The sequence below is a fragment of the Novosphingobium sp. G106 genome (assembly GCF_019075875.1).
GTDB lineage: Bacteria > Pseudomonadota > Alphaproteobacteria > Sphingomonadales > Sphingomonadaceae > Novosphingobium.
Window position 1 is genome coordinate 4840001 of the sequence record NZ_JAHOOZ010000001.1, and the last position, 109195, is coordinate 4949195.

General features: G+C 65.7%; 113 protein-coding genes, 2 tRNA genes, 2 rRNA genes, 1 pseudogene and 1 riboswitch (2 of these 119 cut by a window edge). Of the genes and pseudogenes, 54 read left to right on the plus strand and 64 right to left on the minus strand.

The annotated features are described in order from the left end of the window. From KRR38_RS23350 to KRR38_RS23360, 3 genes are all read left to right on the plus strand, one after another. Positions 1 to 167, plus strand: a 23S ribosomal RNA gene (locus tag KRR38_RS23350); it begins 2624 nt to the left of the window's first position. Between the two features lie 128 nt (positions 168 to 295). Continuing rightward, positions 296 to 410 (plus strand): 5S ribosomal RNA (rrf, locus tag KRR38_RS23355). Positions 411 to 565: 155 nt separating this feature from the next. Further along, a tRNA-Met gene (locus KRR38_RS23360) sits at positions 566 to 642 on the plus strand. 123 nt (positions 643 to 765) lie between these two features. Here KRR38_RS23360 and KRR38_RS23365 read toward each other — a convergent pair. Then, positions 766 to 839, minus strand: a tRNA-Gly gene (locus tag KRR38_RS23365). Positions 840 to 934: 95 nt separating this feature from the next. Between KRR38_RS23365 and KRR38_RS23370 the strand changes: the two genes are divergently transcribed. Further along, on the plus strand, positions 935 to 1609 hold the full coding sequence (locus KRR38_RS23370; RefSeq protein WP_217405864.1) for a GntR family transcriptional regulator: 675 nt from the start codon (positions 935 to 937) through the stop codon (positions 1607 to 1609). Here the strand turns inward: KRR38_RS23370 and KRR38_RS23375 are convergent. Continuing rightward, entirely contained in the window at positions 1606 to 2529 is a 924-nt protein-coding gene (locus KRR38_RS23375; protein WP_217405865.1) for an SMP-30/gluconolactonase/LRE family protein, read from the minus strand. The genes KRR38_RS23370 and KRR38_RS23375 overlap by 4 nt on opposite strands. Before the next feature lie 75 nt (positions 2530 to 2604). On the opposite strand from KRR38_RS23375, the gene KRR38_RS23380 reads away from it, so the two are divergent. Then, on the plus strand, positions 2605 to 3162 hold the full coding sequence (locus tag KRR38_RS23380) for a nuclear transport factor 2 family protein (RefSeq protein ID WP_217405866.1): 558 nt from the start codon (positions 2605 to 2607) through the stop codon (positions 3160 to 3162). Next, on the plus strand, positions 3159 to 4808 hold the full coding sequence (locus KRR38_RS23385; protein WP_217405867.1) for an AMP-binding protein: 1650 nt from the start codon (positions 3159 to 3161) through the stop codon (positions 4806 to 4808). Before KRR38_RS23380 ends, KRR38_RS23385 begins: the two co-directional genes overlap by 4 nt. On the opposite strand, the gene KRR38_RS23390 is transcribed toward KRR38_RS23385, so the two are convergent. From KRR38_RS23390 to KRR38_RS23400, 3 genes are all read right to left on the minus strand, one after another. Further along, positions 4799 to 5671, minus strand: coding sequence for a MaoC/PaaZ C-terminal domain-containing protein (locus KRR38_RS23390; protein WP_217405868.1), 873 nt, complete (start codon positions 5669 to 5671; stop codon positions 4799 to 4801). The genes KRR38_RS23385 and KRR38_RS23390 overlap by 10 nt on opposite strands. Next, a complete protein-coding gene (locus KRR38_RS23395; RefSeq protein WP_217405869.1) occupies positions 5668 to 7218 on the minus strand; it encodes a class I adenylate-forming enzyme family protein in 1551 nt (516 codons plus the stop codon). The genes KRR38_RS23390 and KRR38_RS23395 overlap by 4 nt, the downstream gene beginning before the upstream one ends. Before the next feature lie 77 nt (positions 7219 to 7295). After that, positions 7296 to 8870: a CHAD domain-containing protein gene (locus KRR38_RS23400; RefSeq protein WP_217405870.1), complete on the minus strand. Its 1575-nt coding sequence runs from the start codon at positions 8868 to 8870 to the stop codon at positions 7296 to 7298. 200 nt (positions 8871 to 9070) lie between these two features. On the opposite strand from KRR38_RS23400, the gene KRR38_RS23405 reads away from it, so the two are divergent. Continuing rightward, positions 9071 to 10129: a tyrosine-protein phosphatase gene (locus tag KRR38_RS23405; RefSeq protein WP_217405871.1), complete on the plus strand. Its 1059-nt coding sequence runs from the start codon at positions 9071 to 9073 to the stop codon at positions 10127 to 10129. A 101-nt stretch (positions 10130 to 10230) separates the two neighbouring features. Continuing rightward, on the plus strand, positions 10231 to 11001 hold the full coding sequence (locus KRR38_RS23410; RefSeq protein WP_254514943.1) for a GNAT family N-acetyltransferase: 771 nt from the start codon (positions 10231 to 10233) through the stop codon (positions 10999 to 11001). On the opposite strand, the gene KRR38_RS23415 is transcribed toward KRR38_RS23410, so the two are convergent. The 3 genes from KRR38_RS23415 to KRR38_RS23425 form a co-directional block, all read right to left on the minus strand. Next, entirely contained in the window at positions 10971 to 11729 is a 759-nt protein-coding gene (locus KRR38_RS23415; RefSeq protein WP_217405873.1) for a 1-acyl-sn-glycerol-3-phosphate acyltransferase, read from the minus strand. The genes KRR38_RS23410 and KRR38_RS23415 overlap by 31 nt on opposite strands. Positions 11730 to 11793: 64 nt before the next feature. Then, positions 11794 to 12948: a glycosyltransferase gene (locus tag KRR38_RS23420; RefSeq protein ID WP_217405874.1), complete on the minus strand. Its 1155-nt coding sequence runs from the start codon at positions 12946 to 12948 to the stop codon at positions 11794 to 11796. 10 nt (positions 12949 to 12958) lie between these two features. Further along, positions 12959 to 13891, minus strand: a complete 933-nt coding sequence (locus KRR38_RS23425; RefSeq protein ID WP_217405875.1) for a hypothetical protein — start codon at positions 13889 to 13891, stop codon at positions 12959 to 12961. A 130-nt stretch (positions 13892 to 14021) separates the two neighbouring features. Here KRR38_RS23425 and KRR38_RS23430 point away from each other — a divergent pair, with 130 nt between their 5' ends. Beyond that, positions 14022 to 14822, plus strand: a complete 801-nt coding sequence (locus KRR38_RS23430) for a glycosyltransferase family 2 protein (RefSeq protein ID WP_217405876.1) — start codon at positions 14022 to 14024, stop codon at positions 14820 to 14822. Here the strand turns inward: KRR38_RS23430 and KRR38_RS23435 are convergent. Beyond that, entirely contained in the window at positions 14819 to 15184 is a 366-nt protein-coding gene (locus KRR38_RS23435) for a response regulator (protein WP_217405877.1), read from the minus strand. The two genes, KRR38_RS23430 and KRR38_RS23435, sit on opposite strands and share 4 nt — an antisense overlap. A 108-nt stretch (positions 15185 to 15292) precedes the next feature. On the opposite strand from KRR38_RS23435, the gene KRR38_RS23440 reads away from it, so the two are divergent. Further along, positions 15293 to 17293 (plus strand): PAS domain S-box protein, encoded by a 2001-nt coding sequence (locus tag KRR38_RS23440; protein ID WP_217405878.1) that lies wholly within the window; start codon positions 15293 to 15295, stop codon positions 17291 to 17293. Between the two features lie 7 nt (positions 17294 to 17300). Here KRR38_RS23440 and KRR38_RS23445 read toward each other — a convergent pair whose 3' ends face one another. Beyond that, entirely contained in the window at positions 17301 to 19244 is a 1944-nt protein-coding gene (locus KRR38_RS23445) for a TonB-dependent receptor (protein WP_254514944.1), read from the minus strand. Between the two features lie 185 nt (positions 19245 to 19429). Beyond that, a riboswitch (cobalamin riboswitch) is annotated at positions 19430 to 19665 on the minus strand. Between the two features lie 180 nt (positions 19666 to 19845). On the opposite strand from KRR38_RS23445, the gene KRR38_RS23450 reads away from it, so the two are divergent. The 3 genes from KRR38_RS23450 to KRR38_RS23460 are packed head-to-tail and all read left to right on the plus strand — an operon-like array spanning position 19846 to position 22381. Continuing rightward, positions 19846 to 21063, plus strand: coding sequence for a cytochrome P450 (locus KRR38_RS23450; RefSeq protein ID WP_217405879.1), 1218 nt, complete (start codon positions 19846 to 19848; stop codon positions 21061 to 21063). A gap of 51 nt (positions 21064 to 21114) precedes the next feature. After that, positions 21115 to 22062, plus strand: coding sequence for a phytanoyl-CoA dioxygenase family protein (locus KRR38_RS23455; protein WP_217405880.1), 948 nt, complete (start codon positions 21115 to 21117; stop codon positions 22060 to 22062). A 52-nt stretch (positions 22063 to 22114) separates the two neighbouring features. After that, entirely contained in the window at positions 22115 to 22381 is a 267-nt protein-coding gene (locus KRR38_RS23460) for a hypothetical protein (protein WP_217405881.1), read from the plus strand. Positions 22382 to 22440: 59 nt separating this feature from the next. Here KRR38_RS23460 and KRR38_RS23465 read toward each other — a convergent pair whose 3' ends face one another. From KRR38_RS23465 to KRR38_RS23480, 4 genes are all read right to left on the minus strand, one after another. After that, a complete protein-coding gene (locus tag KRR38_RS23465) occupies positions 22441 to 22638 on the minus strand; it encodes a hypothetical protein (protein WP_217405882.1) in 198 nt (65 codons plus the stop codon). A gap of 38 nt (positions 22639 to 22676) precedes the next feature. Next, entirely contained in the window at positions 22677 to 22934 is a 258-nt protein-coding gene (infA, locus tag KRR38_RS23470) for a translation initiation factor IF-1 (RefSeq protein WP_217405883.1), read from the minus strand. Positions 22935 to 23126: 192 nt separating this feature from the next. After that, complete coding sequence (locus KRR38_RS23475; RefSeq protein WP_217405884.1) at positions 23127 to 24491, minus strand: SRPBCC family protein; 1365 nt, start codon at positions 24489 to 24491, stop codon at positions 23127 to 23129. Positions 24492 to 24531: 40 nt separating this feature from the next. Further along, positions 24532 to 25425 carry an SMP-30/gluconolactonase/LRE family protein gene (locus tag KRR38_RS23480; RefSeq protein WP_217405885.1) on the minus strand — a complete coding sequence of 298 codons (894 nt, stop codon included), beginning with the start codon at positions 25423 to 25425 and terminating at the stop codon, positions 24532 to 24534. Between the two features lie 124 nt (positions 25426 to 25549). Between KRR38_RS23480 and KRR38_RS23485 the strand changes: the two genes are divergently transcribed. Continuing rightward, positions 25550 to 26137, plus strand: a complete 588-nt coding sequence (locus KRR38_RS23485) for a TetR/AcrR family transcriptional regulator (RefSeq protein ID WP_254514945.1) — start codon at positions 25550 to 25552, stop codon at positions 26135 to 26137. On the opposite strand, the gene KRR38_RS23490 is transcribed toward KRR38_RS23485, so the two are convergent. Next, a complete protein-coding gene (locus KRR38_RS23490) occupies positions 26134 to 26973 on the minus strand; it encodes an SDR family oxidoreductase (RefSeq protein WP_217405886.1) in 840 nt (279 codons plus the stop codon). The genes KRR38_RS23485 and KRR38_RS23490 overlap by 4 nt on opposite strands. 106 nt (positions 26974 to 27079) lie before the next feature. Here KRR38_RS23490 and KRR38_RS23495 point away from each other — a divergent pair, with 106 nt between their 5' ends. Then, positions 27080 to 28270: an aromatic ring-hydroxylating dioxygenase subunit alpha gene (locus tag KRR38_RS23495; RefSeq protein ID WP_217405887.1), complete on the plus strand. Its 1191-nt coding sequence runs from the start codon at positions 27080 to 27082 to the stop codon at positions 28268 to 28270. Here the strand turns inward: KRR38_RS23495 and KRR38_RS23500 are convergent. The 3 genes from KRR38_RS23500 to KRR38_RS23510 form a co-directional block, all read right to left on the minus strand. Further along, positions 28267 to 29079: a crotonase/enoyl-CoA hydratase family protein gene (locus tag KRR38_RS23500; protein WP_217405888.1), complete on the minus strand. Its 813-nt coding sequence runs from the start codon at positions 29077 to 29079 to the stop codon at positions 28267 to 28269. The two genes, KRR38_RS23495 and KRR38_RS23500, sit on opposite strands and share 4 nt — an antisense overlap. Continuing rightward, entirely contained in the window at positions 29069 to 29752 is a 684-nt protein-coding gene (locus KRR38_RS36390; protein ID WP_254514946.1) for a winged helix-turn-helix domain-containing protein, read from the minus strand. Before KRR38_RS36390 ends, KRR38_RS23500 begins: the two co-directional genes overlap by 11 nt. A 168-nt stretch (positions 29753 to 29920) precedes the next feature. Further along, entirely contained in the window at positions 29921 to 31120 is a 1200-nt protein-coding gene (locus tag KRR38_RS23510; protein ID WP_217405889.1) for an LL-diaminopimelate aminotransferase, read from the minus strand. Positions 31121 to 31469: 349 nt separating this feature from the next. Between KRR38_RS23510 and KRR38_RS23515 the strand changes: the two genes are divergently transcribed. The 7 genes from KRR38_RS23515 (at position 31470) to KRR38_RS23545 (ending at position 39352) form a co-directional block, all read left to right on the plus strand. Beyond that, a complete protein-coding gene (locus KRR38_RS23515) occupies positions 31470 to 33191 on the plus strand; it encodes a class I poly(R)-hydroxyalkanoic acid synthase (protein ID WP_217405890.1) in 1722 nt (573 codons plus the stop codon). 143 nt (positions 33192 to 33334) lie between these two features. Continuing rightward, positions 33335 to 34246, plus strand: coding sequence for a phasin family protein (gene phaP / locus KRR38_RS23520; protein ID WP_217405891.1), 912 nt, complete (start codon positions 33335 to 33337; stop codon positions 34244 to 34246). 149 nt (positions 34247 to 34395) lie between these two features. Next, entirely contained in the window at positions 34396 to 34794 is a 399-nt protein-coding gene (gene clpS / locus KRR38_RS23525) for an ATP-dependent Clp protease adapter ClpS (RefSeq protein ID WP_254514947.1), read from the plus strand. Between the two features lie 127 nt (positions 34795 to 34921). Next, a complete protein-coding gene (locus tag KRR38_RS23530; RefSeq protein ID WP_217405892.1) occupies positions 34922 to 36124 on the plus strand; it encodes an LptF/LptG family permease in 1203 nt (400 codons plus the stop codon). Positions 36125 to 36133: 9 nt separating this feature from the next. Continuing rightward, on the plus strand, positions 36134 to 37231 hold the full coding sequence (lptG, locus tag KRR38_RS23535; protein ID WP_217405893.1) for an LPS export ABC transporter permease LptG: 1098 nt from the start codon (positions 36134 to 36136) through the stop codon (positions 37229 to 37231). Positions 37232 to 37359: 128 nt separating this feature from the next. Then, entirely contained in the window at positions 37360 to 38163 is an 804-nt protein-coding gene (locus KRR38_RS23540; RefSeq protein WP_309141127.1) for a sterol desaturase family protein, read from the plus strand. Positions 38164 to 38200: 37 nt separating this feature from the next. Beyond that, positions 38201 to 39352: an N-acetyltransferase gene (locus KRR38_RS23545; RefSeq protein ID WP_217405894.1), complete on the plus strand. Its 1152-nt coding sequence runs from the start codon at positions 38201 to 38203 to the stop codon at positions 39350 to 39352. 3 nt (positions 39353 to 39355) lie between these two features. On the opposite strand, the gene KRR38_RS23550 is transcribed toward KRR38_RS23545, so the two are convergent. Beyond that, entirely contained in the window at positions 39356 to 39700 is a 345-nt protein-coding gene (locus KRR38_RS23550) for a hypothetical protein (RefSeq protein WP_217405895.1), read from the minus strand. Then, on the minus strand, positions 39697 to 40389 hold the full coding sequence (gene lipB, locus KRR38_RS23555) for a lipoyl(octanoyl) transferase LipB (protein ID WP_217405896.1): 693 nt from the start codon (positions 40387 to 40389) through the stop codon (positions 39697 to 39699). The genes KRR38_RS23550 and lipB overlap by 4 nt, the downstream gene beginning before the upstream one ends. A gap of 70 nt (positions 40390 to 40459) precedes the next feature. Here lipB and KRR38_RS23560 point away from each other — a divergent pair, with 70 nt between their 5' ends. After that, positions 40460 to 41269 carry a hypothetical protein gene (locus KRR38_RS23560; RefSeq protein WP_217405897.1) on the plus strand — a complete coding sequence of 270 codons (810 nt, stop codon included), beginning with the start codon at positions 40460 to 40462 and terminating at the stop codon, positions 41267 to 41269. A gap of 30 nt (positions 41270 to 41299) precedes the next feature. On the opposite strand, the gene KRR38_RS23565 is transcribed toward KRR38_RS23560, so the two are convergent. The 4 genes from KRR38_RS23565 to KRR38_RS23580 form a co-directional block, all read right to left on the minus strand. After that, positions 41300 to 41941 (minus strand): class I SAM-dependent methyltransferase, encoded by a 642-nt coding sequence (locus KRR38_RS23565; protein WP_217405898.1) that lies wholly within the window; start codon positions 41939 to 41941, stop codon positions 41300 to 41302. Positions 41942 to 42037: 96 nt separating this feature from the next. Continuing rightward, complete coding sequence (locus tag KRR38_RS23570; protein WP_217405899.1) at positions 42038 to 42382, minus strand: ArsC/Spx/MgsR family protein; 345 nt, start codon at positions 42380 to 42382, stop codon at positions 42038 to 42040. Next, positions 42379 to 42930 carry a (2Fe-2S)-binding protein gene (locus KRR38_RS23575; protein WP_217405900.1) on the minus strand — a complete coding sequence of 184 codons (552 nt, stop codon included), beginning with the start codon at positions 42928 to 42930 and terminating at the stop codon, positions 42379 to 42381. Before KRR38_RS23575 ends, KRR38_RS23570 begins: the two co-directional genes overlap by 4 nt. 32 nt (positions 42931 to 42962) lie before the next feature. Continuing rightward, positions 42963 to 44981, minus strand: a complete 2019-nt coding sequence (locus tag KRR38_RS23580) for a TonB-dependent receptor (RefSeq protein ID WP_217405901.1) — start codon at positions 44979 to 44981, stop codon at positions 42963 to 42965. A gap of 119 nt (positions 44982 to 45100) precedes the next feature. On the opposite strand from KRR38_RS23580, the gene KRR38_RS23585 reads away from it, so the two are divergent. After that, on the plus strand, positions 45101 to 46288 hold the full coding sequence (locus tag KRR38_RS23585) for a cytochrome P450 (protein ID WP_217405902.1): 1188 nt from the start codon (positions 45101 to 45103) through the stop codon (positions 46286 to 46288). Here the strand turns inward: KRR38_RS23585 and KRR38_RS23590 are convergent. Together KRR38_RS23590 and KRR38_RS23595 are read right to left on the minus strand one after the other, a co-directional pair. Continuing rightward, on the minus strand, positions 46285 to 47076 hold the full coding sequence (locus KRR38_RS23590) for an amidohydrolase family protein (RefSeq protein WP_217405903.1): 792 nt from the start codon (positions 47074 to 47076) through the stop codon (positions 46285 to 46287). The two genes, KRR38_RS23585 and KRR38_RS23590, sit on opposite strands and share 4 nt — an antisense overlap. Then, the gene (locus KRR38_RS23595) at positions 47073 to 47858 is read right to left on the minus strand and encodes an amidohydrolase family protein (protein WP_217405904.1); all 786 of its coding nucleotides are present in this window, start codon (positions 47856 to 47858) and stop codon (positions 47073 to 47075) included. Before KRR38_RS23595 ends, KRR38_RS23590 begins: the two co-directional genes overlap by 4 nt. 129 nt (positions 47859 to 47987) lie before the next feature. Between KRR38_RS23595 and KRR38_RS23600 the strand changes: the two genes are divergently transcribed. Then, a complete protein-coding gene (locus KRR38_RS23600; RefSeq protein WP_217405905.1) occupies positions 47988 to 49679 on the plus strand; it encodes a class I adenylate-forming enzyme family protein in 1692 nt (563 codons plus the stop codon). Positions 49680 to 49686: 7 nt separating this feature from the next. On the opposite strand, the gene KRR38_RS23605 is transcribed toward KRR38_RS23600, so the two are convergent. Continuing rightward, entirely contained in the window at positions 49687 to 50472 is a 786-nt protein-coding gene (locus KRR38_RS23605) for an SDR family NAD(P)-dependent oxidoreductase (RefSeq protein ID WP_217405906.1), read from the minus strand. A gap of 117 nt (positions 50473 to 50589) precedes the next feature. Between KRR38_RS23605 and KRR38_RS23610 the strand changes: the two genes are divergently transcribed. Then, positions 50590 to 51429 carry a sugar phosphate isomerase/epimerase gene (locus KRR38_RS23610; protein WP_217405907.1) on the plus strand — a complete coding sequence of 280 codons (840 nt, stop codon included), beginning with the start codon at positions 50590 to 50592 and terminating at the stop codon, positions 51427 to 51429. Between the two features lie 66 nt (positions 51430 to 51495). Next, a complete protein-coding gene (locus KRR38_RS23615) occupies positions 51496 to 52011 on the plus strand; it encodes a DUF1993 family protein (RefSeq protein WP_217405908.1) in 516 nt (171 codons plus the stop codon). 7 nt (positions 52012 to 52018) lie between these two features. Here the strand turns inward: KRR38_RS23615 and KRR38_RS23620 are convergent, their stop codons facing one another. The 13 genes from KRR38_RS23620 to KRR38_RS23680 all read right to left on the minus strand — a co-directional run bounded on the left by KRR38_RS23620 (position 52019) and on the right by KRR38_RS23680 (position 64072). After that, entirely contained in the window at positions 52019 to 53452 is a 1434-nt protein-coding gene (locus KRR38_RS23620) for an amidase (protein ID WP_217405909.1), read from the minus strand. Positions 53453 to 53550: 98 nt separating this feature from the next. After that, on the minus strand, positions 53551 to 54210 hold the full coding sequence (locus KRR38_RS23625) for an AAA family ATPase (protein WP_217405910.1): 660 nt from the start codon (positions 54208 to 54210) through the stop codon (positions 53551 to 53553). Further along, entirely contained in the window at positions 54207 to 55136 is a 930-nt protein-coding gene (locus KRR38_RS23630; RefSeq protein ID WP_217405911.1) for a hypothetical protein, read from the minus strand. Before KRR38_RS23630 ends, KRR38_RS23625 begins: the two co-directional genes overlap by 4 nt. After that, the gene (locus KRR38_RS23635) at positions 55133 to 55972 is read right to left on the minus strand and encodes an SDR family oxidoreductase (RefSeq protein WP_217405912.1); all 840 of its coding nucleotides are present in this window, start codon (positions 55970 to 55972) and stop codon (positions 55133 to 55135) included. The genes KRR38_RS23630 and KRR38_RS23635 overlap by 4 nt, the downstream gene beginning before the upstream one ends. A gap of 10 nt (positions 55973 to 55982) precedes the next feature. Continuing rightward, positions 55983 to 56849 carry an MBL fold metallo-hydrolase gene (locus KRR38_RS23640; protein ID WP_217405913.1) on the minus strand — a complete coding sequence of 289 codons (867 nt, stop codon included), beginning with the start codon at positions 56847 to 56849 and terminating at the stop codon, positions 55983 to 55985. Positions 56850 to 56962: 113 nt separating this feature from the next. Beyond that, the gene (locus tag KRR38_RS23645; RefSeq protein WP_254514949.1) at positions 56963 to 57370 is read right to left on the minus strand and encodes a carboxymuconolactone decarboxylase family protein; all 408 of its coding nucleotides are present in this window, start codon (positions 57368 to 57370) and stop codon (positions 56963 to 56965) included. Beyond that, positions 57367 to 58440, minus strand: coding sequence for a Gfo/Idh/MocA family protein (locus tag KRR38_RS23650; protein WP_217405914.1), 1074 nt, complete (start codon positions 58438 to 58440; stop codon positions 57367 to 57369). The genes KRR38_RS23645 and KRR38_RS23650 overlap by 4 nt, the downstream gene beginning before the upstream one ends. Positions 58441 to 58557: 117 nt before the next feature. Continuing rightward, a complete protein-coding gene (locus KRR38_RS23655; RefSeq protein ID WP_217405915.1) occupies positions 58558 to 59565 on the minus strand; it encodes an alcohol dehydrogenase catalytic domain-containing protein in 1008 nt (335 codons plus the stop codon). After that, positions 59562 to 60755, minus strand: a complete 1194-nt coding sequence (locus KRR38_RS23660; protein ID WP_217405916.1) for a sulfotransferase — start codon at positions 60753 to 60755, stop codon at positions 59562 to 59564. Before KRR38_RS23660 ends, KRR38_RS23655 begins: the two co-directional genes overlap by 4 nt. A 27-nt stretch (positions 60756 to 60782) precedes the next feature. Continuing rightward, on the minus strand, positions 60783 to 61568 hold the full coding sequence (locus KRR38_RS23665; RefSeq protein ID WP_217405917.1) for an SDR family NAD(P)-dependent oxidoreductase: 786 nt from the start codon (positions 61566 to 61568) through the stop codon (positions 60783 to 60785). Then, the gene (locus tag KRR38_RS23670; RefSeq protein ID WP_217405918.1) at positions 61565 to 62743 is read right to left on the minus strand and encodes a hypothetical protein; all 1179 of its coding nucleotides are present in this window, start codon (positions 62741 to 62743) and stop codon (positions 61565 to 61567) included. Before KRR38_RS23670 ends, KRR38_RS23665 begins: the two co-directional genes overlap by 4 nt. 52 nt (positions 62744 to 62795) lie before the next feature. Next, the gene (locus KRR38_RS23675) at positions 62796 to 63278 is read right to left on the minus strand and encodes a DUF1643 domain-containing protein (protein WP_217405919.1); all 483 of its coding nucleotides are present in this window, start codon (positions 63276 to 63278) and stop codon (positions 62796 to 62798) included. A 98-nt stretch (positions 63279 to 63376) separates the two neighbouring features. After that, entirely contained in the window at positions 63377 to 64072 is a 696-nt protein-coding gene (locus tag KRR38_RS23680) for a fumarylacetoacetate hydrolase family protein (RefSeq protein ID WP_217405920.1), read from the minus strand. An 82-nt stretch (positions 64073 to 64154) separates the two neighbouring features. Here KRR38_RS23680 and KRR38_RS23685 point away from each other — a divergent pair, with 82 nt between their 5' ends. Together KRR38_RS23685 and KRR38_RS23690 are read left to right on the plus strand one after the other, a co-directional pair. Further along, entirely contained in the window at positions 64155 to 64715 is a 561-nt protein-coding gene (locus tag KRR38_RS23685; protein WP_217407433.1) for a YqgE/AlgH family protein, read from the plus strand. A 90-nt stretch (positions 64716 to 64805) separates the two neighbouring features. Beyond that, positions 64806 to 65375 (plus strand): carboxymuconolactone decarboxylase family protein, encoded by a 570-nt coding sequence (locus KRR38_RS23690; RefSeq protein ID WP_217405921.1) that lies wholly within the window; start codon positions 64806 to 64808, stop codon positions 65373 to 65375. A 60-nt stretch (positions 65376 to 65435) separates the two neighbouring features. On the opposite strand, the gene KRR38_RS23695 is transcribed toward KRR38_RS23690, so the two are convergent. Beyond that, a complete protein-coding gene (locus KRR38_RS23695; RefSeq protein WP_217405922.1) occupies positions 65436 to 67913 on the minus strand; it encodes a PhoX family phosphatase in 2478 nt (825 codons plus the stop codon). 105 nt (positions 67914 to 68018) lie between these two features. Then, on the minus strand, positions 68019 to 68654 hold the full coding sequence (locus KRR38_RS23700) for a TetR/AcrR family transcriptional regulator (protein WP_217405923.1): 636 nt from the start codon (positions 68652 to 68654) through the stop codon (positions 68019 to 68021). A gap of 89 nt (positions 68655 to 68743) precedes the next feature. On the opposite strand from KRR38_RS23700, the gene KRR38_RS23705 reads away from it, so the two are divergent. The 3 genes from KRR38_RS23705 to KRR38_RS23715 are packed head-to-tail and all read left to right on the plus strand — an operon-like array spanning position 68744 to position 72981. After that, entirely contained in the window at positions 68744 to 70252 is a 1509-nt protein-coding gene (locus KRR38_RS23705) for an efflux transporter outer membrane subunit (protein WP_217405924.1), read from the plus strand. Then, positions 70245 to 71411 (plus strand): EmrA/EmrK family multidrug efflux transporter periplasmic adaptor subunit, encoded by a 1167-nt coding sequence (locus KRR38_RS23710; RefSeq protein WP_217405925.1) that lies wholly within the window; start codon positions 70245 to 70247, stop codon positions 71409 to 71411. The genes KRR38_RS23705 and KRR38_RS23710 overlap by 8 nt, the downstream gene beginning before the upstream one ends. 7 nt (positions 71412 to 71418) lie before the next feature. Beyond that, a complete protein-coding gene (locus KRR38_RS23715) occupies positions 71419 to 72981 on the plus strand; it encodes a DHA2 family efflux MFS transporter permease subunit (protein WP_217405926.1) in 1563 nt (520 codons plus the stop codon). Here KRR38_RS23715 and KRR38_RS23720 read toward each other — a convergent pair. Genes KRR38_RS23720 through KRR38_RS23730 form a run of 3 tightly spaced genes read right to left on the minus strand, consistent with a single transcriptional unit; the run spans position 72978 to position 75178 of the window. Next, on the minus strand, positions 72978 to 73745 hold the full coding sequence (locus tag KRR38_RS23720) for an enoyl-CoA hydratase/isomerase family protein (RefSeq protein ID WP_217405927.1): 768 nt from the start codon (positions 73743 to 73745) through the stop codon (positions 72978 to 72980). The two genes, KRR38_RS23715 and KRR38_RS23720, sit on opposite strands and share 4 nt — an antisense overlap. Beyond that, the gene (locus tag KRR38_RS23725; RefSeq protein WP_217405928.1) at positions 73742 to 74533 is read right to left on the minus strand and encodes an enoyl-CoA hydratase-related protein; all 792 of its coding nucleotides are present in this window, start codon (positions 74531 to 74533) and stop codon (positions 73742 to 73744) included. Before KRR38_RS23725 ends, KRR38_RS23720 begins: the two co-directional genes overlap by 4 nt. Positions 74534 to 74590: 57 nt before the next feature. After that, entirely contained in the window at positions 74591 to 75178 is a 588-nt protein-coding gene (locus tag KRR38_RS23730; protein ID WP_217405929.1) for an alpha-ketoglutarate-dependent dioxygenase AlkB, read from the minus strand. 18 nt (positions 75179 to 75196) lie between these two features. On the opposite strand from KRR38_RS23730, the pseudogene KRR38_RS23735 reads away from it, so the two are divergent. The 6 genes and pseudogenes from KRR38_RS23735 to KRR38_RS23760 all read left to right on the plus strand — a co-directional run bounded on the left by KRR38_RS23735 (position 75197) and on the right by KRR38_RS23760 (position 79069). Then, positions 75197 to 75612 (plus strand): annotated as a pseudogene (locus tag KRR38_RS23735) (secondary thiamine-phosphate synthase enzyme YjbQ). A 69-nt stretch (positions 75613 to 75681) separates the two neighbouring features. Further along, entirely contained in the window at positions 75682 to 76308 is a 627-nt protein-coding gene (locus tag KRR38_RS23740; protein ID WP_217405930.1) for a carboxymuconolactone decarboxylase family protein, read from the plus strand. Positions 76309 to 76347: 39 nt separating this feature from the next. Continuing rightward, positions 76348 to 76980: a carboxymuconolactone decarboxylase family protein gene (locus KRR38_RS23745; RefSeq protein WP_217405931.1), complete on the plus strand. Its 633-nt coding sequence runs from the start codon at positions 76348 to 76350 to the stop codon at positions 76978 to 76980. Between the two features lie 19 nt (positions 76981 to 76999). Then, complete coding sequence (locus tag KRR38_RS23750; RefSeq protein WP_217405932.1) at positions 77000 to 77836, plus strand: cytochrome b/b6 domain-containing protein; 837 nt, start codon at positions 77000 to 77002, stop codon at positions 77834 to 77836. Beyond that, complete coding sequence (locus KRR38_RS23755; protein WP_217405933.1) at positions 77833 to 78591, plus strand: molybdopterin-dependent oxidoreductase; 759 nt, start codon at positions 77833 to 77835, stop codon at positions 78589 to 78591. The genes KRR38_RS23750 and KRR38_RS23755 overlap by 4 nt, the downstream gene beginning before the upstream one ends. A gap of 61 nt (positions 78592 to 78652) precedes the next feature. Beyond that, positions 78653 to 79069, plus strand: a complete 417-nt coding sequence (locus KRR38_RS23760; RefSeq protein WP_217405934.1) for a GFA family protein — start codon at positions 78653 to 78655, stop codon at positions 79067 to 79069. Here the strand turns inward: KRR38_RS23760 and KRR38_RS23765 are convergent, their stop codons facing one another. Then, positions 79070 to 80710 (minus strand): winged helix-turn-helix domain-containing protein, encoded by a 1641-nt coding sequence (locus tag KRR38_RS23765; RefSeq protein ID WP_217405935.1) that lies wholly within the window; start codon positions 80708 to 80710, stop codon positions 79070 to 79072. A 132-nt stretch (positions 80711 to 80842) separates the two neighbouring features. On the opposite strand from KRR38_RS23765, the gene KRR38_RS23770 reads away from it, so the two are divergent. Then, positions 80843 to 81166, plus strand: a complete 324-nt coding sequence (locus KRR38_RS23770) for a UrcA family protein (protein WP_217405936.1) — start codon at positions 80843 to 80845, stop codon at positions 81164 to 81166. 4 nt (positions 81167 to 81170) lie between these two features. Here the strand turns inward: KRR38_RS23770 and KRR38_RS23775 are convergent, their stop codons facing one another. Then, positions 81171 to 81632, minus strand: coding sequence for a hypothetical protein (locus KRR38_RS23775; RefSeq protein ID WP_217405937.1), 462 nt, complete (start codon positions 81630 to 81632; stop codon positions 81171 to 81173). A 112-nt stretch (positions 81633 to 81744) separates the two neighbouring features. Between KRR38_RS23775 and KRR38_RS23780 the strand changes: the two genes are divergently transcribed. After that, positions 81745 to 81912: a hypothetical protein gene (locus tag KRR38_RS23780; RefSeq protein WP_217405938.1), complete on the plus strand. Its 168-nt coding sequence runs from the start codon at positions 81745 to 81747 to the stop codon at positions 81910 to 81912. A gap of 38 nt (positions 81913 to 81950) precedes the next feature. Here KRR38_RS23780 and wecC read toward each other — a convergent pair whose 3' ends face one another. Further along, entirely contained in the window at positions 81951 to 83252 is a 1302-nt protein-coding gene (wecC, locus tag KRR38_RS23785) for a UDP-N-acetyl-D-mannosamine dehydrogenase (RefSeq protein ID WP_217405939.1), read from the minus strand. After that, the gene (gene wecB, locus KRR38_RS23790; RefSeq protein ID WP_217405940.1) at positions 83230 to 84387 is read right to left on the minus strand and encodes a non-hydrolyzing UDP-N-acetylglucosamine 2-epimerase; all 1158 of its coding nucleotides are present in this window, start codon (positions 84385 to 84387) and stop codon (positions 83230 to 83232) included. The genes wecC and wecB overlap by 23 nt, the downstream gene beginning before the upstream one ends. A 255-nt stretch (positions 84388 to 84642) precedes the next feature. On the opposite strand from wecB, the gene KRR38_RS23795 reads away from it, so the two are divergent. The 3 genes from KRR38_RS23795 to KRR38_RS23805 all read left to right on the plus strand — a co-directional run bounded on the left by KRR38_RS23795 (position 84643) and on the right by KRR38_RS23805 (position 87552). Further along, positions 84643 to 85629 (plus strand): hypothetical protein, encoded by a 987-nt coding sequence (locus KRR38_RS23795; RefSeq protein ID WP_217405941.1) that lies wholly within the window; start codon positions 84643 to 84645, stop codon positions 85627 to 85629. A 25-nt stretch (positions 85630 to 85654) separates the two neighbouring features. Continuing rightward, complete coding sequence (locus KRR38_RS23800) at positions 85655 to 86068, plus strand: hypothetical protein (RefSeq protein WP_217405942.1); 414 nt, start codon at positions 85655 to 85657, stop codon at positions 86066 to 86068. 167 nt (positions 86069 to 86235) lie between these two features. After that, entirely contained in the window at positions 86236 to 87552 is a 1317-nt protein-coding gene (locus KRR38_RS23805) for a nucleotide sugar dehydrogenase (RefSeq protein ID WP_217407434.1), read from the plus strand. Between the two features lie 7 nt (positions 87553 to 87559). Here KRR38_RS23805 and KRR38_RS23810 read toward each other — a convergent pair whose 3' ends face one another. Both KRR38_RS23810 and KRR38_RS23815 read right to left on the minus strand, forming a co-directional pair. Further along, positions 87560 to 88066 carry a response regulator gene (locus KRR38_RS23810; protein WP_217405943.1) on the minus strand — a complete coding sequence of 169 codons (507 nt, stop codon included), beginning with the start codon at positions 88064 to 88066 and terminating at the stop codon, positions 87560 to 87562. 35 nt (positions 88067 to 88101) lie between these two features. Next, the gene (locus tag KRR38_RS23815) at positions 88102 to 89349 is read right to left on the minus strand and encodes a sensor histidine kinase (protein ID WP_217405944.1); all 1248 of its coding nucleotides are present in this window, start codon (positions 89347 to 89349) and stop codon (positions 88102 to 88104) included. A gap of 209 nt (positions 89350 to 89558) precedes the next feature. Between KRR38_RS23815 and dcd the strand changes: the two genes are divergently transcribed. Then, the gene (gene dcd / locus KRR38_RS23820) at positions 89559 to 90113 is read left to right on the plus strand and encodes a dCTP deaminase (protein ID WP_217407435.1); all 555 of its coding nucleotides are present in this window, start codon (positions 89559 to 89561) and stop codon (positions 90111 to 90113) included. A gap of 3 nt (positions 90114 to 90116) precedes the next feature. On the opposite strand, the gene KRR38_RS23825 is transcribed toward dcd, so the two are convergent. Then, positions 90117 to 90566 (minus strand): globin domain-containing protein, encoded by a 450-nt coding sequence (locus tag KRR38_RS23825; RefSeq protein WP_217405945.1) that lies wholly within the window; start codon positions 90564 to 90566, stop codon positions 90117 to 90119. Positions 90567 to 90650: 84 nt separating this feature from the next. Here KRR38_RS23825 and KRR38_RS23830 point away from each other — a divergent pair, with 84 nt between their 5' ends. The 8 genes from KRR38_RS23830 (at position 90651) to KRR38_RS23865 (ending at position 95703) form a co-directional block, all read left to right on the plus strand. Further along, positions 90651 to 91058, plus strand: a complete 408-nt coding sequence (locus KRR38_RS23830) for an Rrf2 family transcriptional regulator (RefSeq protein WP_217405946.1) — start codon at positions 90651 to 90653, stop codon at positions 91056 to 91058. A 77-nt stretch (positions 91059 to 91135) separates the two neighbouring features. Then, positions 91136 to 91801 (plus strand): PEPxxWA-CTERM sorting domain-containing protein, encoded by a 666-nt coding sequence (locus KRR38_RS23835; RefSeq protein ID WP_254514951.1) that lies wholly within the window; start codon positions 91136 to 91138, stop codon positions 91799 to 91801. A 95-nt stretch (positions 91802 to 91896) separates the two neighbouring features. Beyond that, the gene (locus tag KRR38_RS23840; protein ID WP_217405947.1) at positions 91897 to 92433 is read left to right on the plus strand and encodes a DoxX family protein; all 537 of its coding nucleotides are present in this window, start codon (positions 91897 to 91899) and stop codon (positions 92431 to 92433) included. Between the two features lie 72 nt (positions 92434 to 92505). Continuing rightward, positions 92506 to 93144, plus strand: coding sequence for a carboxymuconolactone decarboxylase family protein (locus KRR38_RS23845; protein WP_217405948.1), 639 nt, complete (start codon positions 92506 to 92508; stop codon positions 93142 to 93144). A 1-nt stretch (position 93145) separates the two neighbouring features. Then, entirely contained in the window at positions 93146 to 93640 is a 495-nt protein-coding gene (locus tag KRR38_RS23850) for a nuclear transport factor 2 family protein (protein ID WP_217405949.1), read from the plus strand. An 18-nt stretch (positions 93641 to 93658) separates the two neighbouring features. Beyond that, entirely contained in the window at positions 93659 to 94414 is a 756-nt protein-coding gene (locus KRR38_RS23855; RefSeq protein ID WP_254514952.1) for an SDR family NAD(P)-dependent oxidoreductase, read from the plus strand. Continuing rightward, positions 94411 to 94890, plus strand: a complete 480-nt coding sequence (locus KRR38_RS23860) for a nuclear transport factor 2 family protein (RefSeq protein WP_217405950.1) — start codon at positions 94411 to 94413, stop codon at positions 94888 to 94890. The genes KRR38_RS23855 and KRR38_RS23860 overlap by 4 nt, the downstream gene beginning before the upstream one ends. Positions 94891 to 94893: 3 nt before the next feature. Next, positions 94894 to 95703 carry an SDR family NAD(P)-dependent oxidoreductase gene (locus KRR38_RS23865; RefSeq protein WP_217405951.1) on the plus strand — a complete coding sequence of 270 codons (810 nt, stop codon included), beginning with the start codon at positions 94894 to 94896 and terminating at the stop codon, positions 95701 to 95703. Here the strand turns inward: KRR38_RS23865 and KRR38_RS23870 are convergent. Genes KRR38_RS23870 through KRR38_RS23880 form a run of 3 tightly spaced genes read right to left on the minus strand, consistent with a single transcriptional unit; the run spans position 95700 to position 99319 of the window. Continuing rightward, the gene (locus tag KRR38_RS23870) at positions 95700 to 96779 is read right to left on the minus strand and encodes a phosphotransferase (RefSeq protein WP_217405952.1); all 1080 of its coding nucleotides are present in this window, start codon (positions 96777 to 96779) and stop codon (positions 95700 to 95702) included. The two genes, KRR38_RS23865 and KRR38_RS23870, sit on opposite strands and share 4 nt — an antisense overlap. 56 nt (positions 96780 to 96835) lie before the next feature. Then, positions 96836 to 98335: a DHA2 family efflux MFS transporter permease subunit gene (locus tag KRR38_RS23875; RefSeq protein ID WP_217405953.1), complete on the minus strand. Its 1500-nt coding sequence runs from the start codon at positions 98333 to 98335 to the stop codon at positions 96836 to 96838. Positions 98336 to 98377: 42 nt separating this feature from the next. Next, a complete protein-coding gene (locus tag KRR38_RS23880; protein ID WP_217405954.1) occupies positions 98378 to 99319 on the minus strand; it encodes a LysR substrate-binding domain-containing protein in 942 nt (313 codons plus the stop codon). A gap of 229 nt (positions 99320 to 99548) precedes the next feature. Between KRR38_RS23880 and KRR38_RS23885 the strand changes: the two genes are divergently transcribed. Continuing rightward, positions 99549 to 99881 carry a UrcA family protein gene (locus tag KRR38_RS23885; RefSeq protein WP_217405955.1) on the plus strand — a complete coding sequence of 111 codons (333 nt, stop codon included), beginning with the start codon at positions 99549 to 99551 and terminating at the stop codon, positions 99879 to 99881. A gap of 96 nt (positions 99882 to 99977) precedes the next feature. On the opposite strand, the gene KRR38_RS23890 is transcribed toward KRR38_RS23885, so the two are convergent. Beyond that, the gene (locus KRR38_RS23890; protein ID WP_217405956.1) at positions 99978 to 101762 is read right to left on the minus strand and encodes a thiamine pyrophosphate-binding protein; all 1785 of its coding nucleotides are present in this window, start codon (positions 101760 to 101762) and stop codon (positions 99978 to 99980) included. Between the two features lie 65 nt (positions 101763 to 101827). Next, a complete protein-coding gene (locus KRR38_RS23895) occupies positions 101828 to 102469 on the minus strand; it encodes a nitroreductase family protein (RefSeq protein WP_217405957.1) in 642 nt (213 codons plus the stop codon). 109 nt (positions 102470 to 102578) lie between these two features. Here KRR38_RS23895 and KRR38_RS23900 point away from each other — a divergent pair, with 109 nt between their 5' ends. Then, on the plus strand, positions 102579 to 103070 hold the full coding sequence (locus KRR38_RS23900) for a methylated-DNA--[protein]-cysteine S-methyltransferase (RefSeq protein ID WP_217405958.1): 492 nt from the start codon (positions 102579 to 102581) through the stop codon (positions 103068 to 103070). Here KRR38_RS23900 and KRR38_RS23905 read toward each other — a convergent pair. The 7 genes in view from KRR38_RS23905 to KRR38_RS23935 are tightly spaced (at most 42 nt apart) and all read right to left on the minus strand, a layout consistent with a single transcriptional unit that may run on beyond the window. Continuing rightward, the gene (locus KRR38_RS23905; RefSeq protein WP_217405959.1) at positions 103067 to 103993 is read right to left on the minus strand and encodes a histone deacetylase family protein; all 927 of its coding nucleotides are present in this window, start codon (positions 103991 to 103993) and stop codon (positions 103067 to 103069) included. The genes KRR38_RS23900 and KRR38_RS23905 overlap by 4 nt on opposite strands. A gap of 42 nt (positions 103994 to 104035) precedes the next feature. Further along, complete coding sequence (locus KRR38_RS23910; RefSeq protein ID WP_217405960.1) at positions 104036 to 104911, minus strand: SDR family oxidoreductase; 876 nt, start codon at positions 104909 to 104911, stop codon at positions 104036 to 104038. 34 nt (positions 104912 to 104945) lie between these two features. Further along, the gene (locus KRR38_RS23915) at positions 104946 to 106181 is read right to left on the minus strand and encodes a hypothetical protein (protein WP_217405961.1); all 1236 of its coding nucleotides are present in this window, start codon (positions 106179 to 106181) and stop codon (positions 104946 to 104948) included. Positions 106182 to 106183: 2 nt separating this feature from the next. Then, positions 106184 to 106993: a sugar phosphate isomerase/epimerase gene (locus KRR38_RS23920; RefSeq protein WP_217405962.1), complete on the minus strand. Its 810-nt coding sequence runs from the start codon at positions 106991 to 106993 to the stop codon at positions 106184 to 106186. Then, complete coding sequence (locus KRR38_RS23925; RefSeq protein WP_217405963.1) at positions 106993 to 108171, minus strand: sulfotransferase; 1179 nt, start codon at positions 108169 to 108171, stop codon at positions 106993 to 106995. Before KRR38_RS23925 ends, KRR38_RS23920 begins: the two co-directional genes overlap by 1 nt. Then, positions 108168 to 109094: an LLM class flavin-dependent oxidoreductase gene (locus tag KRR38_RS23930; protein WP_217405964.1), complete on the minus strand. Its 927-nt coding sequence runs from the start codon at positions 109092 to 109094 to the stop codon at positions 108168 to 108170. The genes KRR38_RS23925 and KRR38_RS23930 overlap by 4 nt, the downstream gene beginning before the upstream one ends. A gap of 32 nt (positions 109095 to 109126) precedes the next feature. Continuing rightward, on the minus strand, positions 109127 to 109195 hold the final stretch of the coding sequence (locus tag KRR38_RS23935) for a hypothetical protein (RefSeq protein ID WP_217405965.1). 96 nt of this gene lie beyond the right edge of the window; 69 of the gene's 165 nt are visible here — the last part of the coding sequence; the start codon falls outside the window, past its right edge; its stop codon occupies positions 109127 to 109129.

Sequence of the window (109195 nt, forward strand, 5' to 3'; positions counted from 1 at the left end):
GGGTAGCTATGCATGGACGGGATAACCGCTGAAAGCATCTAAGCGGGAAGCCTCCCTCAAGATTAGGTATCATCGAGTCGTGGTAGACCACCACGTTGATAGGCTGGATGTGGAAGCGCGGTAACGCGTGGAGCTAACCAGTCCTAATAACTCTGTTCATGCTTGAGAGTCCCACCATCAATGTCAGTTCTGCCCAAGCTTCGGCTAAGGCGCTGCCACTGATGTGGACGATTGCAGCCAGAACAACGCCAAATACCAAATCGTCGATTAAAAACCGTGTCCGCCAGCTCTATTGCTTGGTGACCATAGCGTCAGTGACCCACCCGATCCCATCTCGAACTCGGCCGTGAAACCTGACTGCGCCGATGGTACTAACGCTCAAGCGTTGGAAGAGTAGGTCGTCGCCAGGCATTAAAGCCGGCGGGCACGGAACTAACCCATTCACATCGTCAGGGCCTTCGGCCCTAAGCTCGAAGGGCCCTGCCAATCATGGCGAGGCCCTTTTTTGCTTTTTGGAGACTGCTCACGCAGCCTCCCCGCGCTCTGACAAAGCGCAAACTGGTGACGCGGGGTGGAGCAGCCCGGTAGCTCGTCAGGCTCATAACCTGAAGGTCGTAGGTTCAAATCCTACCCCCGCAACCATACATAAACCCCGCCTCAGGCGGGGTTTTTTTGTTGTCGGACATAGCCGCAAACAGCGGGACGACCATCCACTGTCTCGGGCACAACTCCGCCGCTCGCAAGTGTCGGTTGTTTTGGAAGTGCTGGAGCGGGTGAAGGGAATCGAACCCTCGTATTCAGCTTGGGAAGCTGCTGCTCTACCATTGAGCTACACCCGCTCGGGCGATGCCGGCCAATGGCACGGATCATCGCGCTTGGTCAATCCGCCGCAATAGGGCTAGGTGACGGTCTGTGTCCTCATAGCGGAGCCACGATGAAGCAGTCAGAGCAGTCCCCTGTTGCCAGCCAGCGCGTCGCCGACGTTGTCGCCGAGCGTATCCTGACGGGACAGTTGAAGCCCGGCGACCGGATCAAGCAGGACGAACTGGCCAGCGAGCTCAACCTCAGCCGCATCCCGGTGCGCGATGCACTGCGTATCCTCGAAACGCGCGGGCTGGTGTCGTTGCGTGCCAATGCCGGCGCGCGCGTGGCAAGCCTCACGGTGCGCGACATGGAACTGTCCTACCAGATCCGCGAGATGCTCGAGCCGATGCTGCTCGCGGAAAGCATCCCCCACCTCACCGACCACGACTTCGCTGCGATGCGCGACATCAAGACCCGGCTCGAACGCGTCAGCGACGCCGACGATTACATGCCGCTGGCCAGGGACTTTCATTGGACCGCATTCCGCGGCCACCAGGCGCCGCTGCTCGCGCAGATCGTCGAGCGGCTTTGGGACACCACGCATCATTACCGCCGCGCCTATGCCGTGGTCGTGCTGCAGAATGCTGAACTGATGGACGTGATGCGCGCGGAGCGCGACCTCCTTTTCGGTGCCATAGTCCGCCGCGAAGCCGATCTCGCGCCGCGTATCCTCGCGGCGCATATCCGCCGCACACATATCGGCCTGCTCGAGCACTCCGAGGTATTGGCGGGGGTGGAGGACTAGAGGATGCGCGAGTAGAGCTGCCGTCCCGGCACTTCCAGTTCGGCTTTCAACACCGTTCCGCTACTCGACTCGGTGATGAAAAGCGTCTTGTTCTCCGGCCCGCCGAAGGCGCAGTTCGTCGTGTAGATCCCGCGCGGCGAATTGATCCGCAGGATCGGCTCGCCGCGCACCGCGCTGAAGATCCAGGCCGCGCCGAAGCCGTTGTGGCAGACGACGAGGTTGTCGTCCCTGTCGATCGCCAGTCCATCGGGCCCGCTGGTGCCGCCCGAGAGCTGAACGAAGACGCCGACCTTGCGCAGCGAGCCGTCGGGCATGATCGGGCATTTCCACACGGCGTTGGTCCGCGTGCAGGCGAGATAGAGCACCGTCTCGGCTTTGTTGAACACCAGGCCGTTGGGACTCGGCAGATTGTCGAGCATGCATTCGAGCTTGTCCGCGCCGGAGAGCTTGTAGAGCCGCCCGTTGGGATTCTGCAGCCCGGACAGGCCCATGTCGGTGAACCAGACGTCGCCATTCCTTGCAACGGTCAGGTCGTTGAGCCCGAGGAACGGTTCGAGCAGGTCGCGCGTGCAATAGGGTTCGACCGCGCCCTTGGCGGGATCGAACAGCATCAGCCCGTTCTGCCCGTCGGCGATCAATGCGCGGCCGTCGTCCATGAATTTCAGGCCGTTGGGATGGCCGTCGTACTCCATCTCCAGCGACACCGTGCCGCCGGGCTTGATGCGGAACAGGCGACCCCAGGGTATGTCGACCACCCAGAGGTTGCCCGCGGCGTCGAAGCAAGGGCCCTCGAGGAAGCTCGGGATGTCCTGTCCGGGAAACTGGACGTCGATCCAGTGGTTTGGCGTGCCCCGCTTGCGGTACTTCTCGGGGATTTCGGCGAAGACTTCGGCGGTGACGGCGGGCGGGGCGGCGAACATCCTTTTCCTCTCTTCTCGATCGGATACACGCGATAGGATACCGGACGGCATGGTGACAACGAGAGGATGAAGGCGATGAGCAGCGAAGAGCGTCTGGCTCAGCTCGAACGCAAGGTTCAATACCTGACCGACCGTCAGGAGATCTACGACTGCCTCGTGCGCACTTCGCGCGGCAACGACCGCTTCGACGTCGATTTGATCGTCGGATCGTACCATCCCGACGGCCTGCACGAGCTCGGCCAGAACCTCATCCCGGGCCCCGAATATGGCGACTATGCCAACAACGGCCACGCGGCGATGTGCGACATCAACATGCATACGGTCTGCATGCACAGTTGCGATATCGACGGCGACGTGGCCCACGCCGAAAGCTACGTGCTCGGCATGTTCGCCGACCGGGGCGGAGAGACCTCGCGGATGCTCGCGGGCCGCTATCTCGATCGCTTGGAGAAGCGCGACGGCGAATGGAAGATCGCGCTGCGCCGCACGACTGTGGAAGTCGTGATGGAGGGCAAGGCGGTGCTGCCCAATGGCGCGACACCGCCTGGCTCGGGCTACGTCAAGGGTAGCCGTGATCGCAGCGATCCGTCCTATCAGCGCCCGCTGGCACCCGAGGGTGGCGAGCGCTGGTGAACCCTTCCTATCCCGAAGCCTATGGGGGCTTCGACGCGGATAACGCCGCAACGGAAATTCTGTGTCCCGGCGACATGGCGCTCAATGCTGCGGTGCTGTGCTGCGATCGGCACTGCGGCGGCGAGCGCATCGCGCTCAATGCCGTGGCGCAGGACGGAAGCAGCCGGCGCCTCACTTTCGAGGAACTGAAGGATCGTTCCGAGCGGCTTGCCCGCGTGCTGCGCGAACAGGGCGTCATGTCGGGCGACGTCGTTGCCGGGCTTCTGCCGCGCGTGCCGGAGCTTCTGGTCACAGTGTTGGCGGTGTGGCGGCTCGGTGCGATCTATCAGCCGCTCTTCACTGCATTCGGCCCGAAAGCGATCGCACATCGCGTCGGCACGTCGGATGCACGGGTGATCGTCAGCGACGCGGCGAACCGGCCTAAGCTCGACGAGGTGCAGACCCGTGCACGGATCGTCACCGTGGCGGGCGATGAGCCCGTGCCGCCCGGCGATCTCGATTTCCATGCCGAGATCGCGCGGGCCGAACCGGGGCTGGCGCCGGTACCGCGCAGGTCCAGCGATCCGTTCCTCATCATGTTCACTTCGGGCACGACGGGGCCGGCCAAGCCGCTGCTCGTGCCGCTCCGCGCGATCGTGCCCTATGTGGTCTATGTCCGCGATGCCGTGGGGCTGCGCGCCGAGGACCGCTATTGGAACTTTGCTGATCCGGGCTGGGCCTATGGACTATACTACGCGGTGATCGCACCGCTCGCGATGGGGTACGAGACGCTGTTCTATGACGGGCCGTTCAGCGTCGAGTCCACGGTCGCGATCATTCGGGATCACGGCGTCACCAATCTCACAGGCGCGCCGACGGCCTATCGCCTGCTGATCGCCGCCGGACCCGAGGCGGTGTTACCGATCAAGGGGCGGCTGCGCGTGGTCAGCAGTGCCGGCGAGCCGCTCAATCCCGAAGTCATCCGTTGGTTCGACCAGCATCTGGGCGTGCCGATCCACGATCACTATGGCCAGACCGAGATGGGCATGGTGCTGTGCAACCACCACGCCCTGGCGCATCCCGTGCATCCGGGCGCCGCGGGCTTTTCGATGCCCGGCTTCCGCGTGGTCGTCGTCGACGATGACGGGGCCGATCTGGTTCCCGGCGTTCCCGGCCAGCTCGCGGTCGACCTCGGCGGGTCGCCGCTGTTCAGTTTCGCCGGTTACCTCGGCATGGCGACGCCGAGCCTTGGCAGGCGCCACTACTTCACCGGCGACACGGCCGAACTCAACGCCGACGGCAGCATCAGTTTCGTCGGACGCGCCGATGACGTCATTACCTCAGCGGGCTACCGCATCGGGCCTTTCGATGTCGAAAGCGCGCTGGTCGAGCATCCGGCCGTGGTCGAGGCCGCGGTGATCGGCAAGCCCGACGCCGAGCGGACCGAGATCGTCAAAGCCTTCGTCATCCTGCACCGCGGCGTCGCCCCGACCCCTGCGCTCGCCGACGAACTGTCCGCGCACGTCAAGCGGCGGCTTTCGGCCCATGCCTATCCGCGCGAGGTGGAATTCGTCGACAGCCTGCCCAAGACGCCGAGCGGCAAAATCCAGCGTTTCGTGCTGCGGGGCGAGGAAGTGGCGAAGCAGCGGGAAGCCGATCAGCGGTAGCGGAAGATCCCGCGGTCGATCACCACGCGCTCACCGTTGGCCAGTGTCTGGAACTGCGCCCCGCCTTCGGTCAGCCAGATCTGTGTGTCGAGCTGCTCGCCCGGGATGACCGGTTGCGAGAAGCGGCCTTCCATCGCGCCGAAACGCTCGACGTCGCCGTCGCACAGGCCCTTGAGCAGGGCGCGGCAGGCGAAGCCGTAAGTGCCGAGCCCGAAGAAGATCGGCCGTTCGAAGCCGTCCTTCTTGGCGATGGCGGGGTCGGTCCCGTGCGGGTTGCGGTCGCCCGACAGGCGGAAGATCAGCGCCTGACCGATCGGCAGGGGCAGCGAGACGGTGAGGTCCGGCGCGCGCTCCTGCTTCTCCCAGGACAGCGCGTCCTCGGGGCCGCGCGGGCCGCCGAAACCGCCCTGGCCGCGCACAAACAGGCCGGTGCGCGAGAAACCTAGCGGCTCGCCCGTATCGGCGAGGGTCGCGTGCGTGTCGGAGACGATGAGCGCGCCCGATCCCTTGTCGAAGATGCCGACGATGACCTGCTTGAGATCGGCCGTGCCTTCGGCCGGGATTGAGCGGTGCAGCCGCACGCTCTGTTCGCCCTGGACCAGCCCCTCGGGATAGCCGTCCCAGGGACGCGCCGGAAAACCCAGTTCCTTCAGCCAGTTGCTGCGGATCGACAGCTGCGACATGAATGTCGGGATGACTTCCTGACGCACGCCTTCGGTGTTCTCGGTGGTGAACTGCAGTTCGTCCAGCGGATCGCTGACGCCGGCGCCGACGCCGATCGCGTAGAGCAGCGTGCGGTCCGAATCCCAGGTGAAGGTGCCGGTGCCGACTTCCTTGCCGGCGAATTCAGCGAACCGGGTCACGCTGCGGGCCGGCCGAGCCGCGCGGCGACAAGCTCGGTCACCATACGGCGCGAGACCTTGTTGCTGTGAAGCAGCGGGACTTCTTCGCGGGTGATCTGAACATAGGCGCGCGGCACCTTGTAGGCCGACAACTGCTTGCGCAGCTTGGCTTCGATCTCGGCGAAATCGAGCTTCGCGTTCTCATCGCGGGGGACGACGGCGGCGACGAGGAGTTGGCCGCGCTCGCTGTCGGGCAGGCCGACGACATAGGCGTTGTGGATCCCCTCGACCGCCTGCATCTCCATCTCGACTTCCGCCGGAGCAACGTTCGAGCCGGCGGTCTTGATCATGTCGCCGTTGCGGCCGATGAAATGCACGCGCGTGCCTTCGATCAGGCACATGTCGCCGGTGTGGTAGTAGCCGTCGGGCGTGTAGTAGACCGACTGCTCGACCTTGTGCAGGCCGGTCGCCAGCGGATAGCCGCGGACCTGCATCTCGCCGATCTCGCCGTCGCCCACGGGCTGGTCGTTCTCGTCCGCGATGCGGATCTCGTAGCCGTCGGCGAAGTGATCCATCGGCGAGCAGACCGGGCGGCCCGGCGCGCGCACTTCATCGCCATAGGAATAGGGCCCGAGCGTCTCGCTCATGCCCAGGCCCCAGAACGGCGGCTTCTGGTTCTTCAGCATGGCCAGGTCTTCGTCGGCCAAGGTCGAGCCCATCGCGACGCGGCTGTTGCTCATCGTGCGTTCGGTGCAGGCGGTCAGGGCGCCGGCCTCCCAGTTGGGCAACAGCGACATCATCAATCCGCCAACCCAGAACATCGGCAGGTAGCAGGGATATTCCTTGCCGCGCTCGATCCCGATGATGCCGCGCAGGTAGTGCGCACGGAACATCCCGGGGCCGTGGTTATGCTTGACGCCCTTCGGCAGGGCCATCGAGCCGGAAGTGTAGATCTCGATCATCTGATCGGTGGGATGGACCTCGTTCTCCAACTCGCGCAGGAAGTCCTCGCCGACCGAGCCGCCGCCGGCGATCAGCTCGCCGAGGTCGCCAAAGCTCGCAGGCAGGTTCTCGCCCGTCGAGGCCAGCCAGCGCAGGTAGGGCGTCTTGGCTATACGCAGCTCGCGCCCGCTTTCGCGCAGTTCAGGCAGGGCTTCGCAGAGGCGCTCGACATAGTCGTTATTGAGGAACTTGCGCTGGAGGATCAGGCCCGAGACGTCCGACTGGCGCAGCACGCGGACGAGTTCGTTGGCGCGGATCATCGTGCTGATCGGAATAGCGACCGCGCCGGTGCGAGCGATCGCGGCCAGCATGGTCGCGAAGCCCGGTCCGTTGCCATAGATGAAGCCGACGCGCGTTCCCTTGCCGACGCCGCGCGCGATCAGGCCGCGGGCGATCTCGGCAGACCTGCGGTCGAGATCGGCGAAGCTCAGCGTTTCGTCGGGAAGGGTTTCGCCGGTCAGCTTGACGGCGGGCGCTTCGCCATAGGTCGCCGCGGCAGCGCGGATCAGCTGCGGAAAGGTGGTGGCTGCCTTGGGATCAGTCCAGACGTCGCTCTCTTTGCTCACCGATCATCCCTCTCGCCGCTGCGTGCGAATCGCTAGCGTTGTTTCTTCAAACTGCACTAGCCGGTCGAAGAAGGGCGTCAATCGGCGGAGGTGGGTTGCATAGGTGAATTTTGGTTCTGCAGGGCGAATTCTGCTTCCGCTGGTGCCGGTGATTTCCACCAGGCCGGCGCCTTTGCGACATCGTCGAGCGCCTTGGCCGCCGAGCGGATCAACTGTTTGCGGGTCGGGCCGTGATCACCGAGCAGTTCGCCGAGTTGAGCCGAGAGGCCGGCGCCGGTGATCGTTTCGAGGTCGGCGAACAGGCTGTCGCGCTGCTCGTGCGCGACCGCGAGGTCGTGGACCTGGCCGAGGCAGTCCTGCATTTCGCCGAGCGCCCTGGCGAAGGCTTTGCGTTCCTCGCGAACGTCTTCGCTGCGATAGAGCGCCGCGAAGAATTCGGCGGCATAGCGCAGCTTCTTCCCCTTGATCCGCAGCTCGTGCAGTGCCTCGTCGGTCCGTCGGTTGAGCGCCTTGCCTTTGACCAGCTTGCGGCGGCGTTCGCTGAGCGTCTCCTCGGCGAACTGGGCAAGCGGTTCGGGGCTGCGCGGCATGCCGCGCTCGAGCCATTCGGCGAACCGGACCAGCAGGTGCTGGAAGGCGGTGCCCGCAAGCGTGGCCTGTGCCGCGCGGATCGCTGTGGCGCGCTTGCCGCGCAGCCGCTTGAGCAAATCGTCGGCGTCGCCTGCATTTTCGGCTGCGGCCGCTTCGACCCGTTCGATCATGACATGCAGGTCGCGTGCCGGGCCCAGCGCGGCGGCTGCGGCTTTCCATTCGGCGCGGAAGACCCGACTGTGATCGTCGGCGACCTGTTCGCCGAACAGGCTGAAGGCTGCGCGCAGGCGGCGGATCGCGACGCGGGTCTGGTGTACCGCGTCCGGATCGCCGCTGGCGATCACCTCGCGGTAGTTGCCCAGCAACTGGCCGAGGCAGTTCCAGGCAATCCCCTGGAAGCCCTGGCCGACGTCCATTTTCTTCGACAGCGATACGTTGCTCGCGCGCACCGCGACAAAGGGCAGTTTGAGCGCCAGCTTGTGGCCGCGTTCACCCTTGCTTTCGGTCGACCAGGCGAGATCGGGACCAAGCGGCAGCTGCTGCGCCAATGCAAAGAGATCGGCGGCATTGCCCTTGACCAGTTCGAGCTCGAGTTCGGATATGGGTTGGCTGCGGCGACCGGCCTCGACCGTGCCGAAGTCGAACGCAACTTCGATCGTCGAGCCACCGAAGCGGATCCGCCGCGTCGAGCGCTCGATCCGGGTAACCGCCAGCGGCTTAAGCGGAGCGCCATCGAGCAGCCTTTCGATCGTGCTCCGGACATCGGCCGGGAAAGCCGCCGGATCTGGTACGTCACCTGTCACCGGCGCGTTCCATTCGCCACGGTGGAGGGCCGCGCCGCCCTTGGCCGAACTCTTGAAGGTTTGCTCGCCGTGCGCGCCGCCGCTGCGCAGTCGCAGCGTCGCATTGGCTTTGTAGAGTGATGCGTCGGCAGTGTCGAAATAGCGCGTGACCAGCGTCAGTTCGCGGTCTTCGCCGGCGAGCAGAGGGTGGCCGCGCAAGTGCAGCAGCATGGCCGGAGAAGCGGCGAGCTTCAGTTCGGTTTCCTGGCCCTTGGCCATCGGTGTATATCCAATCCCGCGACCCGGGCGTGGAGGAAAGGCATCCCGTTGGTCCGCAGCGGCTCTTAGGTGGCCGATGCGGCGCGCCACCAGTTCTAACAGAAAGTGTCATAAAAGAGTAATAATTACGGCTGAGTGGTCATCCAACCGTCTTGCGGATGCGCTAGCGTGGAAACAAACACTTTCCCGGGAGAACACCTATGACCCAGTTCCGCGGCCTGATCGGCCTCTCCGCACTCGCGCTGATTTCCTCGACCGCGCCCGCTTTCGCCCGCGCCGAGAACGCACAGGTGGAACGCACCGCGCCCGACAAAGTAACGGTAAGCTGGACCGCCAAGGGTCCGGTCGACTTGTTCTGGGCCGATCATCCGGTCAGTGATCCCGCAGCAGCCAAGCTGGTTTCGGCCAAGGATCGCGACGGCCATCAGGACGTGACGGTCGATGCCGCCGTGCGTCCCTACTTCCTGATCGTCGACAAGGCCGACGGCGCCGTGGTCGATGTCGCCGAGCGCGTCGTGCCGCTCGAGCAGGGATCGAACTTCCGCGATGTCGGCGGCTATCAGACGGCGGACGGCAAGCATGTCCGCTGGGGAATGATCTACCGCTCGGGCGCGACGGCGATGCTCACCCCGGGCGATCTCACCCGCATTCGCGGGCTGGGCCTGCGCGATCTGGTCGACCTGCGTTCGAGCGAGGAGCGCGTGCTGGCGCCGACCCGGATCGAGGGCGTGCCCTATGCAGCGGTCGGCTATTCGATGATGGACATCCTGAAGATGTCGGCGCAGGGGCCGACCGGAAATCTCTATGGCCAGTTGCCGACGATGCTGGTGCCGCAGATGCGCCTCGTGTTCGATGCGCTGAAGCGCCACGAGGGGCCGATCGCCTACAATTGCTCGGCCGGGCAGGACCGCACCGGTTTCGCCACGGCTATGGTGCTCACCGCCCTCGGCGTGCCGCGCGACACGATCGTCAAGGACTATCACCTCTCGACGACCTATCGCCACCCGCAATGGGAACTGCCGCCGATCAACATCTCGGCCTTCCCGGATAACCAAGTCGCGCAGTTCCTGGCACGAGGGCAGAGCGCCGGCGTGGTCCGCAAGCCGCAGCCGCTCTATGACGCCAATGGCAAGTCGTTGTTGCTCGGGGCCTTCGATGCGATCGATGCCAAGTACGGTTCGGTCGATGCCTATCTCGAGAAGGAAGTGGGCGTTACCGCTGCCGACATCGCGGCGCTGCGGGCAAATTACCTCGAATGACCGTCATGAAAGCATAATCGGACTGCAAAAGCCTTGTCACGATGCCTTGCTAGCCAGGACGAATGCAGCCGGGTTTGCAGTCAGTCGTAAGCCAGCGCCGCTTGTCCCTGCGATTGGTGCAGGACGAGCGGGAACTCACCGCGGTCCAGCGGCTCCGCTGGCAGGTGTTCTATGCCGAAAGGGGCGCCGGTTCCGAAGCCGACGCACCGCGCCCCGAACATCTCGATGCCGACGTTTACGATCCGCTGTGCGACCATCTGCTGGTGATCGACGAGGACGCGCTGGCGGGCGAGCAGGTCGTCGGCACCTATCGCCTGCTGCGCGAAAGCGTCGCGCGGCGCAGCTTCGGTTTCTATTCCGCCGGCGAGTTCGATCTGCAGCCGCTCACCCATGCGGGCGGTTCGGGCGAACTACTCGAACTCGGGCGCTCCTGCGTGCTGCCGCCCTACCGCACCAGCGGCACGATCTCGCTGCTGTGGCGCGGGATCGCCGACTATATCGCGCGCTATGAGATTTCGCTGATGTTCGGCTGTGCCTCCTTCGCCGGTACCGATCCCGAAGCGCACGCGGCGGCCTTGTCCTACCTACACCATCACCATCTCTCGCCGGCCGAGCAGCGGCCGGCTGTGCTGCCGGGCCATATCGACGAAGGGCGCGGCATCGCGCTCGAGCGACAGCCGCTGGGTTCCTATGACGAACGCCGCGCGCTGATGGGCCTGCCGCCGCTGGTCAAAGGCTACATGCGCGTCGGCGCCAAGTTCGGCGAGGGGGCCTATGTCGATCATGCCTTCAACACGATCGACGTCTGCGTGGTCATGCCGGTCGACCTGATCGCCGGCCGCTACGCCGCGCGCTTTAGCGTCGCCGCCTGAGCCTGCGCCAGCCGGTCGGCGATCAGCCGCCGGCTTTCCTCGGCGGCTTGCTTGCGGTTCTGCGCGGTGAAGCTTTCCTCGAACCAGACGTCGACAGTGACGCCTCCCGCTGCCGCCAGCGCCATTGCGTGGGTCAGCAGGGCGTCGTCGCCGATCCAGGCCACGCGGCGCCGTTCCTGCGGTGACAGCGGACTGCCGTCGGCGCGGGCATAGGCGAGGGTAACCGGCTGGATGCGCGGCCAGCGCGCGCCCGTGACGAAGAGACTACTGTGGAAGGGCAGCACGCCGTCGCCGTCGCCGGTCGTGCCCTCGGCGAAGAGGACGAGGCCTGATCCGGCCCGATACGCATTCATCTCCGTCGCCGTCCGATGCGCCGCCGCACGGCTTTCCCGCGCGATGAAAAGGCAGCCATAGCGACGAGCCAGCGGACCGATCACCGGCCAATTCGCAACTTCCGCCTTGGCCACGAAGCCCGCGTCGACCAGGCGTCCGAGCACGACGATGTCGGTCCAGGAGACGTGGTTGGCGACGATCAGCGCATTCGCGGGATCGGGCGGGGATCCGTGGCAGCGGATGCGAATGCCGAAGCCTGCAAGCAGGACGCGCCAGCCGGCGACCGGAAGAGTGCGTCTCAAGCGCGAGCCTGCGGGCATGCAGATCCAGGGGCAGGCCAACGCGAGCAGTATCGCCAGCGCGAGGATCGCCCGCATGCAACGGAACGCGGCCATGACACGACGAGGGATCATCGGGCCAGGCAAGCATCATTCGTGTGACAGCCTGACGACAACAGTCTTACGCGACCTGCCGCTCGCCCTCGACGATACGCTCGTAGTCGGCGAATAGCTGGGCGAAGTGATCGCGCATGGTCAGCGCCGGCTGGACGGGTCGCGGACCCGGGTCGGATAGCTGCGCCAAAATCGCTTCTGCCGCCGCCAGCGCATTGCCGGCGCGGTAGGTGAGCCCGGCGCCGCCGCGGGCATGGTCGGCCGCGCCGCCTTCGTCGGGGACGATCACCGGCACGCTGCAGGCGCGCGCTTCGGCGGGAGCCATGCCGAAGGTCTCGGACGTGCTCGCGTGGACCAGCGCGTCGGCGCTGGCGAGGATCGTCGCGAACTTCACCCGGTCGCGTTCGGGCGACACGAGCTGGATGTGCGGATTGCCGGCAATGTGCTTCGCCAGCCGCTTCTGCGCGCCGCCCTCGCCGAACAGGACGAGGCCGATCGGCATGGTCAGACTGGCGCGCATCACCGCATCGATCACCACGGGCCAGCGCTTCTCGGCGCAGAAGCGGCCGGCGCCGATCAACAGGTGCGCGTCCTCGGGCAGGTCGCAGATTTCGAGCAGGCGCCGGCGCATTGCGGGATCGCGGCGGTCCGGGCGGAACAGCGCCGTGTCGACGCCCATCGGATGGAGCGCAGTGCCGGCGACGCCGCCGCGCGCCAGCCGTCCCTGCAGCTCGCGATTGGCGCAGACGACGCGATCGTAGGCCTGGCCCAGCTCGCGCATGTGCTGCCAGAAGAAATCTACCTGGCGGTCGATCGTCTCGCGCCGCAGCCAGGGCTCGAGCCAGCGGTAGGCATAGACCGAGAAGGGATCGTGATGCATCACCAGCGACCGCGGCGCAGTGCCCGGCCAGCGCGCGACGTAGTGAGGGCTGCGCCAGGGCGAGGCGACTTCGACGAAATCGGGATCGAGCCTGTCGAGCGAGGCATGAAGCGCCGGCTCGTCGCCGAAATACCAGTACTTCCGATCGAACGGCAGGCGGGGCGAGGGGATCGTGACGATCCGTGCCATTGGGCCGTGCTCGATCACCGCATGGTCATCGCCGGGCGCGAGGATGATGATCTCGTGGCCAAGCTCAGGACCGATCCGCAATTTCTGCTCGATGTAGGTCCGCACACCGCCGCCCTGCGGAGAGTAGAACGCGCAGACGTCGACGATCCTCACATCGCGCTCCTCAACGCTGGCTCGAGGATTCGACGAGGTCGGCCACACCGAAACCGGCGCCGACGACGAGATGGAAGACGAGGACGAGCCCGCCCATCATCGCCAGCAGTGCTGCGACAGAGACGTGATGGCCGAGCAGGACCACGGCGATGCCCGCGAAGACGACGTCCTTGTTCGGCACCAGCGGCAGGCGCGAGACCAGCATGCGCAGCGTCGAGAGCACCAGCCAAAGCTCGACCGACACGTCCGGCAAGACCAGATACCAGAGCAGTGCGCCGAGCCCGACCTTGGCGAAGATGCGCACGAGGTGCAGCGCGGCAATGAAGCGCAGCTCGTTGCCGGCCAGCGAGAACAGTTTCTGGCGGAACAGCAGGATGACGAAGGAGCTGACCAGCACGACGCCGAGCGAGACGAAGGTCGACTGCATGCCGAGCCCGATCTTTCCCGAGAACACCAGCGGCCAAGCCACCGCGAGCATGGCCATGGTGGTGACGTTGCCGGTCAGCGCGGAGAGGATCGTGACGTCCTTGATCGCGCCGAATGGCGCGGCAGAGAGTTGGCGGCGTCCGCGCACCCAGGCGTAGAACTGCGCCTCGCCGAGATAGCCGAGAAGGAGCTCGTTGCTCACCATCTTCCGCATCAGAGCGCCGATGCCGCTGACCGGGATGTGCCAGAGCCGGCGATAGATGATCCATTCGCTGACCGGCCCGACGAGGTACCAGACGGCGAAGACCGCCCAGAACAGCGGGCTCGACGGGATCATCGCGACGATATGGGTGAAGTCCATACCGTCGAACTGCACAGCCACCGCCACCAGCAGCGCGAGCGAAACGAGTGCGCTGAACAGCGCGGCCTTGCGTGAATTCCGGATGCCGTCGGCAGCCTGCAACGTCGCTCCCGGATCTGCCGCCAGCTCGCCGGTAGCGAAGCTGTCCTTGTACATGGATGCCGGCCCTTCAGCTGCTTGCCGGTGCTCCTGCACGCGCTGTGTTACAGGGCTATGAGAGCACGATGACGCTTCTGTTGCCGGTGCGGTCACAAGCCCGTCATCCGTGCCGGTTACGTGTCGGGCGATGCTGAGAGATTGCGAAGACGCGCGCTGGTCGGTCGTCGTGCCGGTGTTCAACGAGCGGGATTTCCTGCCCCGTACCCTGCTTTCGCTGGCCCGGCAGACGGTTCCTTTCACGCTGATCGTCGTGGACAACGGGTCGACCGACGGCTGCATCGCAGCAGCGCGGGTGCTGGCGACCGAGCATGGGCTCGATGCCCTCTTCCTCGAAGAGCCGACGCCGGGGCAAGTCCATGCCCTGAAGCGCGGTATCGCGGCGGCGAGCGGCGAATTCGTCGCGATCTGCGACGCCGATACCTGGTATCCGCCGCATTACCTCGAGCGTGCCGGCCAGGTGTTCGGCGCGCGGGGGCAGCGCTGCGTTGCCGTTGCTGCGTGCAATCCTTCGGCCGACCGCGGCCTGGGCAAACGGCTGACTATCCTGCACCGCCTGATCGTCTCGCAGCTGCTGTACTGGCAGAACCACACGAGCGGCGCGTGTCAGACTTTCCGGCTGTCTGCACTGCGCGCTGCGGGCGGCTACGACGGCCGGCTCTGGCCCTATGTGCTCAAGGACCACGAGTTGATGAACCGGGTGCTGCGGCTGGGTACGCAGGCCTATGACCGGGCGTTGTGGTGCGTTCCTTCAGCGCGGCGGCATGACCGCTCGGGCGTGCGCTGGACGCTGGGCGAACGGTTGCTCTACCACGTCACGCCCTATCGATGGCAGCGGGCCCTGTTCCATCGCTTCCTTGCGCCGCGGTTTGCAGCCCGCGGGCTTCGCGACACGGCGCTGCGCGCACAGCCGTGGCGCAAGGCGGCCTAGTCGAGCAATTGCCGCGCCGCGCCGATGACCTGGGCGATGAGCGCGGGCTTTTCGATAAATACGCCGCCCTGGACGAGACGGCCGGGCGCGGGCGGGTTGGCGGAAACGTAGATCACCGGGATTGCGGGATCGGCTTCGCGCGCCTTGGAGGCGAGATCCCAGCCGGTCAGCGTGCCGCTCAATCTGATATCGGTGACCAGCAAGTCGATCCGCGCTTGGCCACGGAGCAGAGCGAGCGCGTCCTCAGCCGATGCTGCTTCCAGAACAGCGCAGTTCTCATCCTCGAAGCCCGTAGCGAGTTCCATCCGCACGAGCCATTCATCCTCGACAATCAGAACAGTGCGTGCCGAAAGTCCATTCACCCAAGCCCCCGCAGGTCCGTCCTGTAAATCCGATTCGAATTGAAACTAATCTGGCGTTCGATCGTTCCCGCTTCGAAGATCATTTTGTGCGAGGCCGTTGGGGGGATGATGGGACAGTTGCTGCAGAGCGATGCTCGATCGAACGGTGACGCTGCTGCAGCACAGGATTCCGATATTCCCGTACACCTCTTTCGCCTGCTGAACGCCGGGCGGCCCGCGCCGCAGAGTTCCTTCTTGCCGATCGCGCAAGATTTGCCGATCGCGGTATATATCACCGATTCAGACGGCTTCGTGGTCTATCACAATGCTGCTGCCACGGCGCTCTGGGGCCGTGACCCGGGGCCGGGCGAGGTGCGCTGGTGCGGTTCGAAGGCGTTGTTCAACCGCGACCATGTGCCGCTGGCGCACGCGGATTCGCCGATGGCGCAAGTCGGGTGCAACGGCTTCGGCGCAGCGAGCGAGATCATAGCCCAGCGGCAGGACGGCAAGCGCTATACCTTCGTGCCGCATTCGACGGCGTTGACCGACGCGGCGGGCTGCGTCGTCGGCGCGATTCACCTGATCCTCGACGTTAGCGACCGCGACCGCAGCGAGCAGGAAACGCAGCGGCTCGCCGCGATCGTCGAAAGCTCGGACGATGCGATCATCTCCAAGCAGCTCGACGGCACGATTACCAGCTGGAACCGGGCGGCCGAACGACTGTTCGGCTATACCGCCGACGAGATCATCGGCGAGTCTGTCATGATGCTGATCCCCGATGAGCGCCACAGCGAGGAAGCCGAGATCATCGGGCGGATCCGCCGCGGTGAACGGCTGGAGCATTTCGAGACCCAGCGCCGCCACAAGTCCGGCGCCCTGATCGATATCTCGCTTACGGTCTCACCGATCAAGCGCAGCAGCGACGGCACGATCGTCGGCGCCTCGAAGATCGCGCGCGATATTTCCCAGAAGAAGCATGCCGAGGATCTGCTGCAACAGCAGTCCGAGCGGCTCGAGACCTTGAACCGGGTTTCGCGGATCATTTCGCAGGATCTCGATCTCGACCGCATCGTCCAGGCCGTGACCGACGAAGCCACTGCGGTCAGCGGCGCGCAGTTCGGCGCCTTCTTCTACAACGTCATCGACGCCGCGGGCGAAACCTACTTCCTCTATTCGCTGTCGGGCGTCCCGCGAGAAGCCTTCGACAAGTTCGGCATGCCCCGCAACACGGCGGTCTTCGCGCCGACTTTCGGGGGCGAGGGCGTGGTGCGCTCGGCCGATATCCGCAAGGATCCGCGCTACGGAAAGAACAAGCCGCACTACGGCATGCCCGCCGGACATCTGCCGGTGGTCAGCTACCTCGCGGTGCCGGTGATCTCATCCTCGGGTGAGGTGATCGGCGGCCTGTTCTTCGGCCATGCGGAGCCCGACCGGTTTGCCCCCGAGACCGAAGCCTTGATCACTGCGATCGCCGGGCAGGCGGCGGTCGCGATCGACAACGCCCGGTTGCACAGCGCCGCGCAGAACGAGATCGCCCAGCGCAAGAAGGCCGAAGACGCCCGCGAGTTGCTGCTTCACGAGGTCAAACATCGGGTCAAGAACACCCTGGCGACGATCCAGGCACTCGCCACGCAAACGCTGAAAGGCGTTCCGGCCGCGGAAAAGGATGCCTTCATCAGCCGGCTCCACGCGCTCTCGGACGCGCACGACCTGCTGACGCTCAGCGACTGGCAGGACATCGGGATTACTTCGCTTGTCGGCAAGACGCTCAAGCCCTTCTCCCAAAAGGGCGAGGCGCGCGTGGCCTGCGACGGGCCAGATGTAGGGCTGTCGGCGAACAAGGCGCTGCTGCTGACCATGGTGCTCCACGAACTGGGCACCAATGCGGTCAAATATGGGGCGCTGTCGGTCGAGCAGGGGCGGGTTGCGATCGATTGGCAGATGGCCGTCGCCGAAAGGCCGACATTGCGGCTGGAATGGCGCGAGAGGGGTGGTCCGCCGACGGCGGCGCCCAATCATCGTGGCTTCGGCTCGCGGATGATTGCTTCCGCGCTCCACGGCAGCGACGGCCATGTCGAGTTCGACTACCGGCCCGAAGGCCTGCGTGTCGCCCTCGACATGGTCCTCTAGGGCTGTCTCAGAACTTCACGCGGACGCCGGCATAGGCGCCGGTGCCGGGCGTCGCATAGCTGAAGACTTCCTCGTAGTTCTCGTCGAACAGGTTCTCGACGCGGCCGAACAGCGTCACGTTGTCGGTCAGCCTGTATTCGGCGTTGAGATTGACCAGGGCATAGTCCTTGAGCGTCACGTTGACCGGCACGAAGCTCGGATCGGTGAAGGCGACATCCTGCTGCTTGCCGTTGTAGCGTACCGTGACCGTTCCCGAGAACCGCTCGTCCGCGCTCGACCAGGTGGCGTTGAAGCTGCCGATATGCTTGGCCCGGCGCACTTCGACCGCGCCGTTCTCCTTGGCGTCGAGATAGGTATAGGCGGCGTCGATCCGCAGCTGAGGGAATGGCCGGGCGGCGAAGGTCACTTCGACGCCTTGCTGCTTCGACTTGGTCGTGCGGTTGCTCGGCGTGGCGGTGAAGTTCGGCGGCGGGAAGGTGGTGAAGATCTCGTCCGTCAGCCGGTCGTTGAAATAGGTCGCGCCGAGCGTCGCCACGTCGCCCAGCTTCTGCTCGATCCCGGCTTCCCAGCCCTCCGACTTCTCGGGCTTGAGGTTGGGGTTGCCAATATATTGGCCATTGACGAAACCGAAGAGCTCGAAATAGCCGGGGTTCTTGATCCCGGTGCCATAGGCCGCGTGGACCCGCGTGCCGGTGGGGAAGGCATAGCTTCCTTGCACGCGCCAGGTCGTCGTGTCGGCGAAGCGGTTGTTCCAGTCCTGGCGGATCGAGGCGCCGAGCGAGGCCGTGTCGTTGACGGTCAGCTCGTACTGGCCGACGAGGCCGATGTTGGTGGTGCTGCGCCGGCCCGTGAACGGGTCGAAAGGCGAGCCTGTCGACGGCGTGTTGTTCTGGAATTCCTCGCGCTCTGCATCGAGCGCGGCGGTCAGCTTGTGGACGACGCCTTCATCGCCGAAGCGCAGGCTCGATTCATAGGATCCCTTGTAGCGCCGGCCGTTGCTGCCGGTGTCGCGCACCGGGCCGGTATAGCCCTTGCGCGTGACGTCGACGTACTGGCCCGACAACGCATTGGTCCAGCGCCCGTCGAGCGCGGTGAGTTCGGCGCGGAGCAGCGCGTAGATGCTCGACTTGGTCGCACGCACGCCCGGGCTGTCGATGATGAAGCCGAACAGCGGGCTGGCCGGATTATCGTCGGGCAGGTCGATGTCGTAGTCGGTCCAGCTGTAGCGGGCGACGCCGGTCAGCTTGAAGTTCGGCGCCGGCGACCAGGTCAGCTTGGTGTTGATGCCGGCCGTTTCCGAACCGACGTCCCGCTTGCCGTTCCGCGCGACGGGCGTGCCATCGGTGCGGTAATAGCCGCCCGAGACGACGTAATCGAGCGTGTCGTTCGCGCCGGCGTAGCGCGCCGCGCCGTCGAAGGTGCCGAAGGTGCCGCCCTCTGCGCGGGCGGTGAAACCGGGCGCTTCCCTGCCGGTCAGCGTGATGTAATGGATCACGCCGCCGATCGCGTCCGAGCCGTAGAGCGAGCTTTGCTGGCCGCGCAGCACTTCGATGCGCACGGCGGGATCGGCGATCATGCCGTTGAGGTCGAATTCGCCGTTGAACGGATCGGATGCCTCGATCCCGTCGATCAGCATCAGCGTGTGGTTGGCCTCACTGCCGCGCAGGCGGACCTGGGTGAGACCGCCGATTGCACGGCTGACCGCGACGCCGGGTACGTCGCGCAGCACGTCGGAAACGACGCGCGTCTGGCGGGCGTCGATCGCGGCGTCGTCGAGCACCGTGACCGAGGCGCCGAGCTTGTCGATCGGGATGCCTTCGCCCGAGCGCGAGGCAGTGACGACGATGGTCTCGCCGGCTTCGTTGGTGGCCGACTGGTCGGGATTGGTCGCCGCGAATGCGGGCGTGGCCGCGCTCAGTGCGAGCAGCGAGAGATACTTGGTCTTCATCATGGGCTTTGGCCCCCCTGTATGCGCGAGCGTGGCGGGGGACTGCCGGGGCGCAATCGCCATCGGCCGACGTGTCGGCTGCGGACTGGCGCTTTCATGCCCGCGACCAACGCACCGAAGCGGACCCCGCCGCTTGGTTCGTCGCTCAGACGGAGATACCGTGCCGTGGCCAATCCCTGGGCCAAGGCAAGAGCGACCAGTGCGCCGGCCGGTCTCCTGGCTTGCGGGTTACGGCACGATGCACGACCTTCCCAGGCGCTGCCGTTTCGGCTCGGCCCAGTGGCGGCTCCTTCCTCCAAGGAGCCCTGTGCATCGCGCTATCCGCTTACAGTTGCAGGGACAGCCTCGGCTTTGGCGGGTAAATCCCGCCTACCGTGTTCCCGGATTAAGCCCCTTGCGGGGCACCGGCGCGATCTTTTCGGCCTTGGGAAAACCGGCTGGCCGGGGCGCGGCTTAGGCGCAATGGGCGCCTATGCCAATCCCCGGCAGCTTCGGCGTTGCTCTCCGGGAGAGCAGAGCCACTGCCGCCGTGGCAATGTCCGGGCGCTTTACCTCCCGACATGCCTGCCGCATCCTTCTGGGCAAAACAGAGAGAGGGACTGTGATGCTGAAGGGCGCCGAGCTCGATCTGCCCTATCTGACGATGGAGGAGGACGCCTTCGCCGTCGATCCCTTCCCGCATTTCGATCGCGCACGGGCGCAGCATCCCTGGCTGGCACGTTGGACGCTGGGCTATGTCGTCACCGACTACAAGGCGATGCGCGACCTGTTCGCCCAGGAAGGGCGGATGCGGATGATGTATGACGATATCGTCGCGATCATGGACGCCAAGGGCACGCCCTGGGGTGATTTCCGGCAGCGGCACATGCTCTCGATGGAAGGGGCGACGCACAAGCGCGTGCGCGACGTGCTGGCGCCGTCGTTCACCCCGCGCCAGGCGAACCAGCATCGTCCGCTGATGCAGCAGACGATCAACGAACTGCTCGATGAATGGGCACCCCGGCGCGCCTTCGATTTCGAGGAGTTCGCTTCCTATTTCCCGATTACCGTGATGTGCCGGCTGATCGGCGCCTCGCCTTCGGTGATCCCGGGGCTGCGTTCGGCGATGGAGGCCATCGGGCTTTCCACGTCGATGGACAAGCGCTGGCTGCCGGCGATGCAGGAAGGCGTCGTCACGATGGAGCGCTTCACCGACGACCTTATCGCCCAGCGCCGGGCCAATCCGCGTGACGGCGAGGAGCCGGACCTGCTCGACCTGCTGCTCCGCACCACGGCTGACGGTGGCCTAACCGACCGCGAGCTCGGCGATATCCTGATCTTCCTCTTCGTCGCGGGCTACGACACCTCGAAGAACATGCTGACCTTGACGATGCGGCTGCTGATCGACCGGCCCGAAGTCTATCGCCGCTGCGCCGAAGATCATGCCTTTGCGCGCAGCGTCGTCGAGGAGAGCTTTCGCTACGGTTCCACCACTTCGAACCAGCGCGTGCTCAACGAGGACATCGCATACCGCGACATAGTGCTGGAGAAGGACGCGATCGTCTGGTTCCCGCTGAGCATCGCGACGCACGATCAGCGCTATGCCGACCGTGCCGACAGCTTCGATCCGGAGCGCGAGCAGAAGAGCCCGCATATCGGTTTCGGCCTCGGCGCGCATATCTGCCTTGGCCAGTACATCGCCCGCGCGCAGATCCACGAAGGTCTGCACCTGATCGCGCAGCGCTTGGTCAATCCGCGCTCGCCCGGGCCTGAGGGCTACCGGCCGTTCCCCGGCACCTGGGGGCTGCGCGGCCTGCCGATCGCATTCGATCTGCCCGATTGAATATAAACCAAGCGTTTGCTACATGTCTGTCGAAAGCATCGTGGAGAGGACATGATCGACGTCGCCGAGCTCACCGACAGCACCAATCTGATCGGGAATCCGCAAGCGCTGCGCCAGCGCTATCTCGATGACGGCGTGGTCTTCCTGCGCGGGGTGATCGATCCCGAACTGATGGCCTGGGGCCGCGAAAAGTACCGCGAGGCGCTGACCGCCGAGGGGCTGATCGATCCCGCGATCGAGGCGCCGGTCTGGACCGGCAAGAAGACCGATACCTGGCGCCCTTGCGACGCGATCGGTACGACTGTCTGGCACGAGGTAGTCAAGCAGCCGCTGCTCAACGAGGTCATGCGCGACATCTTTGCCGACGATCCCGTGTGGATACCCATCGCCGCGCACCGTTCGGGCCTGCCGACGGGGCCAGTTGAGGAAGGGCAGGATATCTTCGCCGGCCGTCACCAGGACGGGTTCTACAACGAGGGCATGCTGTTCACGATCTGCTGGATGCCGGTGCGCGACGTGGCGATGGACCGTGGCAGCTTCGCGGTGGCGCCGGGCACGCATCACCGCGGCAGCCTGCACGACACTTCGCTGCCGGGCAACGCGATCCCGCGCGAGGCGATCGCCGAAGACGCCTGGCGCTCCGCGAGCTTCCGTGTCGGCGACGTGCTGATCTTCAATTATCTGACCGCACATACCGCGCTGCCCAATCCCTCGGACGAAATCCGCATGTCGCTCGACGTCCGCGCGATCCCGGCCTCGGCGCCGCAGCCGGTGATCGGGTCGGTGGACAGGGTCGAAGGTAGGGACGTCACGATCCGTACGGAGGATGAAGGGCTCGTCACGGTCCATCTCAGCGAGGAGACGCTGATCCGCGACATGAACCCATGGCCGCGCATTCCGCTGGGTGAGGTGGAGAAGATCGCCTATCCGGGCGCGCATGTCATGGCGATGGCGCGGACCGATCGCAGCGTCACCGTGCTGCGGCGCAATTTCTATTGAGCAGCAAGTTTCGGTAAGATTCCGTTTACCATGTTTCCCTAGCTAAGTGCTTATGGAAATGCCCGAAACGATCGCCCAGCCCCCCGCAACGTCGACCCCGGCGGCCAAGCCGTCCGAGACGCCGCCGTGGCAGCAGGATCGGTCCGAGCCGCTGTCCGTGCTTACCGCGACTGCTCGGCTGGAGCGCCCGGCAGAGGTCGTGCACTGGGGGGTCGTTGCGCTAACCGTGCTTACGGCGATGGGAGTGCTGATCGGCAGCTATGGCGGCGGCAGGTCGCAGCCGCGCGAATTGCTGCCCGTCGTGGTCTACGCGCGCTAGATTCTTTTTTGGCCGCGATTTCCGAGCCGCCAGATGATTCCATCTGGCTCGAAATCGCTCTAGCTCAGCGCGCCGGCGAGCTTGGCGGCCTCGCGTTTTGCGGCTTCGTCACGCGTCTTCATTGCGGCGTCGGCCAGGGTCTGCCAGGCGATCTGCGCGGCGAGAAACTTTTCGCGCTCGTTGACGAGCTTCGCCGCGGCGGCCGCGGTGCCGCATTTTGCCGCCTGCTCGACGTAGAAGCTTACCGGCTGCGACATCCTGCGTTCTCCATCGGGGCCGCATCACGCGGCCGCATTCAGCGTCGGCGCTGGCCCGCCGGGCCGCCGGGACCGCCGATCTTCTCACGATAGACGATCCGGCCCTTGGTCAGATCGTAGGGGGTCATCTCGACGCGCACACGGTCGCCGACGATCGACTTGATGCGGAACTTGCGCATCTTGCCGGCGGTATAGGCGATGATGCGGTGGTCGTTCTCCAGCAGGACGCCGAAACGTCCGTCGGGAAGGATTTCGTCGATTTGCCCGTCAAGGGTGAGAAGTTCTTCTTTGGCCATTCGGTATAGGGTCTCGAATATGAGTGCTGCCGCGCGACCCGGTGCCGGCGGCGGAGCATGGAAGCGTGAAAAGGAACGGTAGGCGCACGGCCGAGTCCCGTCGCATGCGACGATTGCAAGGTCGAAATAGGGCGATCCGGCCAGATTACAATTGTTATTCGCGTTCCGTCGCACTCGTGAGAGTACGGAGCATCATTCCGGTTCGATCGGAACCGGCCCGCCGGTACCCATGTATTCCGCCAGGATACGGTGGAAATGGGCGACGGTCAGCTCCTCTATCGGATTGGGCCGGGCACCGACGAAGCCGCGCGATTTCATGCCCTGCTGGACGGCCTCCATGTTGCCGAAGTCCTGAGCCAGGATCAGGCGCCACTTCTCCTCGGTTGGATCGGGCTCGTGCACCCACTGGGTCTTCGGCTCCTGGCCTTCCGGGAAGCGCTCGAGCACGCAGACTTCGAACACGCAACTGCCTGGATCGTCGCCATGCGGCCGCGCGCGATAGCACAGCGCGGTGGTCAGGCTGGGCAGGACGATGGCGTTGGGAAAGATGTGCCAGTCGATGCCCAGCGTCGCCAGCCGCTCCGGCGCGACTTCGGGCCAGACCACGCCGCGTGCCGCGTCGTCGGCCTTGGCCGAAGCGAGCAGGTGGTGACCGACCTCCTCGATCGTGGAGCCTTCGGGCAGCTCGTCGACGAGGCGCTCGGCGGCCTTGACGAACGTCTCCGTCGTCGTCGCGCGCAGCGTGTCCCACAGCCCCTGGAGGTCCTCAGCGACGGCCACGCGCGGGTCGAGCCCGACTTTGGCGCGGGCCGAGGCGAGCCCGCCCATCTTCTCGCCGCCGCTGCTGCGCGGCGCGGTCGGCCCGTGCCAGGCGTGCTTGCCCTCGGCCCGGCACCACCAGTTCATCGGCTGCTCGGTGCGCGAAAGCTGAGGGTGCGATGCATGGACGTGATAGCTCTCGTTGAACGCGCCCAGCGCGGCTTTCCAGTTGCACGGAAAGTGCAGCCACTGGCGCCAGGCAAAGCGCATCCTGTCGAGCTCGAAGGCCGCGAACATCTCGTTCACCGGGCCGAGGAAGTCGCTCAGCGGCTCGGCATCGGGATCCATGTTGATCCAGACCCAGCCGCCGGCGGTGTCGACGCGGACTTTCTTGAGCGCGATGTTGTCGTCGGTCAGCGCCGTGCCCCAGTCCTCGCGGTCGAGCGCGAAGGTATTGCGACCCTCGATGTTCCACGACCAGCCGTGGAACGGGCAATAGAACTGGTTGGTGTGTCCGCACCCCTTGGTCAGGCGACGGCCGCGGTGCTGGCAGACGTTGTAATAGGCGGAAATCGTATCGGGTGCGGTGCGCACGACGATGATCGATTCGTCCATGATGTCGTAGGTGGCATAATCGCCGACCTTCGGGATTTCCTCGACCCTGCAGGTCGTCTGCCAGACCTTGCCCCAGAGCTTGTCGCTCTCGGCCCGCGCATAGTCGCGCGAGACGAAGCATTCGATCGGGATGACCACCGGTTTCTCGGTCACGGCGGCTGGCGGCGATGTCATCTCGTTCATGGGGTTCTCCCTCCCGGAGCTTGATCTATCCCGGCTTGAACTATCTTAGCTTGAACCGTGCCGGCGCGATGGGCAGGCCGGGCACTTCCGACCTGCCGCGATAGAGCACCGATCGCTGTTCGGTCGGCATGATGCCGTCCTTGAGCCCGTCTCCACCGTCGGCGGGCACGGCGGTCAGGTAATAGTCGCACATGTCGGCGCCGCCGAAGCGGATCTGGGTGATCGCGCCCGCCGGAGTCTCGACGGGGTCGAGCGGCGTGCCGTCGCGGCGGATGCGGGTCAGTGCGCTCGAGCGGAAACCGGTGATCCAGAGGTTGTCCTCGGCATCGAGCGCCATGCCGTCGCAGTCTTCCTTGTCGATCAGCTTGCGGCGGTTCGACAACTCGTGGTTGGCATTCACGTCGAAGACGAAGGGCGAGACGAAGGTGTTGTTGTAATAGAGCTCTTTGCCGTCGGCGCTGAGCATGATGCCGTTGGCGAAACCGACTTCGGCCGCGGCCACCAGCACCTCGCCGTCAGCCTTGATCCGATAGATGGTGGCGGGGCGCGTCTCTTTCCCTTGCGCGATCATCTCGATGTCGACCGTGCCGCAATAGATCCCGCCGGTGCCGTCGGGGATCATTTCATTGATGCCGTTGATCGGCGCGCCGGCGATCTCGCTGACCAGCCAACCCGACTGGCCGGTGTCGGGATTGTTCCACATGATCCCGCCCTGGCCCGAGGACAGCACGCAGCCGTCCTCGTTCATCATCACGCCGCCGGTCCACATCCGGTCCGGGTTAAGCGTCGCGACCCTGGTGCCGTCTGGCTTCACCCCGTGGATGCCGCCGGCGATCACGTCACTGTACCAGATCACGTCGCGGGCATAGTCGACAGCCAGCCCTTCGAGGTAGAGCCCCTTGGCGATCCCGACGAATTCCCCGACTTGCGGCATAACACTCTCCAGCCTCTTGTGATCTTGTTCGTCACAATGTTAGCCATGTCCTGGCGAGTCAAGTCGCCGGGCTTTACCCAGTCTGGCATGGGCGGTAGGCAGGCTCCAACAGGGAAATGACTTGATGGACGCGCAGACCACTACCACCCGCCGCATGGGGCCGGCCGGATCGGCTAACTGGTTGGCCATGCTCGACGGTGCGGAGGATATCCTGCGCGAGGAAGGCTATGCCGCGCTGACCTCGCGCGCGGTGGCCGAGCGGATCGGCGTCAAGCAGCGGCTGGTCTATTACTATTTCGCAACGATGGACGACCTGATCGTCGAGACGTTCCGCCGCCTTTCGGTGCGCGAGCTCGAGCGGATGCGGCAGATCGCCGCGACGCCGAGGCCGCTGCACGAGCTGTGGGACGTGCTGATCACGACCACCGACGCGCGGCTGATCACCGAATTCACCGCGCTCGCCAATCGCAGCGAGGGGCTGCGCGTCGAAGTGATCGCCTTCATCGAGCAATCGCGTGCCATCCAGGTCGAGGCCCTGACCGCTGCGCTGAAAGCCAAGGGTCGTGATACGGCGATCGCGCCCATCGGCCTGGTACTGCTGGCGACGAGCGCGGCGCTGTCGCTGACTCGCGAGGCGGAACTGGGCGTGACCGCGGGCCATGTCGAACTGGCCGGCGCGATCGGCGCCTTCCTGCGCGAGGTCGAGGACTAGTAGGCCTCTTCCTTCAGCGCCGCGGTCAGGCCGCCGTCGGCGAGGATGTCGGTACCGCTGATGAACGAGGCGCGCGGGCTCACGAGGAATTCCGCGAGGTCGGCGATCTCGAGCATCGTGCATTCGCGCTTCAGAGGGCTCTTTTCGAACATCGTCCGCTTGGTCTCGCTGCGCGCGAATTCGCGCGCGCCCATCGGCGTCGCGATCATGCCCGGCGATAGTGTCAGGATACGCGCGCCGCGGTCGCCCCAGGCGGTCACCTGACGGCGGGCGTACTGGTTGAGGCCCCATTTCGAATAGGGATAGGCGATGCCTGCGCTCACCTGGTCGCCCAGCGCTGCTTCGAGCTTCTGAGACATTTCCTCTGCCGATGCCGCGGCCAGGATCGCTTTCATTTCGGGCGTGGGCTGCGCATGGGCCGCGCCCAGCGAAGAGATCAGCACGGCGGCGCTGCCCTGGCTGGCCTGCGGCAGCAGCGCCTCGCAGACACGGGCGGCGCCCATCAGGTTGACGCGCATGATGTCGTGAAAGCCGCCGGTCGCGGGCGAGAGGCCGGCGACGTAGAGCAGCGCGCGGAAGCCGCCCAGTTCCTCGACGGCGCCGGCCATATCGGCGACCGAGGCGAGATTGGTCGAATCACAGGCGATCGCGGTTACGTCGCCGCCTTCGCTGCGGATCATGGCGGCGCGCTCCTCGGCGACCGTGCCGTTGATGTCGGCCAGCAGGATCCGGTGGCTGAGAGCAAGCCGCCGCGCCATCGCCATGCCGAGGCCGCCGGCGCCGATCACGACGGCCAGCGGATGATCCGGGCGGTTGCTGGTTCCGATCACGTGCATTGCCGATCCTCTTTCCGTCGCTCCTATTGCTCCAACACTCTTGTCGAATAAGTGCCAGCCATGCGAGCCTATTCGGACGATACGGGTCCATGAGAGGAGAGGACGCATGAACGTCCAGCAATCGATCCCGATGCTCCCCACCGAGGAAGCGGCCAAGCTGCGCGGGCGCGGGCCGGTTTCGTCGCGGCCCTACTATGATCCGGAGTGGTGGGAACTCGAGAAGCAGGCGATCTTCCTGCGCACCTGGCTCCATGTCGGCCACGTCTGCGAGATCCCCGAGCCGGGCAGCTTCATCCGCCGCGAGATCGAATTCGCCAATGCCTCGCTGCTGATCGTCCGCGGCAAGGATGGCGAGGTGCGGACCTTCCACAATGTCTGCACGCATCGCGGCACCCAGCTGACCGACGAGGCCGCGGGCAAGGCGTCGAAGTTTTCCTGCCGCTACCACATGTGGACCTTCGGCACCGACGGCGCGCTGCTATCGGCGCCCGACTTCGAGCGGTTCTATGTCGCCAAGGAAGACTGCGCGCTCAAGCAGGTCCAGACGCAGGTGCTCGCGGGGCTCATCTTCATCAACTTCGCGCCCCAGCCGAAGGAATCGGTCCGCGAGTTCTTCGGGCCGATCGCCGCGGAGATGGAAGGCCTGCCGATGGCGCGGGCGGTGGACTTCACCGAATGGACCTATGAGATCGAGGCCAACTGGAAGCTCAATTTCGACAACTTCCAGGAAAACTACCACCTGCGCTTCATCCATCCGCGCACCGGGGCGTCGACGATCGGGCCGGAGAACCCGTTCGGCTATCCGACCCACTACGGCTTCTCGGGCCCGCACCGCAGCCAGACTCTGTGGAAGAACCCCGATCCGCCGGAGATCCCGCCGACCCTGCTGATGGGCTATTCGCGCGGCGCGGCGCTCGCGGCGAAGGACGGGGCGAATTTCCCCAAGACCGATTTCAAGCTGTTCCCGGCCTTCCACATTGTCGGCCTGCCGCCGGCGCAGCAGTACACCCATACGATGATGCCGCTCGGCCCCAGCCGCACGCGCGGGACGATCCGCATGTACTGGACTTCCGAGGCCGAGAACGCTTCACGCGTCTTTGCGCGCGAGTTCGGCGCGATGTCGATCCGCGACGTGCTGTCGGAAGACCGCTGGGCGGTCGAGGCCGGGCAACGCGGCATCGCCCGCGGCACGATCGAGCAGGTCCATTTCCAGGACCACGAGATGCTCCTGCGTCACCTCTACGAGACGGTGCAGGAGAAGGTCGCGGAATATGTGGCCGAGCGGGGCGCAGCTTAGGGATCGACGAAGACCGCTGCCCGCTTCTCGGCCTGGCTCATCACGGCTTCGAGCTGGTTGCGGCTGCCGAGCAGGCGTGCCTGCTCGAAGCTTTCGGCGGCGAGGATGTCGTCGAGCGGCAAGTCGGCGCGGCGGTTGAACAGCGACTTGGCGGCGCGGATCGCGGTGGGGCTGCGGCGAGCGATGTCTCGCGCTATCGCCAGTGCCCGCGCCAGCGGATCGGCATCGACCAGCGTGGCGAAACCGAGCGCCAGCGCTTCTTCGCCTGAGAACTCGCGGTTGGTGTAAGTCAGTTCGCGTAGCACGTCGTCTCGTACACAGCCGCGCCACAGCGCGAAGCCGCCCATGTCGGGGACTATGCCCCACTTCATCTCCATCACCGCCAGCCGGGCATCGGGTGCGACTATGCGGACATCTGCGCCGCCGGCGATCTGCAGCGCACCGCCGAAGCAAACGCCGTGGACTGCCGCGATCACCGGCACGGGCAGTTTACGCCATTGCAGGGCTGCCTGCTGGAAGCCGTTGGCGTTGCCGTGGGTGCGCTGGGCCAGCGGCAGGGCATCGCCGCCAAGGATCGTCTCGAAGGTCGCAAGATCGAGACCCGCGCTGAATGCCTTGCCCTCGCCCGAGAGGACTACGCAGCGCAGGCCGGGCATGTCGAACAGCGCCCGGCCTGTGGCGAGCAGCGCCTCGAACATCGCAGGATCGAGCGCGTTCAGCTTGTCGCCGCGGGTCAGCGTCGCCCGCGCCACGCCATCTTCCTCAATAGTTAGGGCGACCCTATCATTGGCGGCGAATTCATGGTTCATGACTTACGGTCTCCGCTTCGGTAACGACAAGATCGGCCAGGCGGGGCTCACCCACCAGCATCGGAATGGCAGGCTGGTGCGACTCAGCGGGCCCAGCCAACATATAACCACCCGCATCGACCGTCCGCACGTAGCCTTCGAGCCCCGCACCGGCCAGCTTGGCGCGTAGCCGGAAGACATGGACCGCCAGGCTGTTGGTGTCGGGCACGTGATACAGCCGCCAGACTTCGCTCAGCAGCGCCTGTTTGGAGACGGCCATGCCGGGCCGGTCCGCCAGGCGCCAGAGCAGGGCGAATTCGCGCGGATGGAGCGCCAGCGGGCGCCCCGCGACGAAGCCGTCACGGGCGAAGAGGTCGAGCCGGAGCGGCCCGATCGTCCGGTACCGCGGCAGCATCTGTACGCGTTCGGCCACACGTTCGGCGCGCGCGGCGATCTCGCTCAGGACCGGCGCATCACAGAGCACGTCGCCGAAGCCCAGCCCGAGCAGCCGCGCGCGCCGGGCGCTGTCGCCGACGCCGAGCAGCAACACGCGATCATGCTGGGGTCGGGGATAGTCGTGACGCAGCCGGGTCCAGGCGTGCGGGTCCATCGCCGCGAGATGGGCCAGCGCGACGGAATCTCCCGATCCCGCCTCCGCCTCGGTCAATCGCCACCCGCAACGGCGCAGATCCAAGGCATGTGGGATTTCGGTTGCGCACAACCATTGAAACAGGCGCAATGCACGCCCCCATCGGCCTCATGTTCTTTGTGGACCCGATCCATGGCGAATCGCCGTCATGGATCGGTAAGAACACAGCAAGTCGGATGGCTTGCCAATACCGATGGGAGCGCGACTAGCCTATCAGGCGGCCGAGCTGTTCACGCCCATGCTGGACAGATAGCGCTTGATGTTGCGCGCTGCCTGGCGAAGCCGCTGCTCGTTTTCGACCATGGCGATGCGGACGAAGCCTTCGCCGTCCTCGCCATAGCCGACGCCCGGTGCCACCGCGACTTCGGCATGGGTTAGGAGCTGCTTGGAAAACTCCAACGATCCCATGTCCTTGAGTGCCGGCGGCAGGGGTGCCCAGGCGAACATCGAGGCCTTCGGGGAGGGGATTTCCCAGCCGGCGCGGCCGAAGCTTTCGACCAGCACGTCGCGGCGCTTCTGGTAGAGTTCGCGGTTCTTCTCGACGATGTCCTGCGGTCCGTTGAGGGCTGCGCAGGCCGCCGCCTGGATCGGAGTAAATGCTCCATAATCGAGGTAACTCTTCACTCGCTTCAGCGCGGCGATGAGTTTGCGGTTGCCGACGGCGAAGCCGACGCGCCAGCCGGCCATCGAGAAGGTCTTCGACATCGAGGTGAATTCCACCGCCACGTCCTTGGCGCCGGGCACCTGCAGGATCGATACGGTCGGGTTGCCGTCGTAATAGAGCTCCGAATAGGCGAGGTCGGACAGGACCCAGACCTTGTTCTCCTTCGCCCAGGCGACCAGCCGCTCGTAGAACGCCAGATCCACCGTCTCGGCCGTAGGGTTCGACGGGTAGTTGACGATGAGGATCGACGGGCGGGGCACGGTGAAGGCCATCGCCCGGTCGAGCGCGCGCCAGTATTCCTCGTCGGGCGTGGTCGGCACCGAGCGGATCGTCGCCCCGGCAATGATGAAGCCGAAGGTGTGGATCGGGTAGCTCGGGTTCGGGGCCAGCACGACGTCGCCGGGCGCGGTGATCGCCGTCGCCATCGAGGCGAGGCCTTCCTTCGATCCCATGGTCATGACGACCTCGGTATCGGGATCGAGCTCGACGCCGAAACGGCGGCCATAGTAATTGGCCTGCGCCTTGCGCACGCCGGGGATGCCCGCCGAGGCCGAATAGCCGTGCGCCGAGGGCTTCTGGGCGACTTCGCAGAGCTTGTCGATGATGTGCGAAGGCGGCGGCAGATCGGGATTGCCCATGCCGAGGTCGATGATGTCTCTACCTGCTGCGCGTGCTGCGGCTCGCATGTCATTCACTTCGGCGATGACATAGGGCGGCAGTCGCTTGATGCGGTAGAATTCGTCTTCCATGACCTCTTGCATTCCAATTTCTGCGGCGGAATTGCCGCGCGTCCCATGTAAGCGATAAACTGTCTCTGGCAAATGGCCGATGTCCGGCTATTCTGTGGGCGGGATCGGAGAGGACTCGAAATAGGCGCACTCGAGGGTGCAAGGCCGAAGGCAAAGGAGTCCGTGCGAATGCCAGACAAGTCGCAAAGCGAAGGCGGTGCGCCCGAGATTTTCGCCGAAATGCTGCGCGCGCAGGCCGAAGCCACGACTCAGGTTTTCGGGAGCCTGTTCGGTCAATTCCTGCCCCCCCACGCAAGCCGGCCCGGGCGGAAGCGGTTCGTCGCAGAACTGGGCAGAGGTCGCCCAGCGCATGCAGGCGATGTGGCTCGATTTCCAGAGGGACACCATTGCCGAGGCTGCGCGGCCAGCGAAGCACTATACCGATCCCGCCAAGCTGATCGGGCTGGTGGAGAGTTGGTATCGCCAGATGCCGCTCGCCCATCCCGAGACGCAGAAGCGGCTCTGGGGGGATGGCCTCGCGCTCTGGGAGACCGTGCTCGGCCAGTACGGCATAGGACCGAAAACCACCGATGCGCAGCCGGGTGACGAACCGAGGCTGCCACGCAGCGACCGTCGTTTCGCCGATGCCAGGTGGCGCGAACAGCCGTTCTTCGCTCTGATCCACCAGGCTTACCTGATGTTCGCCGAACAGGCCGAGGCCATGGCCGAAGGGATCGAGGGGCTGGAGCCGGCCAAGCAGGAGCAGCTGCGCTTCCTCACCCGCGCAATCCTCGACGCGCTGAGCCCGGCCAATTTCACCCTGACCAATCCCGTCGCGCTCGACCGTGCGATCGAGACCAAGGGCGAGAGCCTGGTCAAAGGGCTTGAACACCTGCTGGCCGATCTCGGCCGCGGGCAGCTGACCCATACCGATCCCGATGCGTTCAAGCTGGGCGAGAACATCGCGGTCACCCCGGGCAAGGTAGTGCACGAGGCCAAGCTCTACCAGCTGATCCAATACACCCCGACCACCGAGAACGTCCTGGCGACGCCGCTGGTGATCTTCCCGCCGTGGATCAACCGGTTCTACATCCTCGATCTCAACCCGGCGAAAAGCTTCGTGCGCTGGGCCGTGGCGCAGGGGATCACGGTGTTCATGGTGTCGTGGAAATCGGCCGACGAGACTTTCGCCGACGTCGTCTGGGACGATTACATCCACGCCCAGATCGAGGCGATCGACGTCGTGCGGACGCGATTGGACGTGCCCTCGGCCCACGCGATCGGCTACTGCGTCGCCGGGACGACGCTCGCCGCGACACTGGCCGTGCTGGCGCGGCGGGGCGAGGCCGACAAGGTCAAGAGCGCGACCTTCTTCACCGCCCAGGTCGACTTCGAGGAGCCGGGCGATCTCAAGCACTTCATCGACGACCAGCAGATCGAGGCGATCGCCCATCTGGCGCCCGACGGCTATCTCGACGGCCGTTACATGGCTGCGACTTTCAACCTGCTGCGCGGCAACGACCTGATCTGGAGCTACGTCACCAAGAACTACCTGATGGGCGAGGACTATCCGGCCTTCGACCTGCTCCACTGGAACGGCGATGTCACCAACCTGCCGGCCAAGTGGCACTGCGCCTACCTGCGCGATCTCTACCGCGACAACCGGCTGGTCGTGGCGGATTCGCTCAGCGCCGACGGCACGCCGATCGACCTTCGCCAGATCGCGACGCCCAGCTTCATCCAGGCCGGGCGCGAGGATCACATCGCCCCGCCTGAGAGCGTGTGGAAGTTGACGCATTACCTCAAAGGCCCCTGGACCTTCCTGCTTGCGGGCTCGGGGCACATCGCCGGCGTGGTCAATCCCGAGGGCTCGAAGAAATACGGCTACTGGACCAACGCCAAGCCCGGCGAGACGCTGGACGAGTTTGTTGCTGGCGCCGAGGAGCATGCCGGAAGCTGGTGGCCGCACTGGCTCGGCTGGCTGCGCGGGCAGGACGCCGCGGAGGTTAAGGCGACGGGCAAGCGCAACCCCGGCGGTCGCGGCGACAAGGTGATCGAAGACGCCCCGGGCCGCTACGTTATGGAACGCTGACTACGAGCTATCTGGCTCATTGCAGTTATGTTGCACTGCACAAAAACCCTTGACGTGGGCATTTCGTGTATTATTGTGCAGTGCAGCAATCGCGCTCGCACTTGCCGTGCGAATGGTCGCCCGAAGCTAGGGATTCCGCTGCAATGGCCGATTCAGACGTTACCAAAATCGACGACTCGGCCGAGAAGGCCTATGCTGCCGCCTCCGAGGCGATCGTGGCCAAGGAGCTTCCAGAGGCCGAAACTCCGGCGGAAACCGAAGTCGAGAGCGACGCCGGCGCCGAGCCGGTGGAATTTCCCGCCAAGCCGAAGCGCGCGCGCAAGCCTGCCGAGCCGGTAGCGGTCGCGCCCGTCGTCGAAGCGCTGCCGGCGGCCAAGCCCGCTTCCAAGCCGCGCGCCGCCAAGCCGATCAAGGCCCCAATCAAGGTAGGGACGCCGGCTCCCAAGCTGGCGGTCAAGCGCGGCGCGGCGAAGTCCGTGACTGCCGCTCCCGCCAAGTCGGCGCCGATCAAGCCGCGCAAGGCCTCGGTTCAGAAAATCAAGACCGCTCCCAAGACCGCTTCGCCCGTCAAGAAGGCCAGCCCGAGCGCTGCGCCGTCCACCCCCTTCTTCGCCAAAATCAAGGAAATCCCCATGGACGTGACCGCTTCGATCAAGGACACCGTCAACGGTGCCCAGGAAAAGGCCAAGGAAGCCTTCGCCAAGACCACTGCCGCCGCCACCGAGGCGACCGAGTTCGCCAAGGGCAATGTCGAAGCCTTCGTCGAATCGGGCAAGATCCTGGCTTCGGGCCTGCAGGAACTGGGCAACAAGTTCGTCGCCGACAGCAAGAGCGCATTCGAGACCGCGACGACCGACGTCAAGGCGCTGAGCGCCGTCAAGTCGCCGACCGAGTTCTTCAAGTTCCAGACCGACCTGCTGCGCCGCAACTTCGATACGGCCGTGGCCTATTCGACCAAGACCGGCGAAGCGATGGTCAAGCTCTCGGGCGACGTGATCAAGCCGCTCTCGGGCCGCGTCAGCCTCGCCCTGGACAAGGTCAAGGCAGCCGCCTGAATCGGCGCCTGATCGGACGCATCGCGCCGGGCCGATCTGCCTACGACGCACCAAATCGGACCGGACGGCGCAAGGCCGGCCGGTCCGATTTTGCGTTAACCGTGTTCGATGGGTTGTCGTTTCCCCCCGGCTTACGATATTCTCATCCTATGCATCACGATTACGGCTTCATTGATTCCCCGCTGCCCCGGCGCGTGCGCGCCGGCGATGACGACGACGCAGGTGGGGCCGGGACGGGCGGCGGAGACGGCCAGGACCAGCTCGGCGTCGCCACCAAGACCCGCACCAAGCCCAAGAAGCCGAGCCAGTTCAAGGTGTTGATGCTCAACGACGATTACACGCCGATGGAATTCGTCGTGATGGTCCTCAAGCGCTTCTTCAACATGGATCTCGAGCAGGCGACGCGCGTGATGCTTCACGTCCACCAGCGCGGCGTCGGCGTCTGCGGCATCTTCCCATACGAGATCGCCGAGACGAAGGTTAACCAGGTCATGGATTTCGCCCGGCAGAACCAGCACCCGTTGCAATGCACGCTGGAAAAGGCCTGACCGACCGCCCCATCGGCAACAAATTCGGCGATAGGGCTTTGGTTAAGGGCGAACAGGTCGATTCCGCTTCCGCCATGCGCCCGGCGGCGATAGGGGTTCAGGCCAAGCCGACGGAATCGCCTTTCACGTGAAATTCTTCACCGCCGTAGACCGTTACATCTTCCGGCTCGTGCTGATGCCGATGCTTGCGGTCTTCGTGATCGCGGCTTCGCTGCTGATTCTCGACAAGATGCTCAAGCTGTTCGACTTCGTCGCAGCCGAAGGCGGGCCGGTCAGCATCGTGTTCAAGATGCTCGCCAACATGATGCCCGAATATGCCAGCCTTGCGATCCCGCTGGGGCTGATGCTGGGCGTGCTCTTCGCCTTCCGCAAGCTCGCGACCTCGAGCGAGCTCGACGTGATGCGCGCGGTCGGGCTGTCCTACACCCGGCTGATGCGCGTGCCCTACATGATCGCGCTTGTGCTCGTCGGGGTGAATTTCCTCAACGTTGGCTATCTCCAGCCGTTGTCGCGCTACTATTATGAGCAGCTCAATTTCGAGCTCCGCTCGGGCGCGCTGGGCGCGGCGATCAAGGTCGGCGAGTTCACCACCTTGCAGGACAAGATGGCGCTGCGCGTCGAGCAGAGCCGCGACGAGGGCCGCCAGCTCATCGGCATCTTTGCGCGCATTGCCAATGCCAAGGGCCAGGTCATGTCGATCTCGGCGCGCGAGGGGCGGTTCCTCGCACTCAAGGGGCAGCCCGACACGATTATCCTGCGGCTCGTCCAGGGTCAGATTGTCCAGGAGGTGCCGAACGAGACCCCGCGCGTGCTCACCTTCACCCGGCATGACCTGCCGATAGACCTGCCGGCGATCGAGAAGTTCCGCGCCCGCGGCGATGCCGACCGCGAATACATCCTGCCCGAATTGCTGCGCATCGGCTGGAACGACAACCTGTCCGAGGACGTCCGCGTCAAGAGCCAGGCGAGCTTCAATTACCGCATGGTCGAAGTGGTCATGATGCTGCTCGTGCCTTTGCTCGGGCTGGCGCTGGCGATTCCGCCCAAGCGCTCGACCTCGGCGCTCGGCGTCTTCGTCTCGGTGGTGATGGTGACGGTCTATCACAAGATCAACGAATATGGGCAGCAGGTGGCCTCGCTCGGCCGGATCGATCCGACGCTGGCACTCTGGGGGCCCTTCGTGCTCTTCGCGCTGCTTATCTTCTGGATGTACTGGCGCGTCGCCTATGTCCCCGGCGGCCAGGCGATCGGCTGGCTCGAGACGGCCTCGTCGATGGTCGGCAAGCGTATCCGCGCGCTGATCAAGCGCCGCGCGCGGCAGCCGGCCTGAGGGGACTAGATGCAGCTCGAATTCTTTCCTTCGCGGACACTGACGCTCTACCTCGCCCGGCTATTCATCACCCGCGTCGTCGGCGTGCTGCTGATGCTCGTGCTCATCCTGCAGATGCTCGACCTGCTGACCGAGAGCGGCAAGATCCTCGCGTACCAGGGCAATGGCCAGGCACAGCTGTGGACCTATGTGACCCTGCGCGCGCCGCAACTGATCGCGCGCTTCCTGCCCTATTCGGTGCTGCTGGCGACGATCCTCACGCTGTTCACGCTGAACCAGAACAGCGAGGTGATCTCGATGAAGGCGGCGGGGCTTTCGGCGCACCAGGTGCTCGCGCCGCTGTTCCTGACCGCGATCGTCGTGGCCGTGGTCAGTTTCACTTTCAACGAGCGCGTCGTCACCCATGCCACCGGAAGGCTCAAGGTCTGGCAGGATGCCAGCTATGGTCCGCTACCCCAGGATTCGGGGGTGCGCAGTAACGTCTACCTGCGCGACGGCGACAATATCCTGATGGCTGCGACGGTGACCGGCACGGGCAATGCCATGGCGATGCAGGGGGTGAGCTGGTACCGGCGCGATGCCCAGGGCATGGTGACTGAGCAACTGCGCAGCCCGCATGCGACTTTCTCCAATCCGGGCTGGCGGCTTGAGTCGCCTGTGCGGTTCGACGTGAAGAGCACCGAGACGGAGCAATTGGACTCGCTGGTGATCGCCAAGGATGTCGAGCCCAACCAGGTCACGATCAGTTCGGTCGACGCGGACTCGCAAAGCATCTTCGAACTGACGCGCTCGATTGCCGATCTGCAGGCCGCGGGCCGCCGTACCACCGAACTCGAGGGCAAGTGGTGGCACAAGATCTCCGGTCCGCTGTCCTCGGTCCTGATGCCGCTGCTGGGGGCGATGGCGGCGTTCGGGTTGGCCCGGTCGGGCCAGGTTCTGATCCGCGCGATCATCGGCATGGCGCTGGGTTTTACCTATTTCGTCATCGACAACGCCGCCTTGGCCATGGGCAATTTCGGCGGTTATCCTCCGCTGGTGGCGGCTTGGGCGCCTTTTCTGCTCTTTGCGTTCATCGGCGAGACAGTGCTGATCCGTACAGAAGAATAGCATGCGCGCTGCGCTTTCCACGCCGCATTGCCGCCGCAAAGTTGCGCTTATGGCGCTGCCTCCCCAAGTCTGGTAAGGCGCCGCGCACAAGGGCGGTTTGCCAATGCCGGCCCATAGGAAGTCTATACGTGTCGCAGACCACTGCCAAAGTTTCCGGCGATGAAAGCCACCTGCCGTTCTGGAAGCGGTCGCACTACCTCGACCGCATGACGATGCGCGATCTGGTTACGGCCTATTTCCAGCACTACACGATCGTTGCCTACCTTGCGGTGACGGCGGCCTGCGTGGTCGGCTTCGCCTTCTTTCCGGCAAACCTGTGGCAGACCGGCCTCTCGGTCCTGGCCGCGCTGTTCGTCTATCCGCTGGTCTGGCACCTGCTGCACCAGTACGTCCTGCACGGGCAGTGGATGTACAAGCTGCCCTGGTTGTCGGCGACGTGGAAGCGGATCCACTACGATCACCACCAGGATCCCAACCACCTCGAAGTGCTGTTCGGCGCGCTGCATACGACCTTGCCGACGATCGCGATCGCGACGCTGCCGGTCGGCTGGCTGATCGGTGGCACGGGCGGGGCGCTGGCGGCTTTCGCGACGGGCATCCTGACCACCTGCTATTACGAGTTCATGCACTGCATCCAGCACCTCTCGTTCAAGCCGAAGTGGAAGTGGGTGCAGTTCATGAAGCAGCGCCACAACGAGCATCACTACTTCGACGAGGACGGCAACTACGGCATCACCAACTATGCCTGGGACCGCCTGCTCGGCACCTATTACGAGAAGAAGGATCGCCCGACGCGCAGCCCGACGGTGTTCAACCTCGGCTATGACGAGGAAGTGGCGAAAACCTATCCGTGGGTGAAGCAGCTTTCGGGCGGCATCGCCAGCGGTCACCCCCGGCGCCGGGCGATGGCGACGGACAACGCAGAAGCCTGACCTGGCATCGAACCGGGACGTTGGGGGATATTTCAGCATGAGCGACATCAGGGTCACCGCGGTGGCCACCAAGGCCGATCGCAAGGCCTTCATCGATCTGCCCTACCGCCTCAATGCGAGCGACCCGCACTGGGTGCCGCCGCTCAAGGCCGATGTCGACGAACTGTTGAACCCCAAGAAGAACCCGTTCTTCGAACATGCCGAAGTGCAGCTGTTTCTCGCGCGCCGCGCCGGCCAGGTGGTCGGGCGGATCTCGGCGCATATGGACAAGCTTGCCTGGACGCTGCCGCCCGAGCAGGGGATGGGGCCGGGCACGGGCAACTGGGGCATGTTCGACGCCGAGGACGAGGCGGTCGCTGCCGCGCTCATCGCGGCTGCCGAGGACTGGCTCCGCGCCAAGGGCATGACCCGCGTCCTTGCACCGCTCAGCCTGTCGATCTGGGACGAGCCAGGATTGCTGGTGAAGGGTTTCGACCACGATCCTGTGATCATGATGGGCCACAATTCGCCGCGTTATCAGGCCTGGTTCGAGGGACGCGGCTATACGCCGGCCAAGACGCTGCTGACCTACGACCTGCAGGTCGACAAGCCGTTCCCGCCGCTGATCGAGCGTATCGTCGCATCGGGCGAGAAGAACCCGCGCATCCGTATCCGCGAGGCTGACAAGTCACGCTTCAAGGAAGAGGCGGATCTGGTCTTCGACATCCTCAACGATGCCTGGTCGACCAACTGGGGTTTCGTGCCGATCACCGACAGCGAAGTGCGCTATGTCTCGAAGAAGATGGCGCCGGTGGTCTATCCCGATCTCTTGCGTATCGCCGAACTCGACGGCGAGCCGGTGGCCTTCATGCTGACCTTCCCGGACATGAACCGGGTGATCAAGCCGTTCAAAGGCAATCTTTTCCCGTTCAATTTCATCAAGCTGCTGGCCTGGGTAAGAAAGCCGAAGAGCCCGCGGATGCGGGTGCCGCTGATGGGCGTGCGCAAGCATCTGCAAAGCTCGCGCATGGCCAGCCAGCTCGCTTTTATGATGATCGAGTACATCAGGCGATCCGCGGTCAAGAACAACGGCGCTCAGACCGCGGAGATCGGTTGGATTCTCGACGACAACCAGGGCATGCGGTCGGTCGCCGACGCGATCGACAGCAAGGTCAACCGCGAATACGTGATCTACGAAAAGCCGCTCTGAGCCTTACTGGGCGGGCTTGGCCGTAGGCGTGGGGGCAGCCGCAGCTACCGGTGAGGGCGCTGCGGCGGGCGCTTCGGCGGCCTCGCTGGCCGCTTCACTGGCTTCGCCCGACGCGACGCCGTGGGTGCTCTTCTTCCCCGGCTGACCGCTCGATATCGCTTCCGGCGCGAGCGGCGGCTGCGAGCGGACCGTGTCGAGCGGCAGCATCGAGTCGCTGACGGATCCCTGCAGGATCTCCCCTTGCGCCGTACCCGCCTCGGCGGGCTTCTTCTCGCCCTTGCAGGCGGCAAGCGCGAGCGACGAGGCGGCAAGGGCGGCGAGCGCGGCAAGACGCGGGATCGAGTTCATGCAGCAGCCTCATTCTCGAACGACAGTGGGGGGCAGGGCTTGTCGAGCGCTGCGAGGAAAGTGCCGGCCTCGGCCAGCATGGCCCGGTCCCAGGTTGCCTGATCGACCGTCAGGCCGAGCCGGGCGAGGCTGGTGACGCCATATTCGGCGATGCCGCAGGGCACGATGCCGGCGAAGTGCGACAGATCCGGCGACAGGTTCACTGCGAAGCCGTGCATCGTCACCCATTTGCGGATGCGCACTCCGATCGCGCCGATCTTGGCCTCGCGCCCATCGATGTCGATCGTCCAGATGCCGATGCGGCCGTCGCGGCGGAAGCTCTCGACCCCGAAGCCTGCCAGAGTGGCGATGACCCAGCCTTCGAGCGCATGGACGAAGCCGCGCGCGTCGCGCGAGCGGCGCTTGAGATCGAGCAGGACATAGCCGATCCGCTGGCCCGGCCCATGGTAGGTATAACGCCCGCCGCGGCCGGCCGAGACCACCTCGAAGCGCGGATCGAGCAGTTCGGGTGCGGCGGCACTCGTGCCGGCGGTATAGACGGGGGGATGCTCCAGCAGCCAGATCAGCTCGCGTGCGGTGCCTTCGGCGATCGCCGCGTTGCGCGCTGTCATTTCGTCCAGCGCCGCGCGATAGGGCACGAGGGCGCTGTCGATGCGCAGTTCGATATCGCCGGGAAGCTCAGCAGTCATCGTGCGTTGCGTGGCGGCATTTGCTCCGGTTATCAAGGGGGCGCCTGCAAGCGATGGGCGCGAAAGGGAAATGATGAAGTTCGACGGCAATCTCGTCTGGAAGCAGGCCACCGCCACGATGGCGGTCCATCGCGACCTCGTGCTCGCTTTGGCGGGGGTGTTCTTCTTCCTGCCCAGCTTCGCGCTGATCATGCTGATCAAGCAGCCGCAGATGGCGCCAGGCGGCACGCCCGAGCAGATGATGAAAGTGCTCGAGCCCTTCTTCGCCAGTGCGGCGCCGTGGTTCCTCCTCGCCTCGATCATCCAGTCGGTGGGCCAGGTGACGCTGCTCCAGCTGTTCGGTAGCGCCGGGCGTTCCACCGTGGGTCAGGCGCTGCGTGCCGGGCTCAGCGCGCTGCCCACCTATATCGCGATGCAACTGATCACCGGCTTCCTGATGACGATGGTGCTGTTCCTCGTCGTCGGCATCGCCAGCCTGATCAGCCCGGTGCTGGGCGTCGCGCTCGGTATCTATGCGGCCTGCCAGGCCTTTGGTCGGTTCGTCGCCGGCGGCGCGGTGGTGGTGCTGGAGCGCGAGAAGAATCCGTTTGCCGCGTTGTTGGAAGCTGTGGCGCTGTCGCGCGGCAACGGTTTCCGCATCGGCAATTTCCTGTTCCTGCTGGCGACCGCGACCTTTTTCCTGCTGATGGTGCTGACCTTCCTCGTCGGCATTGCCGCCGCCCTGGCGCTAGGCGAAGGACGCACGGCGGACATCGTCGCAGGCTTCTTTTCAAGCGTGGCCACCGCTGTTGCGGTTTCCTATTTCGCCGCGATCATCGTCGCGATCTATCGCCAGTTGCGCGGGAATTCGCCGGAGCAGGCCGGCAGGCCTTTCGACTGAGCGCCCCAGCGCCAGGCCCGGCCGAACGACTCAGTCGTCCGCCGGTTCGTCCTTCCAGCCCCAGAACAGGAAGGCCGGCGGCACGTTCCAGAACTCCATGGCATTGTCGATGCGCTTGAAGTGGCGCTCCATGAAGGCGCGCGCCCGGGCGGTGAACTGGTAGACGAGGAAAGCCCCGCCCGGCCGCAGCACGCGCCAGGTGGCCGAGGCGATAGCCGGGCCGACGCCGTCGGGCAGCGTCGAGAAGGGCAGGCCCGAGAGCACGTAGTCGGCATGGTCGTGGCCGTGCGACAGGACGATATCCTCTACGTCGGCGGCCGAACCGTGCACGGCGACGAAGCGGCTGTCGGAGATCGTCCGGCGCAGATAGTCGATGAACAGCGGATTGGTGTCGATCACGATCAGCATGCCGTCGCGGCGCAGCCGGTCGAGCACCGGGCGGCAGAACGTGCCGACGCCGGGGCCATATTCGACGAAGAGCTTGCACTCGTCCCAGTTCACCGGCCCGAGCATCTTGGTGATCGTCCGGTCGGACGACGGCACGATCGAGCCCACCATCACCGGATTGCGCACGAAGCCTTCGAGGAAAACACCCCAGGGGCCGAACATCCGCTTGATCCGGCGCTTGAACTTCTGGGGCAACGCCTCTTCGGCAAGCTGTCTTGTCGTCATGCTGGCGTGGTGCCCTACGTGATTATTGGCAGTTTTGTGGCAGTGGCGAGCGGTATCCCGATTTGGCCGGGCATTGCAAGCGGAGCCGTTGCTTAGTCAGAGAATTTCCCGAACCTTGTCCTGGGGGCGGCACAGGCGCGCACCTTTGTCCGTCTCGACAAGCGGGCGTTCGATCAGCTTGGGCTCGGCCGCCATCGCGGCCAGAACCGCGGCGTCGCCGGCCTGCGGCAGGCCGCGCTCCTCGGCATCGGTGCCCTTGAGGCGCAGGCCCTGGGCGGGGGTGATGCCGGCATCGCGATAGAGCTGCGCGAGCTTGTCGGCGCTCGGCGGGTTCTTGAGATATTCGACGACGGTGACTTCGACGCCGGGCATGTCGTGCAGGATCTCGAGCGTCTTGCGCGAGGTGCCGCAGCCGGGGTTATGCCAGATGGTCGCTTTCATCGGTCGGTCTCCTTGTTCGGTGTAAGCGCAGGCACCGTGCGGTGCGCCGCTGCTGAAGTAATGCCGGAGACGGGCGCCGCGGTCAGTGCTTCCATCCCACGCGCTACGCGGCCGGCGCGCTGGATCGCGCGGATCAGCCGCGGATAGACGCCGCAGCGGCAGAGGTTGGTGATTGCGCCCTTGATGTCGGCATCGCTGGGATCGGCATTGCGCGCCAGCAGCGCGGCGGCGGCCATGACGATGCCCGGCGTGCAGAAGCCGCACTGGATTGCCTGCTCGGCCACCAGCGCCTGCTGCACGGGATGCGAGCGGTCGGCCGAAAGGCCTTCGATCGTGGTGACGACGCGCCCCTCGGCTTCGGCCAGCGACATCAGGCAGGACCGCGTCGCCTCGCCGTCGACCAGCACCGTGCAGGCGCCGCAGTCGCCGACGCCGCAGCCGTATTTCGTGCCTGTGAGGTTGGCGGCATCGCGCAGCGCCCAGAGCAGCGGCGTCTGCGGATCCATGCGGAACTCGACCGGACGCGTGTTGACGGTTAGCGCTGCCATAAGGTCCCCTTAGCGCCTCGAAACGGCGGTTGCTACCGTACGCGAACCTTTACCCCGGCCCAAAGCGTACGCGGCGCGCCGAGGTCGATCGAGCCGGCCTGGTTGCGCGTGACCACGTCCTCGTCGAACAGGTTCTCGCCGCGCAGGACTAGGCTGAAGGGGCCGGTCACCGGGATTTCGGCGAAGGCGTCGAGCGTGGTTGCGGCGGGCAGGGTGTCCACTTGCAGGTCGTCCTCGAACTGTGCGCCGACGTGGCGCAGCGTGGTGGAAAGCAGCCAGCCCGGCTTGGGTCGCCAGGCCAGCGTGACGCTGCCGGCGACCTTGGGCGTCTGCGCCGGGCGTTTGCCGTTCAGCTGCGCCTGCGTGCCGCTGGCTTCGACCTCGGCATCGGTCAGCGCTAGCGAGCCGTCGAGGCTGACCGTGCCGACATGGATCGAGGCACCGAACTCCAGCCCCTGCGCTCGGATCGCATCGACGTTCTGGCGCTGGCGGACGGTCGGCGTCAGCGTGACGTTGGCGATCGCGTTATCGACCTTGTTGTAGAACGCCGTGACCGAGAGATTGATCGCGGGCGAGGGGGCGAAGTCGATCCCGACATCGACGCCGCGCAGTTCCTCGTTCTGGAGCGCCGCATTGGCATTGGTCGTGATCGGGAAGACCACGAAGGGACGATAGAGCTCGTTCACCGTCGGCATGCGGATGCCGCTGTAGCCGGCCGCGCGCAGCGACAGCCCGCCGCCGGCGTTGAACACGGCGCCGCCGCGGAACGAGGCGGCCCAGCCATCGCGGTCGGGGAACACGTTGTTGGTGAGCACCGTGGTGCCGGCCGGGTTGGTCTCGCGCAGGAAGCCGTCGCGGATCATCCAGCGATCCGCGCGGACGCCGCCGGTCAGGACCAGATTTCCAAGCGTCCAGTCGTCTTCGAGGAACAGGCCGATGTCGGTGTTGCGCCCGCCCGCGCGGCGACGGCGGGTGACCGCGCCCGCCGCGTAGTTCTCTTCCTGAAGCTCTGCATCGCCCGTCCGCAGGTCGGCGCCCAGGCGCAGCACATGGGCCTCGCCCACCGGCGGGCGCAGCTCGATCTTGCCGCCGATCCCGGTCGACGGCGTCTTGCGCTGGTCGAGCGTCTTGGCGAAGCTGGTCGAGCTGATAACGATGTTGTTGAAGTCGCGCGTCTGCAGATAGGCCAGCGCGTCGAACTGCCAGTCGCCGCGTCCGACCAGCCGGACGCTGGCGTCCTGGCCGCTGACCCCGGTCGTCGCGCCATTGAAGCGAAGCACGCGGTTGTCCTCGAACAGCAGGCCGCGTGCCTGAAGCTCGATATCGTCGCCCAGCGGCGCGACCGCACGGACCGAGGTGGACCAGCTATCATAGCGCGCCTTGACGCTGGCCGGCACGCGCTGGGACGCCGGCGTCGTCCAGAACCCCTGGCCGCGGTCCCAGCGGCCCGAGACCACGGCGAAGCCCGAGCCAAGCTCGGGCGCGAGCGTACCCGACAGCTCGGTCTCGCCGCGGTCGTCGACGAGCGCCTGGCCGGAGAACAGGCCCAATTCCTCGGCATTGGCACTGGTCAGCTCGATCGTGCCGGCGACCGCGCCCGATCCGAAGGCGCCGGCGCCGCCGCCACGGGTCACGCGCACGCCGCTCAGCCGGTCGGGCGAGATCGCGGAGAACGGAATATAGCCGAACATCGGATCCGCCATCGGCACGCCGTCGAGCAGCATCAGCGCCCGGCTGGTGGCATTGCCGCCCAGCGCGCGCAGGGTGATGCCCTGGGCCGAGGGGTTCGAGGCCCGGCTGTCCGAACGGCGGAACTGCTGGAAACCCGCGACCGAGCTCAGCACGTCCTCGAGGCGGCCCGAGGCAGAAGAGTTGATCCGCTCCCGCCCGATCTCGGAAATGTCATAGGCCGGGGTCGCCGGGGTTTCCTCCAGCCCGCGGCCGGTGACGACGATGTCCGACGCCGGACTATCGGCCGTTTCGGCGCTGGCGACAGCCGGGAAAGCGAGCGTGGCGGCGGCGCTCAGCAGCGCGAGGCGGATAGGATTCATGCAGCTCCCATAGGCAAGGTTCGGGCCCGTGAGAATGGGGCCGATGCGCACGCGCATTGACATTTTCCGCTATGATTGGCAATGATACAGTATAGATCATAAGAGATTGGGAATGCTGAATGTCCGAAGCCGACGCCTGCCCTTTCTCCAATCGCGATGATCGCAAGTCCGCCGCGCTCGCCGAAGCCGAGGCGCGGCCCGATGCCGGGTTCGCGCCAATCGTCAATTTCGACTTCGCGCGCGATGTCATGCGCAGCCCGGCGATGGTCCAGGGCATGGAAGCCGACTATTTCAAGGACAAGGAACCGAGCAAGGTTCCGGTGATCTTCCTCGACGGTGAGCTGCACAAGAAGCGCCGCGCGCAGCTGGCGCGCTATTTCACGCCCAAGGCGATCAAGGACCGCCACCGCAAAGTGATGGACCAGACCACGGACGAGGTGATGGCACAGCTGCGCCGCACCGGCCGCGGCCAGCTCGACGTGATGAGCCTGCGCCTGGCCTGCGACGTCGCCGCCGAGATCGTCGGCCTGACCAATACCGATCCCGACGCGATGTCCAATCGGCTGCGCAAGAAGTTCACCGCCAGCGGCAAGCGCAAGCGTCCGGGTCTGGCGGGCAAGCTCGGCGCGCTCGAGGACGTGGTTCGCACCTTGTGGTTCTTCAAGCGCGACGTGGTTCCCGCGATCCGCCACCGCCAGAAGCACGATAGGGACGACGTGATCTCGTTCCTCGTGCGCGAGGGCTATTCGGACCAGGAGATCCTGGTCGAATGCATGACCTATGCGACCGCCGGGATGATCACCACGCGTGAATTCATCGTCATGTGCGCTTGGCACCTGCTCGAGAAAGAGGACCTGCGGCGCCAGTTCCTCGAAGGCGGCGAGGACGTCCAGTTCGCCATTCTCGACGAGGTTCTGCGTATCGATCCCGTCGCCGCCTATGTCTATCGCAAGGCCGAGGCGGACATGACCGCGACCGACGGCCGCGTGGTCAAGGCCGGCGAGCAGTTCCTCGTCGACATCCGCAACATCAACCTCGACGAGGAAGCGACCGGGGCCTGCCCCTTCGCGATCGATCCCGAGCGCTCCAAACGCCAGAAGATGCCGAGCAACTGGATGAGCTTCGCCGACGGCCCGCACCGCTGCCCAGGCGCGCAGGTCGCGATGCACGAGACGCGGGTGTTCCTCGATGCGCTGCTCCGCGTGCCGGGCATCCGCCTCGCGCGCAAGCCGACGATGGGCTGGATCGAGGAGATCAACGGCTACGAACTCCACGGCGCGATCGTGGAGTGCGATCCTTCGCGCTAGTTCAGCCCCAATAACCGGCGCGCAGTGCCGCCCAGGATCGCAGCTTTCTGCTCCTCGTCGAGCTCCGCCTGCTCGACCGCGTCGAGCGCGACCACGCGTGGGACGCGTGACATCGAGTAGTAATTGCTGCCGAAGACCAGCCGGCCGGCGCCGATGCGGCGCACCGCCCGCTCGACCCCGCGGCTGCCGAGCAGCGTCGAGGTAAGGTCGATATGGACGTTGTCGCAGACCTCGGCGACGGCGATCAGCTGGTCGAGGTTCTCGGGGCTGGTCATGGCATCGAGCGCGAAGAACGGCGTGCGCCGGAACCGTTCGGCCAGCCGTCGCAGCCGCCAGGGCGATTCGAAATCGCCATTGGCATAGCAATGCGCGAGCACCGCCATGCCGTGCGCTTCCATCGCTTCGACCACCGCGAACATCACCGGATGATCCATTGGCAGCCCCTGGAAGCGGTGATGCCAGGACAGGCCACGAAAACCCATTGCCGCCAGGCGTTCGACTTCGGCGACATTGGCCATGCCATGGCGCGGGTCGAGGGTGCCGAACACCGCCACGAAACGGTCAGGCGCCAGCGCGGCATAGGCATGGAGCCCGTCGTTGATCGCGCGGACATCGGCGATGCCCTGCGGCGCGGCATAGGAATGGCCGGGCATCAGCGCGCACTGGCCGATGCCGAAGCTGTCGAGGAAGGCGATGCGCGTGTCGCGGTCCTCTTCCACGGTCGCGCTGCGGCCCGCCGATCCGGGCACTTTGCCGAAATGCTGATGCAGATCGAAGTGCATGCTCATGCCGGCGTCTCCACGAAGGGAAAGAGCCCGGCGGCATTGCGATGGAGGATTGCGTTGCGGTCTTGCTCGCCGATCGTCGACCGTTCGATCACGCCCATCGTTTCGGCAAACCCGTCGCCCCCTCCGGTGCCGAAGAGCAGTCGGTCGGCCCCCATGCTCGCGACGAGGTGGTCGAGGTCGTAGCCTTCGGACATCGCCGACAGGTCGTAGAACACGCCGGGCGGTCCACCTTTGGCGTCGCGCACCTGCTGGATGCTTTCCCAGGATTCGAAGGCGCCGAGGATCACCAGCGGCGCTCCGCCGCACTGTCCGGCGAGGTTCCACAGTCGCCAGAGCCCTTCGTCGATCGAATAGGGCGCGCTGTGTACCATTGAGAGGAGGCCGAGTCCGTGGGCGTGGCGGATCAGTTCGGCGAGGCCTGCATCGTTGCCAAACAGGCCCTGCGCGCGGGGACTCCAGACGACTCCCACGGCACCGAGCGAGGCCAGCCGCTCGATCTCCCGCGCGGCCGCATCGGCGTATTTCGGCTCGGCGACACCGAAGGCACGGCTTCCGATTTCTCGCGCCGCTGCCACCAGCGCGTCGTTGACCGCGCGGTTATCCTCGATGCCGCCGGCCAGCGAATAGTAGACCGGCGGGGTCAGCAGCCGCAGCGCTCGCGGCTCCTGTTCTGCATCGTTCAGCCGGGCAGCGATCCGCGTGGCGATCGTCGGCGAATCGACCAGTTCGTATTCGTCCGAGACGCGCACCGCGCGAAAGTTGATATCGATCGGCGCGTCCATCGCTTCCCCGCCTTCTCCCATCCCGATCCGCGTTTATCACCTTGAGGCCGCCGGGAATCCCTGCAAGTTTCACCGGCAAGGCATGGGCCGTCAATCGCCCATCGGACAATAGGCGGGAGCACGGCCATCATGGCGGAAGAACTGGCGATCGTTCGGGGGATCCCGCTCGAGGAGGAGCCGGGACTCGGCGCGCTGACCCTGCCGGGTTTCCTGCGCCAGGTGGTGGATCGCTATGGCCCGCGTGAAGCGCTGGTCGAGCACCGCGAAGACGGCACGCCCGAGCGCTGGACCTACGACGATCTGTGGGACCGTTCGGTGGCCGTGGCGCGCGCGCTGATCGCTTGCGGCGTGGGCAAGGACGAACGCGTCGGCATTCTGATGACCAACCGGCTTGAATGGGTTTCGGCCTTCTTCGGGATCGGGCTCGCGGGCGGCACGGCGGTGGGCCTCTCGACCTTCTCGACCCCGGCTGAACTCGAATTCCTGATCAAGGCCTCGGGCGTGTCGGTCGTGATGTTCGAGGGGCGGGTCCTGGCCAAGGATTTCGCCGCAATCCTGACCGAGCTCGAACCGGCGATCACCAGCGCCGCGCCGGAGAAGCTGGCTGCGCCCAAGTTCCCGTTCCTACGGCGGCTGGCCATGGTCGATGCCGGTCGGACCGGCGGCGCGATCGAAAGCTGGGACGCGTTCCTGGCGAACGGTACTGCGGTCGCGCCTGAACTGGTCGATGCCCGCGCCGCGACGGTAAAGCCGTCGGACCCGGCGTTGCTGTTCTTCTCGTCAGGATCGACAGGCAAGCCCAAGGGCATTCTCAATTCGCACCGCGGGGTGAACATCCAGTCCTGGCGCTGGAATCGCATCTACGGATTCGATCACGAACTGCGCACCTGGTCGGCCAACGGCCTGTTCTGGTCGGGCAACTTCTCCATCGCGCTCGGGGGTACTTTCGCGGCCGGTGGCACGCTGGTGTTGCAGCGGACTTTCGATCCCGCAGGGGCATTGCGGCTGTTCGAGAGCGAGCGGGTCAGCCTGGTCTATTGCTGGCCGCACCAGTGGGCGCAGCTCGAGGCTCTGCCCGGCTGGGACGACGCCGACCTGTCGAGCTTCCATTATGTCGACGCCGAACTGAACCTGCGGCGCCCGCAGAAGAGCGTCACCACCAAATGGACCGAGCCGCGGTCGAGCTATGGTTCGACCGAAACCTTCACGATCTCCACCGTCTATCCCCTCGGCACGCCGCGCGCGGTCTGGGAAGGGACGAGCGGCGAAGTGCAGCCGGGCAACACGGTCAAGATCGTCGATCCGGAGACCGGAGAAACCCTGAAACGCGGCGAGACGGGCGAGATCGCCGTGAAGGGACCGACGCTGATGCTGGGCTACATCGGCGTGCCCAACGACGAGGCGCTCGATGCAGAGGGCTTCTACCGCGCCGGCGACGGCGGCTATCTCGACGATCGGGGCCGGCTGATCTTCCAGGGGCGGATCAACGACATCATCAAGACCGGTGGCGCCAACGTATCGCCGGTCGAGATCGACTGGGCGTTGGCCTCTTGCCCCGGGATCAGCGTCTGCAAGACCACAGGCGTGCCGCACGACACGCTGGGCGAAATGGTGGTGACGCTGGTCGCGCCCGAGCCCGGCCATCCGCTGACCGGCGAAGACGTGATCGCCTTCCTCAAGCCCAAGCTCGCGTCCTACAAGGTGCCGCGCAAGGTGATCTTCGTCAGCGGCGACGACCTCGGCCTGACCGGCACCGCCAAGATAAAGCCCGCCGAAGCGCGGGCGCTGGCCGCGCGCAAGATTGCCGAGGAAGTGGCCTGAGCCAGCCTCAATCCATCGTCACGCCGCCGTTGACGTAGAGATTCTGCCCGGTGACGAAGCGGCTGGCGTCCGAGGCGAGGTAGAGCATGGCGTAGGCGATGTCGGTCGGTTCGCCGATGATCCCCAGTGGCGCGGCGCCGCGGCGCAGGCGCAGGGCGTCCGCGCGCTTGGCCTCGTCGAGCGTGCCGTCGGGGTTGCGGTAGCTCCAGGTCGCCAGCGGGGTCTCGACGAAGCCCGGCGACACGGTGTTCGCGCGGACGCCGAAAGGCCCCATTTCGCGGGCGATGTTGCGGGTGACGGCGCTGACGCCCGACTTGGTCATGGCATAGACCGACAGGTTCGGCGGCGCGCTGACCGCGCCGGTCGACGAGATGTTGATGATCGAGCCCGATCCCTGTTCTTTCATCACCCGCGCGGCGGCCGTGCTGCCCCAGAACACGCTCTTGAGATTGATCGCGATGATGCGGTCGAGCAGTTCCTCGGTCACGTCGAGCATCGGGCAGGGGCCGGCGGTGCCGGCGACATTGGCCCAGACATCGATCCGGCCGAGTTCGAGCGCCTTCGCAGCGAGGGCATCGACATCGGCGCGGCGGCTGACGTCGGTGCGCAGCGGGACGGCGGCAGCGCCGATCATGCCGGCGGTCTCGGCCAGCCCCGCTTCATCGACGTCACCGAGCACCACGCGCGCGCCGGCTTCGGCGAAGGTCTGCGCCGTCTGCCGCCCGATGCCGGAAGCCGCGCCGGTCACCACCGCCACGCGGCCCGCCAGGCTGAAACCGTCCATCACTGCCATGTCGCTCTCCCAATCCTTGTCCGGCTGATGGGGCCAGATCGAATTCGGCTAGTCAAACGCTGTTCGGCGATGGAGGATCACTTCCATAATTACGGCAAAATGCCGGGAGGGATGACGATGACCGAACAGACGATCGGCCTGGCCTGGGGAACGGTCTATCAGGCGAACCTGATCGAGACGATCGAAGTGGCGGCGCGCCACGGCTTTCCGACGCTGCAGATCCCGCCCGACATCTACCACGAGTGCCTCGCCGCGGGTACCGACGCGAAGGCGCTGCGGCGGCGGTTGGCCGATGCCGGGGTCAGCGTCCGGGTGGTGGACGGCATCACCGGCGGCCTGCCGGGAATGCCGACCGAGCCGGTGATGTTCAAAGGCAAGGCCATGCTGCGGTTCGACATCGCCGCCTGCCTCGAAGTGGCCGAAGCTCTGGATGCGCCGATCATCAACGTCTCGCACTTCGGCGCGACGACCGCCCAGATCGAGGCTACTGCCGAAGCGGTTGCCTCGGCCTGTCGCCTTGCCGCGACGCGTGGCGTTACTGTGGTCCTGGAATTCGTGCCCGACAGTGGCAATCCGAGCATCGGCAATGCCCAGGCCATAGTGGCGGCCTGCGGCGAGAGGAATTGCAAGATCCACCTCGATACCTGGCACCTGACGCGAAGCGGCGGCACCGTAGCGGACATCCGCGCGCTGCCGCCCGGCTCGATCGGCGCCTTCCAGCTGTCCGACCGCATCGCACCGCCGCCCGGCACGGCCTATGTGCCGATGACCGGCCGCTCGCTTCCCGGCGAGGGCGAACTGCCCCTGGGCGAGATCGTCGCGGCGGCACTGGCCAACAGCCCGGACATCACGATCGAGGTCGAAGTGTTCAGCGAGGAACTGGCGGCGATGACCGCCGATGGAGCGGCGGCGCGGACGGCGCAAGCCGTGCGAGCCTGGCGAAAACAATCGCTCTAGGAGGTTGTCGAAGCCTTGTGGCGTAGCCACTTCCTGCGCGCACAACAGCACTCAGCGAGGAACCCCATGAGCTTCACTCTCTACGACGCCTCCGCCCCGATCTTCATCGCCTCGCTCCGCGACATGAGCGCCTGGCTGGACAAGGCGGCGGCCGAGAAGTCCGAAGCTGAATTGCTCGAAGCCCGCCTCGCGCCCGACATGCGCCCGCTGCCCTCGCAGTTCCAGTTCGCCTCGGACACGGCGAAGAACTGCATGGCCCGCCTCGCCGGGGTCGAGGCGCTGTCCATGCCCGACACCGAGACCACTTTCGCCGAACTCAAGGACCGCCTCGCGCGCACGGTCGCCTATGTCGAGAGCTTCGACCCCGCGGTGATCGCGGCGAGCGAAGAGCGCCCCATCGCGCTACGCTTCCCCAACGGCACCGGCTTCGACTTCAGCGGCCGTGCCTATCTGACGGGCTTCGCGCTGCCGAACTTCTTCTTCCACGTCACGACCGCCTATGCGCTGCTGCGCGCTGGCGGCGTGTCGCTGGGCAAGCCCGACTACCTCCAGCACCTCGGCATGCCGAACTTCACCGCCTAGTCTGGGCCTAGTCTACCGGGGGCCGGTTCTGCGCCCAGGGCCGTTCCTGTTCGAACATTCGGGCGGCGCGGAGGAGCAGGTGCTCCTCGCCCGGCCGCCCGATGATCTGCAGGCCCACGGGCATGCCCTGGTGGAAGCCGATCGGTACCGAGGCGCCGCAATAGCCGGCGACATTGGTGATGAAAGTATAGGCGGTGTACTGGAACGGCGTGACGTTCTCGACGCCGCAGCGAAAGGCCGTGCGCGCGATGACCGGGCAGAGCAGCAGGTCGTGGTCGCGGAAGAAGTCGTCGATGTGGGTGCGCTTGCGCCGGCGGACCTGGGGATCGATCGACAGCGCATAGTCGAGCATCGTCGGCCGGTCCGAGCGGTCGCGGATGTAGATCGCGACCTTGGACCAGGCTTCCTTGCCCTGGCTCATCGCCCAGGAGATCGGGTCGAGCATGCCGGGCATGAGTTGCTGCGACAGCGCCGCCATCTTCCACTTGGCATAGTCGCCGTCGAGCTCGAGCTCGTCGTGCGGGTCCTCGAAGCGAAAGGTGGGTTCGGAATAGGTAACGCCGAACTTGCGGAAGACCTGCGCCGCCTCATGGCAGAGGTCGACGATCGCTGGCTCATCGGGTTCGACACGGCCGAGATCGCTCGACCAGGCAACGCGCAGCCCGGCGATGCCCTTGTCGAGTTCGGCGAGGTAGTCGGGCGGTGCATCGCGGCGGGTGCGCGGATCGCGCTCGTCGCTGCAGGCCACCGCCTGCATCAGCATGGCCGCGTCGCGCACGTCGCGCGTCATCGGGCCGACGACGCTGGAGAGCAGGCCGAAGTCGCCCTTGATGTCGGGCACGCGGCCGCGGCTCGGCTGGAGGCCGAAAATGCCGCTGAACGAGGACGGGATGCGGATCGAGCCGCCGCCGTCGGTGCCCAGCGCCAGCGGGCCGAGGCCCGCGGCGGTCGCCACGCCGGCGCCGCCGCTCGATCCGCCTGAGGTCCGCGTCTTGTCCCAGGCGTTGAGGCATTCCTTGGCGACGAGGTTCACGCTGCGCCGGTTCAGCTCGAACTCGGGCAGGTTGGACTTGGCGAAGACAATCCCGCCAGCCCGTTTCAGCCGTTCGGCGGCGACCGATTCCACTTCGGGCACGTGATCCTTGAACAGCTGTGAGCCGTAAGTCGTGCGCTGGCCCTTGGTGGCGATCGAGTCCTTGAGGCTCACGGGCAGGCCGTGGAGCAGCGGCAGGCCTTCGACTCCGCGCGCATAGTTCTCGGTCGCCGCCTTGGCCTCGCTCAACAGGCGATCGGGGAAGACGGTGATGAAGGCGCTGAGGTCTTCGAGTCGCTCGACGCGGGCCAACAGGAACTGCGCGAATTCGAGCGGCGAGAGCTGCTTGCTCGCAAACATCTCGCGCAGGCGCCAGGCCGGCGTCCAGGCCAGTTCGGTATCGGTCATCGCGTCCTCTCCGCTTTGTTCTGGGCGGAGAGGTTAGCGGCCGGGGGCGATGCCGCAATTGCCGTTCGTCCCGGTTCGGCGTCCCACCGTCCGGAGCGTCAGAACGGCTTGGGATGCCGCTCGCGCAGCCGGGCGAAGGCGGTGCCCGGACCCTCGGCGAGCCGGGCCTCGATCCGCTGACAGACTTGCTCGGGCGTCATCGCGCTGGAGTCGAGCTCGAGGTCGTAGATCTCGTTGGCGTAGGCATGCTCATAGAACCACGGCGTCACCGCGCCGAGCTGTTCGGCGAAGGCCTGGACGATCTCGGGACCCGCCGCGGCCATGGCTTCCTGGATCGGCGGCGGGATGAAGCTGATCTCGCGGGTGGTGACGCGCTTTTCCAGCACGTCCCACGACGGCTTCAGGTTGACGAACAGCACCGGCACGCCCTCCATCCGCCAGACCGCGTCCTGAAGAACCGGCGGATCGACGAACATCAGGTGGTCGACCACCACGCTCTGCCCGGTGCGCGATGCCGCGGCGATCATCGCATGCATCGCCGAAAGCGCCTGCATGCAGACGGGGCCATAGGCGGTCGGCTGGTAGCCCTGCTCCTTCATCGCGCCGAACATCGTGTAGCGCGCGGGCAGGAGAGTGCCCGCCAGCAGGTCCATGCCGAACATCAGGTAAGGATCGGGCGAATGGCGCGCGAGAGTGGCGCAGGTCGTCGTCTTGCCCGCGCCCGAGGTGCCGTTGATGACGACGATCTGGCCGCTCACAGGCGCACCATCGCGCGGAACTGTTCGAGCGGCTGGAATTCCTGGATGTCGCCCCAACCTTTCATGCCGTTGCCGAAGTCGGCTTCGAGCAGCGACCAGACCACCTGCACACGTGGATAGAAGTTGACCATCAGATCGCTGCAGGTGCGCGCCTTGATGGCGATGCTGCGACCCTTCTCGTCAATCAGCGTCACGTCGAACAGGCGCGGAGTGACCTTGCCCATCTCGGTAATCAGCCGCTGTCCGCCGACCAGCGACGCCGTCTCGCCGTTCAACTTCAGGAATCCGCCGACCACGCGCATCTCGTCGCCTTCGCCCATGACCTGGGTGTGAAACGCATTGTCCGGGTCCGCGACCGCCCAGAAATATGAGCCGCGTTTAACCCCGTCCATCTGGCGCACCCCCCAGGAACTGTCGCGCAGGGCATAGCTGTCGACCTGCATCGTCTCGCCGCGCAGCTCGATCGTGCCGGTGACGCGGCCCATCTGCTCGAAATGCATGCGGTTGTCGGCCGACATGCCGGTTGCCTCGATCTCCATGCCGAGGAAGTGATGCGGTTCCTCGATCCCGTTCCAGACGAGGTCCATCCTGAAATCGGGCTGATCGTATTTCAGCGCGTACTTCCGCCGCGGCTCCAGCACGCGCACCTCGAACGAGGTGTGCGAGCGGAAGTCGAACTTCTCGCCGCCTTCGGGCATCGTCTGGAAGTGGTGCCAGTCGTAGTAGAGGCAGTCCCAGGTATGCGCGCCCGATCCGTCCCACAGGACCGGCCCACCCATCAGCAGGTTCATGTTGGGGCGGAAGAAGTAATAGACCATGCCGTGGATTTCCTTCTCCGGGATCGAGAAGGAGAACCAGCAGCTTTCGTTCCAGTAGGGATCGTCGGTCCGCGTCGGGGCGAAGCGGTCTAAGTCGACGTTGCTCATGCGCCGCCGCCCATGAAGGCCGGGCTGATCGCGCTGGTGAAGACGCCGCTGGCGAAGCCCTGGTCGGTGTAGAGGAACGATCCGGTGACAGTGGCGCAGAGCGAGCTGTTGAGCAGGATCAGCGGCCAGGCCTGTTCCTCGGCGGTGGCCATGCGGCCGAGCGAGGGGAAGGGCCAGGCGGCGATGAATTCGTCGGTCATGATCTCCTTCGACTGATCGACGAAAGCGGTCTTGGTCGGGCAGGGGCCGATCGCGTTCAGGCGGATGCGGCGGGTGTTGCCCAGCTCTACCGCCTTATTCTGCACCCAGACGACGAGCATTTCCTTCGAGCTGGTATAGCCGTCGCGCACGCGCTTGTCGGGATCGGCTTCGCACCAGGCATAGGCCTCGTCGGGGTCCGAGATCGCCAGCATCTCCAGGCTCTGCGCGACGTTGCCCTGCCACCCCATCGCCGCATCGGAAGAGATCAGCGCGATGCCGGCGCCGTCGCGCACCGAAGGCAGCAGCGTTTCGACGAACAGCCGCGTGCCGATGTAGTTCACGCGCATGCAGTAGAGCGCGCCCTTGATGTGCGGCGGCAGGCCGGCGCAGGGAAACACGAAGTCGATCGGCGCGACATCGGCGAGGCCCTTGGCGACGCTGCGCACTTGGTCGAAATCCGAGAGGTCGCACTGACGGAAGCTGGCGTTCGGCACCTTGGGCGGTTGGATATCGACGATGTGCACCTTGGCGCCAAGCTCTCCGAGGATCCGCGCAACCTGCTCGCCCATGCCCGAGGAGCCGCCGGTCACCACCACCGTCTTGCCGCTGTAACCGAGTCCGTCGAGATTGCTCATGATCCGTTCCTTATTGATGCCAGGATTCGAAGATGCGTTTGCCGTCCAGCTCGCGCAGATGGCCGACATGCGGCGCGGCGAAATGAGCGGGAATGACGAGGGCGCCGCTGGCGACGAAGGCGTCGATCAGCCGGTTGCGGGTGACGAGAGTCTGGCTGAAGTCGTCGCAGGTATTGGCGTCGATCTCGGGATGGATCAGCTCGATCGGATGATGGAACACGTCGCCGGTGAACCAGGCTTCCCGCCCGGCGGAAGCGAGATGCACCACTGAGTGGCCGAGCGTGTGGCCGTAAGCGGGCTGCGTTTCGAGGCTTGGCGAGATGCGATGATGTTCGCCGACCACGTCGACGAGGCCGGCTTCGATCACCGGCTGGACGCTGGCCGCAAAGATGCCGGCGTTTTCGGGAACGTGCTGGTAGCCGGGCAGATCCGGATTCCACCGGTCCAGCTCGCGCCGGGCGAGCAGGTAGCGGGCATTGGGGAAGGTCGGCACGAAGCGGCCGTCGCGCAGTGTCGTGTTCCAGCCGCAGTGGTCGCTGTGAAGATGGGTGCAGAACACGTGATCGACGTCCTCGGGCCGGATGCCGGTGGCGGCGAAGCGCTCGATGAACGGCGTGTCGAGGTTATCGAACAGCGCGAAATGCGGCAGGCTGCGGCCGTTGCCGACGCAGGGATCGATCACCACCACCCGCCCGTCGACCACGACGATCCAGCTTTGCACGACCATGTCCCAAGTGCCGTCGGCACTTCCCCACTGCGGGATCAACCAGTCGGCATTGCGCGCGACCAAATCCTCGCCGAACATCGTCAAGGGCATCGGTGCCGCCATTTCCTCGACCCGGTGGATCGTGGCATCGCCCAGCGTGAAGCGGTCCATCTCCCGTCCCTCGTCTATTTTCAAACTCCACCGGTGATATAGGCTCTCCCGGTCGGTGCAAGCCGGACTGACCGCGCTGCCGCCTCATGGCGCGTGAGGACAAGCGCCCGCGCTCACGGGATCGTCTTGCCCTCGGCCTCAAGCTCGGCGAAGGCCTCGAGCATCGCCGCCTTGGCCGTGTTGGCCGCCGGGAAGCCCGCATAGACCAGTGTCGAGTAGAAAATCTCCTCGAACTCCACGCGGGTCAGGCCGTTCGCGATGCCCATCTTGGTGTGGTACTTGATCTCGTCGACCTGGCCCTGGCCAATCAGCATGCCCAGCACGGCGAAGCTGCGCAGCTTGCGCGGCAGTTGCTCGTCGCGGGTCCAGATCTGGCCAAATGGGAATTCGAGCGTCCACTTTGCCTGGAGCGAGCCGAAGCCCTCGCCGCTGTCGCCGAATGCGCGGCAGCCATCGGCCATGTCCTGTCCGTAGATTTCGGCGAAGAGGGCCTGGCCCTTATCGATGTTTTCGTTGCTCATCGTACCACCTCGGTCACTGCGCCGCCGTTGGCAGATGAGGCGCGCATCGCGTCGAGGATCTGCATCGAGGCGAGGCCGTCGCGGAAGGTCGGGACGGGCACGGACGAGGGCATCGCGCGGCCCTCGACCCCCGCATACAGGGCCTCGCAGAACCGGGTGAACGGGCCGATCTCGAAGTGCGACAGGCGACGGCTGGAATTGGCGTCTTCGGCGTGCGGTGGCGGGGGCAGCTGGAGGTCGGCCGGCACTTCGAGTTCGCGCGTGCCCTGCCTGTCGGCTACCATGACCTTGCCGCCCTCGGTCCAGACCGTCCCCTTCGTGCCGGCGCAGCGCCACAGGGTCGCCGAAGGACCCCATGCGCCGGCGGTCTGCTGCATCGAGCCTTCGACGCCGTTTTTCATGCGAAAGCGCATCGAGTAGGAGTCTTCGGCGTCGGCCTTGCGATCCGAGACGAGGAACAGGTTGGCCGAAAGGTCCTCGAACTCGCCGAGCCAGGCGCGGATCTGGTCCATCATGTGCGATCCGCCGGCGCCGAGCCAGCCGCCGCCCGAGGCCTTGTCGAACCACCACTTGGGCAGCGGCGTTTCGGGATCGGCGCAGAACGGGATAAACTGGTCCATCGCCAGGAAGCGCGGTTCGCCGATCATGCCCTCGGCGATGGCGCGGCCGAACAGCGCGCGGTCGGGCAGCCAGCGGAACTCGTGCGCGACCATGTGGAACACGCCGGCCTTCTCCGCCGCATCGACCATCGCCTGCGCCTCGGCGCTGTCGAAAGCGAAGGGCTTCTCGCAGACGACGTGGCAGCCGTGGGCGATGGCTTTCAAGGTCAGCGCAGCGTGAGTGCTGGGCGGGGTGGCGATCGTCACGACCTTGGCGCCGGTCGCAGTGATCGCCTCGTCGAGATCGGTGAAGTAGCGCGCGATGCCGTTCTGCTCGGCGCGCTTGGCAAGCTTTTCGGGCGTATTGCCGACGAGGCCGACGACCTCGAAGCCGGTGGCGCGCAGGGCGGGGACGTGGATGCGGCAACCGAAGCCGGTGCCGACGACGAGAGCGGGTATGGGGGCGGTCATTTGGTTCTCTCCTAAGTCCCCCTCCCGCTCGCGGGAGGGGTTAGGGGTGGGCAACTCGACTGGGGCGACCTTTCGGCAGGCCTACCCCCGGCCCCTCCCGCAAGCGGGAGGGGGGAATTACATCACGACGTGGACCTTGGTTTCCTCGTTAGGCCCGCGCAGCCGTGTCATAGTCGCCGGCAGGTCGAGCAGCGGCACTTCGTTGGTCACGATGCCCTTGGGATCGACATGGCCCTTGTCCATCTGGTCGGCGATGTAGAGGAATTCCTTCATGCCATAGCCGACCGCGAACTGGATCGAAGCGCACTTGTAGCTCGCCATGCCGGGGATGATCGGATCGGGCGTGGTGCAGAAGCCCAGGCTGACGATCTTGCCGAACTGCGCGACGTGCATCACCGCCTTGGTCAGCATGCCCTCGGCACCGACGCCTTCGATAACGAGCTGCGGCGATCCGCCCAGCGCTTCGATCACTTCGCCGATCTCGTTGTCGCCGTAGGAGACGAAGGCATCGGCGCCCATCTCGAGGCAGAGGTCCTTGCGCCGGTCCGAGCGCGACATGGCGACGATCTTTCCGGCGCCGAGCCGCCGCGCCCAGTAGATCGCATAGAGCGCCACCGTGCCGCCGCCGAGCACCAGTACGCGGTCGCCCGGCCTGATCTGAGCGAGCTTCACGCCGTAGAGGCTGATCGCCAGCGGCTCGATCAGCGCGCCGTCGGTCATGGACAGGACAGAGGGCAGGCGGGTCGCTACGCTGACCGGCACCTTGGCGAGCTCGGCGAAGCCGACCATCGCCGTTCCCGGCATCGACTGGCAGAGCACGTTGTTCTCGATCGTCCGGCATGAAGAGCACTCGCCGCAAGCCACCGAGGGTAGCACGGCGATACGCTCACCCGGTTTGAAGGTCGTCACGTTCTTGCCGATCTCGATGATCTCGCCGGCATATTCGTGGCCGAACTGGGTGTTCTGGCCGAAGTCCCACATCGTCCCCTTGGTGAACGACAGGTCGGTGCCGCAGATGCCGCAGCGCGAGACCTTGATGATCACGTCGTCGGGGCCGGGTTCGGGATTCGGCAGTTCCTCGATGGTGACGGCCCCCCCGCCGCCCGGATAGATCGCTGCCTTCACTTCTTCTTCTCCACCAGGTCGTAGCGCTGGACATAGTCGCCGAACGGCTCGCGCGCCTGATCGGGCGTCATACCGTAGTCGGCGATGTCATAGCGGTGCGCGCCGCGTGACAGTTCGGGCTTCTCCTCGATCCGCTTCGCCATGGCGGCGCGGGTGTCGTCGGGGATGTCCATGTCGATGAAATCGTAGATCCGTTCGAGCACGGCCATCGGGTTCGCATGGAAATCGGCATGGACCACGTCGATCACCTGGCCCGGGTGCTTCGCGCGCACCGCGTCGCACTTGCGCACCGAATCGGCCCACTTGTTGACCTCGCGCACCAGCATGTTCTCGGCGCGCTGCTGGACGCGGCCGACCTCGTAGATCGGGTGCAGGTTCATCAGCAGCGAGACGAGGCTGGGCACGGCCTTGGCCGGATCGCGGTGCGTCTGGATGACCCTGGCGTCAGGATAGATTGCGAACAGCAGGTCGAGGTTGTCGATATGCCCGGGGTTCTTCAGCAACCAGCGCTTCTCGGGCTCGTTGCTGCCGATCAGCTGCACGCATTTGTAATAGTATTCGTAGGACGGCCGCTCGTCCTGGGTGCGCCACCAGGTGTCGTAGGTCGCCGAGGACCAGCCGCCGCAGGCGATGATGTTCGACTTGAAGCTGTGCCACAGGATCATGCAGCACTCATGGACTTCCTCGGCGGCGCGAAGGTGCGCGGCGCGGGCTTCGGGCGCGTTGTTGTAGTGCGTTTCGAGCTCACCGACCGAGCGGCGGAACTGCGGGTACTCGCTCCAGCGTTCGATCGGCGGGCGCGGCATCGGGCTGTCGATCAGCCAGGTCTGCAGGCCCTGGAAACGCGGGTCGACCGCCATCAGCCGGTGCAGCGCGGTGGTGCCCGTGCGCGGCACGCCAGTGATGACCACGGGCGCGACGATCGGCCGGGCATCGAAGCCGGGATTTTCCTTCATCGACTTGATGGCGCTCGCCCGGCTGCGCAACACGCCGACGACCTGGCCCCAGGCGCCGCGCTTGCCCTGCTCCGAAAAGCGCGGGTCATAGTCCATCGACTGGAGATAGACCTTCAGGCCGGCCAGGTAGTCGTCGGGCCCGAAATCGTCGCTGCCGACTTCCTTAGCAACCAGTTCGTGGAGCTGGTCGGCCGCGGTGCGGAACTGTTCGGGCGGGTCGTAACTGAAATCCATAAGTCAAAAGTCCCTGGTGAGGTCACCTCAGGCGTCAGGAATGCCTCCCAGCGCCGGTCCGCCGTTCACGCCGATCGTCTGGCCGGTGATGTAGGAGGCGGCGTCGCTGGCGAAGAACACGATCATGTTGGCCATCTCGTCGGGCGTGCCGGTGCGGCGCAGCGGGATCGCCTTGCCCATCTCATCCGGCTGGAGCCCCGCGACCTTCCAGGCGTCGAGCACGCGTGGGGAGGCGATCGCACCAGCCGCAACGCAGTTCACCCGGATGCCGTGCTTGCCCCACTCGGCGGCGGTGACCTTGGTGAACATCTGCAAGGCCGACTTGGCCGCCGAATAGTGCGCACCGCCGCGCACGCCGTTCTCGCCCGCGCCCGAGGAGATATTGATGATCGCGCCCGATTTCTGCGCGACCATGTGCTTGCCGGCCTCGCGCGTGGCGACATAGGCGGACTTCACGTTGAGATCGAAAATCAGATCCCAGCCCTTGGTCGGGATCGATTCCAGAGGTCCCATGCGCGTCCCGCCGGCGTTGTTGACGAGGATGTCGACGCGGCCGAATTCCGCGACCGTGCGCTCCACGAGCGCGATCACCGCGTCCTCGTTCTTGACGTCGGTCGGCACCGCAAGGCAGCGGTTGCCGCTCGCCTCGGTAATCCGCGCTGCGGCGGCTTCGAGTTCGTCGGCCGTGCGGCTGCAGATGACGACATTGGCGCCGAGCCGGGCGAGCTGGAACGCGGTGGCATAGCCGATGCCCGTTGCTCCGCCGGTGACGATGGCGACGCGGCCGGTGAAATCGAGTTGTTCGGTAATCACCAGCGGCGCCTCCGCTGACAAGCCCTCACCCGGATACGCAGTTCCTCGGCGCGTTCCTCGGGGCTGACCACGGGGGTATCCGAAGGCAGGTGATCGCGCAGTTGACTCAGCTTCACCCGCTTGATCGTCGGCGTCGGCTCGCTGTCGCAGTCGTACCAGCGGCCATAGATGCCGCCCTCGGTATAGCCGGCCGGGTCGAGCCAGTTGGGTACGCCGGGATCCTCCAGCGAAATCACCGCGCGGAACTTGCCGTCGGAGCTGAGCCTGGCCATCGCGCCATTGGTGCTCGACAGGCGGTAGACATAGTCGAGAGCGTTGAACAAAGGGTCGTTGAGCTGGATGTTCCAATAGGGCGCGCGCTCGGGGATCTCGGTCTCGATGATCAGTGCCTCGTCGGGAGCGAACTGGAAGTTCGCGGGCCAGTAGGTCTGCTTGACCAGTGCGCCGGGCATGCGGATCGGCTCGAACACGTTCCAGCCGACGCGGTCCATGACGCCGTTTTGCATGGCGAAATAGAGGTTGGTCTTGCGCTTGGGAAACTTCGCCATCTCGCCGATCTTGGCGAGGATCTGCTCGGGCGTGAGGCGCGGCTTGGGCGGAACCGGGCTCAAGCATTCGATCGAAAGTTCGGGGTCGGTCTCGTTCGCCCAGTCATAGCGGCGATAGCGCAGGTACATGGCGCCGGCCTTGGGATCGATCTGCGCCCACTTGCCGGTATAGCCGGCCGGGCGCTCGGCGCTGAACACCACCTCGAAGTCCTCACCCAGTTCGAGGCCGAGGTCGGTATCGTCGTAGTCGCTGTGCGCGTTGGGCCGCGGCATCTGGTCGACCGTGCCCGACATGACGCCCTGGATGGTGAAGGACAGGATCTTGCAGGTCCCGCGATTGCCGCTGACGCGGTAGATCAGATCGCCGCGGATTGGGGTGAACACGTAGATATCGTCGGGGTTGGGCTGGAGCGTATAGACCGGGTTCCACAGCGGGCCCCAGTCGGGGTGCTCGGGCGTGGCGTGGAAGTACATGAAATAGGAAAACGATAGGCTGGTCATCGTCTGGCGATAGAGATCGGCCCGGTAGGCCGGGTCCTCGGGCCGCCAGGTCTGCGCCAGGTTATCGACCGCGCCTTCGAGGTCGGCCAGATAGGGCAGTATCGCCGGTTCGATCTCGGCCGTCATAGCATCCTCTCCCAAGCGTCCCGTCCAGGACTCGCGATTAAGATAGTAAATGCTATCTTTGGTTTGGCAAGAGCGGATTCCATCGGCGAAGGCGTGTGCCGCGCGGCAAGTAGAGCGGGTGGCGCGGATGGCCTTCGCCGGTGACGCCCAGGACGTGTACTGGCCCCCCATGCGCGTTGCAGAGCGCCAGCGCCGCGCGGTCGCGGCCGGCGAAAGCACCGTGGTTGCCCCAGGCTAGAATGGTGCGGCTGGATAGGCCCAGGGCCAGCGCAATCGCCTCGTTATTGTCAGCTCCGACCGGATCTAAAGCGCACTTGAGGTCTGTCGGAAGCGTCGCGCGGAAGGCGAAGAGGTTCCAGACGACGAGCCCGGCCAAGCCGGCCTGACGCCCTCGCGCGCGAGCCTGCCGGATGGTCGGATCGTCCCGCGTTTCGTCGGCCTGCGAAGGGTTGAGCATGCCGATGCCGACCAGCTTGGCGTGTGGTGTCGGTAGGCGCCACAACAGGTAGCGCCAGGTGCCGCATGGGCTGAACACGGCACCGAAGCCGCTTGCCCGATCGTGGCGGAAATCGAGCGAGCGTTTCTCCGCCCAGCCGGCGATACGTGGCAGCGCCTCGCTGGCAGCAGGCGCGGCTATTCGGCTGCTCCGATGGTCAGCTCGACCGGGAGGAGACCGTCGATCGTGCCGACGAGCACGTCGCCCGCCGCGATCGGCCCAACCCCGGCCGGGGTGCCGGTGTAGATGAGGTCGCCCGGCGCGAGGTGGTAGAATTTCGAGAGGTCGGCGATCAGCTCGGGCACCGAGAAGATCATGTCCGATAGCACCGAGTCCTGCTTGACCGTGCCATTCTGCGTCAGCCGGATCGCTTGGTCGCCGACCGTGCCAAAGGCGGCAGCACGGGTGATCGGGGCCATGACCGCGGCGTTTTCGAAATCCTTGCCGAGGTCCCAGGGACGGCCCTTGTCCTTGGCCGCGTTCTGCAGGTCGCGCCGGGTCATGTCGAAGCCGCAGGCATAGCCGAACACGGCCGACAGCGCGTCGGCTGCGGCGATGCGAAAGGCCGGCGCGCCGATCGCGACGACCAGTTCCATCTCGTAGTGGCAGTTCGCCGTGCCCGGCGGATAGGCGATCGTCGCGCCCGAGGGGCAGATCGCCCAGGGTGACTTGGTGAAATAGAACGGCGCCTCGCGGTCGGGCTCGGCGCCCATCTCGCGCGCATGGTCGGCATAGTTGCGTCCCACGCAGAAGATGCGGCGGACGGGGAAGCCGGCGCTCTCGCCGAGCACGGGGACCGAGGGACTCGTGGGCAGGTCGAATAGCGTGGTCATGCGACCAGCAGTGGCGCGCGGCGGTCGCGCAGGCAAGAGCCGCTTGTCGCGCGCCGTGCAAGTGTCCATGATCCGGCCGACCATGACCGACGCGCAATATCTCTCCGGCCGACTGCTCCTCGCCATGCCGGGGATGTTCGATCCGCGTTTCGATCATTCGGTGATCGCCATGTGCATGCATGACGAGAACGGCGCCTTCGGCGTCGGCATCGGCCATGTCCGCGAGGGCGTGCGGCTCCATTCGTTGCTCGAAGAGCTCGAGATCGATCCGGGCGAGGCACCCGATTGCGCGGTGCTCAACGGCGGCCCGGTCGAGCCGACGCGCGGTTTCGTGCTGCATTCGCCCGACTGGGGCGGGCAAGGGACGGTCGAGGTGACGGGGCTCTGCGCGCTGTCGGCCTCGCTCGATATCCTGCGCGCCATCTCCAATGGACGCGGGCCGAGCCACTGGCTGATCGCGCTCGGCTATGCCGGCTGGGGGCCGGGCCAGCTCGACAACGAGATGCGCCACCACGGCTGGTACGCCGCCGACGCGCACGGCGAGGTGCTGTTCGAGACGGCCTATGCCGATCGTTGGACCGCTACGTGGAAGGCCGAGGGGATCGACCCGGCGCTGCTGGCGAACGTCACCGGAAGAGCCTGATTGTAGAACGGATCGCGCCGGGCGGTTGATGTTCGCACTTGGTCGTGAGCTTTGAAGACCTATGATCTCCTGCAGACAAGGGAGAGCCTCATGCCGCAGAATAGCTCACGTATTCCTGGGCCCCGCATCCCGCCGCTTCCGCCCGAAGAATTCACGCCCGAGCAGGCCGAGCTGGTCGGCGACTGGAAGAACCTGGTTTTCTCGCGCGTGCTCGTGCGGCGGCCCGACATGTACCGGATATTCCTGCCCTATATCGAGAAGGTCATCGCCGACACCAAGCTGCCGCCGCGCGACCGCCAGATCATCGTCCTGCGCACCTTGGCCGCGGCGAACGACACCTATGAGCTGCATCACCACAAGGTGATCTCGGTCAAGGCCGGGATGAGCGATGCGGAGATCGAGGCGGCTGCTTCGGGCAAGGGCCTGACCGGCTTCGACCGGACGCTGGCCGATGCGGCCGAGGAACTGCTGCGCGATCAGGTCATCGGCGATGCCACCTGGGCGGCGCTGGCCACGCGCTATTCCGAGGAGCAGCTGATGGAGGTCGTCTTCCTGTCGGGCTGCTACGTGACGATGGCGATGCTGACCAAGACCTTCGGCATGCCGCTCGAGGACGAGGCGGAAAACGCCCGGATCAACGCACTGCGCGAATATACCTGAGCGGCAAAAGAGAAAGGGCCCGCCGAAGCGAGCCCTTTCCTTAATTCCAGACTGCGACGGTCAGAGACCGACCACGCCGCCGTCGTTCTTCGTGATGGCGATCGTCGCCGAGCGCGGGCGGCCGGTGGCGTTGCCCGCCTGGCTCTGCGGCCAGTTGCTGGTGATGTTCGACGGATTGCCGTTCTCGCCCGGGTGCTGGATGTTGACGAAGACGGTGCGGCCGTCCGGCGTCGAATCGATACCGGTGATCTCGCATTCCTTCGGTCCGACCAGGAAGCGGCGCAGGTTGGCGCCTGGCGCGGCGCCGATGCGGGTGGCCTGGGTGGCCGTGCCGCCGCTGAGGCTGTTGGTGATCGTCTTGGTCGTGCCGTCGCCGACCGTGCCGGGCTGCCCGCAGAGCAGCATGCAGTTTGTCACGTCGGTATAGGCGCCGTCGTCGGTCTCGATCCACAGCAGCGGCTTCACCAGACCGCTGGCGTTCTGCGGGCGGCCGAACCACAGGCCGTCGGGCGAGGACAGGTCGTTGGTGTCGTCGAGGCCCGAAAGGTTGATGTTGGCGGGATCGAGATCCTTGCCCGAGCCGAACAGGTAGATGTCCCAGGCAAAGCCCGTCGCCTCGGTGGTGTCGCCGGTTTCCTTCAGACGGATGATGTGGCCGTTGGCATTGCCGTTGGTCGCACCGCCGGTGGTCTTGGGATCGGTATAGGCGCGGGGGTTGGCCGCATCGGTCGGGTTGGTGGTGATGTTGCGCGTGCTGTTGTTGGTCAGTGTCAGGTACATCTCGCCGGTGACCGGATTGACTGCGGTCCATTCGGGCCGGTCCATCTTGGTCGCGCCGAGTGCGTCGGCGGCGAGACGGGCATTGGCGAGCACGTCGGCCTGATCGGCGAAGGCATAAGTCGCATTGGCCGCGGTCAGTGGACCGCTGCCGAAGGTCAGCGGCAGCCACTGGCCCGAACCGTCGGCGTTGAATTTGGCGACATAGAGCGTGCCGGCGTCGAGGTACTTGTCGCCGATAGCCAGGCGGCTCGTTGCCGAGGCGTCGGCCGCGGCCCAGGGGGTGTTCGAGACGAACTTGTAGAGGTATTCGTTCGTCGCGTCGTCGCCCATGTACCAAGCGGGCTTGCGGCCATCGATGAACTTGCCCGGCCAGGCGCCCTCGTGGTTCATGCGGCCCAGCGCCGTGCGCTTACGCGGCGCCTGCGTCTTGTCGTAGGGATCGATCTCGACCACCCAGCCATACTGGTAGATCTCGTTGCGGAAGTCCCCGGTGCCGTCGGCCGGCTTGGCCGGATCGAGCGTGATGTTGAACTTGGCGATGCTGGTGTCGCCAGCGGGGGCGGTCGCCGTGGTCCAGTTGAAGCTGCCGCCGTTGGCCGAGCCCTTGCCGTAGCGGGCGAGAGAGACCGCATCCTTGGTTCCGGCGCGCGCGGTGACGTCGCTGGCGTCGCGGCGGAAATAGCCGACCCAGTTCTCTTCGCAGGTCAGGTAGGTCGACCACGGCGTATAGCCGTTGGCGCAGTTGTTGACCGTGCCGCGGCCCTTGGTGCCGTCGGTCGAGAAGGCGGTCTTGAGGAAGGCCGCGCCCTTGGCCGGGCCGCTGAAGGTCGTCGGGGTCAGCGGCGTGATGCGGCGGTTGAACGTCGAGTTCTGGACGTAGCCCCAGGCGCCGCCGGTGCCCTGCGCGAATTCGATCACGCTGATGCCGTGGCACTCGACCTCCTTGAGCACCTCGTCATAGGGGCGCACGCCGCCGGGCGAAGTGGCGCCTGCGGGGTGGAGATAGGCCTGGTTGATGTTCTCGTGATTGATGCACATCACGGCGCGGGTGTTCGATGTCGGATCCGGGCTGCCCGCGGCGTTGAGGCCGAAATAGTACATGCCGTCGTGGTGGTCGCCCGCGCGCTGCGAGAAGCCGGCGTCGCTGCCGTCGTTGGCATAGGCCGAGACGCCGGTCGCGATCGGATCGCCGGTGCGATAGACCACGGTCGCGGTATAGCCGGCGGGGACGCTGACGATGTCGGCCTGGCTCTTGGCCACGGCGGTGAAGCCCAGCACGGCCGGGCTCACGGTCAACGTGGTTTCGGCCGTGGTGGTCGCACCCTTGGCGTCGCGCGCGGTGAACTGGAACTTCAGATCGGTCGCCGCGCTGACGCTGGGCGCCAGGAAGGTGACCACGCTGCCGGTAGCGTTGGTGACAGTCAGCGTGACCGTCGGTCCTGAGGTCTGGGCCCAGACCACGCCGCCGCCGGTGCCGTCGTCGGTCGCGGTTCCGGTCAGGGTGACGAGGCGGCCCGACGACGTGGCACCGGAGGAGCCCGCGGTCACTACGGGTGCAGCGTTGGCTGTGTCGTCGTCGCCGCAAGCCGTCAGCATCGAGGTGCCGAAAAGCGCCATTGTCGCGGCGCCGATCCCGCCGAACAGCGTCTGGCGGCGCGAGTAACGCTCCGCGACGATTTCGTTCAGCGAGATGTTTGCAGAGCGGTTGGTATCGACGTCGCCGTCGCTGTATCCAAAGTTGATTGTGGTGTCCGTCATCGCCCGGTCCCCATGGTTTGTTGTTAGAGGGCGAGTCGTTAGCCGGGCTCGATGACAGCTGTGCTCCAGCTCGGTGTCCGAAAAATATCCGAAATATGACCGTTTTCAGACGACGTAGGCGCGGATGAAGGTGGTCATCGCATTGTCGACCTCGGCCTCGATCGTTTCGGGCGCGAGCGAGTCGATCAGGCCCATAAGCATTCGCTGATGTTCGCCGGCCATGCACAGCGCGATGAGCTGGCGCGCGGCGATCAGCGGGTCGGCGGGGCGCAGCGACTTCCGTTCCATCGCCCCGGCGAGGAATTCGGCGAGCAGTTGCTGTGTCTGCCGCGGCGCGCGCTCGTAGAAGATTTGGCCGATCTCGGGAAAGCGGTTGGTCTCGCCCACGACCAGCCTGTGCAGCGCGATCGCTTCGGGCGAGGTCACCTTGCGCAGAAATTCGATGCAGAAGCGCCGCAGCGCCGCCTCGACCCCGTCGCGAGGATTGAGGATCAGCGAAAGCTGCGCGCGGAAGGCCTGGGTCACGCGGTCGATCACCGCGGCGAAGAGCACTTCCTTCGACGCGAAATAGCTCCACAAGGTTCCCTTGGAACCTCCGAGCGTCGCGGCGATTGCTGACATCGTGGTTCCGGCATAGCCGTGCTCGAGGAAGGACGCCGCAGCGACGTCGAGGATCGCCTCGTGCCGCGACTGGCGACGCGCTTCGCGGCGGCTCGGAGCAGGAGGAGGCGTTTCGTGCATTTCATCGTACGATATAGTACGGTTTTTCTGTTGACAAGGCACAGGGCCGCGCCCATCTCTGCCGGCATACCAGACAGTACGGTTTCCTGATGCGCCAGCCGAGTCTCTCTCTTGCCCTGCGAACCGCCGTGCCGCTGGCCGCCTTGTTGGCTGCCGCCTGCGCGCCTGTGCCGAATCTCGGTCCCAAGCCGCTGCCGCGCGCGCCGGAAACCGTCGATTCGCGCCAGAGCCTGCCCGCCACGCCTGGCGCCGCTTGGCCGGGCGACCTCTGGTGGAAGGCGATCGGCGATCCCCAGCTCGACGCCCTGATCGAGGAAGGGCTGCGTAATTCGCCCGACGTCGCCGCCGCGGCCGCGCGGTTCCGCCGCGCCGCCGGCATGGCCCAGGAAGCCCGCGGCGCAACGCTGCCCTCGCTCGACGTCGGCGGTTCGGTGGTCGAGCAGAAGCAGTCGATCAACCTCGGCTATCCCGATCAGTTCAAGGATTTCCTGCCCAAGGGTTGGCACGATTTCGGCGAGGTTAGCGCCAGCCTCGGCTACGATCTCGACATCTGGGGCAAGAACCGTGCGGCGCTCGCTGCAGCGACCTCGGAACGGCGCGCAGCCGCGATCGACGCGCAGCAGGCGCGGCTGATGATCGCGACCGGCGTCGCTGCGGCCTATGTCGATCTCGCGCGGTTGTTCGCGCTGCACGATGTCCGTCAGGGCGAACTCGACGTGCGCATCGCGAACCAGAAGCTCATCGCGGATCGTCGGGCCAACGGGCTCGAGAACCGGGGCAACGAACGCCAGGCCGATTCCGAAGTGGCCAGCGCACGCGCCTCGCTCGGCTCCGTGAACGAGCAGATCGGGCTGCGTCGCAACCAGATCGCCGCGCTGATCGGCGCGGGGCCGGACCGCGGGCTTGCCATAACCGAGCCGGCGCTTCCGACCGTCGCGGCGCGCGGACTGCCCGAGAACGTGACCACCGACCTCGTCGGACGGCGACCTGACGTCGCCGCGGCGCGTGAGCGGGTCGAAGCGGCGGCGAGCCGGATCAAGGTCGCCCGCGCCGATTTCTTTCCGGCGATCCGGCTGAGCGCGCTGTTCGGCGTCCAGGCGCTGGGGCTCGGCTCGCTGTTCGAGGGCGATTCCACCTATGGCCATGTCGGCCCCGCGATCAGCCTGCCGATCTTCCACGGCGGTGCAATCCAGGGCCAGTACCGCGGCGCGCGCGGTTCCTATGACGAGGCTGTGGCCGATTACGACAAGACGGTCGTCACCGCCTATCAGGAGGTTGCCGATGCGGTGACCAGCCAGCGGTCGATCGCGCAGCAGCTGGCTGACGCCCGGACTGCGCTGGCTGCTTCGCAGGATGCCTTCGAGATCGCCCGCCAGCGCTATCAGGGCGGGCTTTCGAACTATCTCGATGTCCTGGAAGTTCAGGATCGGCTACTGGTCGTGAAGCTTGCGGTGGCAAGCCTCGACGCCGGCCAACGAAGCGTCGAGATCAACCTGATCCGTGCCTTGGGCGGCGGCTTCGAGCCTGCCAATCTTGCTGCGCCAAACCGCATTCCCACTCCCGACAGTCTTGATACCAAGGACGAACCGCATGGCTGAAGCCAACCCCGAGGACATCCAGCAGGCCGCTGCTGCGGAGGATGAGGCTGCGATCAGGCAGGCCAGCCAGGCGGCCAAGCGCCGGATCTGGCTGACGCGGCTTGCCATCGTCGTCGCGGTCGTCGCGCTCGGCTATGCGCTCTGGTATTTCCTCGTCGGCCGCAACCACATCAGCACCGACAACGCCTATGTGAACGCCGAGATCGCGCAGGTTACGCCGCTGATCTCGGGTCAGGCGATCGAGGTGCGGGTCAAGGACACGCAGGCGGTGAAGCGCGGCGACATCCTGGTCATGCTCGACCCGTCGAACCAGAAGATCGCCGTCGCCCAGGCCGAAGCCGAACTGGCCGAGGCGCGGCGCAAGTTCCGCCAGACCGTGGCGACAAATGCTTCGCTATCGGCCCAGGTCCAGGCCCGCGGCGCGGACATCGCCCAGGCCCAGGCCCAGGTGACCGCGGCGCAGGCGGAATTTGAGAAGGCGCGCATCGACCTCCAGCGCCGCCAGGCGCTCTCGGGCAACGGCGCGGTCTCGGGCGAGGAACTGAGCTCGGCGCGACAGGCCTTCGAGAGCACGCGGGCGCAGCTCGCGCGGGCGCAGGCCGGCATAGCCCAGGCCCAGGCGACGCGCACCGCGGCGCAGGGCGAATACGAGGCCAACGACGCGCTGGTGCGCGGTTCGCGCGAGGACAACGATCCAGCGGTGCAGGCGGCCCAGGCCAAGCTCGACGCGGCGCGGCTCGATCTCCAGCGCGCGGTGATCCGCGCGCCGATCGATGGCACGGTGACCAAGCGCCAGGTCCAGCTCGGCCAGCGCGTGGCCCAGGGCACACCGATCATGACGATCGTGCCGCTGAACCAGGTCTATATCGACGCCAACTTCAAGGAGCGTCAGCTCAAGGGCGTCGAGGTCGGCATGCCGGCGACGGCGACGGCGGACATCTATGGCGGCTCGATCACCTATCACGGCAAGGTCACGGGCATCGCCGGCGGCACTGGCGCCTCGATGGCGCTGATCCCCGCGCAGAACGCCACGGGCAACTGGATCAAGGTGGTCCAGCGCCTGCCCGTGCGCATCGAGCTCGATCCCAAGGAACTGGCCGCGCACCCGCTGCGCGTCGGCCTCTCGATGGAAGTCGAGATCGACACCGCGGGCAAGTGATCGGACAATGGCCAGCAAGCCCCAATCCGCTCAGGCGCGACAGGCCGAGGAACAGACCTGGCTGTTGATCCCGCCGTCGCGCCGCATCCTTGCGGGCATGATTCTGGCGCTCAGCAACTTCATGGTGGTGCTCGACATCACCATCGCCAATGTTTCGATCCCGCATATCTCGGGCAATCTCGGTATCTCGCTCGACCAGGGCGCCTGGGTGATCACCTCCTATGCGGTGGCCGAGGCGATCTGCGTGCCTCTGACCGGCTGGCTGTCGCAGCGTTTCGGCGCAGTACGCTGCTTCATGATGGCAATGGTCGGATTCGGGATCTTCTCGTTCCTCTGCGGCAGCTCGGTGACCCTGGGCATGCTGATCGCCTGCCGGATCGGCCAGGGCCTCTGCGGCGCGCCGCTTATGCCGATGTCGCAGACCCTGCTGCTGCGGGTGTTCCCGCCGGAGAACCGGACGGCCGCGATGGGCATCTGGGCGATGACGACGCTGGCGGGGCCCGCGCTCGGCCCGATCATCGGCGGCTACATCAGCGACAACATCAGCTGGCACTGGATCTTCTTCATCAACCTGCCGGTCGCGGCCTTCTGCGTGGTCATGGGCTATCTGCTGCTGCGCCCGGTCGAGACCAAGATCAGCAAGCTGCCTATCGATGCGGTCGGGCTGGCGCTGCTGATCTTCTGGATCGGCTGCCTGCAGGTCATGCTCGATATCGGCCGCGATCACGACTGGTTCGGCGATCCCAAGATCGTCATGCTGGCGATCGGCGCGGCGATCGGCTTTTGCGTGTTCATCATCTGGGAGCTCACCGAGGAGCACCCGATCGTCAACCTGCGCATCTTCCGCAACCGCGGCTTCTCCGCCGGCGTGTTCACCCTGGCCTTCGGCTTCGGCGCGTACTTCGCCTCGATCGTGTTGATCCCACAGTGGCTGCAGAGTTCGATGGGCTATACCGCGACCAAGGCCGGGCTGATCACCGCCTTCACCGCGATCGCCGCGATCGCCGTCGCGCAGATCGCCGCCAAGATGCTCGCCTGGGCCGATCCCCGGGTGATGATCTCCTGCGCGATCGTCTGGATGGCCTTGATGACGCTGCTGCGCACCGGCTGGACCACCGGCGCGGATTTCTGGACCCTGGCGATGCCGCAGATATTGCAGGGGCTGGCGATGCCGTTCTTCATGGTGCCGCTGACCTCGGTCTCGCTGGCGGCGGTCAAGCCCGAGGAGGTGCCTAGCGCTGCGGGCCTGCAGAACTTCCTACGGACGATGGCCATCGCCGTCTCGACCTCGCTGGCGCTCACCACGATGGGCGACGCGCAGCGGGTCTCGCGCAGCGAGCTGGTGGGCAAGCTCCAGCCCGACGCCACGGTCGGCACGCTGTCGGGCATGGGCATGTCGGCCGAACAGGGCCGGCAGACGATCGCGAACCTAGTCGAGGACCAGGCGACGATGCTCGCGGTCGACCACACGTTCTGGATCACCGCCTTCGTGCTGTTCTTCGCCGCCGCGCTGGTCTGGGTTTCGCCGCGACCGAAGAAGATGCCGGCGCAGGGCGCAGGCGGGCACTAAGAGCCTTTGGATTTCCGGTAGGCTTCCGCCATCCGCGCCGCCAGGTCGGGCCGGTTGGTGGTGTGGAGCTGGCGTGCTGTCTCGACATCGATGAAATCGCCGATGGCGAGCTCTTCGGCGGAAAGCACATTGGCCTTCATCATACGCAGAGCGAAAGGCTCGCGATCCGCTAGCTCCTGGGCCAGCGCCAATACGTTGTCGTGGAGGGCATCGCGCGGAAAGAGCCGCGTGACGAGGTCGATCTTCAGTGCTTCCTCGCCGGTAAGCTTGATCGGGAAGAACAGCATCTCGCGCGCCCTGGCTCCGCCGACGATGCGATCGAGGAACCAGGGCGGTCCCATGTCGCTCGACACGCCGACACTGAGGAACGCGGTGTTGAACCGCGCTTCGGGCGTGGCGAAGCGGAAGTCGCAGGCCGCCGCCCAGCCGAGCCCGGCGCCGGCGCAACCGCCGTCGATCGCGGCGATCGTCACTTGCGGCATGGTGTGGAGCATGGCCGCCGCGTGATGGACCCGGCCTAGCTGCTCGGCTGTCACAGGCGAAGAGCGGCCGCCGTCGCCTACACCGATATCCGCGCCGACGCAGAAGTCGTTGCCCGCGCCGCTTAGGACGACGACGCGCGCGTCGCTGGCCGCGACCTCCTGCACGACACGATAGAACTCGTGGCAAAGTTCGACGGTGATGCCGTTGCGCCGCTCGGGCCGGTTGAGTGTGATGACCGTGATTGCGTCGCGCCGCTCGGTGAGGATAATGCCCTCACTCACGCGGGATTGGCCCAGTTCGGCTTGCGCTTCTGCGCGAACGCGGTCGGTCCCTCACGCGCATCGGGTCCGGTGAGCAAGCTGCGGACCTCGGGCAGGTGGAACATGTCCTTCATCGAATGCTCGACACTGTGCCCGTCGAACGACTGGACCACGGCCTTGGTCGCGGCGATGGAGGCGGGCGAGCATTCCATGATCTCGTCCGCCCAGCGCCGCGCCGTGGCCATCAGGTCGCCGGCCGGCACAACTTCCGCGACGATGCCCATGGCATGCGCGTCCTGCGCTGTGATCTTGCGCCCGGTGAGCAGCAGCGCATGCGCCCGCTTCGGGCCGAGTTCCTCGACCACGCGCTGGATGCCGCCGCCCAGCGCCGCCAGGCCGACGCGCGGTTCGGTCAGGCCGAAGCTGGCCGTGTCTGCGGCGATGACGATGTCCGAGGCGAGCGCGGTTTCGAAACCGCCGCCCATCGCCATGCCGTTGACCGCGGCGATCACCGGCTTGCGCCGGTTGAACCGCGAGACGAGGCCGGCGAAGCCCGACTCGGGCACCGGCGGCCTGCCCCCCGACGGCGCGGTGACGAGGTCGGCCCCCGCGCAGAACGCCTTGTCGCCCGCGCCGGTGATCACGGCGATCCACAGCTCGGGGTTGCGCTCGAATGCGTCGAACACCGCGCCCAGTTCATGGTTGGCATCGGTATGGAGCGCATTGCGCCGCTCGGGGCGATTGAGCGTGATGGTCATGACGTGGCCATCGACGGCGACGTCGCAGAATTCCGGGGCGAAGTCGGGCATGGCTGTCTCCTGAAATTGGAACGTTCATGTCAATATGACAGTTAAATTCCGTTCTGGTCAATCGCTAGTCCGCAAGCTCCTCAGCGTGATCGCCCGGCGCGTCTCGGCCACGGGCACGATCGAATGCTCCCATTCCCAGCGCGCTGGCCCGTCGAGCCGGTAGAGCGATCGCGGCGGCAGTGTCACAGCGCAGCGCTCGAACCCGCGGGCGAGGCGCCGGCGCATGCGTAGCACGACCGCGCTTGACAGCGACAGGCCCAGCACCGTGCCGAATTGCGGCCGGTCGCGGTGCCAGCCGATGCCGGCGCCCGGGTCGTAGCGGATCAGCAGGCCCTGGACGAAGGCTTGCGGGTCGAGGTCGGCGCGGTCGGCGGCAAGGCCGGCGATTTCGCGCAGCCATTCGGGGAAGGGCGGAGCATCGAGGACCTGCGCGGCGCCATAGTCGTAGCCGAAGCCGTAGGAGGCGGTCAGCCGCTTGCCCTCCCACTGATGGAAGCGGAACGGGGTGAGCGGCGCGGCGTCGATGGCCTCGGTCAGCGCTTGTTCTTCGGCGGGCGTGACGACGTCGTGCCAGAGCGCCATGCCCTCAGGCAGCGCTTGAACCGGTTGCTGGAAGTCTGCGAAAAGATCGCCCTGGGTGGCCATCGCTACTATATGGGAGCGATGCGGCAGGCATCTACCATCCTTACCGTTCCGACATCCGGCCGCGGCTTCACTGAGATCACGGAAGAGGTTGTCGGCTGGATCGATGGCATAGGGATCGCGGAGGGTGTGCTGACGCTGCTCTGTCGCCACACCTCGGCCTCGCTGCTGATCCAGGAGAACGCGGCGTCCGCGGTGAAGACCGATCTCGCCCGCTGGTTTGAGCACCTCGCGCCCGAGGGCGACCACTATGCCCACGATGACGAAGGCCCCGACGACATGCCCGCGCATCTCCGCGCGGTGCTGACCGGTGTGAACCTGTCGATCCCGTTGCCCGCGGCCGCATGCTGCTCGGGACCTGGCAGGGCATCTATCTCGCCGAGCATCGCCGCGTGCCGCACCGCCGAGAGGTCGCAGTCCACCTCATCGGCGAATAGAACGCTTGTTCAGCAGGCGCGAAGCTCTCTATGGAAAGTGCCAGGCAAACCGAGCGGAAGGACCGGGAGATGAGTTTCGAGCAGAGCGGCGACCTCAACATCGACAAGCGCATGGCGCAGGTCGTCGGCACTGGACCGCGTATCGAGCCGCTCCCCGAAGACAACCTTCCCCCCGAAGCCGAGGAAGCCGCGGTCGAGATTCGCGCCGCTTTCGGCCTGCCCGAGAACGGCTTCATGCCCGAAAGCTTCCGCCAGATGCTCGTCCATCCCGAGCTGTTCCGCGGCCAGATGGCGATCGGCATTGCCCTGGCCGGCAGCGCCATCCCGCCGCGCGAGCGTGAACTGGCCATCCTGCGCAACGCCTGGATCTGCGCCGCGCCCTACGAATGGGGCGAGCATGTCGACATGGGCAAGAAGCGCTGCGGCCTGACCACCGAGGAAGTCGAGCGCTGCACCCAGGGCTCGAAGGCCGAGGGCTGGAGCGACCATGAGCGTGCGATCATGAAAGGCGTCGAGGAACTCCACGCCGACTTCGCGATCTCCGACGAGACCTGGGCCGAGCTGGCCAAGACCTGGAACGACAAGCAGATGATGGAATTCCCCGTGCTGATCGGGGTCTATACGACGACGGCGATGCAGCAGAACTCGATCCGCTTCCGCCTCGACGGCAGCAATCCGGGCCTCACGCACCGCTAACATCACCCACCGCTAATCACAGAAAATTGGGAGAGACTTATGGGCCAGCCTGAAACCGGCAGCATTTCGATCGATGTTGCGGCGCGTGAAGCGCATGTCGTGGGCGATGGCCCGCGCGTGGCGCCGCGGCCTAATGCGGAAATCGATCAGGCGGCCTTCGACCTGTGCAACAAGGTCCGTGCCGGCGCAGGTGCCGGGCCGGTCACCGACATGCCCGAATACATGCGGATCATGGTCAAGCACCGCGCGCTGTTCGAGCCGAACATGATTCTGGGTGACGCGCTCTACAACGGCACGCTGCCGGCGCGCGAGCGCGAACTTGCCGTCTTGCGCTGCGGCCTGCTCTGCGGCGCGCCCTACGAATGGGGCGAGCACGTCCGCATCGGCCAGCGCTGCGGCCTGACCCCGGAGGAGGTCAACCGCGTGCTCGAAGGCTCGTCGGCACCGGGCTGGAACGAGCTTGACCGGGCCGTCCTACGCGGCACCGAAGAACTGATCGCCGACCACGTGCTATCCGACGAGACCTGGAACGTCTTCGCCAAGTACTGGGACGAGCAGCAGCTGATCGAATTCCCCTTCATGATCGGCCAGTACGTCGCCATCGCCTATGTCCAGAACACGCTGCGCGTGCCGCTGGCGGACTACAATCCTGGGCTGTCGTCGCGGGCGTGATTGGTCTAGCCTCGTTAGGATGAGCGAGGCACCCGAACCTTCGGAGCCCAAGGGCGGCGACACGGTCCGCCGCCACCGGCTGTCGACGCGCATCTGGCACTGGATCAACCTCGTCACGCTCACGGTCATGCTGATGAGCGGGCTGATGATCTTCAACGCGCACCCTCGGCTCTACTGGGGCCAGTACGGGGCCAATCCCGATAAGGCCTGGCTCGAGATCGGCGCGATCGGCAATGCGGGTGCGCTGCGTATCGGCCCGGTGACGCTCCCCACCACCGGCCTGCTCGGTGTCTACACCGACGGCAGCGGCGAGGTGCAGCAGCATGCCTTTCCCGGTTGGGCGACGATCCCGACCGACTACGATCTCGCCAGCGCGCGGCTCTGGCATCTGGCCTTCGCCTGGATACTGGCCTTCGGGCTGCTGGCCTATCTGCTCTGGTCGCTGGTCAACGGCCATCTGCGCCGCGACATCCACATAACCGCGCGCGAGTGGCGCCCTTCGCATATCTGGCACGACGTCAAGGAACACGCCCGGCTGCGCTTCCCGACCGGCGCGGCGGCGCTGAAGTACAACGTGCTGCAGAAGCTTGCCTATGCCGGCGTGCTGTTTGGCCTGCTGCCGCTGATGATCCTGACCGGCCTGGCCATGTCGCCGGCGATGGATGCGGCCTGGCCCTGGCTCACCCAGGTACTGGGTGGCCGGCAGAGCGCGCGGTCGATCCACTTCCTCTGCGCTTTCGGGCTCGTCGCCTTCGTCGTGGTCCACCTCGTCATGGTCGTGCTGGCGGGGCCGATCAATGAAGTGCGCTCGATGATCACGGGCTGGTACCGGCTACCGAGGGAGCGCCGCGAGTGAGCCGGTCCCCCATCTTCACGCGCCGCGGTCTGCTGGTCGGCAGTTCAGGGCTGGTCCTGGCGGGCTGCGACAAGCTCAACGAGAGCCCCGGCTTCCGCTCGCTGCTGATCGGGTCCGAGAAGCTGCACCAGCGCTCGCAGCGGCTGATCGGCGGGCACGAGCCGCTTGCCCGCGAATTCGCCGAGCGCGACATGTCGCCCGAGTTCCGCGCCAACGGCAGCCGCAACGTCGCCGACATCGGCTACCAGCAGCATGTGCTCGACAAGTTCGCCAACTGGTCGCTGATCGTCGACGGCCTTGTCCGCCGCCCGCTCGCCCTGCCGCTCACCGCGCTCCAGGCGCTGCCGCAGCGTGTGCAGATCACCCGGCATGACTGCGTCGAGGGCTGGAGCGCGATCGGCAAGTGGCAGGGGCCGCAGCTCTCGCACCTGCTCAACCGGGCCGAGATCCTGCCGAGCGCGCGCTATATCGTGTTCCACTGCGCCGACCGCTTCGGCACCACGCCCTACTACGAATCGATCGACCTGATCGACGCCTATCATCCGCAGACGATCCTCGCCTGGCGGATGAACGAGCAGCCGCTTCCCGTCGCCCACGGCGCCCCGATCCGCCTGAGAGTCGAGCGGCAGCTTGGTTACAAGCAGGCCAAGTACGTCATGCGCATCGAAGCGCGATCGAGCCTCGCCGGACTCTATGGCGGCAGGGGCGGCTACTGGGAGGATGTCGGCGACTATGCTTGGTACGCCGGAATCTGACGGCAACTTTCAAGCGGCCAGCAGCGTTCAGCGGTGGGGCTGAACCTTGCGGAGACCGGGCATGAAGAAGACCTATCATGGCAGCTGCCATTGCGGCGCCGTCACCTTCGAAGCGGACATCGATCTCGATCAGGGCACGGGCAAGTGCAATTGCACGATATGCTGGAAGCAGCGGATGTGGAACGCCGGCCACCTCGCGCCCGCCGACTTCCGCCTGCTCAGCGGCGAGGACGTGCTGGCAGACTATGGCAAGTCGGGCGACTGGGGCGAGGGGCACCACCGCTTCTGTTCGAAGTGCGGCATCGCCACGCATGGCCACGGCCAGATCGACCAGATGGGTCCCGACCCCTGGGTTTCGGTCCATCTCGCCGCGCTTGACGACCTGCCGGTCGATGACCTGATCGCCGCGCCGGTGACCTACATGGATGGCCGGCACGACAACTGGCAGAACCCGCCGGCCGAGACGCGTCATCTCTAGTCAGAGGCGATAGTCGGGCTTGGTCCCCGAACGGTCCCAATAGTCTTTCAGGCCGATTTCCTGAACCAGCCGGTCGAAGCGTGGGTCGATGCGGAACCGGGCCAGCGACGGGTTGAACAGGAACACGGTCTGACGTTCGGACATCGGCGTATAGCTGCCCTGCTGAACGGTGAACCGCACCTCGGGCACCACGAAGCCGCGGCTGAAGTAATAGGCCTCGGCAACGGCGAAAGCATCGTCCAGCCGGCCGAGCGCCGTCGTGAACTGGATCGCGTTCTCTGCATAGCCGGCGCCGAGGTGCGCGCGGGCGATCCACAGCTTGGCCGCCGCCTCGCTTTCGGTCGGGTCATGGCTGAGCACGGCCCGGGCGACTTTCAGCACGGAGTCGAATTCGGCGGGCGGAATGCCCGTGGGCCTGCCGTCGACGTCTTCGATCAGCGCGACCGCCGCGCTCGCCCGGCCCGAGTAGAGCCTGATGTAGCAATCGGCGAACCACAGCGCGAAATGCGTCGGGAAAGTCTGGCGCGCCTCGGCGAGCAGGCGATCCGCTGCTTCGGGCTGGCCCGCTGCGGTCAGCGCCATGACTTCGCGAAAATAGAGGCCGGGCCCCTTCTGGCTGTCGGGGCGCAGGCCGAGGAAAAGATCGGCCGCCTCGCGCGAGCGGCCGACGCTGCTCAGCAGGCACGACAGCGCGAAGACCAGGATGCCTTCGTTGGTATTGCGGGCACTGGCCTGACGCAGCGTCCGCTCGCGTTCGAGCCATTTTCCGCGAATGGGGCTGGAATAGGCGATCGCGACGGTTCCGAAGCTGTTGCTAGGCTCAAGCGCCAGCGCCCGTTTCGCCGCTTCGATCGCGCGGGCGCGAAAACTCGCGATTTCGCGAGAGGATCGGAACGGTGCGGCGCACGCGTAAGTGACGGCGAGGGAGCCCCAGGCGTCGGCGCAGTCGGGCTGCAGCGCGATCGCTTTGCGGTAAAGCCCCAGGGCCTGGTTCTGGCCTTCCTGCGTGTCCTGGTACACCGCGAACTCGGCCTGCTTCATCAGCGCTTCGACTTCGGGAGAGGCGCGGTTTCGCTGGGGGCGGGCAATCCACAGCCCCGTACCTATCGCCGCTGCGCCGCCGGCACAGGCTAGTCCGATCAGCGCACGCCGCCGGTTGAGCTGTCTGGGCGCGGCCTTCGTCTCGCGCAGGTCGCCGACAATCGCCAGCGGCTCGGTCTCGATCAGGCGATAGCCCACCTTGGTGATCGTCTCGATGCGGAAGCTGCCGCTGCCGACCCCGTCGGCAACGCGTCGCAGGCGCGAGAGCACGCGGTTGATCGCGTCGTCACCAACGATGCGGCCTTCCCAGCAGCAGGTCTGCAGATCCTCGCGCGAGACCACTCGCCCCTGCGCGCGGTGGAGCGTGACGAGCACCTGCATGACGCGCGGCTCGAGCACGAGGTTACCGGCGGCGGATTCGATCTCGCGGGTGGAGGGGTGGACGATCAGGTCGCCCAGGGCAAAGTCCTGGGCATGGGCCAGGTCAAGGCGCTCCGTCGTGCCTTGCGGAAATTGCGTCGTCGCCACGGCCCAGGCCTTCACGTCGTCGAAGTCGCCGTTATCGCCCCGGCTGCTCCCCAGCACAACCGTGGAGAACACGGAGCGGTCGCGGTCGGCGCATCATCGGCAGATCATCGGTACTTCATCACCTCGTCATCCTCTCGCTTCTGGTCGGGTGAGCGCAAGATTCCGGAGCACGGCAAGACCTGCCGCAGGTTCGGAGGATGGATGATGAAGACCATTGCAAGCGCACTCGTACTGTCGCTCGCCGCCGTTTCGCCCGCTCTCGCCAAGGACGGCAACTGGCAGGTGGGCAACGATCAGATGCATATCGTCGACAGCACGATCGACGTCGCCACGCCCGCCGGGCGGCTCCAGTTGCTGGAGCGCGTCGAGCGCGCTTCCGAGCGCCTGTGCCGCGAGCGTGTTGGCGCGTTCCGCCGCGAGTGTGAGGTCGACACGGTCCGTGAGACCGCGGCGAAGCAGAGCGCCTGGGGCCGCGCGGTTGCGCTCGCTCTGGAGGAACGTGACGGCGCGCGGATGGCGGCGCGTTAAGCGATTAAGCCGAAGTCGCCTCGCGCGCTGCGTCCTTGATCCAGTCGCCGCTGTCCCTGGCCTGTTCGTAGATGTCGAGGTGACGGATTTTGCCGTCGGGAGTGAAGCGGTAGACGGCGATCACGTTCTTCCTGATGAACTGGTCGCCGCGCTGGTGGCGTTCCTCGATCTCCTGGAACACCGCGTTGCCCACTTCGGTGATGTGGAACTGGGTGAATTCGAACTGCGTGCCGCCGCTCGCCCAGCCGGTGAGGAATTCGGTGTAGGCCGGCCAGTCGAGCTCTTCGAGATAGGCACCGACGCGCTTGAACTCGTCGACCGCGACGAATTCGGCGACAGGCGCGTAGTCGGCGGACGACTTGACCCCTGCCGCAAGCACCGCACCCTGGGCCGCGGTGAAGCGGTTGACCACCTGGGTCAGCGGACCGAGCTCATTTACGGTCGCGGTGGCGGTTATGATTTCCATGGCGATTCTCTCCGGCCTTTGTTGATGGCTAGCATCCTCAGTACTTTCCCGGGGAGCAAAATTGCCTATCGTGCGTTCGGACAGCGGCGATTGCTGAGAGGATCTGCGACCTATGAAGATGTTATCGCTTGCTGTCGTCGCCGCGCTCGCCGCGTCGGCCGTCGCCATTCCGACCGTCGCCAGCGCGCGCGAAGACCACCACGACGGCTGGAACAACCATCACCATCAGCGTTGCTGGACCGAGTGGCATCACCACCACAAAGTGCGCCGCTGCCGCTGACCTGACGCGTCGTCCCGGTAACGGCCGGGACGACGCTTTCAGCTCGCCAGGCGCAGCCCCGGTATCTCTTCTCCCGCAGCCTTGGGCTGGTCGGGCCAGATGCCGCGCGTGTCGTAGACGAGCTTGTCCGCGCGCTCGGCCAGCGGCACGACGCGGAACACGTCGTGGTCGACCAGCACGACGAGGATGTCGCACTCCTCGAGCGCCGTATCGACGTCGATCAGTCTAGCGCCGGTGTCGGTGAACTCGATCGGCAGCTCGGCCGCATAGGGCTCGACCACCTGAATGCGCGCGCCGTACTTGCGCGCAAGAGTGCCGGCGACGAGCCGCGCCGGGCTTTCGCGGAAGTCGTCGATGTTGGCCTTGAAGGCCAGGCCGAGGCAGGCGACGCGCGCCTCGGGGTTGGCCGCGATCAGCGCGTCGGCCTGCTTGATGACGTGGTGGATCTTGCCGTCGTTGACCCCGCGCGCGGTGCGGATCAGCGGGGTCTCCTCGGGCGCGCCGTGGACGATGAACCAGGGGTCGACCGCGATGCAGTGGCCGCCCACGCCCGGCCCCGGCGAGAGGATGTTGACGCGCGGGTGGCGGTTGGCGAGGCGGATCACCTCCCAGACGTCGAGGCCCATGCGGTCCGAGACGATCGACAGTTCGTTGGCGAAAGCGATGTTGACGTCGCGATAGGCGTTCTCGACCAGCTTGGTCATCTCGGCCGAGCGCGCGTCGGTGGTGACGCAGGTGCCGCGGACGAAGCGCTTGTAGAAGGCCAGCGCCTTGCGCGCGCACCGCGGCGTGATGCCGCCGATCGAGCGGTCGTTGTTGATCAGCTCTTCGAGGATCTTCCCCGGCAGCACGCGCTCGGGGCAATAGGCGATCGACACGTCGGGCGTGCCGGCGCTGACGCCCGGCACCTTGAGGTCGGGCCGAAGCTCGGCAATCAGGTCGCGCACCTGCTCGGTGGTGCCGACCGGCGAGGTCGACTCCAGGATCACCACGTCGCCCGCCTTGAGCACCGAGGCGACCGAGCGGCCGGCGGCGAGCACGTAGGAAATGTCGGGCGCGTGGTTCTTGTCGAACGGCGTCGGCACGGCGATGACGAAGACGTCGGCCGGGGCGATCTGGGTCGAGGCCGACAGCAGCCCGCGCGCCACGACGCCCTGGACGAGGCCGTCGAGATCGACTTCCTCGATATGGATCTCGCCGCGGTTGATCGTGTCGACGACCTTCTGCGTCACGTCGACGCCGAGCACCTTGCAGCCCGCGCGGGCGATCACCGCCGCGGTGGGCAGGCCGATATAGCCGAGCCCGACTACGCAGACGTCAGGCTTGAGTTCCGATTTCACGTCCCAGTATCTCCACGATACGGCGCGACGTCTGCCCGTCCCCGAAGGGATTGTGCGCGCGCGCCATGGCCTCGTAGGCGGCCTTATCGTCGAGCAGTGTTGATATTTCGGAAACGATGCGGTCGGCGTCGGTGCCCACCAGCTTGGCGGTGCCGGCGGCCACGCCCTCGGGCCGCTCGGTGGTCTCGCGCATGACGAGCACGGGCTTGCCCAGCGCTGGCGCCTCTTCCTGCACGCCGCCGCTGTCGGTCAGCATGATCTCGGCGAGGCCGAGCAGCCGGGCGAAGTGCGGGTAGTCGAGCGGCTCGATCAGCGCGACGTTGTCCAGCCCCGCCAGCGCATCGTTCATCACCGCGCGCACGTTGGGATTGGGGTGGACCGGGAAGATCAGCCCCACGTCGGGCCGCGCCGCGATCCGGCGGATGGCATCGGCAATCGCCTCCAGCCCGCCGCCGAAATTCTCGCGGCGGTGGCTGGTGACGCCGATGATCCGCTTGCCGGCGAACTTCGCTTCGAGAGCGGCCAGCCCAGAAGCCAATGACGCGTCGGCTTCGATCCGCGCCGTCACCCAGTGCAGCGCGTCGATCACCGTATTGCCGGTGACGTGGACGCGCGCGGGATCGACCGTCTCGGCCACCAGCGCCGCGGCCGAGGTCTCGGTCGGCGCGAAGTGCAGGCTCGCCATCGCGCCGATGATCTTGCGGTTAATCTCCTCGGGCCAGGGCTGATAGATGTCGCCGCTGCGCAGCCCCGCCTCGACATGGTCGACCGGCATCTTGCGGTAATAGGCCGCGAGCGCGCCTGCCATTGCGGTGGCCGTATCGCCCTGGACGATGACGCGGTCGGGCTGCACTGCGTCCATCACCTGGCCGAGCCCGACGAGCAGCCGCGCGGTGAGCTGGTCGAGCGTCTGGCCCGGCTGCATCACGTCGAGGTCGTGGTCGGGCACGATCCCGGCGATGGCTAGTACCTGGTCGAGCATCTCGCGGTGCTGCGCCGAGACGCAGACGACGGGCCGGAACCGCGGATCGGCCTTCAGCGCGGCGACGACCGGGAACAGCTTGATCGCCTCCGGGCGCGTGCCGAAGACGACGAGGATGGTGGCGGGGCCAGTGGCGGAAGGTGCGGCGCTCATGGGCGGGGGCCTAGCAGGGGCGGGTTAAACCTCGCCTAAAATCCACCGGGGAGCTGTGTGATCCGTTCCGAAATGAACCTATTTGGTGAATTTCGTTGCAATGTAGGAGTTTGTTCCGTTTATGTTCTGCTTTGGATCTGGAGGAGAGCATGCCGATCACAGGGCCGTACGAAAGCAAATCTCTCCATCAGGAAGTCTTTGGCCACTATCTCCGAACCGGGGAACGGCTGACCAATGCCGAGTGGCTTGCTCGCCATGAGCGCAAGTTCAACCCCCTATCACGACGAGATTGGGCGCTTCACATCACCGCCCGGGGTTACCGTCAGCTATGGCAAACGGGGCGGGCCGACGCCTGCAGGTCGACGATCGCTAGGCAGACGGGAGGATTCCAGTACTCGGCCGAACACTCGTCGCAATGAACGGGCAAGGGTTGGGAAGACGCCAGACGCCGACGGCGATGAAACTTCAAAGAATGCCCACGCGACGAACGAGGCTGTCAATGCCGCTATACAGGCTGCCTGGAAACCTGCCGCGCCCATTGCCAGCCATTTCGATCTCAAACGGCGTCAGAAGTATCTCGACGCTCTCCGCCGGAAGGCCGGGCCTAACGCCAGCGAGCTAGAGAAAGCGGTTTTCGAAGAAACGCAGCGGCGGCTTGATGCTGCCCGAGCACGCCTTTCCGAAGGCGATCGCATTGCTGATCGAGAGATCGTCAAGATCGCGCGCGCAGCCTTGCCGCCTGTCGACACCGGGTTAAGTGCAATTAGCATTCTTTCCGGCGAAGGAGACTTAGGCGACGCGCTTACCGTCGCGAGCTCTGTCCCGATCGTTGGCGCGGCTGGAAAGTTCGGTAAGTTTGTACTGCCGGGAAGGATCGCCTCGGAGGTCTCCGGAGGTGCCGCCCGCGAAATTGTTCAGCTGGGAGGCCCTTATTGGAAGGTAAGACGGGCGAAGCCTAAGGGTTATCAGCCGCATCATATACCACCCGATTCGGTGAACGGATTGCGGTATGGCGAGGGGCCGACGATTGCGATGCGTACCGAGCATCACAAGAGAACAGCAAGCCATAGCTCCATGCCCGGATCCAGAGACTACCTTGCGAGACAGCGTGCGCTCGTAAAGCAAGGAAAGTTCAGAGAGGCGGTGGAAATGGACATAAAAGACATCAGAAATAATTATGGAGATGCCTATGATGATGCAATAGCTCAAATGCTTCAATATATCGAGAAAAAGGGGTATTAGAATGATATATAGAATACACCCTCTGGTGGGCGTGGAGAACATAGAATTTGGAGAGAATATAGAAAGTGTGAGGAGTAAATTGCCCGGAGAATTTGAAACGTTCTATAGGATCTTATATCCGGAAGATTTAAAGGACCCTTATCCTTCGGACCACTTTGTCGATATTGGAATTTTTTGCTATTATAACGCGGGCGGTAATCTGGAGGCTATGGAATTTTCGGAACCCGCAAGGCCGATTCTTAGTGGAGTGGATATCTTGAATATCCCATTTCGACAGGCAGAGGCTCTGTTTGAAAAATTAGATGCGGATCTGGTTCGCGATTTGGGATCCGTCATTTCAGAACGGTGGAGCTTGGCCATCATGAAGCCCGGTCGGCGAAGCGATCCAACCGAAATGTTTCTTGCGGGCAGGGCAGGTCTTTATAAAGATAAGCCCTAGCCTTCGGATGTGCTACAGTCAGATAGCCTATTTGCCTGACCTTCTGGCGTCGCGTACGGCCTAGTCGCGACAAGTATAGGCGAGGTGGCTTGCCACCCCCTTAACCCCGAAATAACCCGCTCCCGCTAAGGCTCACCCCGCAACCAGCGAGGCCCGCCTTGACCTACATGTATTCCCCCGCCGACACCGCGACCGCCACGCCCGCGAAATTCAGCGAGGCGCAGACCACCCGCGTCGCGGTGGTCGGGCTCGGCTATGTCGGGCTGCCGCTGGCCGTGGCGCTGGCCGGGCGGTTCGAAACGATCGGCCTCGACATCGACAGGCGCCGGATCGAGGAACTGGCCGGCGGCCACGACCGCACCGGCGAGATCACCCGCGAGCGGCTCGAGGCTTCCGAGCTGGCGCTGCTCGCCGATCCGGTCCGCTGCCCGCCCGCGGACTTCTACATCGTCACCGTGCCCACCCCGATCGACGGCGCCAACCGGCCAGACCTGCGCATGGTCGAAAGCGCCGCCCGCGCGGTCGGCGCGCTGCTGCCCGCTGCCGTGGCCGAGGGGCGCGTGCCCGTCGTCGTGTTCGAGAGCACGGTCTATCCGGGCGTCACCGAGGACGTCTGCGCGCCGATCCTCGAAGCCGCCTCGGGCCTCGCCTGCGGGCAGGACTTCTTCCTCGGTTACAGCCCCGAGCGGATCAATCCCGGCGACCGCGAGCACACGATCGACAAGATCACCAAGGTCGTCTCGGGCCAGACCCCCGAAGTGCTCGAACGCGTCGCCGAGCTTTATGGCGCGATCACCAGCGGCGGCGTGTTCCGCGCCAAGTCGATCAAAGCCGCGGAAGCCGCGAAAGTGATCGAGAACGCCCAGCGCGACATCAACATCGCCTTCATGAACGAGATCGCCCAGATCTTCAGCCGCATGGACCTGTCGGTCTGGGACGTGCTGGCCGCGGCGCGGACCAAGTGGAACTTCCTGCCCTTCGGCCCCGGCCTCGTCGGCGGGCACTGCATCGGCGTTGATCCCTATTACCTGTCGCACCGCGCCGAGCAGCTCGGGCTCGACCCACGCGTGATCCTGGCGGGGCGCGGGATCAACGATTCGATGGCGGCCTGGGTCGGCAAGCAGCTGCACGAGGCACGCGGCGGCAAGCCCGGTTCGGTGCTGGTGCTCGGGCTGACCTTCAAGGAGAACATCCCCGACCTGCGCAATTCCAAGGTTGCCGATCTCGTCTGCACCCTGGGCCGGCTGGGCCACGGCGTGACCGTCCACGATCCCGAGGCCGATGCGGCCGAGGCGCTGCACGAATACGGCATCCCGCTGGTCGCCGATGCGCTGGGCCGCAAGTACGACATGGTCGTACTCGCCGTGGCGCACCGGACCTATATCGACATGGGTGGAAAGGCCTTGCGGCGGCTGGTGGCGAAGGGTGGGACTTTGGCCGATCTCAAGGGCGAGCTGGGCAGCGCGGCCGACTGGACGCTCTGACGACCGGTTAGCGCGCGATCTTGCGCAGGTGCGTGATCAGCGCTTCGGGCATCGCGGGCTTGATGAAAGTCGTCGTCCCGGGAAACAGCGCGCCGAGTTCCGAGCGCGAGGCATGGCCCGTGTGGAAGGCAAAAGGCACGCCGCGGCGGCGCAGCAGCTCGGCCACGGGGAACACGTTCTCGCCGGCGATGTCGACGTCGAGCAGGGCAAGATCGATCTCGCTGTCGTGCGTCGCAGTTTCGAGCGCCTTCATCAGCGACTGGGCGGGGCCCACGACTTCGGCGCCCTCGTCCTCGAAGACGAACTGCAGTTCAAGCGCGAGCAGCGCCTCGTCCTCGACGATGAGGATACGCTTGCCGAGCAACCGCTCGCCGGGACCGCCGGCCGCTGCTGCGCCGGCATCCACGTGGCGGGGCGGCTGGCCGGAAGCGGCAAGGCGCGCGGGCACGCGGTCGAGAACGACCGGATAGAAGTGCTTCGCTGCGGGCATGGTGGTGTGAATGTGGGTGGTCATGGCTGTGGGGACAAGCCTTTCGTCGTGCAAGTGCTTCAAGGCAAGGGGAATTTCAAACGAACTATCGCGCCCTCGGTAGGCCACTCGCGCTCAATCGTGCCGCCGAGCTGGCCGGCTGCCAGGGTGGTCATCTGCGAGCCGAAGCCCACTTTGGCGGCGCTCGCCGGGTCGAGCGCGGGGCCGCCGGTTTCGGTCCAGGTCAGCGAGAGAATGGTGAGGTCCGCGCTCCCGTCGAACTCCCAGCCGATCGCGACCGTGCCGCCCTCCACTGACAGCGCACCGTATTTCACCGCATTGGTCGCAAGCTCATGGATGATCAGCCCTATCGGCGTGACCATGCGCGCGGGCAGGTCGATCGGCGGGCCGGAGACGCGGACCCGTGCGCCGTCGTCGTCGGCATAGGGTTCCATCGTCTTGACGATCACCGGAGCGAGCTCGACACGGGCGATGCCGTGGCCGCCCTGGCTGGTCGAATGGGCGAGCGACAGCGCGCGGATGCGGGCGCGGATGTCGTCAACCACCTCGCGGCTCGAGGCCTGCTTGCGACCCGAAAGCGAGACGATCGAGAGGATCACCGAGAACAGGTTCTTGACCCGGTGGTTGAGCTCGCGAACCAGCAGCTCGATCTGCTGGTTGGCCTCGCGCAGCGCGGCGGCCTGCTCGGCTTCGGCCTCGGCGAGCGAACGGCCGCGCTCCGTGCGGAGGCCGGCATATATCAGGGCCAGGATGGCGAGCCCGAGAATGCCGATCAAAGGCAGCAGGCGCCGTTCCAGTGTTGCCGCCTGGGCGAAGGCTGCGCGCCGCCTGTTGGCCTTGTCGAGGCTCAGCCGGGCCACTTCGCGGCGGATGGCGTCCATCTGGATCTTGCCGAGGTCGGCCTGGATCAACGCCAGCGCCTGGTCGCGGTAGCCGGCCTTGGTCAGCGCCACCGAGCGGTCGAGCTCGCCGAACTTGGTGTCGGTCATCGCCGCGATGTCGGCAAGCTGCGCCGAGACGGCGGCATCCGGCGAGCGCGCGGAGATCTCGCGAAGCCGGGCCAGCGCCCGGTCACGCCGTTCCTTGGCGCTGAGATAGGGGGCGAGGTATTCGGGCTTCAGCGTCAGCAGATAGCCGCGCTGGCCGGTTTCGGCATTGAGCATGGCCTGCATCAGGTCGTTGAGGCCGAGCAGGGTATCGCCCTCGGTCATGGCCAGGTCGCGCGCATCGCGCTGGGCGGCGATGGTCTGGCCGATCACCAGCGCCAGCGCGAGCAAGGCTGCGGTGAGAGCGGCGAAGACGGGCATCATCGATTTGCTCAGCCGAAGCGTCCGGCGCGCAGGCGGCTTCGCCGGAACTGTCGCACTCTCGTCCAAAATCAAGGCCCCTGCATGCGTTGCGCGGCATTGGCTAGTGCGATTGCATTGCCATGGCAACGCTGGAAAACTTCCCGTCGCGGTGGACAAGCCGGGGCCTTTCGCTTGCCCGTCCCGCCGCCATGCGCGATCACGCGGAAATGGCGATTCTCAGCGACAAATGGATCCGGCGAAACGCGCTCGAAAACGGGATGATAGAGCCTTTCGTCGAGGCGCAGCGGCGCGACGGCTGCATCTCCTACGGACTGTCCTCCTATGGCTATGACGCGCGCGTGGCGGACGAGTTCAAGATCTTCACCAACATCGACAGCTCGGTGGTCGATCCGAAGAATTTCGACGGCAAGAGCCTAGTCGACCGCAAGACCGACTGCTGCATCATCCCGCCCAACAGCTTCGCCCTGGCGCGCACGGTCGAATACTTCCGCATCCCGCGCGACGTGCTGGTGATCTGCCTGGGCAAGTCGACCTATGCGCGCTGCGGGATCATCGTCAACGTGACCCCGCTGGAGCCGGGCTGGGAAGGCCATGTGACGCTGGAATTCTCCAACACCACGCCGCTGCCCGCGAAAATCTACGCCAACGAGGGCGCCTGCCAGTTCCTGTTCCTGCAGGGCAACGAGCCTTGCGAGGTCAGCTATGCCGACCGCGCGGGCAAGTACATGGGCCAGCAGGGCGTGACGCTGCCGCGGCTCTGAGGATCAGGCCGCCGCAGCATCCTCATAGGCCTGGGCTTCGGCCGCGATGAGGATATCGGCCAGCATCCAGTAGGCCTCGCCCCAGGCAGCCAGGACCTCGTCGGTCGCGACATCGGCGCCGAGCACGTCGCGGATCGCGGGGAGCAAGGCTTCGGCGACCAGTGGATAGTGCTCGGCCTTGACGCCCGTCTCGACATGGCGCGCGACCATGCGCTGCACCGCCGCGCCGAGATTGCCCAGCTTGTCGATGTTCTTGGCATAGGCGAGGATCGCCGCAGCCAGCCGCTTGGGTTGCTCGCCGCTCGCCTGTGCGGCCTGGTCGAACATCGCCTTCACGTCTTCGTTCTGGAACAGCCGTGCGTACATGGCCGTGGTGATCGCGACGCCGTGCTGCTCGAGCGCGGGGGCAGTGGCCTTGACGATGGCGATGGCGTGGTCGGAAGCGGTGCGCATGTCGGTCTCCTAAATCAGGTAATAAAAATACCGGTATTAAATCTGCTTGATTCGCGCAAGTGCTTTTCCCACATGCAGGGTTGCATGCAGCTCACCCAGCACACCGACTATGGCCTGCGCCTGTTGATCGTCCTCGCCCGGCGCGAGGGCGAGCCGATCGCGCTGCCCGAATTCGCCGCCGAGCAGAAGCTGTCGTACCACCACGTCGCCAAGGTCGCGCAGGCACTGGTGCGCGAGGGCTTCGTCAAGAGCCGTCGCGGCCGCACCGGCGGGGTCGAACTGGCGCGGCCACCCGAGGAGATCTCGGTCGGCAAGGTTGTCCGTGCGCTCGAACGCGGGCTTCAGCTGGCCGATTGTGCGGGCTGCGAACTCCGCCACGATTGCAACACCAGCCCGCTGCTGGCCGAGGCGTTGGCTGCTTTCCTTGCGGTGCTCGACCGCACGACGCTGGCCGAGGCCGGGCGGCGCAATCCAGGAGCGGCGCTGACCTGACGGCGCCATATTGGATCGTTAAGAACTGGACTCGCTACCCGTGTTGAGAAATTCTGAGGGTAGACAAGGAGTTAACCATGCGATTCTCCGTCCTGCTGACGGCTCTTGTTGCGCTTTGGGTGCAGCCGGCGGCCGCGACTTCGCTGCTGGTCAGCCTAACGGGTCCTAACACGGGGCAGACTAACTACCAGAAGATCACACTGACCGGATTGACCGGAGCCGATACATTCCACGCCAGCGGTTTCATCGGCAACTGGTTCATGTACTATTGGTGGGATTTCGGCCAAGGTTGGCATGTGGACGGCAACGACTACACCGTGGGCACCTGCGAGGTTGTCGGTGGGCATTGCCAGCAGGATCTTTTCCTAACTAGCCCTGCTTACAAATCGCTGCCCTTGGGCCTTTCTTTCGCACTCGACATCAATGTGATCGGAAACGACGTCTATGTCGACTGGTCCAAGTCCGCCAGCGGGGACCTCTGTAACAGCATTCCTGAAGCCGATAGGGTTCTCGATCCAAATGCCAATTGCGGCTATGTCTGGCAGTCGCCTAACGCCTACGTCATGTTCGAGGTGAACGGTCCTAATGCACAGTCCGTAGGCTATACTGTGTCGGACGTGACCCTGCCCAACCCGGTGCCCGAGCCGACAACATGGGCGCTGATGCTCATCGGCATCGGTGCCTTGGGAGCCGCGATGCGCAGACTGCGGACCGCTAGGTACGATACACTCGCCGCAGCCTAGCGCCCTCGCCGGCCTGCGCGCGCCCGCCCGTAGGGAACCATCGCCCCGCTGAGGCGCTAATCTCCCAGACCAATGCGCCCAATGGGAGAGCGCCCATGACTACTCTGCTTGCCTTCGTCGGCCGGCTGATGCTCGCGCTGCTGTTCCTCGTTTCCGGAGCGAACAAGCTGATGGACATCTCGGGTACTGACGCCATGATCCGTGCGGCCGGCCTGCCCGGCGGCCTGGCCTTGATCACCGGCCTGTTTGAAGTGATCGCCGGCCTTGCGCTGGTGTTCGGCGTGTTGACGCGCTTTTTCGCTGTCCTGCTCGCCGGCTTCTGCCTGCTGGCCGCGCTGTTCTTCCATAACAACGTCGCCGATCCGATGCAGGCGGCGAACTTCCTGAAGAACATCGCGATTGCCGGCGGCCTGCTTAGCCTCACCGCGCTGGATTCGATCCGCTGGAGCTTCGATGCGATGCGCGCCCGCCGCAGGGCGGAGATCGCTACCGTCGATGCCGAGCACCGCGCCCATGACGCGGAGATCCGTGCCGCGCGTGCCGAGGGCGAGGCCACGGCGCGTAGCGCGTTTGGTGGTGAACCCGCCGTTGCCGGTGACGGTTCTGTCGCTCGCCGCCGCCGCTGGATCTGATGGCACGCCCAATCCTCGCTTGACCTCTCCCGAGGCCGACTGAACTATGGTTCAGCAGAATCGGGAGAGGACATGTCTGGAGAGTTGAAAACGCGCATCGGCAATCTGCCGCGCGAGGAATGGACCGACGAAGCACGCCACGTCTTCGCCTACTGGGGTGAACCGGACGCCTGGGAGAACGGCTCCAAGACCAACATGTCGATGGTCCTGGCGAACCACCCGCCGCTGGCCAACGCCTATCACACCTTCGGCCGCCACCTGCTGCTCGCATCGACGATCGCGGTGCGCCCGCGCGAGCTGATCGTGCTGCGCGCGGCCTGGCATCAGAAGTGCCTCTACGAATGGCACTATCATGTCGGTTATGGCCTGACCGCCGGCCTGACGATGCAGGAGATCGAGGCGATCCGCGATGGCTGGCAGTCGCCCGTCTGGGACGGCCAGGACGAAGATCGCGCCGTGCTGCGCGCGGTCGACGAGCTGATTGAGACCTCGCGCATGTCGGACGAGGCCTATGATGCGCTCGCAGCCCATTTCAACAAGCAGCAGCTGATGGATTTCGTCTTCACGGTCGGCAACTACGTGATGCTGGGTTGGGCGGTCGCGACCTTCGGCGTGCCCGTGGAGGAGGGCGTCGACCCGATCGGCTTCGATCTCAAGCGGCGCTCGGGCGGGGCGCTGGAAAGCACCAACCGCCCGTTCGAGAAGGGCTGAGATGACCACCGAAGATCGCCTAGCCGCCCTAGAAGCGCGCCTCCGTGCTGCCGAGGATCACCTCGCTATCCTCAATCTGCTCAACTCCTACGGTCCGTTGGTCGACAGTGCGACCGCCAAGGACGCGGGTGAGCTCTGGATCGAGGGCGGCGGCTACAGCTTCGGCATTCCCGATGGCGGCACCAAGCGGCTGGTCGCGCCCGACGAGGTTGCCGGCATGTATAGCTGGCCCGGTCATATGGATCTGGTGAATACCGGCTGCTCGCACCTGACCGCGACGCCCAAGATCACCGTCGATGGCGACGATGCCCAGGCCGTCGGCTATTCCTTTGTCGTGCTGCGTGAGGGCGAGCGCTGGTATCTCTGGCGTGCTGCGATCAACCACTGGACGCTGCAGCGGACCGAAGGCGGCTGGCGGATCGTCGAACGCACCAACCGGACGCTCAACGGCTCCGACGAATCCCACGAACTCATGCGCAAGGTGGCCACGATATGAAACGCTTCGAAGGCAAGGTTGCGATCGTTACCGGAGCCAGCACGGGCCTGGGCCCGGTCATGGCGAAGATGCTGGCGGCCGAGGGGGGCCAAGCTCGTCCTCGCCGCCCGCCGGGCCGAACTGGTCGAGAACGTCGCGCACGAGATCGGCGACGCCGCCGTGGCGCTCAAGGCCGACGTCACCAACGAGGCCGACGTCGCGCAGATGGTCGACGTTGCGATGCAGCGCTGGGGCCAGGTCGACGTGATGATGAGCAACGCGGCGGTGCCTGGCCAGGACAAGTGGATCTGGGAGCAGACCGTCGACAACTTCCTCGACACCTACAAGGTCGATTGCATGGCCGCGATGCTTTGCAGCCGCGAGGTGCTCAACCGCTCGATGCTCGAACGCAAGCAGGGCGCGATCCTGACCTTCTCGTCGGGTGCCGGGCAGCGCGGCATGGTCCGCAAGACGCACTATTCGGCTGCCAAATCGGCGCTGATCAACCTGAGCCAGACGATCGCCAAGGAGGTCGGGCAATACGGCATCCGCTGCAACTGCCTCGTCCCCGGTGCGATCGACACCGAGCTGCTGCAGAACTATCACCGCCGCATCGCCGCCGAACGCAACGTGCCGTTCGAACAGGTGCGCGCGGAGGAAGCCAGTGGCGTGCCGCTCAAGACCTTCTCCACCGCGGAGGACGTGGCCAACATGGCGCTGTTCCTGGTGTCGGACCAGGCGCGGACGATTACCGGGCAGGCGGTCAACGTCGATGCGGGCTGGACGATCGCATGACGCTCGACGAACTGCTCGCGCGTGAGGCGATCCGCGACACGATGGCGAAGTACAACACGAGCGGAGACCGGCTGAAGGTCGACGACTATGTCGCCTGCTTCACCGAAGACGGCATCATGGAGAGCGAATACGTGCCCGAGGACAAGGCCTTCCGCTATGCCGGCAAGGCGGAGATCCTTGCTTGGCAGAACCGTTGGCTCGATCGTGATCCGAATGCCGAGAAGGTCCACAAGGCAACTTTCATCCGCCACCATCTCTCGACCTGCAAGATCGACCTGAACGGGCCCGATACGGCCAAGGCGCGGACCTATTGGGTCGCCTGGACCGACATCGGCCCCGATCACGCCGGCTACTACCTCGATGATTTCCGCAAGGTAGGCGACGAATGGCTGATCGCGCATCGCCGCGTGCGGCTGGACTGGGAATCGCCCGACAGCCTCTACCGAACCGCCGTCTCCAACACGAATGCGAGCTGACCGATGGACCTGCAACTCAAGGGCAAGCGCGCGCTCGTTACCGGCAGCAGCTCGGGCATCGGCGCGGCGATCGCACGCGAGCTGGCCGCCGAGGGTTGCGACGTCGTGGTCCACGGGCGCGATCGCATGCGGGCCGAAACCGTTGCGCGCGAATGCGAGGCGAGGGGTGTACGGACTGCGGTCGCGCTCGGTGCGATCACCGATGATGCCGAGGCCGACGGTGTCGCCGACACCGCGCTTGCGGCGCTGGGCGGCATCGACATTCTGGTGAATTCGGCCGGCGGCACGGTGCGCGGCGACAACCCCTCGTGGACTGACGTGACCTCGGACGAATGGGCGCTGAGCTTCAGCCTCAACGTGACTTCGGTGATCCGCCTCGCCAAGCGGGTAATCCCGGGCATGGCGACACGCGGCTGGGGGCGGATCATCAATATCTCGTCGGTCGGCGGCACCCAGCTTTCGGGCCGTCTGCTCGACTACGGCGCGGCCAAGGCAGCGCTCGACCACCTCAGCGCCAACCTGTCGCGCGCGGTGGCGGGACAGGGGGTCACGGTGAACTCGATCGTGCCGGCAACCGTGCTGACCCCGCAGGCCGAGCGCTGGATCAACACGCTCGCCGCGCAGAACGACTGGCCTGACGACTTCGCCGAACGCGAGCGCATCTACACGCGCGACTATGGCGCGCAGCCGGTGCCAAGGCTCGGCCGGGCGGAGGAGATCGCCGCGGCGGCCGCCTTCCTCGCCAGCCCGCGCTCGGACTTCACCACCGGCGCGATGCTGCGGATCGACGGCGGCAACACGCGGGCGCGCTAGGGCAGTTTCTCCAGCAACCCGATCGTGTCGTGGTCGAGCATCGCGCTGGAGAACCGCGCGGTATAGGCCGTGTTGATCGCTTCGGGCTGGAACTCCGAGGCGTTGACCAGGAAGATCGCATAGCCGTTCGCCACGAAGCAGCCGAACTGGTGCATGAACTCGTCCAATGACGGTGGAGTCACCCCGTTGCGGATCAACTCCTCACGGTAATGCGCCACCAGTTGCCGTTCGTGCGCGCGCCGCACCGGCACATCGAGCGCGCCCGTGATGTGATAGGAAATCTCGTACATCGCCGGCGCCAGATGCGGCAGCGAGTCGAAAAAGCCGGGCGTGCCGTCGGTATCGACGTAGAGGTTGCCGAGGTGCGTGTCGCCGTGGATCAGCATGGTCGGCAGCGTCCGGCACAGCGCGTTGAGCTTGTCCATAGCCCCGATCATCCAGTCGAGATCGTGGAAGCAGACCGATGCCGCCGCGCCGCGCGCGCTGTTGACGTAACCCTGCCAGATCTCGGGTTTGAACACAGTGCCGAAATAGGTCGCGTCGGCGATGTGCGGCGCCCAGGCGAAGCGGCCGCCAGGACGGATGTCGGGCGACTCCCAGGTCATCGCGTGGTGGCGCGCGAGCAGCGTCAGCCGCTGCGCCACGGCCTCGGGCGTCTCGGGCCGCTGCGGGTGGAGGAAGGTCACACCGCGCGCGACGAGATCGTCCATGATGACGATGCCCTGGCCCACGCCCTCGTCAAAGGCGGCGAAATGGCAATTGGGAAAGCGCAGCGGCGAATGCGGTGCGACGTCGGCATAGGCGTGGACCTCTTCGCCGTGCATGTAGGCCATCATCCGGCTGTGCGCCTCGAACCCGCCCTTGAGGATGACCCGCTCGGGAATGCCCGCAGCCTTGCCCGCCTCGTCGAGGTCGAGTTCGAAGCGGATCTTGGTGCAGGTGCCGTGGTTGATGTCGAGCAGCCGGGCGCCGTGCAGCGTGATCCCGGGATACTTGATCCGCAGCGCAGCCTGCAGCCATTCGGGCGTCAGCGCCTCGATCGTTACGGGCAACGGGTATGGACTATCGCTCGGCATGGGCTCCTCCTCCGCTGAGGCTGATAGCACGGCAAGGCCGGGCAACAATGGGCAGGCTAGGCCTTCGCCTTCTTCGTCTGCATCAAAAAGGCGAGCGGCGAAGCGAGCGCGCCGACCAGAAACAGCATCCAGAAGGCATCGACATAGGACACCATCGTTGCCTGCCGGACGATCTCGCCGCTCAGCGCGCCCAGCGTGTCGGGCAGGCTGAAATCTGCGTTGGGCAGGCCCAGGCTCACCGCTGGATTGTCGGGCCGCACGCCCTCGGTCAGCCGCGACTGGACGATCGCCTCGTTGCGGTAGGTCAGCGTCTGCAGCACCGAGATGCCCACCGCCGAACCCAGGTAGCGCGTCAGCGTGCCGAATGCCGCGCCCTCGTTGCGCAGTTGCCGCGGCAGCGTGGTGAAGGCGATGGCCGCCAGCGGCACGAAGATCATGCTCGATCCCATGCCGTTGATTACCCCGGAGGCGATCACCAGCCACTCGTCGGCATCGAGCGACATGCGCGAAAGTAGCAAGGCCGACAGCGACGAGACTATCAGGCCGACGAAGACCAGCATCCGCGCGTCGATCCGGTTGATGATCCGGCCCATCACCAGTGTCGCGACGAAGGTGCCGAGCCCGCGCGGTGCGCTGACGAGGCCGATGGTGATGATCGGATAGCCATAGAGCGCCGAGAGCATCGGCGGCAGCAGCGACAGCACGCCGTAGATCATGATGCCCAGGAAAAAGCCGATCAGCGTCGAGATCACGTAATTGCGGTCGGCGAAGATTGCGAGGCGGATGAACGGATGCTCGGCGGTCAGCACGTGGACGATGAACAGGAACAGCGCGAGGCCGGAGATCGTCGCTTCGATCCAGATCTCGGTCGACTGGAACCAGTCCTGCAACTGGCCGCGGTCCATCATCAGCTGGAACGAGCCGATCGCGACCGCCAGCAGCGCGAAGCCCAGCAGATCGAAGCGGCGTTTTTCTTCATCGTGCGCGTCGGGCATCACCGCCGACAGGCCGATGAAGGCGAACAGGCCGATCGGCAGGTTGATCAGGAAGACCCAGTGCCACGAGAAGTTCTCGGTCAGCCAGCCGCCGAGCACTGGCCCGGCCAGCGGGCCCATGATCGCGGCGAGGCCGAACACCGCCATGGCCTTGCCGTGTTCCTCGGGCGGATGGATGTCGAGCAGGGTCGCCTGGCTCATCGGCACCAGCGCCGATCCCGCGGCGCCCTGGAGCAGGCGGAACAGCACGAGTTCGTCGAGATTGCTGGCGATGCCGCAAAGCAGCGAGGCGGCGGTGAAGCCGACGATCGACCAGAGCATCAGCCGGCGGCGGCCGAAGCGCCCCGCGAGCCAGCCGGTCAGCGGCGTCGCGATGGCCAGCGCGATGATATAGGAGGTCAGTACCCAGGCGATCTGCTCGCGCGAGGCCGAGGTCGTGCCCTGCATGTGCGGCAGCGCGACATTGGCGATCGTCGTGTCGATCTGGTTCATGATCGCCGAGGCCATCGAAAAGATCACGATCAGGCGGCGCTGGCCGGGTTGGGGGTATGCCTGGCTCATGGGATCAGACCAGCCTTGCCGGGCGGTGCCGCGCGCGTCACCTTAAATCTTGGCAAGCCGGGCCGCTTCGGGCTGGATCAGGATGCCCAGCGGATCGTCGTCCGCCGCCACGCGCACCTCTTCGAGCAGCCAGTCGCGGAAGGCGCGGACCTTGGCGAGGTTCCGCTTCTGTTCGGGATAGACGAGGTAGAAGCCGCGCGGATCGGTCGTGTAGTGATCGAACGGCGCGACCAGCAGGCCCGCCTTGATTGCTTCCGGGAACATCACGGGAAAGAGCACGGCCGCGCCGTGTCCGGCGATCGCGGCATTGCCGTCGAGCACTTGTGAATCGAAACGCAGTCCCGGATCGCGATGGGGATCGTAGCCGGGCAGGCCGACCGAGGTGAACCACAGGTCCCACCATTCGTCGCTTGCGGACAGGCGCTGGACCTTCAGCAGATCGGCCGGCTCCTTCAGCGGATGCTTTTCGAGGAAAGCCGGGCTCGCCATGACCGTGAAGGTCTGGTTCATCAGGAAATGCGAGACGAAGCCCGGCGTCGGCGTGGTGATGCCGCGGATGCCGACATCGACTTCGCCGGCGGACAGATCGACGAGCTCGTCCGAGACGTGGAACCGCACCGCGAGATTGGGGCGCTGCAGGTTGAACGAGCCGATCCGCCCGGCCAGCCAGTTGGCCGCGAAAGTGCGCGAGCAGGTGATGCTCAGCACGGCTTCGTTTTCAGTCTGCGCTGCGGCGAAGGCCTCGCCGAGAATGCCGAAGGCCTCGGTCACGCGCGGCGCGATGCGCTTGCCCAGCGGGGTCAGCGCCATGCCGCGGCCCTTGCGCATGAACAACTGCGCGCCGAGCCTCTCTTCCAATAGCTTGATCTGATAGGAAACCCCGGCCTGGGTCAGCGCCAATTCCTCGGCGGCGCGGCTGTAGTTCTCGTGCCGGGCGGCGGCTTCGAAAACGCGGACGGCGGCGAGGGGCGGGAGCTGCGGCATGGCCCTGTCATAAGCCAAGCTTGTATGTTTCGTCCATGCTTTTGTTGGAGCCGGGGGGCGTTCCATCATACCAACGGGTTCACGGCATGACGGTGAAAATGCCGTTCGTTCGATCAAATGTTCCGTCAGTTCGATCATATCCGCTGTCGAGGCCGGCAGCTAATTCGTTCGCCATCAGCCGGCGGCGATCTGCGCTTGGCCGGCATCGAACAAGCGAAGGGGAAATGCCATGTTGAAGAAAATATTGCAGGCGGCCGCGCTTGCGGCAGCAGTCCTTGCCTCGGTTCCCGGGATGGCGGCGGAAGCGGATACGACAAAGGTCCGTGTCTATTACGGTGATCTCGACCTGTCGAACCAGGGTGATATCCAGACCCTCGACCGCCGCCTGACGCGTGCGGTGGAAGCCGTCTGTCCGAGCGATAACGGCGTGGTCGAACTCTCGCTGAAGCGCGTGATCGCACTGTGCCGCGCGGCCAAGCATGCGGAGATCGCACCGGCGCGCCAGTCGATCCTCGCTGCTGCTGCCCGCAATGCCCCCGCCAATTTTGCCACGGCGCAGTGACCCCTGACCCCGGGCCCACGCCGACCGCCATCAGCCGGGTTTGCCGGGAAGCAATCCATAAGCCTGGCTGATGGCGGACCCTTTATTTCTTATAGGTCAGTATCCGCTGCCTTGCTCCATCGGCGCGCTGTCGGCCTTGGCCGCCGGCGCGCTGCTCGCACCGGGAACGCCTAGGAAATCGCCGTCCTCGCCGTACCAGGTGCGGAATTCTGCGAAGCCGGGCAGGCCGGCAAAGCTCTGGTTGGCCGAAGCATCCACCTCGACATGGACCAGTGCGGGTTTGCCCGAAGCGAGCGCACGCGCGACCGCCGGGCCGATGTCGGCGACCTTGTCGACATATTCGCCATGCGCGCCAAGGCTCTCGGCGGTCTTATCGAGGCGGACGTGGTGGTTCCACTTGGCCTCGGGCGTGGAAGTGTCGTTGCCGTAGTTCGCCTTGTACGAGGCGACTTCGATACCCCAGGCATGGTCGACCGCGACCACCACCAGCAGCGGCAGGTTCTTGCGTACCGCGGTCTCGATCTCTGCGATATGGAACAGCACCGAGCTGTCGCCGGTCAGCAGTACGACGCGGCGCTCGGGGCCGACGGCGATCTGTGCGCCGACCGCATAGGGAAGGCCCGGCCCGATCGCACCATAGTTCGAATTCCACATGGCATCGCGCGGGGTGATCTGCAGCAGCGCGTTGAACCACATTGCCGAAGCGCCGCCGTCGCGGACGATCACGGCGTCCTTGGGCAGCATCTTCGTGGCTTCGATCGAGAGGCGGCCGGGATGGATCGGCTCGCCCGCAGGGATCGATTCCACCAGCGCGCGCTTCTGCACTGCATGGCTCTCGGCCCAGCCTGCCATTTCGGCCGGCGCGGTGCGCTGCAGGTTGCCGAGCGCTCCGGTCAACTGCGGCAGCACCGCCTTGAGATCGCCGACCAGCGGCACGTCGATCGGGCGGTTGACGCCGATCGCGGTGGGATCGCGCTCGATGTAGATCCACTTGCGGTCGGCCTTGCCTTTGGCCCAGTGGCGCCCCCGGCCGTAATGCATGGCCTCGCCGATCTCGGTGCCTACCGCCAGCACCACGTCGGCTCGTGCCACGGCCTCGGCCGCCGCGTCGGAACCGTAGGGGAAGCTCACGCCGTCCATGCCTTCGAGCACGGCATCGACCGCCGTCGTGGATACGATCGGGCAGGCGAGCTTCTTGCCCAGTGCAATCAGATCGGCATGCGCGCGCGAGGCGAAGGCGCCCTGGCCGACGAGCATGATCGGCTGCTCGGCCTCGGTCAGCAGCCGGACGGCCTCGGCCAGCGCGGTGGTGCCGGCCTCCTGGTTGACCAGACGATAGCGGTGCGGCGGCGGCGCGGGCGGCAGGTCGAATGTCGCGGCCATGACCGACAGCGGCAACTCGACCATGGTCGGGCCGGGCACGCCCGACAGTGCGCGGCGGAACGCCTCGTGGAAGATCTCGTCGGTCTGCTCGGGATATTCGATCGTGCCGATCCACTTCATCGCACCTTCGAACAGCGCGGGCTGTGGCATGTGCTGCATCTTGCCGCGGCGGACGCGCTGTTCGTAGAAGCGCTGGCGCTGCGCCATGATGAACACGGCGGGCACGTTCTCCTTGGCGAGATAGGCCGCGCCCGCGGCGATGTTCGCGACGCCGGGGCCTTTGTTGATGCCCATCACCGCGGGCTTGCCGGTCATCCGGTAATAGCCGTCGGCCATCAGCGCGCCGGCCTGTTCGTGGTGCGGCGCCACCAGCGTCATGCCGCGCTTTTCGGCTTCGAGGAACATCGCGAAGAAGCTGGGATCGGGAATGCCGAACACCGTATCGACGCCTTCGGCCTGGAGCAGGTCGACGATGCGCTCGTGCATCTTGCTGGGCATGGCCAGGAATCCTCTCAAGATAATGTATACGATTCGTGCCCGTTAGCGGGGAATCGCGGGTCTCGTCAAAACCCGTTGTAAGTCAGCACTTCCGAAACCGGCTTGCGCCAAGCCCTCTTGAAATCGGTGCCTATCGTATAGGCGACGGGGAAGAAGCCGACCTGGGTATACTCGTCTAACGGAATGCCGAGGAGTTCGGCAATCTCCTTCTCGCGCCGGCTGGTGACCGTCGCCCAGATCGAGCCGAGCCCGCGCGAGCGTAGCGCCAGCATGAAGCTCCAGACAGCCTGGACGATCGAGCCCCACATCGATGCCTGGTCGACCACGCTCTTGCCCTCGACACGGCCCGGCATCAGCGGGATCAGGATCGCGGGCATCGTGTCGAGCTTCTCGACCAGGGCGAAAGCGGATTCGAGCAGCTTGTCCTCGCGCGGATCGCTGCCGGAAAGGTAGCGGACGCTGGGTACCGCGCCGCTGCTCAGCACACCCATCGCTGCGCGGTATTCGTCCGCGAGCTTGCGGACCATTGCCGGGTCGTCGACGACGATCCAACGCCAGTCGTTACGATTACTGCCGTTGGGTGCCTGGAGCGCGAGTTCCAGGCATTCCTCGATCACCGAGCGTGGAACGGCCCGCGTCGTGTCGAGCCGCTTGCGCACGGCGCGGGTGGTGGTGAGGATCTCGTCGAAAGTGAGGTCGAGCTTCATCGCGGCGTCCTTCCCGGGCTTGTCGCAGCCACTATCGCATTGACCGCAATCCCCGGGAAGCGGGCGCGGCCAATTCCTCGCATAGGCCTGGCATGATAGGAGACAGACGATGACCTATGCTTTTAAGACCATGCCTTCGCCGGTGGGTGAGTTGACCTTGGTGGCGAGCGACAAGGGGCTGACCGCGATCCTTTGGGAGAACGATGATCCGGACCGCGTTCGGCTGGCCGACAGGACCGAACAACCGGCCCATCCGGTGCTGGTCGAGACAGCACGTCAGCTCGATGAGTATTTCGCCGGCAAGCGCTCCGCATTCGACCTGCCGCTCGATTTCCATGGCACCTATTTTCAGAAGCGCGTCTGGGCGCAGCTGCTGGCGATCCCGTTCGGCGAGACGCGCAGCTACGGCGAGATCGCGCGGGCGCTCGGCCAGCCCACCGCAAGCCGGGCTGTCGGCGCGGCCAACGGCAAGAACCCCATCTCGATCGTTGCGCCGTGCCACCGCGTTGTCGGCACCAATGGCTCGCTCACAGGCTTTGCCGGCGGGCTGGAGGCTAAGCAGCGGCTGCTGGCGCTCGAAGGTCTGGAGTTCGGGCTCTAACGCAGCGCGTCTACATGGGCGGCGGCGGACTCGGCCAGAGCTTCGAGATCGTACCCGCCTTCGAGCAGCGAGACGATCCTGCCCTGCGCGTGGCGCCCAGCGAGCGCGACCAGTTCGCGCGTGATCCAGGCATAGTCCTCGGTCTCGAGCATCATTTGGGCCAGCGGGTCGCGGCGGTGCGCGTCGAAGCCGGCCGAGACGATGACAAGCTCTGGCGCGAAAGCGTCGAGCGCGGGCAGTAGCACGTCTTTCCATGCCCGCTGGAACTCGGCGCTGCCGCTGCCGGGTGCGAGCGGGGCATTGGCGACGTTGTGCGCGGTTCCCTGCTCGCGCGCACTGCCGGTGCCCGGATAGCATGGGCTCTGGTGGCTCGAGGCGAAGAACAGGTTCGGATCGCTCCAGAACTCTTCCTGCGTGCCGTTGCCGTGGTGGACGTCGAAATCGGCGACGGCGATGCGGGTCAGCCCCCAGCGGTCGCGCGCGTGGTGCGCGGCGACGGCGACGTTGTTGAACAGGCAGAAGCCCATCGCGGTGGCCGGGCGGGCGTGATGGCCGGGCGGACGCACCGCGGCGAAGGCGGCTTCGGCTTCTCCCTGCATGACCATGTCGACGGCACGGATCGCGGCACCAGCGGCGCGCAATGCGGCCTCGATCGAGCCGGGCGAAATGATCGTATCGGCGTCGAGCGCGGCGAGCGTGCCTTCGGGCACTTGCGTGGCCAGCAATTCGCGCACGTAGTCGGCGTCATGGACGCGGGCGAGCTGTTCGGCCGAGGCTTTCGGCGCCTGTTCGCGCAGCAGGTCGGGGAAGTGTGCCTCGGCCAGTGCGGCCTGCACCGCGCGCAGGCGGTCGGGCCGTTCGGGGTGGCCCTCGCCGGTGTCGTGATCGAGGCAGGCCTCGTGGGTGATCAGCGCGATCGGCATGGTCGGACTATGCCTGCGCAGGCCGGGAAGGTCGATGCGGATTCAGCCCGCGGCGCCGACCACTTCGGGCGTGCCGTGCTCGGCTTCCCAGGCCTCGATGTCGTCGAAGCAGGCCTCGATGATGCGCGAATAGGTCTCGCGGAAGGTCTCGCGCTGCTCGGCGTGGTCGAAGACGAAGGGGCGGTTGCGGCGCACGGCTTCGAGCACGATCGGCGCGACGCTTTCGGGCGAATAGAACGGAACGTGGTTGTCCTGGAACGATTCCTCGGGAACCTGCAGCGGCGCGTCGCTGGGCCCACCGAAGCGTGCCGGGCGGTAGGACGAATTGCGTGTCCCCATGCCGGTGGAAACCCCGCCGGGACAGTAGGTGGTGATGCGGATGCCGTGGCGTTCCACTTCCATCGCCAGGTTCGTCATCAGCCCGATGATGCCCATCTTCGCGCCAGCATAGACGCAGTGCACGGGGATCGATCCCGGCATCAGTCCGGCGACCGAGGACGTCGCGACGATGTGGCCGCCGCCCGCGGCGATCATGCCCGGCAGGAAGGCGCGGACAGTGTTGAGCACGCCCATCATGTTGACCTGGACGATCCAGTCGACGCTGTCGTCGGTCATGTCTTCCAGGCGGTCGAAGCATGTCGCGCCGGCATTGGCGAACAGAAGCTGGATCGGCCCGAAGGCGGCCTCGGCCTCGGTGCGCATCGCCTGGATCGCGCCGCGCTCGCAGACATCGCAGGCGATCGCGATGGCCTGGCCGCCTGCAGCGACGATCTCGGCCGCGGTGCGGCGGGCATTGTCGATCATGATGTCGGCGATGACGACTTTCACGCCTCGGCGGGCGAGTTCCTTGGCCAGCCCCATGCCGATGCCCGTCCCGCCGCCCGTGACGACGGCCGCTTTGCCGGTGATATCGGTCATCCACCTCTCCCACTCCTCCCGGTTCCGGGGAGGATCAGATTCCGAAGCGCAGCTTGATCGAGTGGTAGCGATCCTGCAATTGCCGGGCGCGCTCTTGCGGCGTGACCACGGCGGTACCCTGGGGCAGCGCCGCCAGCACCTCAGCGCGTTTGACCAGTCGAGTTCGGAAGGTCGCCGGGTTCTGGCTCATCAGGTTGCGATAGCCGAGGTTGCCGTCGGAAAAGCCCTGCGTATCCAGCCAGTTGTGCACGCCCGGATCGTCATGGGCGATTACGAAACGGACGACGTTATCGCTGTCTACCTTGGTCCGCGCCGGCGAGAAGCTGGTCGAGCGATACATGTAATCCATCGACTCGACGAAGACCGCGTTCATGCCGAACAGCCAGAAGCCGTCGTGCATGTCCATCTCGACGATCAGCGCCTCGTCGGGCTTCAACGACCAGATCATGTTTGCCGCCATCCGCCCGCGCTTGGCGTCGGAGGCGTCGTTGGCGTTCTTGTCGGCGGGGAAGACGTTGAGCTGGCCCGGATCGCAGACCCCGCCCGAAGTCATCCAGCTATGCTCGGGCCAGTCGCGCATGATGCCGGAAACGAAATCGCCTGCCCACTGGAACGCCTCGATCATCCGCTGCGGCGTGGGCATCGGCCTGGGCGCATCCATGCCGATGCGTTCGATCGAGAGCGTGGTCGGCGTCTCGAACCACTGGTCAAAGGCCTCGCGGATGAACAGCTTGCGGCTGCCGGGCGTGGTCGGCACCCAGTTCTCCGGCCGTTCGGGCCCGCCGATGTAGAGCTCGAAATTGCCCTTGGCATCGGTTTTGATCTGGTGGCCGAAGATGTTGCTTTCGGGAATGTCGCCGAAGGGCTCGTGCAGCGGCGCGAAATCGGTGCCGGGGATCTTGGCCGGCTTGGGCCCCTGCACGGTCAGGTTGAACCAGCGTGCCGTGCCCTTCTTGCCGGTGATCTTGTAGGCGTGCTCGCCGCTGATCCAGGCTTGGCGATAAGTGAAGTCCGAAACGTCACCGCCGAGCTTCATGTAGGGGTGGGTGAAGTAGTGGATCTGCGGATAGGCTGGGTCCTTGGTCTCCAGCGCGAGCGGGAAAGCCTGGCCCAGGTTCTGCGTCAGGAAGCGGAAGGCATCGGCGCGCAGCAGCGGATGGGCGGGATTGGCCTCCTTGAAGGCACCGTCGCCCGCGGTTTTAAGCGCGTCGCAGAAGGCGTGCCAGCCGGCGCGCAGGGTTTCGTCGTCACGTCCGTCGCCATATGCCATGATCAGGCTCCGAGTTTTGTGAGAATTTCCGAGAGGTTTTCGGCCGCCCGCTTCGAGGCCGCGCGCGGGCCTTCCTGCTCGATCCGCGGCCCGATCAGTTCGAGGTCGAACACGCCTGTGTAGCCGAGTTCGAGGATGGTCCCGAGCAGCCATTCGATCGGAACGACGCCGTCGCCCACCACGGCGCGGTTGGGCGTGAAACGGTCACCCAGCACATAGTCGCATACCTGGACGAGCCCGGTGAGCGGCATGGCACGGCGGAACTTCTCCTTGAGGTCCGCTTCGTACCAGCAGGCATTCAGCTCGATGCAGACGCCGATCCCGGCGATCTCCGCGAGCCGGACCGTGTCGTCCAGAGTGTGCGCGATGTGCATATCGGCGTTGAGCGGCGAAGCGCTTTCGACCGTCAGCAGCACGCCCTTCTCGCTCGCTGCGGGCAGGCATGGCGCGACCAATTCGGCAAAGCGCTCCGCCGCCGCTTCCCACAACAGCGATCCGCGCCCGCCGCTCACCAGATAGATCACCGGCGCGCCCAGCGTCGCGGCGATGTCGATCGCCTTGAGAAGCTTTTCGGATTCCTCGTCGCCGACGCGGTCGAGACTGGATCCCATGGCAATCGGATGATTGACGACTGCGGCGCGCGGGCCGCCTGCAGCGAGCGCGGCCTGCGCTTCTTCGACGCCGCCGGGCTGCATCAGCAACGGTGTGACCAGAGTCATGTTCGGCACGCCGATCTCGCGGCAGTACCCGATGAACGCTGCCGTGCTTTCCCGCACGAAGGCGACCTGGTGGAGGTTGACGCGCGGGTGCATCACCGCTTCTCGATCTCGACGCCGAAGCGCTCGCGGAATTCTCGAAATTCCTCGTTCAGTTCGTCGATGTCGAAGCCGGCGTCGACCAGCGTCTGCGTCGAATACTCGAACTTGCCGTGGCGATCGCCCTTGTTGTTCGCCAGGTAGCCGCGCATCGCGGCCTCGGCCTGCGGGGTCAGCTCGCGGCCGGCGAACTCGTAGTAGCCGCGGATCGTGCCGATCGGATCGGCGACGAAATCCTTGTAGCGGACGTGGTGGATGCGCGGATCGTGGATCAGCGGGTTCGACATTGTGTTCCGATGGCTCATCCGCATCCGTTCCATATGCATCTTCGCCTCGGCGACCATGTCGATCTTGCCGACGATGCCTTCCATGATGTCGCGCATCATCGCCGTGCTCGATGCGGCGACCTGCACCGGATCGCGGTGCAGCCAGACCAGCGTCGCGTCGGGATAGGTCTCGAAGAATTCCTCCAGGCGATGGCCATGGAAGCCCTTGAGCACCCAGTACTTCTTGGGCCGCTTATACTGCAGCGCCTGGAGCATCATATTGTGGATGCGGTTCTGCGCGGCGCTGTCGGTCGGCAGGCCCAGCGAGAGGTTCTGCATCGGCACGCGCCACCAGCCGGTCGGCGTCATCACGCGAAAATCGAAGGCCCAGGTGCGTTCGTCTTCGGGCAGGCCGTCGCCGAGCATGTCGTTGTAGGGGTGGCAGTGCAGCCACTTCCACATCTTGGTGTTGATCTCGCGCCATTCCTCGTCGGCCAACGCCTCGCGCGGATCGATGCCCTGCCGCTCGATGCCGGTGACGGTGCCAGGGGGGGGCGAGGGATGCATGACCTCCCAGAAGCGCAGCGCGCGCGCATCGGGATCGACGCTCATCAGCGCGTGCATCAAGGTCGTGCCCGAGCGCGGCTCGCCCGTGGCGAACATCGGGCGGTCGATGACCTCCTGATCGAGCGGATAGAGCTTGCGGTCGTTGAAGAAGTTCAGCCGGTCGGTCAGCAGCCAGTTGATATTGTCGGCCGCAGCCTGGCGGCCGGCCGCGTCCATCGGGATGCCGTTGATGTGGTTGACCGCCAGGCCGAGCCGCGTCTCGAAGCTGTCGTCGCCCCAGTCGGACAGGCCGGTCTCGGCCTTGGCGCGGTTCAGCAGGTCCTGGGCATTCAGCTCGCTCACGCGGTCTCTCCGCAGAGTCGCATGACCTCGTCCTCGACCTCGATCACCTTCTGCGCCGACTTGGCGGCGAACTTGGCGCCGGCCATGCCGCCGTAGTCCATCACCTTGAACACGCGCATGCCGGCATCGACGAAGCCCTTGAACTTGGCCGCGACCTCCTTGACCGTTCCGACGGGGAAGATGTCGCGGATCGCCTGGGTGTCGAGCGCGTCGCAGAACTCGATGATCTTCTCGCGCGACAGGCGCACGGGATCGAAATCGTGGATGCCGCGCCAGGTGTCGCCCATCGGGTGCTTGTAGCCGAACTGGCGCAGGTCCTCGGCGGTCTGCATCAGGATGATCGACTTGACCATCGGCTGCTGCAGCATCTCGGCGCATTCCTCCTCGTCGCCGATCAGGCATATCTGGGTCAGCGCCGGCACGAAGTGCGACATGTCGCGGCCTACGGCATCGCCCGCGTCGAGGATGACCTTGAGCTTGGTCGCATAGTCCTCAGGCGTATAGGTGCCCGCCGGCCACCAGCCGTCGGCCTCGCGTCCGGTGATGCCCAGCATGCGCGGACCGACCGAGCCCATCCAGATCGGCGGCGCCTTGCCTTCGTAGAGTTCGGTATCCATCCGCGCGTGTTCGAGGTGATAGAACTCGCCTTCGAAATCGACCTTGCCCTCGCTGTGCCAGAGCAGCTTGATGACCTTGATCGACTCCTCGAGCCGGCTGACGGGCTTCGAGAAGTCGAAGCCGTAGGGCACCGTATTCTCCAGCTCACCTGAGCCAAGGCCCAGGATAAAGCGGCCTTTCGACAGGTGGCTGATCGTCAGCGCCGACTGCGCCAGCAGCGAGGGGTGGCGGCGCACGGTGTCGATCACGCAGGTCGCCAGCGGCACGTTCTTGGTCAGCACCGCCGCCGCGGCCGAAACCGCCATGCCGTCCAGATGCCGGTGAGGGCTGGGCGAGGTCAGCGCCAGGTCGGTGAATTCGGGCGTCCAGATCGATCGGGCCAGAAGCTGACCATGTGATCGGGCAA

Bases quoted from the DNA above. Each gene is read 5' to 3' on its own strand.
- KRR38_RS23615 (WP_217405908.1), top strand. From the start codon at position 51,496: ATGAGCTTCACTCTCTACGACGCCTCCGCCCCGATCTTCATCGCCTCG.
- KRR38_RS23715 (WP_217405926.1), top strand. From the start codon at position 71,419: ATGGCCAGCAAGCCCCAATCCGCTCAGGCGCGACAGGCCGAGGAACAG.
- KRR38_RS23440 (WP_217405878.1), top strand. From the start codon at position 15,293: ATGGGACAGTTGCTGCAGAGCGATGCTCGATCGAACGGTGACGCTGCT.
- KRR38_RS23670 (WP_217405918.1), bottom strand. From the start codon at position 62,743: ATGACGGCCGAGATCGAACCGGCGATACTGCCCTATCTGGCCGACCTC.
- KRR38_RS23620 (WP_217405909.1), bottom strand. From the start codon at position 53,452: ATGACCGATACCGAACTGGCCTGGACGCCGGCCTGGCGCCTGCGCGAG.
- KRR38_RS23920 (WP_217405962.1), bottom strand. From the start codon at position 106,993: ATGCACCCGCGCGTCAACCTCCACCAGGTCGCCTTCGTGCGGGAAAGC.
- KRR38_RS23840 (WP_217405947.1), top strand. From the start codon at position 91,897: ATGACTACTCTGCTTGCCTTCGTCGGCCGGCTGATGCTCGCGCTGCTG.
- KRR38_RS23705 (WP_217405924.1), top strand. From the start codon at position 68,744: ATGCGCCAGCCGAGTCTCTCTCTTGCCCTGCGAACCGCCGTGCCGCTG.
- KRR38_RS23565 (WP_217405898.1), bottom strand. From the start codon at position 41,941: ATGACGACAAGACAGCTTGCCGAAGAGGCGTTGCCCCAGAAGTTCAAG.
- KRR38_RS23550 (WP_217405895.1), bottom strand. From the start codon at position 39,700: ATGAACTCGATCCCGCGTCTTGCCGCGCTCGCCGCCCTTGCCGCCTCG.
- phaP (WP_217405891.1), top strand. From the start codon at position 33,335: ATGGCCGATTCAGACGTTACCAAAATCGACGACTCGGCCGAGAAGGCC.
- KRR38_RS23725 (WP_217405928.1), bottom strand. From the start codon at position 74,533: ATGCCCGACTTCGCCCCGGAATTCTGCGACGTCGCCGTCGATGGCCAC.
- KRR38_RS23630 (WP_217405911.1), bottom strand. From the start codon at position 55,136: ATGAGCAACGTCGACTTAGACCGCTTCGCCCCGACGCGGACCGACGAT.
- KRR38_RS23730 (WP_217405929.1), bottom strand. From the start codon at position 75,178: ATGGCCACCCAGGGCGATCTTTTCGCAGACTTCCAGCAACCGGTTCAA.
- KRR38_RS23865 (WP_217405951.1), top strand. From the start codon at position 94,894: ATGGACCTGCAACTCAAGGGCAAGCGCGCGCTCGTTACCGGCAGCAGC.
- infA (WP_217405883.1), bottom strand. From the start codon at position 22,934: ATGGCCAAAGAAGAACTTCTCACCCTTGACGGGCAAATCGACGAAATC.
- KRR38_RS23695 (WP_217405922.1), bottom strand. From the start codon at position 67,913: ATGACGGACACCACAATCAACTTTGGATACAGCGACGGCGACGTCGAT.
- lptG (WP_217405893.1), top strand. From the start codon at position 36,134: ATGCAGCTCGAATTCTTTCCTTCGCGGACACTGACGCTCTACCTCGCC.
- KRR38_RS23645 (WP_254514949.1), bottom strand. From the start codon at position 57,370: ATGAGCAACGAAAACATCGATAAGGGCCAGGCCCTCTTCGCCGAAATC.
- KRR38_RS23875 (WP_217405953.1), bottom strand. From the start codon at position 98,335: ATGAGCCAGGCATACCCCCAACCCGGCCAGCGCCGCCTGATCGTGATC.
- KRR38_RS23405 (WP_217405871.1), top strand. From the start codon at position 9,071: ATGACCCAGTTCCGCGGCCTGATCGGCCTCTCCGCACTCGCGCTGATT.
- KRR38_RS23580 (WP_217405901.1), bottom strand. From the start codon at position 44,981: ATGAATCCTATCCGCCTCGCGCTGCTGAGCGCCGCCGCCACGCTCGCT.
- KRR38_RS23480 (WP_217405885.1), bottom strand. From the start codon at position 25,425: ATGCCGCAAGTCGGGGAATTCGTCGGGATCGCCAAGGGGCTCTACCTC.
- KRR38_RS23795 (WP_217405941.1), top strand. From the start codon at position 84,643: ATGAGCGCAAGTTCAACCCCCTATCACGACGAGATTGGGCGCTTCACA.
- KRR38_RS23605 (WP_217405906.1), bottom strand. From the start codon at position 50,472: ATGGCAGTGATGGACGGTTTCAGCCTGGCGGGCCGCGTGGCGGTGGTG.
- KRR38_RS23600 (WP_217405905.1), top strand. From the start codon at position 47,988: ATGGCGGAAGAACTGGCGATCGTTCGGGGGATCCCGCTCGAGGAGGAG.
- lipB (WP_217405896.1), bottom strand. From the start codon at position 40,389: ATGACTGCTGAGCTTCCCGGCGATATCGAACTGCGCATCGACAGCGCC.
- KRR38_RS23810 (WP_217405943.1), bottom strand. From the start codon at position 88,066: ATGACCACCCACATTCACACCACCATGCCCGCAGCGAAGCACTTCTAT.
- KRR38_RS23880 (WP_217405954.1), bottom strand. From the start codon at position 99,319: ATGCCGCAGCTCCCGCCCCTCGCCGCCGTCCGCGTTTTCGAAGCCGCC.
- KRR38_RS23740 (WP_217405930.1), top strand. From the start codon at position 75,682: ATGAGTTTCGAGCAGAGCGGCGACCTCAACATCGACAAGCGCATGGCG.
- KRR38_RS23375 (WP_217405865.1), bottom strand. From the start codon at position 2,529: ATGTTCGCCGCCCCGCCCGCCGTCACCGCCGAAGTCTTCGCCGAAATC.
- KRR38_RS23780 (WP_217405938.1), top strand. From the start codon at position 81,745: ATGAAGATGTTATCGCTTGCTGTCGTCGCCGCGCTCGCCGCGTCGGCC.
- KRR38_RS23825 (WP_217405945.1), bottom strand. From the start codon at position 90,566: ATGCGCACCGCTTCCGACCACGCCATCGCCATCGTCAAGGCCACTGCC.
- KRR38_RS23380 (WP_217405866.1), top strand. From the start codon at position 2,605: ATGAGCAGCGAAGAGCGTCTGGCTCAGCTCGAACGCAAGGTTCAATAC.
- KRR38_RS23860 (WP_217405950.1), top strand. From the start codon at position 94,411: ATGACGCTCGACGAACTGCTCGCGCGTGAGGCGATCCGCGACACGATG.
- KRR38_RS23760 (WP_217405934.1), top strand. From the start codon at position 78,653: ATGAAGAAGACCTATCATGGCAGCTGCCATTGCGGCGCCGTCACCTTC.
- KRR38_RS23745 (WP_217405931.1), top strand. From the start codon at position 76,348: ATGGGCCAGCCTGAAACCGGCAGCATTTCGATCGATGTTGCGGCGCGT.
- KRR38_RS23650 (WP_217405914.1), bottom strand. From the start codon at position 58,440: ATGACCGCCCCCATACCCGCTCTCGTCGTCGGCACCGGCTTCGGTTGC.
- KRR38_RS23770 (WP_217405936.1), top strand. From the start codon at position 80,843: ATGAAGACCATTGCAAGCGCACTCGTACTGTCGCTCGCCGCCGTTTCG.
- KRR38_RS23460 (WP_217405881.1), top strand. From the start codon at position 22,115: ATGGAAATGCCCGAAACGATCGCCCAGCCCCCCGCAACGTCGACCCCG.
- KRR38_RS23930 (WP_217405964.1), bottom strand. From the start codon at position 109,094: ATGGCGGTTTCGGCCGCGGCGGCGGTGCTGACCAAGAACGTGCCGCTG.
- KRR38_RS23905 (WP_217405959.1), bottom strand. From the start codon at position 103,993: ATGCCGATCGCGCTGATCACCCACGAGGCCTGCCTCGATCACGACACC.
- KRR38_RS23500 (WP_217405888.1), bottom strand. From the start codon at position 29,079: ATGAACCATGAATTCGCCGCCAATGATAGGGTCGCCCTAACTATTGAG.
- KRR38_RS23750 (WP_217405932.1), top strand. From the start codon at position 77,000: ATGAGCGAGGCACCCGAACCTTCGGAGCCCAAGGGCGGCGACACGGTC.
- wecB (WP_217405940.1), bottom strand. From the start codon at position 84,387: ATGAGCGCCGCACCTTCCGCCACTGGCCCCGCCACCATCCTCGTCGTC.
- KRR38_RS23830 (WP_217405946.1), top strand. From the start codon at position 90,651: ATGCAGCTCACCCAGCACACCGACTATGGCCTGCGCCTGTTGATCGTC.
- KRR38_RS23570 (WP_217405899.1), bottom strand. From the start codon at position 42,382: ATGAAAGCGACCATCTGGCATAACCCCGGCTGCGGCACCTCGCGCAAG.
- KRR38_RS23845 (WP_217405948.1), top strand. From the start codon at position 92,506: ATGTCTGGAGAGTTGAAAACGCGCATCGGCAATCTGCCGCGCGAGGAA.
- KRR38_RS23370 (WP_217405864.1), top strand. From the start codon at position 935: ATGAAGCAGTCAGAGCAGTCCCCTGTTGCCAGCCAGCGCGTCGCCGAC.
- KRR38_RS23585 (WP_217405902.1), top strand. From the start codon at position 45,101: ATGTCCGAAGCCGACGCCTGCCCTTTCTCCAATCGCGATGATCGCAAG.
- KRR38_RS23430 (WP_217405876.1), top strand. From the start codon at position 14,022: ATGCTGAGAGATTGCGAAGACGCGCGCTGGTCGGTCGTCGTGCCGGTG.
- KRR38_RS23710 (WP_217405925.1), top strand. From the start codon at position 70,245: ATGGCTGAAGCCAACCCCGAGGACATCCAGCAGGCCGCTGCTGCGGAG.
- KRR38_RS23455 (WP_217405880.1), top strand. From the start codon at position 21,115: ATGATCGACGTCGCCGAGCTCACCGACAGCACCAATCTGATCGGGAAT.
- KRR38_RS23815 (WP_217405944.1), bottom strand. From the start codon at position 89,349: ATGCCCGTCTTCGCCGCTCTCACCGCAGCCTTGCTCGCGCTGGCGCTG.
- KRR38_RS23690 (WP_217405921.1), top strand. From the start codon at position 64,806: ATGCCGCAGAATAGCTCACGTATTCCTGGGCCCCGCATCCCGCCGCTT.
- KRR38_RS23475 (WP_217405884.1), bottom strand. From the start codon at position 24,491: ATGAACGAGATGACATCGCCGCCAGCCGCCGTGACCGAGAAACCGGTG.
- KRR38_RS23890 (WP_217405956.1), bottom strand. From the start codon at position 101,762: ATGCCCAGCAAGATGCACGAGCGCATCGTCGACCTGCTCCAGGCCGAA.
- KRR38_RS23510 (WP_217405889.1), bottom strand. From the start codon at position 31,120: ATGGAAGACGAATTCTACCGCATCAAGCGACTGCCGCCCTATGTCATC.
- KRR38_RS23445 (WP_254514944.1), bottom strand. From the start codon at position 19,244: ATGATGAAGACCAAGTATCTCTCGCTGCTCGCACTGAGCGCGGCCACG.
- KRR38_RS23425 (WP_217405875.1), bottom strand. From the start codon at position 13,891: ATGTACAAGGACAGCTTCGCTACCGGCGAGCTGGCGGCAGATCCGGGA.
- KRR38_RS23850 (WP_217405949.1), top strand. From the start codon at position 93,146: ATGACCACCGAAGATCGCCTAGCCGCCCTAGAAGCGCGCCTCCGTGCT.
- KRR38_RS23870 (WP_217405952.1), bottom strand. From the start codon at position 96,779: ATGCCGAGCGATAGTCCATACCCGTTGCCCGTAACGATCGAGGCGCTG.
- KRR38_RS23640 (WP_217405913.1), bottom strand. From the start codon at position 56,849: ATGGACCGCTTCACGCTGGGCGATGCCACGATCCACCGGGTCGAGGAA.
- KRR38_RS23805 (WP_217407434.1), top strand. From the start codon at position 86,236: ATGTATTCCCCCGCCGACACCGCGACCGCCACGCCCGCGAAATTCAGC.
- dcd (WP_217407435.1), top strand. From the start codon at position 89,559: ATGGCGATTCTCAGCGACAAATGGATCCGGCGAAACGCGCTCGAAAAC.
- KRR38_RS23515 (WP_217405890.1), top strand. From the start codon at position 31,470: ATGCAGGCGATGTGGCTCGATTTCCAGAGGGACACCATTGCCGAGGCT.
- KRR38_RS23680 (WP_217405920.1), bottom strand. From the start codon at position 64,072: ATGACCACGCTATTCGACCTGCCCACGAGTCCCTCGGTCCCCGTGCTC.
- KRR38_RS23560 (WP_217405897.1), top strand. From the start codon at position 40,460: ATGATGAAGTTCGACGGCAATCTCGTCTGGAAGCAGGCCACCGCCACG.
- KRR38_RS23450 (WP_217405879.1), top strand. From the start codon at position 19,846: ATGCTGAAGGGCGCCGAGCTCGATCTGCCCTATCTGACGATGGAGGAG.
- KRR38_RS23595 (WP_217405904.1), bottom strand. From the start codon at position 47,858: ATGGACGCGCCGATCGATATCAACTTTCGCGCGGTGCGCGTCTCGGAC.
- KRR38_RS23895 (WP_217405957.1), bottom strand. From the start codon at position 102,469: ATGAAGCTCGACCTCACTTTCGACGAGATCCTCACCACCACCCGCGCC.
- KRR38_RS23685 (WP_217407433.1), top strand. From the start codon at position 64,155: ATGACCGACGCGCAATATCTCTCCGGCCGACTGCTCCTCGCCATGCCG.
- KRR38_RS23545 (WP_217405894.1), top strand. From the start codon at position 38,201: ATGAGCGACATCAGGGTCACCGCGGTGGCCACCAAGGCCGATCGCAAG.
- KRR38_RS23700 (WP_217405923.1), bottom strand. From the start codon at position 68,654: ATGCACGAAACGCCTCCTCCTGCTCCGAGCCGCCGCGAAGCGCGTCGC.
- KRR38_RS23415 (WP_217405873.1), bottom strand. From the start codon at position 11,729: ATGGCCGCGTTCCGTTGCATGCGGGCGATCCTCGCGCTGGCGATACTG.
- KRR38_RS23485 (WP_254514945.1), top strand. From the start codon at position 25,550: ATGGACGCGCAGACCACTACCACCCGCCGCATGGGGCCGGCCGGATCG.
- KRR38_RS23900 (WP_217405958.1), top strand. From the start codon at position 102,579: ATGACCTATGCTTTTAAGACCATGCCTTCGCCGGTGGGTGAGTTGACC.
- clpS (WP_254514947.1), top strand. From the start codon at position 34,396: ATGCATCACGATTACGGCTTCATTGATTCCCCGCTGCCCCGGCGCGTG.
- KRR38_RS23590 (WP_217405903.1), bottom strand. From the start codon at position 47,076: ATGAGCATGCACTTCGATCTGCATCAGCATTTCGGCAAAGTGCCCGGA.
- KRR38_RS23835 (WP_254514951.1), top strand. From the start codon at position 91,136: ATGCGATTCTCCGTCCTGCTGACGGCTCTTGTTGCGCTTTGGGTGCAG.
- KRR38_RS23495 (WP_217405887.1), top strand. From the start codon at position 27,080: ATGAACGTCCAGCAATCGATCCCGATGCTCCCCACCGAGGAAGCGGCC.
- KRR38_RS23610 (WP_217405907.1), top strand. From the start codon at position 50,590: ATGACCGAACAGACGATCGGCCTGGCCTGGGGAACGGTCTATCAGGCG.
- KRR38_RS23915 (WP_217405961.1), bottom strand. From the start codon at position 106,181: ATGGCATATGGCGACGGACGTGACGACGAAACCCTGCGCGCCGGCTGG.
- KRR38_RS23635 (WP_217405912.1), bottom strand. From the start codon at position 55,972: ATGAGCAATCTCGACGGACTCGGTTACAGCGGCAAGACGGTGGTGGTG.
- KRR38_RS23660 (WP_217405916.1), bottom strand. From the start codon at position 60,755: ATGGATTTCAGTTACGACCCGCCCGAACAGTTCCGCACCGCGGCCGAC.
- KRR38_RS23885 (WP_217405955.1), top strand. From the start codon at position 99,549: ATGTTGAAGAAAATATTGCAGGCGGCCGCGCTTGCGGCAGCAGTCCTT.
- KRR38_RS23910 (WP_217405960.1), bottom strand. From the start codon at position 104,911: ATGACCGATATCACCGGCAAAGCGGCCGTCGTCACGGGCGGCGGGACG.
- KRR38_RS23775 (WP_217405937.1), bottom strand. From the start codon at position 81,632: ATGGAAATCATAACCGCCACCGCGACCGTAAATGAGCTCGGTCCGCTG.
- KRR38_RS23465 (WP_217405882.1), bottom strand. From the start codon at position 22,638: ATGTCGCAGCCGGTAAGCTTCTACGTCGAGCAGGCGGCAAAATGCGGC.
- KRR38_RS23400 (WP_217405870.1), bottom strand. From the start codon at position 8,870: ATGGCCAAGGGCCAGGAAACCGAACTGAAGCTCGCCGCTTCTCCGGCC.
- KRR38_RS23490 (WP_217405886.1), bottom strand. From the start codon at position 26,973: ATGCACGTGATCGGAACCAGCAACCGCCCGGATCATCCGCTGGCCGTC.
- KRR38_RS23575 (WP_217405900.1), bottom strand. From the start codon at position 42,930: ATGGCAGCGCTAACCGTCAACACGCGTCCGGTCGAGTTCCGCATGGAT.